General features: G+C 38.0%; 103 protein-coding genes, 1 other RNA gene and 9 pseudogenes (1 of these 113 running past the window's edge). 39 read left to right on the top strand and 74 right to left on the bottom strand.

The window, feature by feature from the left end; genetic code table 11:
- Positions 1-290: 290 nt before the first annotated feature.
- Entirely contained in the window at positions 291-1310 is a 1020-nt protein-coding gene (locus A3835_07840) for a 3,4-dihydroxy-2-butanone-4-phosphate synthase (protein ID ORI07455.1), read from the top strand.
- Between the two features lie 37 nt (positions 1311-1347).
- Here the strand turns inward: A3835_07840 and A3835_07835 are convergent, their stop codons facing one another.
- Entirely contained in the window at positions 1348-2157 is an 810-nt protein-coding gene (locus tag A3835_07835) for a 3-methyl-2-oxobutanoate hydroxymethyltransferase (protein ORI07454.1), read from the bottom strand.
- 85 nt (positions 2158-2242) lie between these two features.
- On the opposite strand from A3835_07835, the gene A3835_07830 reads away from it, so the two are divergent.
- The 3 genes from A3835_07830 to A3835_07820 all read left to right on the top strand — a co-directional run bounded on the left by A3835_07830 (position 2243) and on the right by A3835_07820 (position 4466).
- Complete coding sequence (locus tag A3835_07830; protein ORI07453.1) at positions 2243-2647, top strand: histidine phosphotransferase; 405 nt, start codon at positions 2243-2245, stop codon at positions 2645-2647.
- A 26-nt stretch (positions 2648-2673) separates the two neighbouring features.
- Positions 2674-3032, top strand: a transfer-messenger RNA (tmRNA) gene (gene ssrA, locus A3835_07825).
- Between the two features lie 234 nt (positions 3033-3266).
- Positions 3267-4466, top strand: a complete 1200-nt coding sequence (locus tag A3835_07820; protein ORI07452.1) for an integrase — start codon at positions 3267-3269, stop codon at positions 4464-4466.
- A 181-nt stretch (positions 4467-4647) separates the two neighbouring features.
- Here A3835_07820 and A3835_07815 read toward each other — a convergent pair whose 3' ends face one another.
- From A3835_07815 to A3835_07795, 5 genes are all read right to left on the bottom strand, one after another.
- Positions 4648-5820 carry a hypothetical protein gene (locus A3835_07815; GenBank protein ID ORI07451.1) on the bottom strand — a complete coding sequence of 391 codons (1173 nt, stop codon included), beginning with the start codon at positions 5818-5820 and terminating at the stop codon, positions 4648-4650.
- Positions 5821-5920: 100 nt separating this feature from the next.
- Positions 5921-6559, bottom strand: a complete 639-nt coding sequence (locus A3835_07810; GenBank protein ID ORI07450.1) for a hypothetical protein — start codon at positions 6557-6559, stop codon at positions 5921-5923.
- Positions 6560-6564: 5 nt separating this feature from the next.
- Complete coding sequence (locus A3835_07805) at positions 6565-6894, bottom strand: hypothetical protein (GenBank protein ORI07449.1); 330 nt, start codon at positions 6892-6894, stop codon at positions 6565-6567.
- Entirely contained in the window at positions 6891-7268 is a 378-nt protein-coding gene (locus A3835_07800; GenBank protein ID ORI07448.1) for a hypothetical protein, read from the bottom strand. Before A3835_07800 ends, A3835_07805 begins: the two co-directional genes overlap by 4 nt.
- Before the next feature lie 2 nt (positions 7269-7270).
- Positions 7271-7657: a hypothetical protein gene (locus tag A3835_07795; protein ID ORI07447.1), complete on the bottom strand. Its 387-nt coding sequence runs from the start codon at positions 7655-7657 to the stop codon at positions 7271-7273.
- Between the two features lie 131 nt (positions 7658-7788).
- Between A3835_07795 and A3835_07790 the strand changes: the two genes are divergently transcribed.
- The 14 genes from A3835_07790 to A3835_07725 all read left to right on the top strand — a co-directional run bounded on the left by A3835_07790 (position 7789) and on the right by A3835_07725 (position 17315).
- Entirely contained in the window at positions 7789-8049 is a 261-nt protein-coding gene (locus A3835_07790) for a hypothetical protein (GenBank protein ORI07446.1), read from the top strand.
- A 110-nt stretch (positions 8050-8159) separates the two neighbouring features.
- Positions 8160-8552 carry a hypothetical protein gene (locus A3835_07785; GenBank protein ID ORI07445.1) on the top strand — a complete coding sequence of 131 codons (393 nt, stop codon included), beginning with the start codon at positions 8160-8162 and terminating at the stop codon, positions 8550-8552.
- On the top strand, positions 8545-8991 hold the full coding sequence (locus A3835_07780; protein ORI07444.1) for a hypothetical protein: 447 nt from the start codon (positions 8545-8547) through the stop codon (positions 8989-8991). The genes A3835_07785 and A3835_07780 overlap by 8 nt, the downstream gene beginning before the upstream one ends.
- 38 nt (positions 8992-9029) lie before the next feature.
- On the top strand, positions 9030-9686 hold the full coding sequence (locus A3835_07775; GenBank protein ORI07443.1) for a hypothetical protein: 657 nt from the start codon (positions 9030-9032) through the stop codon (positions 9684-9686).
- A gap of 8 nt (positions 9687-9694) precedes the next feature.
- Entirely contained in the window at positions 9695-12328 is a 2634-nt protein-coding gene (locus A3835_07770; protein ID ORI07442.1) for a hypothetical protein, read from the top strand.
- A gap of 5 nt (positions 12329-12333) precedes the next feature.
- A complete protein-coding gene (locus A3835_07765; protein ID ORI07441.1) occupies positions 12334-12609 on the top strand; it encodes a hypothetical protein in 276 nt (91 codons plus the stop codon).
- Entirely contained in the window at positions 12599-12814 is a 216-nt protein-coding gene (locus tag A3835_07760; GenBank protein ORI07440.1) for a hypothetical protein, read from the top strand. Before A3835_07765 ends, A3835_07760 begins: the two co-directional genes overlap by 11 nt.
- A gap of 238 nt (positions 12815-13052) precedes the next feature.
- Positions 13053-13634, top strand: coding sequence for a hypothetical protein (locus tag A3835_07755; protein ID ORI07439.1), 582 nt, complete (start codon positions 13053-13055; stop codon positions 13632-13634).
- Positions 13635-13708: 74 nt separating this feature from the next.
- Positions 13709-14158 carry a hypothetical protein gene (locus A3835_07750; GenBank protein ID ORI07438.1) on the top strand — a complete coding sequence of 150 codons (450 nt, stop codon included), beginning with the start codon at positions 13709-13711 and terminating at the stop codon, positions 14156-14158.
- A gap of 9 nt (positions 14159-14167) precedes the next feature.
- On the top strand, positions 14168-14536 hold the full coding sequence (locus A3835_07745; GenBank protein ID ORI07437.1) for a hypothetical protein: 369 nt from the start codon (positions 14168-14170) through the stop codon (positions 14534-14536).
- 8 nt (positions 14537-14544) lie between these two features.
- Positions 14545-14994: a hypothetical protein gene (locus tag A3835_07740; GenBank protein ORI07436.1), complete on the top strand. Its 450-nt coding sequence runs from the start codon at positions 14545-14547 to the stop codon at positions 14992-14994.
- 12 nt (positions 14995-15006) lie between these two features.
- Positions 15007-15210 (top strand): hypothetical protein, encoded by a 204-nt coding sequence (locus A3835_07735; protein ID ORI07435.1) that lies wholly within the window; start codon positions 15007-15009, stop codon positions 15208-15210.
- Between the two features lie 1195 nt (positions 15211-16405).
- Entirely contained in the window at positions 16406-16708 is a 303-nt protein-coding gene (locus A3835_07730) for a hypothetical protein (protein ORI07434.1), read from the top strand.
- A gap of 73 nt (positions 16709-16781) precedes the next feature.
- A complete protein-coding gene (locus A3835_07725; protein ID ORI07433.1) occupies positions 16782-17315 on the top strand; it encodes an ATPase in 534 nt (177 codons plus the stop codon).
- A gap of 73 nt (positions 17316-17388) precedes the next feature.
- On the opposite strand, the gene A3835_07720 is transcribed toward A3835_07725, so the two are convergent.
- From A3835_07720 to A3835_07525, 40 genes and pseudogenes are all read right to left on the bottom strand, one after another.
- Complete coding sequence (locus A3835_07720) at positions 17389-19674, bottom strand: hypothetical protein (protein ID ORI07432.1); 2286 nt, start codon at positions 19672-19674, stop codon at positions 17389-17391.
- The gene (locus A3835_07715) at positions 19674-21629 is read right to left on the bottom strand and encodes a hypothetical protein (GenBank protein ID ORI07431.1); all 1956 of its coding nucleotides are present in this window, start codon (positions 21627-21629) and stop codon (positions 19674-19676) included. The genes A3835_07720 and A3835_07715 overlap by 1 nt, the downstream gene beginning before the upstream one ends.
- Positions 21630-21802: 173 nt before the next feature.
- Positions 21803-22066: pseudogene (locus A3835_07710) on the bottom strand (hypothetical protein).
- Positions 22067-24853: 2787 nt separating this feature from the next.
- Positions 24854-25639: a hypothetical protein gene (locus A3835_07705; protein ORI07430.1), complete on the bottom strand. Its 786-nt coding sequence runs from the start codon at positions 25637-25639 to the stop codon at positions 24854-24856.
- Positions 25626-25925, bottom strand: a complete 300-nt coding sequence (locus A3835_07700; GenBank protein ORI07429.1) for a hypothetical protein — start codon at positions 25923-25925, stop codon at positions 25626-25628. The genes A3835_07705 and A3835_07700 overlap by 14 nt, the downstream gene beginning before the upstream one ends.
- Before the next feature lie 63 nt (positions 25926-25988).
- The gene (locus tag A3835_07695) at positions 25989-27227 is read right to left on the bottom strand and encodes a hypothetical protein (GenBank protein ID ORI07428.1); all 1239 of its coding nucleotides are present in this window, start codon (positions 27225-27227) and stop codon (positions 25989-25991) included.
- A 39-nt stretch (positions 27228-27266) separates the two neighbouring features.
- Positions 27267-27869, bottom strand: coding sequence for a hypothetical protein (locus A3835_07690; GenBank protein ID ORI07427.1), 603 nt, complete (start codon positions 27867-27869; stop codon positions 27267-27269).
- Positions 27866-28114, bottom strand: a complete 249-nt coding sequence (locus A3835_07685; protein ID ORI07426.1) for a hypothetical protein — start codon at positions 28112-28114, stop codon at positions 27866-27868. Before A3835_07685 ends, A3835_07690 begins: the two co-directional genes overlap by 4 nt.
- On the bottom strand, positions 28111-28665 hold the full coding sequence (locus tag A3835_07680; GenBank protein ID ORI07425.1) for a peptidoglycan domain protein: 555 nt from the start codon (positions 28663-28665) through the stop codon (positions 28111-28113). Before A3835_07680 ends, A3835_07685 begins: the two co-directional genes overlap by 4 nt.
- A 26-nt stretch (positions 28666-28691) precedes the next feature.
- Positions 28692-28877 carry a hypothetical protein gene (locus A3835_07675; protein ID ORI07424.1) on the bottom strand — a complete coding sequence of 62 codons (186 nt, stop codon included), beginning with the start codon at positions 28875-28877 and terminating at the stop codon, positions 28692-28694.
- Entirely contained in the window at positions 28867-29196 is a 330-nt protein-coding gene (locus A3835_07670; GenBank protein ORI07423.1) for a hypothetical protein, read from the bottom strand. Before A3835_07670 ends, A3835_07675 begins: the two co-directional genes overlap by 11 nt.
- Positions 29197-29198: 2 nt before the next feature.
- Positions 29199-29423, bottom strand: coding sequence for a hypothetical protein (locus A3835_07665; protein ORI07422.1), 225 nt, complete (start codon positions 29421-29423; stop codon positions 29199-29201).
- 52 nt (positions 29424-29475) lie between these two features.
- Positions 29476-29703 (bottom strand): annotated as a pseudogene (locus tag A3835_07660) (hypothetical protein).
- Entirely contained in the window at positions 29687-30064 is a 378-nt protein-coding gene (locus A3835_07655; protein ORI07421.1) for a hypothetical protein, read from the bottom strand. The pseudogene A3835_07660 and the gene A3835_07655 overlap by 17 nt, the downstream one beginning before the upstream one ends.
- Positions 30061-30549 carry a hypothetical protein gene (locus A3835_07650; protein ID ORI07420.1) on the bottom strand — a complete coding sequence of 163 codons (489 nt, stop codon included), beginning with the start codon at positions 30547-30549 and terminating at the stop codon, positions 30061-30063. The genes A3835_07655 and A3835_07650 overlap by 4 nt, the downstream gene beginning before the upstream one ends.
- A gap of 89 nt (positions 30550-30638) precedes the next feature.
- Positions 30639-31238 carry a hypothetical protein gene (locus A3835_07645; protein ID ORI07419.1) on the bottom strand — a complete coding sequence of 200 codons (600 nt, stop codon included), beginning with the start codon at positions 31236-31238 and terminating at the stop codon, positions 30639-30641.
- Positions 31239-31346: 108 nt separating this feature from the next.
- On the bottom strand, positions 31347-31790 hold the full coding sequence (locus tag A3835_07640; GenBank protein ID ORI07418.1) for a hypothetical protein: 444 nt from the start codon (positions 31788-31790) through the stop codon (positions 31347-31349).
- A gap of 9 nt (positions 31791-31799) precedes the next feature.
- Complete coding sequence (locus tag A3835_07635; GenBank protein ID ORI07417.1) at positions 31800-32867, bottom strand: hypothetical protein; 1068 nt, start codon at positions 32865-32867, stop codon at positions 31800-31802.
- 4 nt (positions 32868-32871) lie between these two features.
- Positions 32872-33555: a hypothetical protein gene (locus A3835_07630; GenBank protein ID ORI07416.1), complete on the bottom strand. Its 684-nt coding sequence runs from the start codon at positions 33553-33555 to the stop codon at positions 32872-32874.
- Between the two features lie 3 nt (positions 33556-33558).
- Positions 33559-34482: a hypothetical protein gene (locus A3835_07625; GenBank protein ORI07415.1), complete on the bottom strand. Its 924-nt coding sequence runs from the start codon at positions 34480-34482 to the stop codon at positions 33559-33561.
- A 12-nt stretch (positions 34483-34494) separates the two neighbouring features.
- Positions 34495-35007: a hypothetical protein gene (locus A3835_07620; GenBank protein ID ORI07414.1), complete on the bottom strand. Its 513-nt coding sequence runs from the start codon at positions 35005-35007 to the stop codon at positions 34495-34497.
- Positions 35007-35546: a hypothetical protein gene (locus tag A3835_07615; GenBank protein ID ORI07413.1), complete on the bottom strand. Its 540-nt coding sequence runs from the start codon at positions 35544-35546 to the stop codon at positions 35007-35009. The genes A3835_07620 and A3835_07615 overlap by 1 nt, the downstream gene beginning before the upstream one ends.
- 76 nt (positions 35547-35622) lie before the next feature.
- Positions 35623-37284 (bottom strand): hypothetical protein, encoded by a 1662-nt coding sequence (locus tag A3835_07610; GenBank protein ID ORI07412.1) that lies wholly within the window; start codon positions 37282-37284, stop codon positions 35623-35625.
- Positions 37285-37451: 167 nt separating this feature from the next.
- Positions 37452-39011, bottom strand: coding sequence for a hypothetical protein (locus A3835_07605; GenBank protein ORI07411.1), 1560 nt, complete (start codon positions 39009-39011; stop codon positions 37452-37454).
- 215 nt (positions 39012-39226) lie between these two features.
- Positions 39227-40113 (bottom strand): annotated as a pseudogene (locus tag A3835_07600) (chemotaxis protein).
- A complete protein-coding gene (locus tag A3835_07595) occupies positions 40106-40477 on the bottom strand; it encodes a histidine triad (HIT) protein (GenBank protein ID ORI07410.1) in 372 nt (123 codons plus the stop codon). The pseudogene A3835_07600 and the gene A3835_07595 overlap by 8 nt, the downstream one beginning before the upstream one ends.
- A 14-nt stretch (positions 40478-40491) precedes the next feature.
- On the bottom strand, positions 40492-41532 hold the full coding sequence (locus A3835_07590; GenBank protein ORI07409.1) for an AI-2E family transporter: 1041 nt from the start codon (positions 41530-41532) through the stop codon (positions 40492-40494).
- Positions 41533-41748: 216 nt separating this feature from the next.
- Positions 41749-42828, bottom strand: coding sequence for a cytochrome C (locus A3835_07585; protein ORI07408.1), 1080 nt, complete (start codon positions 42826-42828; stop codon positions 41749-41751).
- A 23-nt stretch (positions 42829-42851) separates the two neighbouring features.
- A complete protein-coding gene (locus A3835_07580; GenBank protein ID ORI07407.1) occupies positions 42852-43862 on the bottom strand; it encodes a Holliday junction DNA helicase RuvB in 1011 nt (336 codons plus the stop codon).
- Between the two features lie 49 nt (positions 43863-43911).
- On the bottom strand, positions 43912-45018 hold the full coding sequence (locus A3835_07575; GenBank protein ID ORI07406.1) for a two-component sensor histidine kinase: 1107 nt from the start codon (positions 45016-45018) through the stop codon (positions 43912-43914).
- Positions 45002-45670 (bottom strand): two-component system response regulator, encoded by a 669-nt coding sequence (locus A3835_07570; GenBank protein ID ORI07405.1) that lies wholly within the window; start codon positions 45668-45670, stop codon positions 45002-45004. Before A3835_07570 ends, A3835_07575 begins: the two co-directional genes overlap by 17 nt.
- 90 nt (positions 45671-45760) lie before the next feature.
- Positions 45761-46696, bottom strand: a complete 936-nt coding sequence (locus A3835_07565) for a polysulfide reductase (protein ORI07404.1) — start codon at positions 46694-46696, stop codon at positions 45761-45763.
- The gene (locus tag A3835_07560) at positions 46689-47252 is read right to left on the bottom strand and encodes a polysulfide reductase chain B (GenBank protein ORI07403.1); all 564 of its coding nucleotides are present in this window, start codon (positions 47250-47252) and stop codon (positions 46689-46691) included. Before A3835_07560 ends, A3835_07565 begins: the two co-directional genes overlap by 8 nt.
- A gap of 9 nt (positions 47253-47261) precedes the next feature.
- A pseudogene (locus tag A3835_07555) lies at positions 47262-49535 on the bottom strand (thiosulfate reductase).
- Between the two features lie 294 nt (positions 49536-49829).
- Positions 49830-51317: a C4-dicarboxylate ABC transporter gene (locus A3835_07550; protein ID ORI07402.1), complete on the bottom strand. Its 1488-nt coding sequence runs from the start codon at positions 51315-51317 to the stop codon at positions 49830-49832.
- Between the two features lie 91 nt (positions 51318-51408).
- On the bottom strand, positions 51409-52809 hold the full coding sequence (locus tag A3835_07545) for an aspartate ammonia-lyase (protein ORI07401.1): 1401 nt from the start codon (positions 52807-52809) through the stop codon (positions 51409-51411).
- A 660-nt stretch (positions 52810-53469) separates the two neighbouring features.
- A complete protein-coding gene (locus A3835_07540) occupies positions 53470-55059 on the bottom strand; it encodes an ABC transporter ATP-binding protein (protein ID ORI07400.1) in 1590 nt (529 codons plus the stop codon).
- A 62-nt stretch (positions 55060-55121) separates the two neighbouring features.
- Positions 55122-55667 (bottom strand): NADH:ubiquinone oxidoreductase, Na, encoded by a 546-nt coding sequence (locus A3835_07535; GenBank protein ORI07399.1) that lies wholly within the window; start codon positions 55665-55667, stop codon positions 55122-55124.
- Between the two features lie 3 nt (positions 55668-55670).
- Positions 55671-56891, bottom strand: a complete 1221-nt coding sequence (locus A3835_07530) for a glucose-6-phosphate isomerase (protein ID ORI07398.1) — start codon at positions 56889-56891, stop codon at positions 55671-55673.
- Positions 56888-57709: a UTP--glucose-1-phosphate uridylyltransferase gene (locus A3835_07525; GenBank protein ORI07397.1), complete on the bottom strand. Its 822-nt coding sequence runs from the start codon at positions 57707-57709 to the stop codon at positions 56888-56890. The genes A3835_07530 and A3835_07525 overlap by 4 nt, the downstream gene beginning before the upstream one ends.
- A 126-nt stretch (positions 57710-57835) precedes the next feature.
- Between A3835_07525 and A3835_07520 the strand changes: the two genes are divergently transcribed.
- The 13 genes and pseudogenes from A3835_07520 (at position 57836) to A3835_07460 (ending at position 73731) form a co-directional block, all read left to right on the top strand.
- Positions 57836-58477, top strand: coding sequence for a phosphoenolpyruvate carboxykinase (locus tag A3835_07520; protein ORI07396.1), 642 nt, complete (start codon positions 57836-57838; stop codon positions 58475-58477).
- Positions 58478-58517: 40 nt separating this feature from the next.
- On the top strand, positions 58518-59333 hold the full coding sequence (locus A3835_07515; protein ID ORI07395.1) for a prolipoprotein diacylglyceryl transferase: 816 nt from the start codon (positions 58518-58520) through the stop codon (positions 59331-59333).
- 119 nt (positions 59334-59452) lie between these two features.
- On the top strand, positions 59453-60151 hold the full coding sequence (locus tag A3835_07510) for a fumarate reductase (GenBank protein ORI07394.1): 699 nt from the start codon (positions 59453-59455) through the stop codon (positions 60149-60151).
- Positions 60152-60165: 14 nt separating this feature from the next.
- Positions 60166-62183: pseudogene (locus tag A3835_07505) on the top strand (fumarate reductase).
- A complete protein-coding gene (frdB, locus tag A3835_07500) occupies positions 62176-62895 on the top strand; it encodes a fumarate reductase (protein ID ORI07393.1) in 720 nt (239 codons plus the stop codon). The pseudogene A3835_07505 and the gene frdB overlap by 8 nt, the downstream one beginning before the upstream one ends.
- A gap of 355 nt (positions 62896-63250) precedes the next feature.
- Positions 63251-64150 (top strand): restriction endonuclease, encoded by a 900-nt coding sequence (locus A3835_07495; GenBank protein ID ORI07392.1) that lies wholly within the window; start codon positions 63251-63253, stop codon positions 64148-64150.
- A gap of 232 nt (positions 64151-64382) precedes the next feature.
- A complete protein-coding gene (locus A3835_07490; protein ORI07391.1) occupies positions 64383-65114 on the top strand; it encodes a phosphatidate cytidylyltransferase in 732 nt (243 codons plus the stop codon).
- Positions 65108-66205 carry a 1-deoxy-D-xylulose-5-phosphate reductoisomerase gene (locus A3835_07485; protein ID ORI07473.1) on the top strand — a complete coding sequence of 366 codons (1098 nt, stop codon included), beginning with the start codon at positions 65108-65110 and terminating at the stop codon, positions 66203-66205. Before A3835_07490 ends, A3835_07485 begins: the two co-directional genes overlap by 7 nt.
- A complete protein-coding gene (locus A3835_07480; protein ID ORI07390.1) occupies positions 66192-67427 on the top strand; it encodes a uracil permease in 1236 nt (411 codons plus the stop codon). The genes A3835_07485 and A3835_07480 overlap by 14 nt, the downstream gene beginning before the upstream one ends.
- Positions 67427-68718 (top strand): annotated as a pseudogene (locus A3835_07475) (deacylase). Before A3835_07480 ends, A3835_07475 begins: the two are co-directional and overlap by 1 nt.
- Positions 68715-69722 (top strand): tRNA N6-adenosine(37)-threonylcarbamoyltransferase complex transferase subunit TsaD, encoded by a 1008-nt coding sequence (locus tag A3835_07470; GenBank protein ID ORI07389.1) that lies wholly within the window; start codon positions 68715-68717, stop codon positions 69720-69722. The pseudogene A3835_07475 and the gene A3835_07470 overlap by 4 nt, the downstream one beginning before the upstream one ends.
- A 96-nt stretch (positions 69723-69818) precedes the next feature.
- On the top strand, positions 69819-71906 hold the full coding sequence (locus tag A3835_07465; protein ID ORI07388.1) for a dynamin: 2088 nt from the start codon (positions 69819-69821) through the stop codon (positions 71904-71906).
- Entirely contained in the window at positions 71899-73731 is a 1833-nt protein-coding gene (locus A3835_07460) for an ATP-binding protein (GenBank protein ID ORI07387.1), read from the top strand. Before A3835_07465 ends, A3835_07460 begins: the two co-directional genes overlap by 8 nt.
- Positions 73732-73780: 49 nt before the next feature.
- Here the strand turns inward: A3835_07460 and A3835_07455 are convergent, their stop codons facing one another.
- Positions 73781-76234: a trimethylamine-N-oxide reductase gene (locus A3835_07455; GenBank protein ID ORI07386.1), complete on the bottom strand. Its 2454-nt coding sequence runs from the start codon at positions 76232-76234 to the stop codon at positions 73781-73783.
- Between the two features lie 161 nt (positions 76235-76395).
- Between A3835_07455 and A3835_07450 the strand changes: the two genes are divergently transcribed.
- Genes A3835_07450 through A3835_07440 form a run of 3 tightly spaced genes read left to right on the top strand, consistent with a single transcriptional unit; the run spans position 76396 to position 77882 of the window.
- Complete coding sequence (locus A3835_07450; protein ORI07472.1) at positions 76396-76689, top strand: antibiotic biosynthesis monooxygenase; 294 nt, start codon at positions 76396-76398, stop codon at positions 76687-76689.
- Positions 76690-76721: 32 nt separating this feature from the next.
- The gene (locus tag A3835_07445; GenBank protein ID ORI07385.1) at positions 76722-76943 is read left to right on the top strand and encodes a nicotinate phosphoribosyltransferase; all 222 of its coding nucleotides are present in this window, start codon (positions 76722-76724) and stop codon (positions 76941-76943) included.
- Positions 76944-76994: 51 nt separating this feature from the next.
- Positions 76995-77882, top strand: a complete 888-nt coding sequence (locus tag A3835_07440; GenBank protein ORI07384.1) for a hypothetical protein — start codon at positions 76995-76997, stop codon at positions 77880-77882.
- A gap of 298 nt (positions 77883-78180) precedes the next feature.
- Here A3835_07440 and A3835_07435 read toward each other — a convergent pair whose 3' ends face one another.
- The 7 genes from A3835_07435 to A3835_07405 form a co-directional block, all read right to left on the bottom strand.
- Complete coding sequence (locus A3835_07435) at positions 78181-80919, bottom strand: peptidase M16 (protein ID ORI07383.1); 2739 nt, start codon at positions 80917-80919, stop codon at positions 78181-78183.
- Positions 80920-80994: 75 nt separating this feature from the next.
- Positions 80995-81711 carry an ABC transporter substrate-binding protein gene (locus A3835_07430; protein ORI07382.1) on the bottom strand — a complete coding sequence of 239 codons (717 nt, stop codon included), beginning with the start codon at positions 81709-81711 and terminating at the stop codon, positions 80995-80997.
- 194 nt (positions 81712-81905) lie between these two features.
- Entirely contained in the window at positions 81906-83858 is a 1953-nt protein-coding gene (locus A3835_07425; protein ID ORI07381.1) for a DNA polymerase III, read from the bottom strand.
- A 73-nt stretch (positions 83859-83931) separates the two neighbouring features.
- Positions 83932-84111, bottom strand: a complete 180-nt coding sequence (locus tag A3835_07420) for a hypothetical protein (protein ORI07380.1) — start codon at positions 84109-84111, stop codon at positions 83932-83934.
- A 128-nt stretch (positions 84112-84239) separates the two neighbouring features.
- Positions 84240-85013: an ABC transporter substrate-binding protein gene (locus A3835_07415; protein ORI07379.1), complete on the bottom strand. Its 774-nt coding sequence runs from the start codon at positions 85011-85013 to the stop codon at positions 84240-84242.
- A gap of 11 nt (positions 85014-85024) precedes the next feature.
- Positions 85025-85753 carry a peptide ABC transporter ATP-binding protein gene (locus A3835_07410; GenBank protein ORI07378.1) on the bottom strand — a complete coding sequence of 243 codons (729 nt, stop codon included), beginning with the start codon at positions 85751-85753 and terminating at the stop codon, positions 85025-85027.
- The gene (locus tag A3835_07405; protein ID ORI07377.1) at positions 85746-86456 is read right to left on the bottom strand and encodes an amino acid ABC transporter permease; all 711 of its coding nucleotides are present in this window, start codon (positions 86454-86456) and stop codon (positions 85746-85748) included. Before A3835_07405 ends, A3835_07410 begins: the two co-directional genes overlap by 8 nt.
- A gap of 150 nt (positions 86457-86606) precedes the next feature.
- Between A3835_07405 and A3835_07400 the strand changes: the two genes are divergently transcribed.
- Complete coding sequence (locus A3835_07400) at positions 86607-88094, top strand: sodium:proline symporter (protein ORI07376.1); 1488 nt, start codon at positions 86607-86609, stop codon at positions 88092-88094.
- A gap of 58 nt (positions 88095-88152) precedes the next feature.
- Here the strand turns inward: A3835_07400 and A3835_07395 are convergent, their stop codons facing one another.
- The 14 genes and pseudogenes from A3835_07395 to A3835_07330 all read right to left on the bottom strand — a co-directional run bounded on the left by A3835_07395 (position 88153) and on the right by A3835_07330 (position 102937).
- Positions 88153-90021, bottom strand: a complete 1869-nt coding sequence (locus A3835_07395) for a bifunctional tRNA (5-methylaminomethyl-2-thiouridylate)-methyltransferase MnmD/FAD-dependent cmnm(5)s(2)U34 oxidoreductase MnmC (protein ID ORI07375.1) — start codon at positions 90019-90021, stop codon at positions 88153-88155.
- Positions 90018-91466 (bottom strand): N-acetylmuramoyl-L-alanine amidase, encoded by a 1449-nt coding sequence (locus A3835_07390; protein ORI07374.1) that lies wholly within the window; start codon positions 91464-91466, stop codon positions 90018-90020. The genes A3835_07395 and A3835_07390 overlap by 4 nt, the downstream gene beginning before the upstream one ends.
- Complete coding sequence (locus A3835_07385) at positions 91463-92554, bottom strand: 2-nitropropane dioxygenase (protein ID ORI07373.1); 1092 nt, start codon at positions 92552-92554, stop codon at positions 91463-91465. Before A3835_07385 ends, A3835_07390 begins: the two co-directional genes overlap by 4 nt.
- A pseudogene (locus A3835_07380) lies at positions 92555-93759 on the bottom strand (tyrosine--tRNA ligase).
- Positions 93760-93769: 10 nt separating this feature from the next.
- Positions 93770-95959, bottom strand: a complete 2190-nt coding sequence (locus A3835_07375) for a bifunctional (p)ppGpp synthase/hydrolase (GenBank protein ID ORI07372.1) — start codon at positions 95957-95959, stop codon at positions 93770-93772.
- Complete coding sequence (locus tag A3835_07370; GenBank protein ORI07371.1) at positions 95946-96161, bottom strand: DNA-directed RNA polymerase subunit omega; 216 nt, start codon at positions 96159-96161, stop codon at positions 95946-95948. The genes A3835_07375 and A3835_07370 overlap by 14 nt, the downstream gene beginning before the upstream one ends.
- An 18-nt stretch (positions 96162-96179) precedes the next feature.
- Positions 96180-96895, bottom strand: a pseudogene (locus A3835_07365) (UMP kinase).
- A gap of 73 nt (positions 96896-96968) precedes the next feature.
- Positions 96969-98186 carry a peptidase M23 gene (locus tag A3835_07360; protein ORI07370.1) on the bottom strand — a complete coding sequence of 406 codons (1218 nt, stop codon included), beginning with the start codon at positions 98184-98186 and terminating at the stop codon, positions 96969-96971.
- Complete coding sequence (locus A3835_07355; protein ORI07369.1) at positions 98183-98998, bottom strand: cell division protein FtsX; 816 nt, start codon at positions 98996-98998, stop codon at positions 98183-98185. The genes A3835_07360 and A3835_07355 overlap by 4 nt, the downstream gene beginning before the upstream one ends.
- Complete coding sequence (locus A3835_07350; GenBank protein ORI07368.1) at positions 98985-99656, bottom strand: ABC transporter ATP-binding protein; 672 nt, start codon at positions 99654-99656, stop codon at positions 98985-98987. Before A3835_07350 ends, A3835_07355 begins: the two co-directional genes overlap by 14 nt.
- Positions 99640-100827, bottom strand: coding sequence for a tRNA (guanine(46)-N(7))-methyltransferase (locus tag A3835_07345; GenBank protein ORI07367.1), 1188 nt, complete (start codon positions 100825-100827; stop codon positions 99640-99642). Before A3835_07345 ends, A3835_07350 begins: the two co-directional genes overlap by 17 nt.
- Positions 100827-101240 carry a hypothetical protein gene (locus A3835_07340; GenBank protein ID ORI07471.1) on the bottom strand — a complete coding sequence of 138 codons (414 nt, stop codon included), beginning with the start codon at positions 101238-101240 and terminating at the stop codon, positions 100827-100829. The genes A3835_07345 and A3835_07340 overlap by 1 nt, the downstream gene beginning before the upstream one ends.
- Before the next feature lie 118 nt (positions 101241-101358).
- Positions 101359-101904: a diaminopimelate decarboxylase gene (locus A3835_07335; GenBank protein ORI07470.1), complete on the bottom strand. Its 546-nt coding sequence runs from the start codon at positions 101902-101904 to the stop codon at positions 101359-101361.
- Between the two features lie 61 nt (positions 101905-101965).
- A complete protein-coding gene (locus tag A3835_07330; protein ORI07366.1) occupies positions 101966-102937 on the bottom strand; it encodes a pseudouridine synthase in 972 nt (323 codons plus the stop codon).
- 52 nt (positions 102938-102989) lie between these two features.
- On the opposite strand from A3835_07330, the gene A3835_07325 reads away from it, so the two are divergent.
- Complete coding sequence (locus A3835_07325) at positions 102990-104096, top strand: rod shape-determining protein RodA (protein ID ORI07365.1); 1107 nt, start codon at positions 102990-102992, stop codon at positions 104094-104096.
- Positions 104097-104133: 37 nt separating this feature from the next.
- Here the strand turns inward: A3835_07325 and A3835_07320 are convergent, their stop codons facing one another.
- From A3835_07320 to A3835_07305, 4 genes are all read right to left on the bottom strand, one after another.
- Complete coding sequence (locus A3835_07320; GenBank protein ID ORI07364.1) at positions 104134-105411, bottom strand: aminotransferase; 1278 nt, start codon at positions 105409-105411, stop codon at positions 104134-104136.
- Positions 105412-105480: 69 nt separating this feature from the next.
- Positions 105481-106086: a thiamine phosphate synthase gene (locus A3835_07315; GenBank protein ORI07363.1), complete on the bottom strand. Its 606-nt coding sequence runs from the start codon at positions 106084-106086 to the stop codon at positions 105481-105483.
- Positions 106079-106825 (bottom strand): hydroxymethylpyrimidine/phosphomethylpyrimidine kinase, encoded by a 747-nt coding sequence (locus A3835_07310; protein ORI07362.1) that lies wholly within the window; start codon positions 106823-106825, stop codon positions 106079-106081. The genes A3835_07315 and A3835_07310 overlap by 8 nt, the downstream gene beginning before the upstream one ends.
- Complete coding sequence (locus A3835_07305; protein ID ORI07361.1) at positions 106822-108153, bottom strand: aminotransferase; 1332 nt, start codon at positions 108151-108153, stop codon at positions 106822-106824. Before A3835_07305 ends, A3835_07310 begins: the two co-directional genes overlap by 4 nt.
- A gap of 110 nt (positions 108154-108263) precedes the next feature.
- Between A3835_07305 and A3835_07300 the strand changes: the two genes are divergently transcribed.
- The 3 genes from A3835_07300 to A3835_07290 are packed head-to-tail and all read left to right on the top strand — an operon-like array spanning position 108264 to position 110745.
- Entirely contained in the window at positions 108264-109100 is an 837-nt protein-coding gene (locus A3835_07300) for an ATPase (GenBank protein ID ORI07360.1), read from the top strand.
- On the top strand, positions 109097-110080 hold the full coding sequence (locus A3835_07295; protein ORI07359.1) for a two-component sensor histidine kinase: 984 nt from the start codon (positions 109097-109099) through the stop codon (positions 110078-110080). Before A3835_07300 ends, A3835_07295 begins: the two co-directional genes overlap by 4 nt.
- A 2-nt stretch (positions 110081-110082) precedes the next feature.
- On the top strand, positions 110083-110745 hold the full coding sequence (locus tag A3835_07290) for a hypothetical protein (protein ORI07358.1): 663 nt from the start codon (positions 110083-110085) through the stop codon (positions 110743-110745).
- Here A3835_07290 and A3835_07285 read toward each other — a convergent pair.
- Both A3835_07285 and A3835_07280 read right to left on the bottom strand, forming a co-directional pair.
- Positions 110742-111416 (bottom strand): phenylalanyl-tRNA synthetase subunit alpha, encoded by a 675-nt coding sequence (locus A3835_07285; GenBank protein ID ORI07357.1) that lies wholly within the window; start codon positions 111414-111416, stop codon positions 110742-110744. The two genes, A3835_07290 and A3835_07285, sit on opposite strands and share 4 nt — an antisense overlap.
- A gap of 13 nt (positions 111417-111429) precedes the next feature.
- Positions 111430-114911 (bottom strand): annotated as a pseudogene (locus A3835_07280) (DNA polymerase III subunit alpha) (it continues 135 nt past the right edge of the window).

The following is a 114911-nucleotide window of genomic DNA, read 5'->3' as shown; positions in this document are numbered from 1 at the left end:
GTTCGAGCCCCGTCCGCTGCGCCATCTTTTATTCTTTAACTTCCATTTTTCCCAGTTATTGTCATTCTTAAAAATAGTGCATTTTATTAAAAATTTATGTTTTAAAATTTTACATATAAAATAAATTGAAAAATAAAATCTAATTTATCGCTACTAAATCGCATATATTTAAAAATAAATCTTTTACTAAAATTTCTAAATAATTGATACAAGACAAATCAAAATTAATATTTTTATCTCTAAGTTATCAAAAAATCAATATAATCGTAAAAATTTAATAAGGGAAATTTATGGCATTTGAAAATGTATTAAAAGCGATCGAAGATATAAAAAATGGCAAAATGGTAATTATGGTCGATGATGAGGACCGTGAGAATGAAGGAGACTTGGTCTTTTCGGCGACAAGCAGCGATATGCAAAAGGTAAATTTTGCAATCACTCATGCAAAAGGCGTGCTTTGCCTTGCGATGGATGAAGCAAACGCAAAAAGACTTGATTTGCCACTAATGGTTTCTAAAAATACATCTAGTCACGAAACCGCATTTACTGTCACGATTGATGCAAAGGAAGCAACGACAGGCGTAAGTGCTTATGAGCGTGATATGACGATTAGACTTGCTGCTAATACTGATTCAGTGCCTGAAAATTTTGTAAGGCCTGGGCATATATTTCCGCTTATTGCAAAAAAAGGCGGCGTACTCGTTCGAACAGGTCACACTGAAGGATCAGTTGATCTTTGCAAACTTGCTGGCGTTAGTCCAATGGCAGCGATTTGCGAGATTGTAAAAGAAGATGGCACAATGGCAAGACGTGATTATCTGGAGGAATTCTGTAAAAAATTTAACCTAAATATGATAAGCGTTTCTGAATTAGTAGAATACAGACTTAGCCACGAAAGCCTAATAGAAGTTTCGCCCACAAAGAGTGTAAAAATCTGTGGTTTTGAAGCAAAAAGATATGACATAAAAGATCACGAAAATAAAAATCACGCTGCCTATATTTTCGGAGAGATAAAAGCGCAAACTAATGTAAAATTTCAAAAAATAAGTAAAGATCATGAGCTTTTAAGCGGAGATAAATTTGATAATTTATTAAAGTCGTTGGATTTTTTAAGTAAAAATGGTGGAGTGTTACTATTTTTAGACAGTAATAAAAGCGATGCAAGCTCACAAAAAGATTATGGCATTGGGGCACAAATTTTAAAGTATTTTGGTATAAGCGAGATTGAGCTTTTAAGCTCAAATAAAAATAAAGAATTTGTAAGCCTTGCAGGCTTTGGTCTTGATATAGAGGGCTATAAAGAAATTTAATTTTGCCATGTTCTATTTAATGCGGATATTAATCGTCCTAATAGCAAAATTCTTCACTTGGAAAAATTTTGCTCTTTACATCATTTGCGTAGGATTGCACACTCTTTCTTACAATATCCGCTCCATCAAGATAGCGTTTTACAAATTTTGGTTTAAAGTCTTCGAAAAACCCAAGCATGTCAGACCATACAAGCACCTGTCCATCGACGTTTACTCCAGATCCGATACCAATAACTGGTACATGAACTTGCTTTGTTATCTCACTGGCCACGCCACTCATCGTGCCCTCAAGTAAGATACCAAATGCTCCAGCTTGCTCAAACGCCAAAGCCTCTTCAATTAGTTTTTTTGCCTCGATCTCGCTTCTGCCTTTTATCTTATAGCCACCTTCAAATTTATAAAACTGAGGCTTTAAGCCAATGTGAGCCATAACGTTTATGCCCTCTTCACAAAGGCGCTTCACTAAATTTACTTGGTGCATGCCAACTTCGAGCTTTACCGCATCGGCATTTGTTTGTTTGAAAAATTTCATCGCATTTTTTATAGCTTGCTTTTCATTTGTGTAGCTGCCAAATGGCATATCAGCCATGATAAAAGTATTTTTAGCTCCATTACAAACGGCCTTTGTATGATAAAGCATGGTATTCATGTCCGCACTTATCGTGTTTTCTTGCATATTAAAACTCATATTTAAGCTATCACCAACCAAAATAATATCAGCATAATCATCAAAAAGCTTGGCAAATAACGCATCATAGGCTGTTATCATTACAATAGGCTCAATGCCTTTTTTATTTTTTATATCATTTATGCTTAGTTTTTTCTTCTGAGTTTTTTCATTTTTCATTGCAAGCTCCAAGGATTTTAGCTAAAAGGCTAACAATTTTATCAAATTTTTGCTACAATTACGCCAATTTCTTAAGGACATAAAAATGGGTATATTAAAAAGGCTTGAAATAGATTACTCTTATGACATAGTTGAAGAATTTTTATCTCACTATGCTTTAATGTGCGATTTACTTGAGCCTTTGATAATAAATTTAGGAAGAGCTGATAAATATAAAGACAGCATCTTAGAGCTTACTAGGATTTTTCATAATATTAAATCAGCAGCAGGATTTATGCATCTTGATCCGATATTAAAGCTTACAACTTTAGCTGAAGAGATAACTCAAGAGGCAAGAAGTCTAAAAGGGCCAGCAAATGATAAATTTATAGATTGGTTGCTACTTATTAGCGATCAGTTTAATAAATATAAAGATGACGTCGAGAACGATTTTGAATATTTTAGTGTTCTTGAACCAAAAATCATTGATGTGCCTGCAAAACTTAACTAAATAATTCACTAACCATTTTATTTTTTGGGAGCGACTTGGCTTCGACAGGAGCAGAGTGTGTACGGTGGCACGTCGCTTTGAGCAAAGCGTAAAAAGCTCAAATTAAATTTAAACGCAAACAACGTTAATTTCGCTCCTGCTTACGCTAAAGCTGCGTAAGTTCAGTTGAGCCTTGCTTAGTCTAATTCTAGCTAGGACAAAAGCAAGTAATTTAGCTAGAGTAGGCTCGTAATATGACTGAGTGCGAGCTGAAATTTTGGTCTTAGTCTAAATTTTGGTTTTGGAAAGTGAGCCTTTTTAGATGAAATTTTCACTTTTGCTAAGCGTGTAGAGGCTGTATGTATTTTGTTTTTGGACAGGGGTTCGATCCCCCTCGCTTCCACCATTTTATATTTTTTAATCCCTTTCAATCTTTTTAAAAACCTTTCCCAAAGCGCGACAAAAACGACTTTTATTATATCTTATTATTTTAAATTGTTTTCAATATTTTTAAGCCCTTTTAATTGCCTTTAAGGACTTTTTACGGATAATTTAAAGGATAAAATATTGTCCGCCAAAAAATGTCCGTAAAAAATCGTTGCTTGATTTTTAGGGGCTTGCGGGCACCAAAAGGACAAAAATGCCAAAAATTAACCCTCCTTTGACGGACACAGCCATAAGGGCTTTAAAACCCAAAGATAAGGTTTATAAAAAATCTGACGGACAAAATTTATTTATTTTCATCGAGCCAGGCGGTCGTAAATTTTTTGCACTTGAATATAAAAGTCCTCTTACATTAAAAACACGCCGAATGGCCCTGGGTAATTATCCTGATCTTAGCCTCTCAGCCGCCAGAGAAAAACGCAGGGAGCTGGCCGCTCAAATATTAGACGGTATTGATCCGCTAATAAGTAAAAAGAGTAGCAAAACAACACTAAACGATATCGCTACAAAATGGCTAGATATAAAATCCGAAAACATAACTCCAAACTACTTAAAAAAACAAAATTTGATTTTTAACAAGCACGTTGCACCTTATTTAGGCGATCGACCATTGGACAATATAAAAGCAGTAGAAATAATAGATGTATTAAAGACCATAGAAAAAGCTGGGAATTTAGAAACCATCAAGCGTGTATTTATCTTGCTAAATCAAATTTTTAGATACGCTGTCACCTATGAGATAGTTGCTCACAACGTCGTGGCCGATATAAATTTCAAATACGCCTTTAAAATCGCAAAGCCTAAAAATTTCCCTACTATCACAGATGAAAATGAGATACGTACGCTACTTGTGTCAGTAGACGGATATAATGGTGACATAAAAACAAAAGTTGCACTAAAGCTTGCGATCTACACCGCTATGCGTCCATTTAATGTTAGGGCTGCCCAGTGGGATGAGTTTGATCTGTCCACAAAAATTTGGACGATTAAAGCAGATAAAATGAAAATGAAAGAGGCTTTTAGACTACCGCTAGCTGATCAAGTCGTAAATTTATTAAAAGACTATGCAAAAATTTGTAGAAATACCGAAGGGTATCTTTTTCCCAGCACACTATCCAAAAGCCGCCCAATGAGTGAAAATACATTAAATACAGCACTAAGACGCATGGGATATAGCAAAGACGAGATCGTTTCTCATGGCTTTCGTGCGATGTTTTCAACTATGGCCAACGAAAAAAGAAATGAACATGGTTGTCATGCTGACATCATCGAACGATGCCTTGCACACAAGGACAAGGATAAAGTAAGAGAAGCTTACAATAGAGCTCAAAATTTAGCAGATATGAAGATGTTAATGCAATGGTGGGCGGATTATTTGGATGTGTTGGTAAAATAACGTATAAAATATTGTGTATTATTTTGCATAGAGTGTAAATTTAAAAAACTTTTTTTATAAACCTTGTGATTTTCAAGATCGCTAAAGCTTTTTTGATCAAATCTAAATCGTTATTCATCTAAACTCTCCGCTTTTTACGGATAGTTTAGATTATGAGTTTCCTAAAAAATGTATAAAGTTATTATTTTTTTGCGATATTTAGAGAATTACCTATTTTGTCATAAAGTTTCCTCAGACTTTCAGATGGAAGTAAATCTATAATTTTTTCTAAAAATGTTAAACTTGGAATTTGCCCGCTAGAATTTATTCTATCACTGGGATTAACACCGATAGCATCAGTAGCTATTTCTAAAAGCTTATCTCTCAATTCTATATTTCCAGATTCCAATATAAGACGCTCAAAGCCAATATAAGATGACGCTAAGGCTTCTTTGTGCCTATATTCATCGGCTGTTTTCTTGTACTCAGAAATCTGTTGTGTTGAGTAATAAATAAAAAATCCACTAAATACCCACAATGGTAAACTTTTAAAAAAATCAACAAAACCAAAAGTGTTTAAATATATAGCTAAAATAAAATAAAACAAGAAAGCAACAGCAAATGTTACTATAGCCCAATTAAAAATACGATTCCACTTTTCTACTTTCTTTTCCGTTATTCTTCTTTGTCTCATATATGCCCTAGCTAACCCAGCGGAAGTTGCGCCAGGAAGCAATGAATTTATCTTATTCTTTAAATTTTTAAAGTCATTTTCCCCCTGTTCAATCATATTATTTACATATTCTTTTTTTTCATCCAAAAAGTCTACCCATGACTTTTTATTGTTTTTTGGATCATTATCATCCGTAATCCCATTAAATACCTCGTCATAAAAATCTTTTAGCTCATTTATTTTATCTTCCGATTCTTCTATTTCGCTACAAGCAGACTCGAGTTTAGAAACAATACCTTGTGTCTGGTTGCCTTCGCTGTCTTTTTGTCCATAAAAATTTATATATGTTTTTCTTATTTTTACAGCATCATTATTGGCTTGCCTTAAATTATTTAAAATACTACTCGAGTCTTTTAGTGCTATGCTCCTATCGTCTATATCGTAAATTTCGCTATAAGCATTATTTATTTTTTCTTGGGAGTCTTTTACGTCATCCAAAATTTCGTCTATTTCTTCTTTTTTTGTAGCAAAATCACCATAGTTAGTATAAAAATTCTCAATATTAGAGACTGCTGTAGCAAAAGAGTTGTTTTCTATCATATCCAATAATCCAGACAGTGCGGATATTTTTGTTTCATCTTTAAAAACAGAAATAAGTCTTTTTTGAATAACATCTATATTAGATTGTTTTTCATTGCCCATATCCTCTCCTTTTTATATGTTTGTAATTCGCCATAATTTATTTCTATTCTCTAAACTTGCTTGCCTAGTTCCAATATATATTCTAATTAAAATTTGAAATTTATATTTTTTCATTTTTTGTAAAATCATCAGGAATTTTATTTTGAATGCCGCTTTCTATTATATTCCCAATATCTACTAAAGTATTGATTTCTGCATTAAGAACACGAGAGTTATCTATTGCAACATCATTTTCATTGTCAATAGATATAGTTTTTGCATTTATGTTATTTGTAATTTTATGTTGCATCCATTGTTCTTTAGTAAGATTTATCAATTTTTGCAATGATAGAAAAACTATAGAGGTAAAATTTATTGATATAAAACCTACTGTAAAATTCATCAAAAACTCATAAAAAGATTCTTTCCCGTCGCCACCAATAGCTAGTATAATAGATAAAATGATAGTTATGCAGCTACTTCGTATTAAGTCACGAGGTCTATAGTCTATATATGCTGCAAATAAATAAAATAAATAATATCCCACATAATACTCATATTCTTTGCCAAAAATAATACGGCAAAGAATGGCTTCAATTAGCAAATAAAGTATAATATAGGATATGGCGGATAATATTGTTTTTATTGTCTCTCTTGGTTTATAACCAATAAAAATTAAAACTAGATATATTAAAATAAATAGCAACACAGAAAAAGCAAGTAAAATAAAACCGAAATTTTGTAAAACCACTTCTTTCATTATCTCTATCTCTTGTAATTATTCTGCGTATTATCGTTGCCGATTTGATTATTTCCACCATTGATTATAATAGTGTGTCTTTTATTATTATAAAATTTAAGTGGCTTATCCTTTTTTAATCGACGCCTTCTTTTGTTCATATAAAATGAAAACAAAGAAATTGTTATCATAAAAAGCATCATAAATCCGGCTAATCTATAATACAAGATTTGCGGATCTGGATAATACAATATATACATGATAAATTTTTCTATGCCACTAAAAATAAAAGCGAGACAATAACTTACAAAGCCACCTATCGCATCAAAAAATGCCTTTAAAAATTCATCTATCACGCTTTATTTCCATTATTATGTTGAGTATTTCCGTCGCCTATTTGATTGTTTCCACCGTGGATTTGTATGTTATATATTTTTGTATCGCCTCTCTTTTTTCTTCCAACTTCTTGAGAAAATTTTACCCATAGCCATACAGGATCATCTTTATCTTTAAAAACAAAATCAGCATCTAAAATTTTATGATATTCTATATCCAAAAATTCTAGAAATTCTTGAGCAGCCAACATTTTGTCATCTCCATACCCTGCGTTACTCTTAGCATCTTCTCTAAAAAGCATCAGCTCCTTTACCTCAAAGACACTTATTTCATTTTCGTTATCATTTACACTAAGACCGATATTTTTAGTCCAGTATTTATCCTGCTCAAGCATTTTTACTCTCCTTTAGTAAATTTCTCTTTTTCTTCCTCTAGACGCTCGATAAATTTTTTAAGCATTGCATTGCTGCCGTATTCATCAAAGAGCTTTACAAACTCGCTCCATATCTCGCCTCTATCCTTTTCATTTGAACCATTGTTTTGTGTATTTAAATTGCCGATTTGATTGTTGCCACCTGATATATTTATTCCACTCTCTAGATATTCGGGCGTTACATTTAGCTTTGCGGCAATTTCCAAAAATCTTCCTTTTGGAATTTTGTCCCTATCTTTCCAAGTCGTAATAGTATTGTATGGAATTTCTAAAATTTCACACATCTGCTTATCTGTTTTTACTCCGAGCACAGCGCGCATTCTCGCCAAAATAGCTTCTAAATTTTCCATATTTATACTCCTTTTAGAAATTTTTGAGTAATATGCTATTGACTTTTATTTCAATTGAGTATATAATTAACTCAAATATTTAACCAAAGCGTTAAAATGTATTTACATTATAGCGTAAAAAGGGATTTTCGATGGATAAAAAGCAGCACCAAACGCTTGATATTGTAGCCATTACGCAGCGTATAGATGCGGCTAGAAGACTGCTTGACTACGGCAAAAATGACTTTGCCAAACAAGTGCTTAACGTCACTAGAGTCGCTTACTGGAATGTCATAAAAGAGAACAGACCGCCACTATCATGGATCATCCTACTTGCTGACAAGTATGACTTTTCGATCCAGTGGCTATTTTTTGGCGAAGGCGAAATTTTTACCAAAAAGGATAGATCATGACTGAGCAATTTGCCTTAAGCGTTATTGCAGTAGTTGTTTGTGCTTTTGTCGGAGGTGCCATGTTAACGCTTGGCATGTTGGCTTTGTTTTTTAAAAAAAGGAGCTAGCTTATGACAACGATGAGGGAGTATATACGCGTAGATCACGCTAGCATACTTGAAACGTGCAAGAAAAATTTACAAAATTTAAGCTATCTTGACCGCAAGCATGACAGGCATGATCGTTTTAAGATATATGAGCACGCCCTTTTCGTTAAGCAAAACTACCTCTGTCCACATTTTGATGAAGTGGCAGATATGTATTATAAAGCACTTGAATGTGCATCAAGTGAAAGCGAGATCGCAGACTACGTTTCAAAGCATACTGGTAAAAACAAAGCTGCAATTTATTTTTATTTTAGACGTTTTCGTTTTAAAAACCCTGATTTTGCACATGAAGTCGTAGAAATTTTAAAGAAATTTATAAAAGAAAATAGTCTCTTTTCGGATGTGCATAATGCATAAAATATCACTTGCTACTCTTTTTTCAGGCATCGGCGCGCCCGAGTTTGCAGCTCGCGAAGTATTCGGCGAGGCTAAAACGATACTTGCCTGCGAGATAAACAAATTCGCTCGTCAAAGCTATCTAGCCAATCACGAAGCCCCGCTAGCTTTTTATGAGGATGTTTGCGATCTTGACGCCAAAGCTTACGCCGGGCAAATAGATATTTTGATCGGCGGTAGCCCTTGCCAAGACTTCTCAATCGCAGGGCATCGCGCGGGCGAGGACGGCGAGAGAGGCAATCTGATATGGCAATTTTACCGCGTCGTTAGCGAGGCTTGCCCTAGCGTATTCATCTATGAAAACGTCAAAGGCTTTTTGTCTATCAACGGCGGCAAAAGCTATCAAAGATTTATGGACACCTTGCGAGGCTGGGTTATCACTGCCACGCCGAAGTTTTAAACACAAAAGACTACGGCATCCCGCAAAATAGAGAGCGATTGTATATCGTGGGGTTTTTGAACGTAGACGAATATCACGCCTTTTTTAACGCACCAAAGCAGGCACTAGAGCTAAATTTGGGCGATATGCTAGATTGCGAAGTAGATGAAAAATACTTTTTGGGCGATAAGATGATCGCATGCCTTAAGAAAAAAGAAAACAACTTTCAGGGCAGCTTTGCCCCAATGTCTTTAAGCGATGTAGGGAATTGCATAATGACTACCGCAGGAAGTCGTCGCACGGATAACTTCATAAAAGTAGTTGGCAAGCTCGACATAAAAGGCAACGACATACTAAAACGAGTTTATGATGTCGACGGGGTAGCTCCTACTATATATACGGCACAAGGTGGCAATCAAGAGCCGAAAATTTTACAACGCGCACGAGGCTTTAATAAGGGTGGCGAGTTTGCAGTTTGCCCTACGATAAGCTCTAGCAGCTTTGAGCAAAACAATCTGCTAAAAAGCGCGCGCATACGCAAGCTAACCCCTAGAGAGTGTCTACGTTTGCAAGGATTTCCTGAGAGCTTCAAAATCGTAGTGAGCGATACGCAAACCTACAAGCAAGCAGGAAATGCGATGAGTGTCAACATTATAAAGATGATATTTAAGCAAATTCAAAAAGCTAGCATCAAACAATTTAAACTGGCTAGATAGGCAAAGTGATGAGTGATAACATTTTTCAAACTATAAAACAAACAATATCTAAGCACGATTTTAAAGATTTTGTGCAAAGTGTTTATGGCATAGAGTTTAAAAGCGGAAATGCTTTTTGTCCGTTTCATGATCATGGTCATAATACACCTAGTCTTGGCATCAATTCTGATTCTAATGGTGCATTTTTCAAATGCTTTGCGTGCAATGCCAGTGGGGACATAACAAAATTTGTTGAGCTTAAAGAGCATATCTCTCCACTTCAAGCTGCTAAAAAAGTTTGCGATCATTTTGGTATACCAAATACGATCAATGCAAAAGAGATGAGCGAGGAAGAGAAAAAGGCCTATGAAGAACATCAAGCACTGATAAAAGCTGAAAACGAAGCACGCATAAAAAAAGAAGCTGAGCAAAGAGCAAAAAAAGAAGTCGCACTTAAAGCTCGTTTGGCCAAGATAGCTCCGCAACTTGTGGAAAATAAGCTTAAAAATTACGATCTTATCAAAGATCAAATTTCAGCACTATTCCCAATACAAATCAATAACTTTGATTCATATAGCCGCGAACTTATCGGTTATAGCTTCGAGCATAAAAGCCTAGCGATCATCATAAGAGACGCTAACGGCGCACCTATAAATATCAAATATAGAGAGAAATTTGCCTATGACACACATAAGGGCGAGCTAACAAGCGAGAGAATGCCTGGAAAGTGGATAGGAGAAAGTGGTGCACACGCTAGTCCTTTCCCTCTAAATTTTTACAATGATTATAAAGGTAGTAGTGTAGTCATTTGTGAAGGCGAGAAAGACGCATTAAATTTGATATGTTTTAATGTTTGTGCCTTGACGCTTGGTGGCGTAACTGCTAGCTGGGAAGAATACAAAGAACTTCTAAGAGACAAGCATGTATTTATCTGGTTTGATCATGATGAAGCCGGATATGAAAATGCAATAAAGAAATTTTACGAGATCAAAGATGTAGCTAGAAGCGTACGAATAGTGCTATTTTATATGATCGGCAAAAACTTTTCAAAAGGCTATGATATTAGCGATTATCTCTATGATCACGCCTTTAAATTTCAAAATGCTAGCCCACTTGAAGTAGTAGCTTTTAGCTGCTTTGAACCAACAAACGTCGTTATTGACGAGATTTGCGAATACTTCCCAAATCTTTCGGCAAAGCTAGATAAATTTAAACAAAACCTGCCTATAAAAGAATTTCGCCAAATCAAGGCCGAGATACTGGCAAGAGATGAAGAAGGTAATTTTATAAATATCTTTCCAGTAAAAGGCGAACTTGACGATAAGTATGTCGATGAAGTGCTAAATTATGCAAAAGAGCTAGAAAGAAAAATGGGCGAGAGATATGAGGAATTTAAGAAAGCTTATATCCAAAGTTTCCTTTTAACCGAACAAGAGGAGCAAAATTTCGAACGTTTTTCAAAAGCTTTTAGCGATGCTTTCCGCATAAATAAAACCATGCGTACAAACTATCATCAAACGCATATTACAGATATGGTATCAAGTCTAAATCAGACTTTTTTAAAACTAGGCTACCGCCTGGGTGAGTATAAAAAGAATTTGCACGTTTGGGCAAGTAATCATTTCATGCAGATAGATACAAATGCATTGGCCAAATTTATTCACTCTCATTGGATGGCTGCTGCATATGTGGACAAGAAAAAACAAAGCCGCGAAAACGTCAATAAGATAGTCGAGGATCTAACCAGCTTATCATTAGATCTAGACGAGATAAAATCTCACGAATCTCGCCGTGTCATAAATTTATTAAATGGTACGATTTTTATTAGTAAAAATGGCATTATTACATTTAAGAAAAAGCACGACTATAAAGATGCTGCTACAAATATTTTAAAATTTAACTACGATCCTTCGGCCAAGTGTCCAAAGTGGAACAAATTCTTACGCGATATTATGAGTGATGAAGACGACATAAAAACACTTATGGAGTTTATTGGCTATTGCTTTATTCCTAGCCATGAGTTTGAAAGCTTTTTGTTTTTATACGGTAAAAGTGGCGCAAACGGCAAGAGCGTTATATTAGACACCATCAGAAACTTTTTTGGCGAAGACAACGTCTCATCACTTCAGCTTCAACAATTTGAAGGGCATCAGCTTTGCGCACTTACAAACAAGCTCTTAAACATTGGTTCTGAGATCGACAAAAACGGCACCGACAAAGGGCAACTAGCCAATCTAAAAGCTATCGTCAGCACAAAAGATGCGATAACTATAAACCCAAAAAACGAAGAGCCCTACTCTCTGCTTCCAAATGAGAAGCCAAAGCTAGCATTTGCTGGCAATGAAAAGCCAAAAAGTGGCATAGATAATGGCGTTTTTAGACGAATGTTGCTTATTGTGTTTGATAAAGAAGTAAAAGATAATCAGAAAATAAGAGGCCTTAGTGATCGCTTTAATGATGAGCTAGGAGGTATATTTAATCTAGCTCTTGAAGGACTAAAACGCCTTATTGTTCAGAATAAATTTACTCGCTCTAAACGCATGCAAACTGAGCTTGAAGAGTATAAAGATAGCGTAAATCCGCTTCGTACCTTTGTTAAAGATGCGATTATTGCAGATGCCGACTATTTTGTGCCGTCAGTGCACTTTATAAGGTTTATCTAGCATACATGAACGACAAAGGCGGTAAGCCTATCGCACAAAAGAACTTTGTTCAAGCCCTACGTGATGAACTAACCCTTGCTGGTATAAGCTGCTCTTATGGCCAAAAACGTATATCAGCAAACTATATTGGAGTAGGCGATAGACCAAGGTGTTTCTTTGGTTTTAAGGTAAGCAGCGACAATCTCGACTTTGATAGTGTAAGGATAGAAAACGGTGGCGAACTTATCATAAACCAGATAAACCACTATCAAGCCAATGGAGCAAAAGCCGATGAAAACTAATCTTTTCTTGTGGCTCACGATGATTTTAACTAAAAATATCTACAAAGCGTCCTATTTTAGGGCGTTTGATAGATGTTTTACATCTGGGTGGCTCGCTTCTGGCTCACGATTTTTATTTTTCTTGAGCCAGCAAAAAGCCGTTTTTATGGGGCTTGGCGTGCTGTTGGCTCACAATCTCGCCATTTTTGCCCCTATATTGGTTTGAAATTATTTTTTTATTTTTAAAAATTTTTTTCATAGCTATATATATAAAAAATGATGAGCCAAAGAGAAATCTTAAGCTATTAAATACCGATAAAATCGTATTTAACTGTTGGCTCAAGAAGTTTAAACTTATGAGCCAAAGAAATTATAAAATTACGTATTTTAGGGGTTTGGGGTGGCTCACTATTTTTTAGTGATTATGAGCCACATGAGCCAAGCGAGCCAAAAAAGGAAAATAGATGAAGCAGATGAACGAAACGCAGCAAAAGGCTTTTGAGATATATCTCGAAAGTGCGACGTTTGAGAGCGATTATAAGCCTATTAGCGAGGAGCAGCTAGCTTCAAAGCTTGAAGCTCTAGGGCTAAAAGGATCAAGCAGCTCAATAAATCGCTGGAAAAAGGATTTTAACTGGATACAAGCCCTACAAAACAAAGTAACTCTAGCCATGAGCGAGGATAAGCAAACTAGAAATTTGCTTCAAAGATCAAGCTTGGAAACTGTAGTTAAAAACACCAAGGTTGATATCGAGCGAAACAATGTTTTGCTAGCTGCTAGCTATGAGATCATGGAGGGTGAGGCAAAACGTATCGTAGCTAGACAAAGAGAAACTGGTGCAGTTAGCGCAGAGGACTTTGAGAGAGCAAAATTTATCTCTACGCTATCGGCTGGCAGAAGTGACAAGATGCTAGACCGTCTAGCTATCATGCCGCCAGAGGCCGTATCAGCTCAGCAAATTTTATCTCGTTTAAATGGAATTAAGGTTGAGTTCGAGGATGATGTCATTGACGCAGAGGTGCAAGATGAAAAAGCTAGCTCTTAGACTTATACTAGCTTTTATCTTGGTTTTTGTTTTAGCAGTATTTCAAAATTTAGCAAATTTATAAAGGAAAAAAGATGAATGTAGGATATTTTAAACGCAAGAGCTATAAAAATGCTGATGGCGTAGATATCGGATATATTGGCGGGGTTATAGTAATCCCATTTTTAAGACCCATAGAGGTTGTGATGCTAAACACGAGTACTGAAAATCAAGACTTTTTAGGCTTTCACCTTGCGCTTCAAAAGACCAAAGGCTATGAAGGTGGCAGACAGATAATAGGCGCACTATGGAATAGGCAGAGCAAAGATGGTACAAAAAGCTATTTAAGCGGTTTCATAGAAACACCGGCAGTGCCAGGCTATAAAGTATATATAGCTCTTTTTAACGCTGGCGAGAATGCTAAAGATGGTGTGCTATATGATGTCGTTTGGAACGCACCTAGACGCAGCGTGCAACAATATATACCGCTTAGCGAAGAAACAAACACCGGTTTTTGTGCAGATGATCAAGAGATACCATTTTAAGGAAACAATATGGAAATAATTAAAATTTACGTTTGTAGTCCTTACTCGGTATTTGGGGACGATAAGAAAAAGGCAAGAGAGGTGGCAATCAAGGCACTAGCAGAAGCCAACGAGTATTTTAACGGCGATGAGCGATATGAATTATTTAGTCCAGTGCTAAACAACTCAGCCTATAGAAATTTAAGCTATAACGAAGTCATGAAAATTTGCCTAAAACAGCTTGATAGTTGTGGAGCGATATTTGTGCCTAGTGAAAAAACTTGTGATCCAGACATCATTCAAAGCTCAAAAGGCATTTTGATGGAGATGAATCACGCTTTGCTAAACGGCTATAGGGTTTTCGACCCGGGCGCGCTGTTTGGGGCGATCGAGATATAGGATAATAAATGACTACAAACGAGTTAAAAGACGCAGCCATCTTTGTGATGGCTTACTCATTTTTAAAGATGGACAGCTCAGAAGATCTTGGGCTTTTCATCAATAAAAAGGCGAGCAAATTTATAACAGATTTGCTCGATGTAATGACGCCCATTGTTAAGCATTATTATGAATTTCAAAAACGCATAGACCTGCAAATAGCAGCACTCGATAACAAGGCTAGGGTTTGCAAAAATGATTTTAGCACGACAGCACCGCAACTTGCTTGTGATTTGCTCTATCTAAAATTTGCACCAAACAACCGTAAAGGGCAGAGACTAGCACCCATCCTAGCAGAATTTTACGCTTGCAATAAAGATAAGATAGCGTATATTCTAAATAAAAGTTACGACACAAAATACAGCAAGGAAGCCGAGGACAGCCAAAACCTAGCGTATTTTTACATTGAAAATATTTAAAAAGGATAAAAAATGACACCACTTTTACCTATAACAGATCCTATCACAACTAAACAAGCTTGCGAGCTTTTAAAGTGCAATGCCGTAACCTTGTGGCGCTACGTCAGAGATGGTAAATTTAGAAAATACGCAGTTACTCGTAAGAATGTACTTTATTCTACAAGTGAGATCATGGCTTTTCTTGAGGCGTCAGCAGTCTCATCACCTAGGGTTTAAAGGACTTTGGCTAAAATAATAAGAAAAGGACAAGCATGAATGCGATTTTAACCATAGGTGCAGTTACTATAGTTTGTGATGATAGCCTATGATTATGCTAAAAAGTCCAAGACCCAAGGCTAGCTATCCAAATACTCTTTTGCTAGCGGTTGCGCAGGGTACAAGCCTATAATCCAAATAAAACATCATAAAACTAAGCGGCGAACTCGCCGCACCCTATAAATTTTATCAAAAATATCTTTTTTTGATGCTACTAAAACGCCTACAAGAGCGTTTAGTTACGATCGCTAAAAATTTAGCGCAACCGCCTTACTCGCAAGCTCCAACGCTAGCGCGGCAAAGCGGCTGGCTTACCAAAGAAATTTTTACTTATTTTTTTATAAGCAGATTAGATTAAAGTGCGTTTTTGGATATTGTCGCCATTTTAACCGCTCACAATATGAAAAAAGTTTGAAAATTTTAAAATTTTTAGTGTGGCTGTAGTATTGTATGGCGCAGGCCAAGTGGGTTCATAGCCCCCCTATCAAAGATTTTATGACCAGCTTTGATCTAGTAAGCAGCTCACACACAAAACCAACCAATGCACACACGCCAGCCAAGCCAACATAGCTAGCACGCCACACAAAGACCACTAGGCACATTAATTGTCTCGTAATTTTTCGTAATGTCCTAACCACAAGCGAAAAACAATCCACAAATTCCCACACATTTCGTCCAAAGCTCACATGCCCAAGCATTCCGCATCATCACGCTATCAAACCATACAACCGGAACTGTAAAAGAAATTTTGACAGTTGAGTTTTTGCTCGCTCACGCTATAAAATCGCACTACAAATAACCACAAAGCTTAAAAAATACAACTAATCTATCTTTCAAAAAGCTACTCTAACCTTAAACAAAATCGCCATTTTTTATTAAAAATTAGCCAAATTTGCTCGCTCTAACCTTAAAGCACTTTTCTTTACTACACGTAAAAGCCGTATTTTAGGCACTCTTTTATTTTTAGTATTGAAAAGTATAATTTTCATGAATAAATTTTCATACCATTTTTTGACCATTTTTGCCAAACTAACCTTAAGCCGTTTTTGTCAAAAAAAATAAAAAAATAGACAACGGCCAGCGTGCAAATTTTATTTTTTTACTCAGTAAATATCCGGCCAAAATAGACGCCATACATCAAAAACAGCGGCGGCTTGTGCACCAAAAAACTGCAAAACAAGCCAAATCCACGCCAACCACACATCAAAAAACCACAAAGCAGGTCAAATCCACACCAAAAACCACCAAATATGCAAAAATGGGCTGGGATTACTCTCAAAAACTCACACACTCACCCCACCCCGACAAGCCATCTCATTACTTGCTTTGGACGTTATTGGTGTTCGAACTTACGCCACCGCTCCTAAGTGAAAAACCGGCCCCGCACCGCCACTTGCTTGCAATCACCACTATGATAATCTTTGCCAACATCCTGGTAATTGAGACAGACAAACCTTAGCCTAAACACAGGTCGAATCAGTTTGAATAAAAAATTGATAAAATTGCAGAATAATAAAAGACAAAGGTTAAACATGCAGTCCAAAGAGCTTAATGAGCTTTTTTCAGAAGATAGACTAAAAGCATACACTAGTGATGATGAGCATAGAGCAAATCTACTGCTTATTGGCCAGCTAGCACCAAAACTTGGCATCATCGAAATCATTACTAGAAATAAAACAGCACAAATTTTAGGAAACATGGATAGCGTTTTCATATCACGCCAAACATTTGGTTATTGGTGTAGAGTGATAGACCAAAACAAAATACACAACGATCTACTCGATCTACGTGGATTAAATTTATCAAAATACTCTAAATTTAATCGACAAAGCAAAAGCACTATGCTAAATTATAAAAAAGTAAAGATATGTTATTCGCTACTTCTGACCATTAGGAATAGGGCTTTACATTGGGAAAATCTATATAAGCTAAATACCGATGGCACACCGCGTATATCGACCAACTTAGATGGCATAGTAGTAGGTATAGACCCTGAAAATTTAAAGCTTTTTATAGATGATATTTTATGCTGTTTTAATGAAGATTTAAAGGGATATCTTGAGTGAGGGCTTTAAAGCGCCCCCGGTGAATTGTAGGTTAATTATAACCGAAATCTTATTAAAAGTAAAGGAGCACCCTTTAATCTGGAAATTTGATTTTAGAAATTCCAAAAGCTCCTCCGCCCTGTTTGCTTTGTTTTAGTAGCTCGATGTTCAGCTTCACACCATCAGCACTTGCAGCCTCTTTTATACGCTTAAATTTAGCCTCCGCCCTCGCCTTAGCCTCGCGCAGTTCCGCTACGCTTAGTTTTGCGATCTTTTCGTTATGAACTTTGGCTTTTTCTACCTTTTCGGTGTCTTTAGAGTTGGGCACTCTAATTGGCACGAACTGCTCGTACTCCTTGAGAGCCTTTTTTAGCTCCTTGCCGTACTCTTTTTCTTTATTAAACCTTCTTACACCAACGCCCCTTGCCATTATCCCACCAAACCCTAGCTCATCTTTGTTATAGTCTTTTGGTGCGATATCTGCTCCAGTGATATTGGCTACCCCCTGCGCTCCTAGCTGCTGTCCATAGCGGCCAAGAGGAGAGATTGGCGGGAAGTAGCTTTTTGTTAGCTCTAGCAACCTTTTTGTCATCTTTACAGCATTAGGATCATCATCACTTTCTATCTTATAGCCTAGCGTACTTTTACCACTTGCTATATTTATAGCTCCTCCAACAAAGCCTCCATTAAACTCTAGTTTGTCAAATCCATCAAATCTAAAGCCAGGCACCAAACGCCCAGAGTTAAAATACCAGTTTGTATTACCAACTCTCATCCAGCTTTTTACACCTACCAAGTTTGGCAACACGCCACTTTCGGCCCACTCCGGCTTTGCTAGGTTATCTCGCTCATTATCAGCACCCAGCCATGCACTGCCACCACCATAAGCCAGCACGGCTTGCATCATCAAAAATCTATCCGGACGCTTTAATGCAGCCTTTACCACCATCGGAGTTGATTTTACAGCATAGTGTAAAAATGGCTGAACCCCCGTTTTATCAAGCATTTTTAGAGTGCCATTGAAGTGAGTAGAATAATCAACATATGAATACTGCGCATCTTTCATCGCAGCCTTTAGCTCATCTGCACTAAATTTGCTAAAGTCATTTACGTTAAAGCCTCTATCTTTGGCGATCATCTCAAGATTTTTCTTAAACCTAGCTATTTTAAATACCTTATCCTCCATCGAGTATAGATATCTAGCTTTCTCGCCACTCCAGCTACCCTCGGCCATATACGCTTCTTTTAACGCCTTGGTTAAGATATTGCCTTTTGATTCGCTTTGCAAAGGCTTTACCAGACCTTCGAGATCGTTTAGATGACTATCAAGCCCTAGCGAGTTAGCGAGATTCTCCCACTTTTTAAACTGTTTATCCCTTCTCATCCATGCGGCCGTAGTTTTAATTGCTTCATTAAAATCTCCATGCAAAAACGCCAGCGCCATATTCGAGCCAAAGTTGTAAAGATGTGTAAAAGGATTTTTTACCGTTACGTTTACCTTGATATGGTCGATTAGTTTAAAGTATGAGCCGTTAAATTTCGCCATCTCTCGACCTAACATTTCAGCCTCTGCTAGAGCATTGGCGACATCTTCTGGAACATATTTGCCAGCTAGCGCTCCATACTTCTTTATACCTCCGCCTGCACTTTCATCGCTCATCTTTACCCATTTTAGCCCATCAACACCTTCAGGCGGCGCGTCTTTAGCAAATTTATCTGCAAAAAGCTTTAACGTCTGAGCCTTAAGGAGCTGCTTTTTTTGCTCTAAAATAGTGTTTGTGACAGCAAAGGCTGCATCGTCCTCTATCTCGCGCAGTTGCTTTTGCTCCCAGCTCATCTGTTTTCTAGCAAAAAATTTGCTTTGCCTTAGCGCCTTTGCGATACGGCTATTTTCCTTTGCTTCATCCATGTGCTTTTTATAGTAGTGTTTTACGTAGTCTTTGATGACGTTTTTTGACTCTAGTGCTCCAGCATCCACTAGAGCCTGCGCGCCGTCATCGATAGTCTTACGCACCTTTTCATACAGTGGCCTTACATATTCCGGCAGCTCTCCTGGATCCATCTCGCCATCAAGTGCCTTAAACATCGCCTTTCTATTGCCAAAACTTAGTTTGCCAAGATACTCTTTAAACTGGCCAGCTTGTGTATATATGGCAGCTGTTGTTCTATGATATTCTCCTAGCAGATCGTCTATATCTTTAGCATGCTCTCTAATATCCAATAACTTGCCAGCAAATGGTATGTTTTCATCAGTCCACTTTGCAGCCTTATCAAGCCCAAGGCTTGCCTTATCAAAGACATCATCAACCTTTAGCGCCCAACGGTCTAGCAGCTTACTTGATCTTTCTTGGATCTCTTTTAATGGACATTTTTCACTCATTAGCACAACCTCAATCCGTCTTTTATATTTCCATCTTTGTCTAGGTTTTTAGCTTTAAACTCTTCAAATTTAGCTACAGCCACCTTGTCTCCACTCTGAGCTGCTTTTTTTAGCTTGTTTAGCTCGGCAGTCTTTAGTATCGCCTCTTTTTTGATAGGATCTAGCTCGTTAAAGTATGCTGCCTTTACTTCAAAGCTCATATTTTTTAGCCTTACTCTATCTCCTACGCCAGCTAACTCCTGAAGTGCATTCTCTTTTATAGGTATACTATCTATTTGAGACTTTGCGTATGCATCTATTCTTATCTTTCCATCTTCTGCTATATCTATAAAAAATCTCTTTTTATCTCCATCTTTACCTATCTTGTCAAAGTAAATTTTACTATCGCTAATTACTTTAAAGTCTGCGTTTTTTATATCATTTCTTAGGATGGTTAGCTGTTTATTGTTTAAATTTACGCTTTTACCAAGCTCTCTAGTAGCTATCTCTTTTTTATCAAATTTACTTATCAGATCATCTTTAAAATTTGAGTCGTTAAAGCTCTCTTTTTTCATCGCCACTATACTCTCGTCTAGCTCTTTTTCAACGTTTGGATGCTCTCGCTTTATCTCTTCTATCTTACGGCTGTAATAGACTTTTTCCTCGTTTTGCTGTATAATGTCCTTACCGTCTGAAGAGTGTTCTAAGGATTTTATATCACCAGAGCTTCGGACGTTATTGTCCAAGGAGTGTTCTATTGGGCTTTTAGCCGCAGAGCCTTGGACATATCTTATTTTACCCTCTCTTGTTATTAGCTCAAATTTTCTATTCGCCATAGGATAATTAGAAGTTACGTCTAGCCCGCCGTCTCTTTCTTTGATAACCGAAGCGAATTTAACGACGCCGTCTTTATCCCTAAAAGGTTTAAAGAAAAACGTAGTATCTTCAAAGTCCACTACAAATGCGGGTCTTTCAAGAGTTGGTTTTATTAGCCCCAGGTATTTTTCACGACCTTTTAATTCAAGTTTTTTAAGCTGAAAAGAACTTATATTAACTTCCCCTATCGGCGTATCTACCTTGCCATTTGGAAACTCAGCTTTGAAATTTTCTAGGCTGTACTCTTTTTCTATAAATGGCTCTGCCTCTTTTCTTACGGCAGCTTCATTGATACTTCCGTCCTTTAAAATATACTTTTTCTCAAGCTCTTTGCTTAAATTTATCATGCCCTCTTTGCTTACGATCGTCTCATTTGGATTTACGTCAAAGGTTTCGTGCGGGTGCGCCTTACCGTCTAAATTTAACCTATTTTGCACGTTTCTAGCTTCTGCTTCTCCGTGGCTTAGACGGTAGCTCTCGTTTTTTGCGCTAGACCCCCTAGCAAAATCCTCTACCTCCTGGATAGCATGCTGCACTTCGTGCATGAGCGTCGATTTGTCGCCGAGATCGCTTAGCCCTATTTCGTTACGCGCCGGATCATAATATCCTTCCGCTCCCGATTTGTAAATATTCGGGCTATCGCTAAAGTTTCCGTCGTTTTTTACGTGCTTGATTTGATTACTATGAAAAACTATAACGTGCGGATACTTAGCCGCTCCATCCAAATCGTCCATTACTATCCCGTCATATCCTTTTTGCTCTAAAAACTTTTTAAAAGCTCTGCTTTGACTTTCGGGATAAAGTTCGGTATCTATCCCGAGCTTCTCGGCTTCGTCTAGCAAATTTTTAGCTTTTCGGCTATATGGGAAAGATAGATCGATAGGGTTTTTGACGTTGAGATAAACTTGATAAATTTTACCGTCTTGTTTAAATTCGACCGCCGCGCTTTTGCTTTGATTGAACCAAAACCCGTAGCCGCTTTTATCAAACTCGTCTTTAAACTCCGTTATATCTTTAGCTTTGCTTCCGTGATAAAACGTCTTCGGACTTCCGTCAGCGTTTTTGGTAATCGGCGCGCTATCCTTGTGCCACTGCCTCAAATTTACGTCATATTTAACCTCTGGATTGCGAAACTCCATAGGTTTTTTAAGATTTCTATTAGAGTAGAAGGATATAATCGTCTCTGGATGGGATGCGGAGATCCCATCTGTTTTTCATATACCACAACTCTAAATTTCACACCTCCTTTATTAGCCCATTCATAGATTCTACCGCCATGTTCGTCTATAAAAGGCTCCTTATATTTTTGCAGATACTCTCTTATATTTTTACCGATATTTAAAAGCTCACTTTGTGTTATTGCACCTTGTGCCTCTGGTTCTAAATGTTTTTTTATATGTATCGCTCCGCCTTTTTTGCTAGAACCCTTTTCAAACATCAAAGCATCATCTATCTTTTCTAGATCACGCCTTACCAAAGTAGCACTCTTATCATTATAAGCTACATTATATATCCCCCGCTTCTCTCTTTGTGCCACGTCTTTTGTGCTTAAAGAAGCCTCTTTTGGTATATCATTGCTTATCTTTTTAACGCTAATATCCTCTAGCTCCGGATATGCTTTAAATAGCTCTTCATGCTCTAGTAGCTCACCTAGCTTTCCGCCACTTTTAAAATTTGGATTTAGCCTTGCCTTGCTGTCTCCTATCTCAAATTTCCAAGCACCGTCTTTATCCTTAAACCACCCCGTCTTTTGCCAAGTTTCTACCTCGTCCGCGCCCTTTTCTAGCATTGCTTTAGCTTGATCTAGTTTGCCGACGTTTGCCGTGATCGCCTTTTCTCCAGCAAAAGAATTTAAGCTTACGTCCTTGCCGTTTGCATAAAGCTTGCCTAGAAGTTTAGGATTACCTTTTGCCATTTGTGGCATCTTTTTAGCTACGCCTAATATCTTATTATAAAGCTGTGGTGTCATTTTTCTTGTAGTTATTGCAACTGCTTTACTACTGGCTAACCCTGCTAAAAATCCAGCTGCAAATCTATTTGGATTAAAATTTCCATCTTCATCGATAGAATTTAGCGTGCCGGCAACCAAACCACTTGCTATATGAGAGTTAGCATTGATATTTTTGCCACCTTTTGGATTATATAAGCTTCCAAATTCTCGCTCAAAGTCTTCCATATCAGCATATTCACTCCTTTTTTTATACTCATAGCCTAGTGCATCACTGCTTTCAAGATCAGATTTTAGTTTATTAAAAGTAGCCTCATCCATCTTGCCAGCTCTTATCTTTGCGACGTCAGCTTTTGTAGTTAAAAAATCAGCCTTATAATTTTTTTCATAACCTGCTGGAGTTAGCTTATACTCCCAGCCGCCAACTCCGTCGTTGCTTTCAATGGTTCTGTCAGTTATCCTGCTTTTTCCATGCCTTGCATCTTTAGATAATACATTTTCTCTGTCGCTTAAGAATTTATCAATATCATATTCATTTGCAAGCTTTTTATACTCTTCTTGCGTTTGCCCTACATACCCTCTTATCTCATTATCGCCGCTTCCTTGTTCTTCCACCATTTGCTTGCTTGCAGCTGTGGCATCAGTATCGCCATCTGTTTTAAAGGCTGGTCGCTGCTCCATTTGCTCATCGCTCTGGGCTGTCCGCTTTGTCTGGCTAGCGCTTGAAGTATTGCGTCCGCCTTGGCGTAGTATTTGCTCATCGCTTGCTTGTCGTTCTCCTGTTCGGCTTGCATTATCGCCGATATCAGAAACGCTATCTGATAATCCGTTATTTTTTGCTTCTTCATTGACAAAACCGCCCCCTACTTCATCTCTATCTCTGATCTCGTTAGCTACTTCTCTTTGAATTTTATTCTCATACGCATCAGCTACTTTTGAATTTGCATAGTCTTTAGCGATATTTATATCCTTGCTTACGTATGCCTGCGTAAAAGCCTGCACACTCTCATCACTAAATCCTCTTTGTTTTAATCTTACAGCGTAAATTTCCGGAGTATAGGTCTGTGTTGCAATATCTTTTTCAAGTGCATAAAATATCCCCTGTCCTGCAAGTCTAGCATCAACATCAACTCCGTCATTATATGCCCTAGTGTAGTTTATTTCATCTGCACTTGGCTTAAATTTAGCATTGATTAGCTCTCGTGCAGCACTTGGTGACATACCTTGTTTTTGATATTCATTAATAGCTTTTTGCGTATCTGCATATCTTATGGCCGATTGCTCCCTGGCGTTGTTTATACTAGCTTGTGCGGTTTGTATCCTTTCACTATAAGCTTTAGCATAGTCTCTTTGGATCTCAAAGTTTTTAAATTTAGCTATATCTGCATAAGTGTCTGCGTCCGTCCAATCGCTTTTTTCTTTGCCTTGCATAGCTTCTTTTACTACTTTTTTAGCTGTAACTTCATCAAGCCCAGCCTCTTTTGTGGCAAAATCCCTAGCAGTCATTGTCTGAGCCTCTTTTAACTCAGCGCCCACACTATCTCCACTGGCACTATTTACGCCATCTAAAAACTCGCTATTTTGAGCATTGTCTATTGCATCAGCTTCATTTGCCGCCCTACTTGCTTGACGCTTTGTTATGAGCTTACTTATACCTTGGATGCCTTGATCTATCGCGTGTCCTAAAACAAAACCACCGGCTACACCGTAGCCTATATTTTTCAATGTCTCTTCATCGTTTTTACCTTCACCAAGAGCCATTACACCACCGCTTGCTGCACCAGTACCTGCGAAAAATAAGGTCTTTTTGCCAAACTGAGCTAGCTTGCTGCCTTTGCTAAGTAGTCCAGCTCCACCTATAAAATTTACAGGATCGCCAACCATCTCCGTGCCTATTTCGGCTAAACGGCTACCCCATGACGTCTCGCCAGTTGCCTTTTCATAATCATCTCGCAACTTTTGGGCATTTTGTATCTTAGGGCGCAGAGCTTGTTCTATGCTATTTTGATAGGTATAATTTCCATTTTCGTCATGTTTACCTTCATAAAATGGATTTACAAAATCACCTACACGCTCAACAGTATTGGCAATACCTGTGAGTGTCTTAGCAGCACCTAGACCCCAGCCATGTCTTTTTGAGCCAAAATCTTCAAATTTTTGTGCATTTCTAGCCTCTTCCTCATTGATATCTCCACGCATTACACTTTGAACTAGTTTTCCATCCAAGCCAACATCTGAAAGTTCCTTTCTTTTGGCTTGCTTATCAGCAGCATACTGACGTTTAGCCATATCTGTGATCAAGCTTGGCAAAAAGCCCATGCTTTCTAATTGTGCTATCTTTTCATCGCCCAAATATTCACGTATGGCAATAGCCATTTACATCTCTCCATCATCACCAAAAATAAATGGCTTTTTCTTTGATAAGTCTTTTTGTCTATCTTTATATTCGGCTTGGTTGCCTTTTGCCTCACTTCTAGCAGACGATTCTCTTGTTAGTTCATCTACAAAATTTTTATTAAGATAATATCCATCTTTAGTATTTCTTGCCACGCCAAGGTGCGCATATTCGTTATATGTAGCCGCGTTTACTTTCACCCAGTCATCATCGCTTGTGGCGGTCTTATTTTTACTAAAACGCTGCATTATATTTCCTATGGCCAAAACCTCTGCATCGCTCTTACCCTTTGTCTCATTTGGGAAAAATTGTCTAAAAGCCGCTACATTAGCAGCATCTTCTTGTTTTTGCTGTTCTATTCTATCGGCACGCTCCATAGCAAGCGTATTGTAATAGTTAGCTTGAGTATTAGCCCTAGCCCAGTCTACAGCCCTATCTCTATTTGCTCTTAGCTCATCTATACTTAGCTTTTTCTCATTAAAGATACGGTCTTTTTCGTCTTTGTCTTTTTGATACGCTAGCTCATCACCTCTAGCTTTCATTGTATCCGCATGTGAGTTTTTTCTAAAATTTAGCTCATCGTTTCTAAAGAGCTTTTCCTCTTGATATCTCTTATTTTCATCATCTATCTTTTGGCGATTTAGCCCTATATCTCCCACATCTTTTATACCATTTGCAACAGCACCAAGAGCTGCAGCATACCCAGCCTTAGGACTTAGCGGACTTAATTCTGGACGTCTTAAAAACTCTATATTAAAGTAGCCCATTCTTCTTTTTCTCCTCTTCTTCCTTATCACTCATGCTAGCTGCTGATCTAGCCCAACCTTGCTCTAAATTTTGCTGCATCTGCTTTTGGCGTGCTTTCTCATCTTTTAAAATTTGCAAATTTAGATTGTAGTTTTTCATAGCTAGATCATTTTGCTTTTTAGCCTGCCTGCCTTGCTCTACTGCACTCCATATCCCAGCACCAGCACCAAGAAGCGATCCAAAGGCCTTTAACCCATCAGCATTTTCGCTAGCCTTAGATCCTAAATTTTTTAAAAAATCCCACATTTCTTAGCTCCTTTTTTTAATGATATTATTACTAGGACATTTCCTAAAAAACATATATTTTTACTATGCCATAGCTCCACCACTAGCACTATTTCTACCAGCGCCGTTTCTATCATGCGAGCTATTTCTACCAGCATTGCCATGTTTTTCTGCCTGTCTTTGTCTACTTTTTTCACTACGACTCATACCTGAAGAGCTACCACTAGAACTACCATGTTTCTCAGCTTGCCTTTGTCTACTCTTGTCGCTACGACTCATCTTTGAAGCTTTATCAAGATCCCTGGCCATACTCCTAGCCATACCCAAAGCACTATCTCTTTCTTTCTTGTTTAGTCCCTTTTCTTTACCGCTTACTAGATTGTCGCCAACCTGACCTATATACATTCCAAATTTAGTTTTTATGCCAGCTATCTGCCCAGTTCTTTGATAGCTCTCTTTATCATATGCCAAATCTTTTGTTGGTACACCACCAAACATAGATTTTACTCCATCCAAAAAAGATAAAGGTGCTTCATATATCCCATGACCTATCTCATTAAATCCTGCTATATCACCACCAAAACCATAGCTTATATCAAGTCCACTAGCTACTTCAAAGGCTTCATTTAAAATAGACCCCAACACCATGCTAAGCCCTAGCGTAGCAAATCCGGCTTGCAGTCCTAGAGCTTTACCTAAAAGTCCTGCAGCTACATCTGCAATTTTTGCAGTTGAGACTTGGCTTACGACATCTGCTACAACAGCACCACTTACTTTGCCATCATAAGCCCATCCGGCAACTATCGCACCAACAACTCCAAATTTAGCATATGCTATGTTTTGCAAAGTCTGTTTAAAAAAGCCCTTTTGCCTTTGTTCTACCAACCCTCTAAGGAAATTTCCATCAGTGGTAGTTCTTTGACTAATAGATCCACCATCCATAGAAAAACCCATCTTACCACCGCTTTTTTCGTGTAGCCTATTGGCCAGCTTTATTATCTTTTCAGTATCTTCGCTTATCTCATCATATATCTCTTTCTCTCGCCTCTTTTCATCGGCTGTTTTATAAAAGATTATTTGCATAGGCATCAGAGCAAACTCAACAAAATCCTCATTAAGCTCCATCATAGACGAGATCTTATCTACAAAAAAAGGTAAAAAGATAGAAGTGTAATTTATATTAGAAGTCCTGCCGATTGCATAAGCAGCACCGGCAGCAAAGGTATTAGCATAAAGTTCTCCGCCAGCTAGATAGCTAAAGAGATCATCTGGCTCTTTGTTTGTTATGTTTAGTTCGTCATCAAAGGCTATAAACTGGCTCATTTTACTCGCTCAGAAATGCCCCCTTTGGGGCCATTTTGCTCATTTTATTTTAGGTAAATTAAAATTTTTTACCTTTTTAATATTTATACCAGCTCTTTTGATAATCTCATCGATTATATTAAAGAGATATTCAAACATATCCGAAGGCACACTAAGATTTCCATTAGAAACATTTTGCATAAAATCGCCAGTCATCATGCCAGCTTTTATTATTCTATTGTCATTTATCTGCTCTTTTATGGCTACTTGTTGCTCCTCGGCCAGTTTAGTTTCAGCCTTTGTCTTTTCGGTTTGAGCCTTTGTAAGCTCTATTTGCATCTGTAAATTTTGTTTATCAAGCTCTAGTCTATCTCTAAGTCCTTGGTTTTTGAGCTCCAAAGCTTCAAGCTCTTTTTCTAACGTTAAAGCCTTGGTTGCAACATCACCGGCTGCATCCATTGCTTTTGTTGTAAAGGCGATCGTCATCTCAGCCATAAGCGAGGTTATAAATTTAGCCCTAGCATCATCTGTTATCTGAAAGTTATCAAACTCGCTTTTTATATGAGCTAAAGCCTTTTGATATATCGAGCGCTCGCCAGTACTACTTGCCAAAATTGCTTCAAAATTTTCTACAAAATTATCTTTATAATTGATCGCGCTCATGCTAATCCCTTTCTTATTCTGTCTAATTTGTTTATTTTTAACTTCTGTACATTAACCTCTTCTTGTAAACCACCAACAGCCGTCTTAATACCGTTATTTTCTATATCACTTATCCTGCCAGATAGCGCATTTATGGCATTATTTATATCACCAAATGAGCTCTCGTAAGATAAAACCTTACTTTTTAGATCATCTATTTGTGTCTGTTGTTTTTTTATTTTTTCATCTAATTCTTCAATAGTCATACTGCCTCCGCCCTTCTTCTCCAGCCATTGGCATAGACTCTTAAATTTGGATTTTGTTTAATTAGCATGTTATAGTGTTCAAGCTCCGCTCTATCAAACTCTTTGTCAAATTTCTCTTCATCTACTTTATTTATAGCAGCCAAGCTTATCTCACCCATTATGCCATCATCTACTACACCAGCTATTCGTTGTGCAGCTCTTATGGCAGGTTTTGTGTCGGCATTTACGCCAAATATAAACATTTCATTGGCCTTTAACTGACTATTAATTTCACCTAGTCTCATCCTATCCCAATACATTTGCTTGTAAAATTTCCAAACTTCATCACGAAGATCCTTGTTATCAAACAGTACCCTTGATATTTTTTCGATATCACCACCATAAGCTAACGCAGCAAGTATCTCATTCCAACCTTTCCAGGCTGAATGATACTTTTGATATATCCCCATAAATGTCCACTCACGCTCGGTAGGATTTTTGTGTAAAGCTTTTTCGGGGCGACTAAACTCTAAACTCATTAAAATTTGAAAAGCGTTGTTAAAATCTGCCATATTCACTCCTTGTATTAATCTTTTTTTTAAGATTTTTTAACACATTGCTTTGACGTGTTAAAATTTTCATCAAAAAATACTCGCTCTTTATGCTCGCCTTTTTTACTGATATTAAAGCCCTCTACTGGACGGTGATAACCCATAACTCTACTCCATACGGTGCATCTGGTACGCTGTGCTTGTATGCCTTGCAATATCTCACTACTTATCATCGCCAAACTCCTCGTGTTTAAAATTTCCGCCGTAGTCGTCATAGCCATCGTATCTCCTTCCAGCCTTACTTGATACAAAGTCTCTAACAAAGATCAGCGCCTCACTTCCCATCCAAGCACCCACACCACAAATTGCAAAACTCACGTGTTCATCCTTGGCAAAAAAGTAAGCTATCTCATAAACTACATATGCACTAAAACAGCCATCCCACGTTCGTTTGAGTAAAATTTTTATGCCTCCACCACCATTTTTTATAAAAGCGGTGATAGAGCCTGCGCAACCTATGATTAATACATAAAACAAATAGTGTAATTCCACGGCTATGCTCTAAAGATACTAATTATCTTTGCCGGGCTCAATAGAACATTTACTACACCCTGAGTGATGGCCAAAGCTGTGAGCTTCATCTCTTTATTGTAAAAAATATTGCTATAAAGGCGGTACAGGGCGACACTAAACACAACCATAAATAAACCACCAAGTAACAGCACCAAACAGCGCCTAATTTTGCTTTTTGCTTTTGGTAGTAGCTTAATCTCGCTCATTTTTTTCTCCCCATTTTGCTACCGATGCACTAGATTGCGGTACATTTGCATGCACACATTGCTTTAGAAGATCTTCGCAGGCTTTAAAATACTCTGCTATCTTTTTTTGATTATCTGGATCGTTTCTGTCTCGCTCTGGTTTTTGTGGCATTTTATCGATGCAAGATACTGTGATATATACATCTTGATATTCTGTTTGCTTAATGATTTGTGGCTCTTTACTTGCACAGCCTGAAAATATAGCGACAAGAAAAAGCGTGATCTTAACGTGCCAGCTCATCAAAAATCCTTTCGCAACGCTCCAGCTTCTCTTCGCAGCTTTGCGTAACCAGTGGCTTGATACCATCAAATTTGCTCCTAGCTTTTTCTTGTGCCTTTTTTACATCAGGTTTTTTTATTTCAAGCTCTTTAAATTTAGCGTTCTGCAACTCGATTTTTGCGCTACACGCCTCGAGATTTGCTTTAACAACTGCACTAATTGCCTCTTTTATCGCCAGTTCGTTTTGTGCTTCCTTTAGTTCAGTCTTAGCGTCTTTAATACCATTTTTTAGACTGTAAATTTCAGCTCCAAGTCCTAGCATTACACCCATTAACCCACCAATTACGATCAACCAAAGCTTATTTGCAATTAAGAAATTCATTCTACTAGCACCCAGTCAGTAGTAAGAACGTCTGTTTGGCTAGCAAGCCACGGCACAACCTTATCGTCAGCCGTCTTCATATCGATGTGAGAACAATAATCAATCTCCTCCCCCTCACCAAAGATAGATAAAAGTGGTTCGCGATTTGCGATAAATTTAGATCCTTTGACTAAAAATAAAAACATCCCTTTGCCATTCCAGCCTTTGCGAGCTACCTTTTTACCTTGTTTTAAAAAACGTATTGCAGAGCCAAAATCAAAACCTTCGGAGATGTTTTGATAAGTGGCTTCAAATACATTTTTAGGCGACCACGAGATGTATCCGTCAAAATTTGGATGATTTTTCTTGCCATCAGCATACTCTATGAGATAGCCATCATCATTTGGATTTTCATCCGTAGGTACTTCCCAGCCACGTAGTTTGTTGTATTCTCCACGGCTCATTGGCATCGATTTGATCTCTTTCATTCCTATGTACTTTTGCATTGTGTCTCCTTTGTTTGATAAAATTTATAAAAAATACAGTCGTCAATAGACGGTAACTATGGCCACCAAATTCTTTATGGATGGCTTCGCTATTTAACCATTTTAAACGGATTTACACACCAAACACTTTTAAGCACCTTCTTATCATCTGCTTCAAGATATGTGTTTTTGTTCTCTTCATTCATCCCACATATATCTTGAAGCTTCCACCCGAGATATATCCTGCAATAAAACTTAGATTTGCCATATCTTATTTCTTTGTAATAACCAAATCGCTCACGTCCATCTTTAAGCCTGCAAGTCACTAGGCACTGAGTGCTTTTTGCTCCTTTGTTTTCTGTAGCTAGAGTATCACCTACGCTTTTAACACTGCTTGCATCTATATCTTCAACCTTTACGCCTAGATACTTCGCGCTAAAGTTTCCTATCCTATTACGATATAACCAACAAAGCCTAGCCCAATAAGTTTTATTTTTGCCGTTTGAGAAATGCTCGTTTTTCCAGCCGTCGTCTCCGTTTATACCGTAGTCGTTCTCATCGAACCACGCTGCCCATTTAGGTAAATTCTCGCTTTTTTCGTCGCAGACTAGCAGAGCGATAGGCACTACGATAAAATGCAGTATTTCGATAGGTAACTCAATAGCTACATTTTTAAGAATTTGTAGTTTTTGCTTTTGGTTTAGCTTCATCTTTTACCTTTGCTTTATAGTTAGGGTATTTAGGGCACTCGCTCCAAGTGCAAGCACCGTCTTTATCCAGCTTTGATGCGCAAATTTCGCACCTTTTTATTCTTACTCTCATTTTAATTCCTCTCTTTGAGCGATTAGCTCTTTATATTCAGCCCTTAGATTTTCAAGTACGGCGCTATTTCCAATAATCAAAGCGTGCTTAATATGATTCTCGCACTCACTTATATCAGCTTCAATTTCTGCTAGCTGTTTGGCTTTTTCATCTATCTTTGGCTCTTTACTTAGCCCCTTTTCTTGTCCTAATTCGGTTATTGTTAGGGCATTGTTGTCATTGTCATAGTAGGTTTCGCCTCGCTCGTCTTTGATTTGCTCCCACTTTCCATTAATAAAAACATTTGCGTAACCAGCTTTTGGCTCAGTTGGTGCGATCTGTGTTGCGTTTGGAGGCATTAGATAGATTGTTTCGCCCTTGCTACTTGCTAGTGGGTCGATTTGAGCTTCTGACTTGTATAAAAACTCACCATTTTTTGTGTCAAAAATATAAATTTTCATAAGTTGCTCCTAGTATTTTATTAACACGACTACCGCCGTGTTATATGGGCGGTTTTCGTTAGCTGTTGGCACTATTCGGCTAGCATCAAAGTTAATATTAGTTCCTGAGCCTCCTACCATTTGTGACCTCCAATTACCATTGATTTCACCCCCAAAAGCCCCTTGAGCTTGTATGACACCATCGGTATTAATTCTAGTGATTATGCTACCAGTGATATTTCTTATTGCATCCCCTTGAGCTATACCCAGAGTGGCTGCATTGCCACCAGTGCCACGCATGAATTTTCCGTCCGCGAAGTTTGGCAATAAGAATTTATCGCCACTTTTACCATACGTATAGCCAATCTCCGCGAAAAGCGCGGAGTATGTATTTTTATCAAGCGCTGATCCGTCACAACGGAGAAAGCCCTCTGGTGTATTTGAGTTTGAGCTATATAAAAGATAGGCACCAGTTGGTAAGCCATCCTTTAATTCTAATTTTTTTACAAATTTTTCATCACTTTCGGTCTTAGAATAGCTATCTACTTTTTCATTTTTATTTAAAAAAGTCTGCTCGCACCACTCTTCGCTAGCTATAACATGCCATATTTCTTTATTTTCACTAGGTTTCTTATTTGTATTTTGTGTTTTTGCCTGATAGAGCTTACCATTTAAAACACTAATGGCACCAGCAGGATACTCTAATGTAGAGATCCAAGGAGTTATGCCATTTTTATGTATAGTGCTAAATTTTTCATCTACTACTCTTTTTGCTTCATTTAAAAGATCCATAATTTTTTTTGATGAGAATGTAGAAATTAAGGCCTCTGCACTATCGTTTATTGTTCCGCTTTTTAGAACCTCTTCTATTTGGGCTTTTAAAGTATCGAATGTTTTTATTATCTCGGCGATTTTATTATACTTACCATCAAAATCTTTTTTATTTGTATCAAATATTGCTTTATCTGTAGCTATCGCCTCGTTTATTTTTTCTATATCCGATTTTATTTTTCTAAGCTCCGCAGGCTCGATTCCCTCTAATCTTTTGCTTAACCCTAAAATTTCCTTACAAATTTGCGTAAATTCTTTATCCACCATTTTTTCACTCCCCTAAAATTTTCTTGCTCATTAGCCTATCAAGCGCTCTTAAATCCTCTCTACCGGCATGCTCACCATTTTGATAAGCAATAAATTGATATATAAAATTTCTATATCCAAGCTCATTGCTATTTAAAAATTTTTCTGGATGCTCGTAGTTATCGATTTGGCCATAAACGATATTGGCCATGTAGTAATCAAGTCTTTTTATGAAATTTTCATCCCATGAATAGTAAGGATCTAAAGCATAATCTATTTTATAAGGCTTTAGCCAGCCCTTTATTCTAAGTGCTTCTGTTAAGTTATATGAATTTTCATCAAAATTATTTAGCTCATATTCACATAAATTTTGTAGATAAAATTTATGATATTTTGCATAAAACTCAGCATGTGCTCTTTTTTTGGCCACTCCATAAATAAGTGCTTTTAAAAGCGATTCGTCAAGAAAATCAACCCTATCATTTTCATTTTTTGGTGTGTTAAATTTCCTCACAAAACGTCTTTTGTCTATATGGTATTCGATACCAAAATTTCTATGATCTATCTCGATCATTTCAAGAGGCGTTACCGCACGCGATATATCTGCTGCCGTCTCTTCCACTAATGATTTTAATTCTTCAAAATCAGGGAGCTTTATATCTCCCCTAACAGATACCTTTAAACGTTGCAAAAACGCCTCATAGTTCATTTTTCACACCTTTAACTTTTTAAGCCATCCAAATGCTACAGGAGTACATACACGAAGTGTAAATTCGCTAACAATCTCTTTTTCTACAGCATCGTTGCTAGTCGGAAGCTCTCTAGTCATCATTGGACGCCAGTTTACTTTAAAGATGTCATCAGCTCTAAAGGCAATGATCTCATTTTGATCTAAGAATGGGTTCAACATAACCTTTACATCGCCATAGCTTGTTCTAATGGCAAGCAGATCCTCTTCAAGGTATTTTTGTGTGATATTGGCTTGCTTTATCTTGTCGAGAATATCTAGCAGCCTATCATTCTGCTTATCATTTACCATTAAGAATTGATAAGGTCTACCTTTGCTCCAGCCGATTTTTAGCAGATCCCGAATCATCTGCATAGTTAAGTCAGTATTATTTGCATCAATCGTATTGTTTGCAGTAGAAAAGCTCTTTAAACCACCACATTTTCCGACTACTGGAGAACCGCCGCTATTTACTCTTTGTACAGCTGCTTGACTTGATAGTAAAATTTTCTCTATAGATTTTTTGTGCTCTACAGAAGCCATCTCGCCTTGATTTGCAAGTATTCCCCTACCAGCTACATCTTTGGCCGGCTCTTGTGATCCGGAAACGCCATAAGTATTTTTCACTATTTGAAAATGATTGCTTAGCGCACTACCAACAAAATACTTGGCTGTTGCTTTAGCTCCACCTTCTGCGTGTGCATTAGCCGCGTCACCATCAGGCAACTCATCATAAAACCATTTATGTCCTACCGCCACGCTCGTACTTCTATCTGCGGGTGCTGCTGTGCTTATTGCACTATAAAAAGGCGTAGATTGCCACCCTATTTGCTTTATAGTGTTTTCAAGCACTACACCCTTACTGCCAAAAGCCTCTTCGGCAGTTACTAATCCAGTTTTTATAGCCATTTTCCTTACTCCTTAAAATAATCTTGCATATAAGGCCTGCTTCTCGCTATCGTTTGCCTCACCTTTGTTGATCTTACCGATGAGCTCTTTTACGCTCACACCACCACCAGTCCCTCTTGCTATGTCAAATTCATCATCAACTTGTGTTTGTGCCTTGCCATGAAAAAATTTTAGATAGACATTCTCAATCCCTACTGGAGTCAGCAGTGCATCGCCAGTACCAGGGTTTTTCTCATCCATCTCTAAAATTTTGTCCGTGATTTTTTGCATATCAAAATCCGGATAACTCTTCCTAAAGTCCGTCTCCATCTGCGAAAGTTGCGCGGCTTGACGCATTCTTTGAAAATCCGCATACTCTTCTTTGTTGAGTTTTACTGAGTCATCAGGCTGCGGAACAGCTGGTGCTTTAGTTTCTGCCTGCACCTGTGGTTTATCTGCGTTTTTTAAAGCAATTTGGGCTTCTTGCGTCTGTGTTTCCTCTGCAGCCGCTAGTCCCTCCAAATCCTGGTCATAGATATCTGGCATTATTCATTACCTCCTAAATTTAAACCTTTCTGCGACTCATTTGTCTTAGGAGCGCTATCGGCCTTATTTTTGTCCTCCTTTTTGGTCGCTTCTTTTAGCTTTTTATTCTCAGCTTCAAGTTTTTGAATTTTTTGTGATAAAGCTAGATTTTCGCCAGCTGAAGCACTTACATGATCTTGTAAGTTTGTACACTCTTCTTTAAAACGCTCTGCCTCACCTTTTGCCTCTAAAATTTCAGCCTTCAAGCGTTCAATTTCGTTTTTAGCCTTAGCTAGCTCTGGTGCGAGATCTTTTGCGCTAGATGCGATCTCTTTCAGCTCGATCTCGGCCGCCTCGTTTTGTGGCATCTCTTCCCACTCTTGCTCACCTATAATGCTCACGGCGGCAAAGCCATCCTCGCCCTTAGCCCTAACCACAAAATCGCCGATGTTTCCGCCGCTAATCTGCCCCTCTTCTTCGCCTTTTTTATAGACACTAAGTCCGTTTGTAGCCAAAGCGACGATAACACCAAGAACCTCGTATTTGTCCTTATATGCCATTTCTTCTCCTTTAAAATTTTTATTATTTTATTTGTCTGCATCCTAAAAAACGTAAAAATTTTTAAGTCATATCCTTTCAAATTCCGCCGTTTACTAAAGCTGTCATCTCCATATCTTCTTCACTAGGTTCATTTTTTATTTGTGCTTCTTCATCTTGAGTCACAGCCTCTGCTTGTGCCGCCATCATCTGTGCCATAGCCTGATCAACTTGTTCTATTGGCGCATTTTCACCAAGAATTAAAGTTAGTACTTCTTTTACGATTTCGCCCGTTATTTGCGGTGAGCTTATTTGATTTTGGGCTAGCACGCCCAGTAGCCCGTTTAGTTGATTGATTTTTACTTCATTTGCTATTGTCGTGCCGAAATTTACGGAGATGTCAAAGTCCAAGCGGTTCGCCTTTCTTTGCGCAAGCGTACCGATCGCGTCTATCACGCTCTCGTCTTCGGTGATTTTTACGAATTCATCGTCGCTTACGAAGCGATAAAGCAGCTCTACGAAGTGCTGCGCATAGCTTGAAAGCATAGTTTCTAGCAGAGTCTGCATCATGCTCTCTATTCTCATCGAGCTTGCGGCGTTCACCGTTTGTAGCGCGCCCATAGCGCGGCGATCGCTCGGGCTGGTTTGACCGGTCATTACGCTATTTACGCCCGTAGCTATCTCGTACTCTTTGCCGAGCATATTTATCTCTTCGCTTAGCTGATACGTAGGCGGCACGGGAAACGGCATTATCACGTCGCTCACTCTAGCGCCCATGTCCGTTTCCACCCTGATGACCTTTTTCCTCGCCATCACGTCGCTTACCGCCACCGCACCCCTGGTTTTATCCACTACGAACGATGGATCTATTTGGTTTTCGGTGATGTCGATTTTTTGATTGCGCTTGATGTTGTATTCTTCTTGGATTTCTTTGACGATTTCCGGCACGCACGAGCCGTATACGGCGTTTTCCTTTTCGCGCATGCTCTCCTCGACGCTAGGCATCGAGTCTATACAGTAGCCGAAGTGAAACGGCAGAGTCGAAAATTTGGTTTCTCTTACCAAAAAATCATTAGCGAAGCTCTTTAGCTCCCACATCTGGCGGCCGTTTACATAGACCTTTTTGTAGATATCTTTCATCTGCACCCTCTGGCTCCACTCTACCTTTGAGCCCAAAATGAGATCTTTGTCTTTACCTTTGTAAAATTTCGTTTTGATTTTTTCTTCGACCTGGCGCACGGATTGACGCCATTTGTAGCAGACGTATTCTATGTCGTTGATATCACTTGCATGCTTGTCGAACGCTAGATCAGTAATTGATATAAAACGTGTAGCGATATCGCCTTGCTCTTTGTCATAAAATAAATTTACTATGCCAAGAGGTAGATATAGTGCGCTCATGACAGCTTTGCTTAGGCCAACACGATGCTCTTTTTTCTTCCATCTGTTTTTCAATACAGCAGTAAGTGCATTTTGTAAGATTAGATCATTATCGCTTCTACGCCCAATACGTGTGATCTCTATTGGACAACGATCGCTCATGAAGCTTGTTTTAAAAATCGCATGAATGATAAAGATGGTAGTTTTTATTAGGGGAATGTATAGTTTTGAGCGGCTTCTCTCAGAGTTTTTGCGTTTTGTAGTACGGTTATCTTCGCCCTCATACTCGGCACGAAATGCTCGCTCACATTCTAGGAATCTTTTTTTATGTTGCTCAAGATCACGAAATGCTCGCTCGATTAAATTTAAATCCTCATTCATAGACTACTCCGTTTTTTTACGTGTAGTCTAATTTATGAGTTTCCTAAAAAACGTATAAAACTATTTAAGGATTAGTTTATCTGCGTTATGACTAGCTCGCCATATATTTAGCATCAATAACATACGACAATCTACTATCTTTTGTTTTAAAAATATATTTGATAATTTCACACCCAGCTCTCTTCCTCTGCATATTCATCATAAATTTCATCATAACTCTCATCAAAAAATCGCCCTGCAATGTACTGTAAAATATAAGCTTCTGCATCCATGATATCATCACTCTTGCTTTCCGTCTCAGGATCAAACCCTAGCAGCTGTGCCTCAAGCTCATCTGTAGCGTTTAAACTTGCATTATGATAAATTTGTCTAGTGCGATAGTAGGGCTCTAAATTTGAGATACGTTTGTTCTTAGAGTTGCCACCATGGCTAAGCGGATCTATTGGTAAATTTACACCAGTTAGCTTTTGAATAGTGTCGATCGTGTAGAAAAAGTCATTTTGCATACCGGCCTTTTCTATGCCGATACGCATTGGGTAAAATGTGAGATAAATTTCGATTACTCGCAAGCTTCGCTCAAACGGAGTAAAATATCCGCTCGTGATGTCGATTATAAAAAGTCTATTTTGCCTGTCAATTGCAAAGGTGACATAGGCGGTCTGATCTCTGCCTTTTCCACTTGATATATCGGACACGGTATAAATTTGGCACTCTTTTAGCCAAATTTTTTCACAATTTTCTAGCTCTATTTTATTTGCTCGTCTGATTTTTAACTCTTGCTTGTTTACTCCATCAGTTACCGTTATCGTCGTAAATGGTTCATCCGTCCTATACTCAACACCCTTAAAATATCTAAAATACTCACGCTTAAAGATAGCCTTTTGCGGATCTATCGCGGCGCACATATACTCTTGATAAAATTCATTTGCCAGCCCTTTTGATACTAGGGTGCTTTGTATTTTTTTGATTTTATCCATTGGGAAGCGAGACGGCCATGAACTTGTACCATTTTTGATGATTGGAATTTTTATGTATATCCACTCTTGTTTGGCATCCATCTCTTCCGTACTATTTACGATATTGTTTAGGATACTATCTTCGTGTAGTATAGTACCCAATATCACAGCCTTACCACGTGTAGGGTGCAAAGTAGGTAATAAATCGGCATAAAACCAGCTACGAAGCTTTTGGCGGTTGGCGTTTGAGTCGATAGGGTATCTGCCGACTTTACTCTCCAGATCATCGATGATTAGCAACGTTGGGCGCATGTTGTCGATATTCATACCACGAGGATCTTGCCCTGCCGAGAGAGATACTACGTAGCATTTTTTCTCTATACTTTTGCCATCTTCATCTTTCATGCCTTGATTTATAATAACCTCAATAAATCCTTTATTCCAAGCCTTACCACGAGCTATGGCATAACCTTTAGCCGATGCCTTATCGATACTCCCTTTGATGGCTTCCAAAAATGCTGTCGCTTTATCCTCGTTGGCCGAGACTATCATAATAAAAGGTTCAGCAGCAAAATAAAGGCGACTTAAGACATAAATTTTATTTAGCAGGGTGGTCTTACCGGCGCCGCGAAATACTGCTATAGCTTTATACTGACCTTCACCGTCAATAAAACGGATTATTTCTAAATGAAATTTAGGTGTCTTGTTTTCAAAAATTTCAGGCTCTACATCTTTGGCAAATTTTAGATATAGTTCAGGAGATAGGTTCATTTATTATCCTTTTTTAATTAAAAAGGGTAGATAATATTTTCCTAAATTTTATAAATTTATATGATAAAAAATAAACGGATATTTTTACGGATATTAAAAAATAAATAAACTTGTTATCATCCTATATTATAGGTATATCTATTTTAAATATGGTAGCCCTCGCTTCCACCATTTTTATCTAAAATACAAATAAAAATTTTATTAAATAGCTTAAATTAAAAAAGCTCTTCTGACTCGAAATAATTTTGTGAAATATTTCGCTCTTTTTCATTGGTATTTACATGAAGCACATAATAGCCTATTTGTGTGTTGCTAGCGTCTATTAGTGGCACCACGCAAAAGTAGTGTGTTTTATAAATGTAAAATTCATATTCTTTAAAATTAATATCACGCAAAAAACCTACTATGTTTAAATTTGCACTGCTTAAATTTTCGATGTAATAATCATTTAAAATTTGATCACTTGGAATGCTTTTACGAGATGGCATCTTGTCTTTTGCCAAAAGAACAAATAGATCAATTCCTTGCTTTTTAAAATAATTTCCAAGTGAGTCAAAATTTAATAAAACCTCAATGTTGCCAATAATTTTACCATCACGTACTACGTTTGAGACAGCCTTATATGCGTTCCAGCATACCACGCCTCGATGCCAACCATGGGCTTGTTTTGATGCCTTGACTCTTGCACTAAAAACCTACTACTAGCGATCATATCGCCATATCTGTTTAGATCCCAACTCCTTACATAGCTTTTTAGATCTTTATCATAAATGTGAAGCTTAATGTTATTATACATCGATGCTGCGCCAAGGGTTTTGGTTAAATTTTCGATATTTTTTATGCATTCATCGCGGCTTTGCCCTAGCAAGCACATCTGTATAGACTCATTTTGAGCAAGCAAGATAGAGATCGCCATTGATGAAAATTTCTCATCATCTATACTTTTATTAAGCTGTTTTACCTGGTAATCAAAAAAGACTCGCATATTATTTTGCATCTTTTCAGCCATATAAGAGCTGTAAAGAAAATAAAAAAGGCTACCAAGCACCGCAAAAACGACTAAAACGATGTAAATATTAAAATATTTTTTGTATTTACTCAAAACTAGCCCTTAACTTTTCTTCTAAAAATTTTGCAAATTTATCAAATTCTGGCAACGCAAGCTCGCTTTTTCTTTTTGGATTAGCCCAAACGCTATCTGGGAAAAATGCGTCATTACTAAATCTAGCAATAACATGAATATGCACATGTGGCACGTAGTTACCAAAACTAGCGATATTTATCTTGGTTGGTTTATAAAACTCAAGCATCGCCTTTTCACTTATAAGCATCGCTTCAAATAGTCTTGCCCTACTCGCTTCATCACAATCGCTTAGCTCACGAAATGGCTTAATGGTAAAAATTTTTATCCAAGGAAGTTCATTGTCTTCACGCTCGATTTTTATAAATTTATCTTCATAGATCATATTTGTTCCTATTTTTATACAAAATTTCTCTCTCTTAAAAGCGTATAAAGTTTGATAGTCGAGATAAAAAATGTCACGATCGCTGGTCCAAGGATCACACCCCAAAACCCAAATGTCGTGATGCCGGCGAGCATCGCAAAGAATATAAGAAGTTCATTTATTTTTGTTGGTATTTTAACCAGCTTTGAGTTTATAAATTTAATAACAAGTGGTTTTAAAAGCGTATCAGCTGCAAATGAGATCACTACGATCGTATAAATTGCGATAGTTATCGCTGCTGCTATGTTGGCATTTGCAAATTCATAGATACTAATAGGCCCCCATGCCAAAATGCCGCCAACAACTGGAATAAGCGAAGCAAAGCTAAAAAAGATGCCAGTTAGCACACCGTCATAGCCGTAAAAACTTGTTATTATGGCAAACAAAAAGCCTTGGATTATCATATTTGCAATGGTTGAATAAAAGACCACGCTCATAACGTTACCAACTTCGCTTAAAATAGACTCTGTGTCATCTTGCTTTAGCGGAAGTGCATATTTTAGATAGCTTATTAGTTCATTGCCATAAAGATTACAAAAGAAGAAAAAGACCAAAATAATGATCATATCAACGCCAAATTTAAGACTTAACTTACCTAGACTTGCAAGATTTGTCGCAAGTTGAGAAAAAAGCATTTTAATATCAAGTCCGCCGATAAATTCTTTTATCTTTGGCTCTAAAAAATTTATCGACTCAGGCATCCTAAAATCATAATTTTTGATAAATTCGATAGTCTTTGTGACATTGTTTATATCAAAGCCAGCTGCGTATTTTGCGATCTCAACTACCGCATAAAGAAGTGGGGCGATAAATAAGCAAAGAAGCACAGACGTGGTAAGAGCCGATGAAAGCGTCTTGCGGTTTTTAGTGAGCGATAAAAATGCGATTTGGACATTTGAAACCGCGACAGCAAGCAGTGCAGCGATAAAAATATCAAGTAGATATGGTTTAAAAAGATAGACCACCAAAGCCAAAGCACAAAATACAAAAATTCCAAAAAATAGTCTATTGTTCATCTCGCTCCCTTAAAATGGGGTAATTATAGCAAATTTATCAGAGCTGCTCATTTGCTTCCCAAATTTGCTCAAGCTCTTTACCATCAAGCTTGCAAAGCTAGCAAGTGTGGCTAGGCTTTTGACATTTTTAGCATGCTACTGGCGCTTAGTAAATTTAGATAAATTTATAGTTTTACGTAAAATTTCTAGCTCAAAAGCTCATATAAATTTAGCCTTTTACGTGCACTGAAAATTTGCCCCGATAATCTCACACTCATCACAGATTTGAACATATATAGTTCCCTCGCCATCTACTAGACTTCCAAGAGGAATTTGTGCTAGATATTTCATGCTTTTGCTACATTTTGGACATTTTAAATACTCAGCATCTTGCTCCCACTGCGGATATCCACCAAGCAAAATTTCGCTATCTATCATATACGAGTAGTGAGCGCAAACCTCGCTAGCTAGCTCAAATTTTTGCCCATCAAGCGTTGCCACAGCGTCTCTTAAATAGTCATCACTCTCGCCCTCGCCCACTACCTCTGTTTGCACGCTATTGCCGTCATTTTGGCAAAAATACTGCACAAGGCCAACACATGTTGGGCAAAATTTGAGCACAGCATCGTTTTTAAGCTCTAAGCCAAGTCGTTTTAGACTCTCTTTTTTGATGATAAATTCCAGCATCTCGCCGCTACAAAATTTACATTTTTCATCACTCAGTGCTTTAAATTTAATGCTTGCATCTACGTTTTGGCTTGGCCCACATGTAAAACACCTATCAAAAACTAGGTTTCTTCTCTTACCACTCTCGTCAAAGCTCCAGCCAGCAACCTGAGCGTATGCGTCAGTATCGACGTAAAGCTTTGCTTTCCAAGGCTTTGGCGCATTATAGAGCTTAAAAAATAGCTCCCTCACCACCTCATCGCCCTGCCATGCAAGTGCGCAAAGGATGTGATTTATTTTTACGATATTTTCAGCGCCATTTAGACTATTTATGAGCTCGTCTCTCACGTCGCTTGGAGCGTTTTTGTAAATTTCAAATGGGTAGTATTCACACTCTTTGGTCACTTCTCTTATTATCTGCTCGTCGCAAATGCCGTGCAGGTAGAAAATATAGACAAGATCGCTATAAATTTCATCATATTTGCCTATCTCGTCTGTGTGAGCTAGGACATTTTTTAACTTTTGCTTAATCTCAGCCTCGCTTAAACCTTGATAAAACTCCAGCTTCTCTTTTTGCCTGCAATCATAGCAGATCCCATCAAAGTAAATCGTCCTTTGCTTGCACCTAGGACAAAGATGTGGCTCGCCCATTTTTGCTCCAAATTTAAATTTTGCTACTCAAAAAGCCCTTTTTCGATGTCAATCTTGACATTAAAGGTCTCAAAGCACTTCGCACTCGCGATCCTACCCTTTGCAGTGCGCTCGATAAAGCCATTTGCAAGCAGATATGGCTCGATGACATCCTCAACCGTGCCCTCGTCCTCACTAAGTGCCGCAGCGATCGTGCTCAGCCCCATAGGACGGCGCCTTGCTTGCATCAAAATTTCTAAATACCTAATATCCATCTCATCAAATCCAAGCGAATTTACACCAAGTGCGTTAAGTCCCTCTTTTGCGCGCTCGTGGCTGATGATTTGCTCGTCATTTACCTCGGCAAAGTCGCGAATTCGCTTTAATAATCTAAGAGCGATCCTAGGCGTGGCACGTGAGCGTTTGGCGATCTCAAGCGAGGCGTTTTTGTCGCACTCTTTGCCAAGCTTGGCTGAGGCGATCTGTACGATACGGCTTAGCTCGCTGCTTGTGTAAAACTGCAGTCTAAAATCCATCCCAAAGCGATCTCTAAGTGGCGCTGAGATCATGCCAGCACGCGTCGTTGCGCCAATAAGCGTAAATTTTGGCAGATCTATCTTGATAGTCTGAGCAGCTGGTCCTGAGCCAATTATAATATCAAGTCTAAAGTCCTCCATCGCAGGGTAAAGCACCTCCTCGATAGCTGGGCTTAGGCGGTGGATCTCATCGATAAAAAGCACGTCGCCCTCTTGTAAATTTGTAAGGATCGCCGCTAGATCACCACTCTTTTCTATCATCGGCGCTGCGGTCATTTTGATACTTACGCCCATTTCGTTTGCGATGATGTGAGCGAGGGTCGTCTTACCAAGTCCTGGAGGGCCGTAAAATAGCACGTGATCTAGGCACTCATTTCGCTTTTTGGCTGCTTTTATAAAGACGTCTAAATTTTGTTTTATCTTTTCTTGTCCGATGTAGTCTTCAAATTTGGTCGGTCTAAGCGAGACTTCAAAGTCATTTTCAAAGCTTACTTTTTCGATTTCAACGATTCTATCCAAAGTTTTTCCTTCTAAATTTAAGGCTTCATTTTACGCTTTTATGCTTAATTTAAGCTCGTTTAAATTTATAATAAAAGGTGCTGCCCTCGCCGTAGACGCTATCAACGCCGTATAAAATGTCATGTTTTTGGCAAATTTCGCTGACGATATTTAGCCCTAAGCCAAAGCCGCCTTGGATTTCATCCTCTCTAACGTAGCGCTTCCAGACCTTTTTGACGTCCTTTATCCCCTTGCCAAAGTCTTGCACACTAAGCTTTATGCGCTCATCCTCAAAGCTTAAATTTATTAGTATCTCGCTCTCCTTTTGGCTGTATTTTATGGCGTTTGTGATGGTGTTATCGATGATGCGCTGAGCTTCGACCTTGCTTAGCATAGTAAATGCATCGCTTGCTAAATTTGTCTTTACAACGATGTGCTTAACTTCAGCCACACTTGAGAGAAATTTCACTCGCTCTATTATGTATTCGCCTAAATTTAGCCGCTCAAGTGGAAATTTTATGTAGCCACGCTTTATAAAATACTCGACATCTTCGTAGGTTATTTGCATCTGTTTTAAGGCGTTTTTGATGCGAGTTATATACTTGTTTTCAAGCCCAAGCATCTCAAGGTTCATGCCAGCTACGCCAAGTGGGGTCTTTAGCTCGTGCATGGCGTCATTAAAGAAGTTGTTCATATACTTTTGAAACTCTTTATAAGGCTTAACGCTGCTTAGATATAAAAAATAGACGATAAAAAGCACAGCCACAAGGATGACAAGGAGCATAAGTGCCGCTAGAAATATGCTTTTTTCATTATCAAGCTCTTTTTCAACGACAATGTAATAAGGCGTTTTATCCTTTATAAAAAAACTTTTATAAAACAAGCAGCCATTTTCTTCAAGTGTTACAAATTTAAAGTTACTTGGCTGCTTGGAGAGATTTGAAATAATTGGATTAAAATTTACATCATAGATCGCAAATTTATACTTTAAAGAAGGAGTTATATTTTCATTTTTTAAAAACGAATTTTTGATAATAGTTTCATGCTTCATCGCACCAAAAAGAGCTTTTGAAGTGCTATTTTTTTGACTTAAATTTAAGATCACAAAGCTTTGAAAACAAAAAAGCGACATTATGACAAATGTCGCTATGATCTGGATCTTAAAGCTCTTGTGCATCTATCTTGTAGCCTATACGCCTCTTTGAAGTGATAAAGTCACTAGTTGTTTTGTTTCTTATCTTTAAAACATGCATTCTGATATCAGCGCCTTCTATATCTTTGTCATTCCAGACAAGATCTCTTAGCTCTTCCATGCTGACGTAAGAATTTAGATGCGAAACTAGACACTCAACAAGTGCAACTTCTTTTGCGCTAAGATCGACCATTTTGCCGTTTTTAAATAGCGCACGCTTGTTTAGATTAAAGCTAAACTCGTCATTGATCTTTACTATGTTTTTATCGTCAGTTCCATAGTATTTTCTCATAAGCTCAGCTACTCTAAATTTAAGTTCAGCAAGCTCAAATGGCTTTTTTAGGTATTCGTTACAGCCAAGCTCATAGCCAATCGCCATATCACCTATATCAACCAAAGATGTTGTTATCATGATAGGAGCGTTTGGATTTAGACTTCTTATGTACTTGATAACCTCATGTCCATTTACGCCAGGTACTTTTATATCAAGTATAAAAAGATGATAGAAATTTTTCTCTATCAGATCACACGCTTCTTGACCATCGCTCACCGCTGTAACTTCATAACCAAGCGTCTGTAAAAACTCACAGACGCTCTCTTGAAACCCTAAATCATCTTCTAAAAGCAAAATTTTCAAATCTCTCTCCTAAAAAACAAACTTTAATAAGATTTTTATCTATTGTAATACTTAATAGGTAAATTCAAAATTAAAATTATTTTTTAAGTATTAAATAAAAATTTGCCCCGCATAGACAATGTAACACCTTAGCAAAAAGACGCCACATATTACGAATAATGCGTTGATCACGGCAAATTCGCGTTTAAAATCATACACCTTTAAAACGCTTAAGTCTAAAATGATAGGCAAAGCCATACCAAAACCAATGACGCCAATATAAAACATTAGCCCAAGAGAATTTACGCTAAGTGCGTTTGCTACGCTCTCCGCACCACTTGTGCTTGCACCTTTTACAACCATAAATAGAGCGACTATGAGCAAAAACTCGGCAATAATCGCAAAAAAATCAAATTTTAATAAATAGTGTGCAATATCGTTTTGCCTTTTTGCCTTATCTTTTAGCACGCCAACAAGTAACGTAAATGCACCAGCACAGCTCAAGCCTGATACTAAAAATAATACTGGCAAGACTGATGTATTCCAAAGTGCGATCTTATGAGCTGCGCTTAGCAAAAAGCCTGTATATGCACCAACGCCAATGCCTAGGATAAAAAGCAAAATTTCAAGTAGGCTTGAAAGCTTGCTAGCAAAATTTGCAACCACGTCAAAAAGAGAAATTTTAAGCATTGCGATCTCGTTTTTAAATGCGCCAACTGCGTATATAACGCTAAGAGGCGTATAAACTAGAAGTAGCGCAACGCCTATTGACATGACTGAGTCAAAGTTGTAAAGCAGAAGTATCCAGTAAAAGCTAAGCGGCTTGCCAAGATCAAGCACCAAAAGAGCAAGTCCAAGAACGATCGCTAATGGAGCGATAAGAGCGGCTGCTTTAAAGTAATAATTCTCTTTTCCATATTTTTTTGAAATGAGCACAGCAACGATGCTAGCACCCGCACTAAGTCCTGCTAAAAATAGATAAACGGCTATCGGCCAGCCCCAATAAATTTCAGAGTATTGAGCTAGGCTTCCTGACATGTTATTCATGGTGTGCTCCTTTTGTATTTGCGATCATCGCAAGTGAAGGTTTTGTATTTAGCTCCGCTTTTGGCAAGTAGTATTTGCTCTCTTTTAATTTCTTTGAAATTTTAGAGTTTTCATCATTTACATCGCCAAAAGTTAGGGCATTTGTAGGGCAGACGCTAACGCAAGCTGGCTCTTTGCCCTCTTCTAGCCTACTCTCATAGCAAAATGTGCATTTGCCTATCTCACCATTTGGCAAGACGTAACGAGCGTCGTATGGACAGGCTAGGATGCAGTATTTGCAACTAACACAAATTCTATGATCAAGTAGCGTAACGCCATCAGCTGTTTTAAAGCTAGCACCAGTTGGGCAAACCTCAACACAAGGTGCATCTTCGCACATAACACAGCTTTGACGTAAAAAGTCGGTCTTTAAATTTGGAAATGTCCCACTCATCTTCGCATGCACCTGCAAGCGGTAAAGCCCCCTCGGCACGTTGTTTGCACTTCTGCAAGCTACCGAGCAGCCTTGACAGCCGATGCATAAATTTTCATCATGTATCATCATATATTTTTTCATTTTCTATCCTTACGCTTTACTTATGCTAACGCCAACATTTGTAACCATAGTCGCGGCCACTGGCCCTTCGGCTGGATTAAGAAGCACGCTTGTATTTAGCCCCACGTGATCTATACTCTTAAGAGCTGGAGTGATGTGTCCAAAGCCGTGATAGATAAAGAGTGTATCTTCTCTAATGCCCTCAGTCACCATAAGCTTGCCCTTTTGCTCGCCAAATTTATTTTTCACCACGACCATATCGCCATCTCGTAAATTTTTACGTTTAGCTGTTTTTGGATTTATCCAGATAGGGCTATCACTCATAAGATCATGAAGCGACGGCACCGCCTGAGTATGTCCATTGGTATGAATAGGCGTTTTGCCACAAGTTAAGCAAAGATCATGTCCGTCAAATGTGTCCATATCTTTGTCATTTAGCGCGCCATATCCTGCAAACTGTGCCTCGACATCAGGCAAAAATAGCTCTATCTTGCCGCTTTTTGTTTTAAGCTTAGCCATATCGTCCATTAGACCATTTTCGCCTACAAATTTAGATGCGACTGGATATTTAGCGACAAATTTATCGATCATGCCTTTTTCTCTAAACAAAATTCCCGGCTCATCCCACGTGATAAAGCCATCTTTTTCCAGCGCAGCAAGTAAATTTACATCTCCACCAGCTTGCTGCATCCTAAACTCACGTATGTCGTTCCAAGTGTAAAGCTCATCTATCTTCATGCGGCGTGCTAGCTCTCTAAAGATAAATGCCCCGTCCTTAGTGTCGCCAACTGGATCAATAACTTTATTTCTTATCATATAAGCTGGCTTTAGACCTGACTTATCCTCTATGCCCTCGTCGCGCTCAAGGTAGCTACTCTCAGGCAAGATAACATCAGCAAATGTCGCCATATCGTTTAGATAAACATCACTTACCACGATAAAATCAAGCTTCTTCATCGCCTCTATACTCTTCATCGTCTCAGCAACGTTTATTAGGTGATTAAAGCGGATGTTAAACCAGCCTTTTATGGCGTATGGTTTCTCGCTTAAGATAGCGTCATTTATATCCATCAAAACGCCATGTTTTCTACTTATAAATTTATGCCTACCAGTCTCGCCAGCAAAGTCTAGTCTAGTGACTTTTGGCACTTTAAATTTCTCATCTGGATTTTTAAGAACTGGGAATTTATCCTCGCCGACTAGCTTGTTAAAGGTTTTTGCGTTTTTGCCACCAAAAAGACCGCCTTTAACCTCCCAGTTACCCATCATCGCATTTGCCACCATGATGGCTTTTGTCCTCATATATTCAGCTTTTGTGGTGGTTGTCTTATGACCAAAATCAAAAATAACTCTTGGGGCAGCTTTATAAATTTCATCAGCGATGCGTCTAACATCACTTGCTTTTATGCCAGTGATCGCCTCTTGCCATTCAGGCGTTTTGCCCTCTACGCTTTTAACGATCTCATCAAAGCCGATTGTAAATTTTTCTATAAATTCTTTATCGTAAGTGCCATTTTGTATCCATGTATTTATGATAGCTAGCACAAAAGCTAGATCAGTGCCAGGTCTAACTGGCAGCCACTCATCAGCCTTTGAAGCCACCACGCTAAATCTTGGCTCAAGCACAAGTAGCTTTGTATCTTTTTTGGCTGCAAATTTAGCAAGCTTTTTTGCATCGGCTATAACTATGCCTTCAAAGAGATTGTGGCCAAAATTTACAACGTATTTTGCATTTGCAAAGTCTCTTTTTAGCTTAGCTATGCCATACATCTGTTCACAGACCATTTGATAGGTGATCGGACAGCACGAAAAGTGTGAAAAGCAGTTTGGCGAGCCGTAAGCTGAGGCAAAATTTACCATTAGCTTATGCGTTTGCGAGCTTTTACAGGTAAAAACAAAGCTTTCAGGGCCATACTTTTGCTTGATCTCAAGCATTTTTGAAGCAACTAAATCAAGTGCCTCGTCCCAGCTGGCCTCGCGCCACTTATTTTCGCCTCTCTCACCAACCCTGATCAAAGGCTTTTTGACTCTATTTTCGTCATAAAGCTGACTAAAACCAGAGCCACCTCTTGCACAAAGCGAAGTTGCCGTACCGCCAGCTTTTGGATTGCCGCTTAAAAAGCAAATTTTATTATCAACGACCTTTGCTTCGATAGGTCATCTTGAAGAGCACATCTCGCAAAAGCTACGGACGTACTTCTCATCTTGCTTTGCAGCATTTTCTAAAGCACCACCCGGTAAGGACGATGCAACCATACTAACTCCAGCACCGAATTTTAAAAATTCTCGTCTATTTAAGCTCATCTTTCTCCCTTTAAAAGATATTTGCCTTTAGTTATTCTAGTATTTAAAGTTGAAAATAAAATTAAATTTTACTTAATATTTATATTTAGATTTTTAGTTTTAAAAAATGAATATTCTAATATCAAAATAAGTAAAATTCTAAAAATGATAAATTTAATTAATATAATTTTTAGCGCAATCTTATAAAAATTTTGGATATAAAATTTTGATTAAGGATTTTGAATAGAAATTAAAAATTTTAAAGGGATTTAAAAAAGCCGAGAGAGATCTCGGCTTAAGTCTGATTTAAAATACTTATAAAAGTATCGGAGCTACTAAAAATCCAAGTGCGACAGAAAAAGCAATAGCTAAAACGCCTGGAATAAAGAATGAGTGGTTGAATATATATTTACCTATCCTAGTTGTTCCAGTATCATCCATTTGAACGGCTCCAAGAAGTGTCGGATATGTTGGCAATACAAACAATGCTGAAACTGCAGCAAATGATGCAACTAAAATATATGCGTCACCGTTATTTGCAGCAGTTAAACCAAGTGCGGTTATAACAGTAGGAATAAGTGCCTTTGCGGTAGCGGCTTGAGAGTAAAGAAGCATACTGGCAAAAAATAGCGCAACAGCTAGCATAAACGGATAGTCTTTAACAAAATCGCCGGCAAAATTTTTGATCGCATCGGTGTGATTTACCACGAAAGTATCTCCAAGCCACGCTACACCTAGCACGCAGACGCACGCGGTCATACCGCTTTTAAATGTAGCTGTATTAAATAGCTTATCGACTTTAACGCCACAAGTTAGTGTGATTAAAGTAGCGATAACTAGCATAAAGCTCATAATAGCGTTATCTCTAGTTAATACCAACACCTTTGTAGGTTTATCTGGATCTTCTACATATTTTACATTAGTAGTTGAGTCAGTTTTGACTTTTATATCTTTTGCGACAAGTTCATTAAATTTATCTGGACTTTTGGTCTCATAAATTTTTTCATAGCCTGTTACATAGCTTGGTTTTATCCAGCCTACGTTTTTACTAATAGCAGTAGCATATAAAACGACAGAGATAACGCCAACTAAGAATATTAAAACAGAAAGTTTAGCTCCTTTTGGAAGCTCTTTTTTCTCTTCGATTTTAACATCTTTGATTAGCCCTTCTTTAAGTCTTCTTTGATACTCTTTGTCACTACTTAGATCAAGATTATAAAATATATTTATAACAAGAGCCGTTAGCATACAACCAATAAAAGTGGTAGGTATCCAGATAGCTAATAGTAATGGATAGCTGATGCCAAGTCCACCCAAAGCATGTTCACCAGCCATAAATACAACCGCTGCTGAAACTGGGCTTGCAGTAATAGCTATCTGACTAGCAACAACAGCTATACTAAGAGGCGCGCTAGGCTTAATGTTTTGTGTCTTTGCAACTTCAGTAATAACTGGAATCATAGAAAATGCTGTGTGTCCAGTACCAGCAAATACAGTTAGCAAGTAAGTGACAACTGGAGCTAAGAAATTTATGTATTTTGGATGTTTTCTTAGTATCCCTTCGGCTATTTGCACCAAATAATCAAGGCCACCAGCTACTTGCATCGCTGTAATAGCAGCTATAACGGACATAATGATTAAAATAACATCCCAAGGTATACTACCTGCTTTTAATCCAAGTCCTAAAGTTAAAACTACGACGCCAATGCCACCAGCATAACCAATAGCCATACCGCCTAGTCTAACACCCAAGAATATCGCACCAAAAAGCACGATCAACTGTAATATCAATGAAATATCCATTGAAAACTCCTCTATTAAATTTTATAACTAAAATTTTTACTTAAGCGTGTCAGAATTTTGACACGCTTTTAATAATACTTTGCTTAAATTTCTACCTAACCATGCTTGGATTTAGCATATTTTTTGGCTCTAAAATTTTGTCGATCTCTTCTTTGCTTAGATAGCCTCTCTCTAGGCAGATATCGCCAACTGCTTTACCAGTTTGCAAAGCCTCTTTAGCGATACTTGCAGATTTTTCGTAACCGATGTATGGGTTAAACGCAGTTACGATACCAACTGAGCCTAGAACTGATTTTAAGCAAGCTTCAGGATTTGCTGTTAGTTTTCTTACAGCTTTTTCAGCTAGTGTTTTCATCGCGTTTTCAAGGATAAATATAGAGTTAAATAGCGCATAAGCGATGCCTGGCTCAAATGCATTTAGCTCAAATTCGCCTCTTTCTGAGCAAAGCATGATAGTTACGTCGTTACCGATCACTTCATAGCACGCTTCGCCTACAACCTCAGCGATAACTGGGTTTACTTTGCCTGGCATGATTGAGCTGCCTGGTTGCATTTGTGGTAAATTTATCTCGCCAAGGCCGCATCTTGGACCTGAATTCATCAAACGAAGGTCATTTGCGATTTTTGAAAGTCTAACAGCTGCAGTTTTTAACGCACCACTTACGTGAACGAAGTCTGCTGTATCTTGTGTAGCTGCGATGAAATCATCAGCTTTTTTGAAATCAACACCAGTGATATCTTTTAACTTTTTAACAACTACATTTTTATAATCAGGGTGGCAGTTAATACCTGTACCAATCGCAGTTGCACCCATATTTAGATATGTCATTGACTCGCGTGCAGCTGTGATCTTTTCGATATCGCTTTTAATGTAGCTTGCAAATGCATTAAATGTATTTCCAAGTGTTGTAGGAACTGCGTCCTCAAGCTCAGTTCTGCCCATTTTAATGATATCTTTAAAATCTTTTGCTTTTTTATCAAGTTCATCTTTTAGTAGATTCATCGCAGCAAGCAAATCAGTAAGTTTTGCGTAAGTTGCTACTTTTATTGAGCTTGGATAAGTGTCATTTGTGCTTTGTCCAAGGTTTGTATGATCGTTTGGATGGATGTATTGATACTCACCTTTTTTATGACCCATGCTCTCAAGCGCGATATTTGTAATAACCTCATTTGCATTCATGTTTGTACTTGTTCCAGCACCGCCTTGAACCATATCAACCACAAATTGATCTAAAAACTCACCTGCTATTACTCTATCAGCGGCTTTTGCTAGCGTATCAGCGATCTTGGGATCTAAAACGCCAACCTCTTTATTTGCAAGTGCAGCTGCTTTTTTGATTTGTGCAAATGCTTTTACAAAGTATGGATACTCTTTTAGTGTTCTACCGCTCATGTGAAAATTTTCGGTAGCTCTAAATGTTTGGATACCATAATAAAAATCGTCAGAGATTTCCAACTCACCTATAAAATCGTGTTCTTTTCTGGTTGCCATAACCATTCTCCTTATAAAAAATGTATTAATGAAATTATATAGATATTTAATATTTTAAATATTAATTACTACTTATTTTTTTTAAGTTTTTACTTTTTAGCTTGATAAAACGACTTTTGAAGAAAAATTTATAGTAGCTTTTAAGCTATATTTAATAATATAGCTTAGATAAATTGTTATTTAAATAATAATATCACTTTTTTATTATATAAAAAGCTCGTAATTAGCTCAAATTTATTTAAATTTTTAAGCTTAAAAGGTAAATATATAGAAAAATAACATAAAATAAATATTAAATCACACTTTTTATATCCAAAAATATAAAAAATAAAGTTAAATTTTATTTCTAATATTACTTTAGAAAGTAAAAACTAAGTAAATATCACCATATTGCAAAGTAAATTTATTAAATTTTTAAATAGAGTCCTTAAGCTAAGCATCATAAAAATATTATTTAATAAATTTTATTTTACAAATCTTACTAATACTTTAGAAAATTCTTATTAATTTTCTTTCTTATTTATAAAGTCTTTTTATTGGATTTTGATAATTTTTATAAGCTATTTTTAATTTATATAATTAGATTAATACTTGCAAGAATTTGTAGTAAATATAAATTTTAATCTTGCCCCTACAATCAGGAGCAAGAAATAACAAATTTTAGCTCTCAAGCCCTAAATTTGCTCTATACTCTTCGTATGTGCCTTTAAAATCAACCACTTCGCCATTGCCTTTTAGGTGTAAAATTCTATTTGCAAAGGCGTCTATAAGCTCCCTGTCGTGGCTCACGCAGATGACTGAGCCGTTAAAGTTATAAAACGCTTCGCCAAGCGCGATGATAGCTTCAAGATCGAGGTGGTTGTTTGGCTCGTCCATGACAAGTAAATTTGGTCTATGAAGCATGAGCTGAGCTAGTCTCACGCGGTGTTTTTCGCCACCGCTTAGCGCGCCCACTGCCTTTTCTTGCTCGGCACCACTAAAGAGCATCCTGCCGAGGCACTTTCTGATCTCGTCTATGTCCTTGTTTTTAGCATCTTGCAAGTACTCATAAAGCTTTAGCTCGCCATCTATCTTATTTACCGTATCTTGCGCAAAATATCCTAGCTCGATGGTTGCGCCTATATGTACCTCGCCCGCATCAGGCTTTAGCTCGCCCATTATGATCTTGCAAAGCGTACTTTTACCAACACCGTTATGGCCGATGATGGCTAGCTTGTCGCCCTTTTCAAGCTTAAAGTTAAAATTTTCAAATATCACCTTATCATCAAATTTCTTACTTACATTTTTAAGCTCTATTAGCTCGTTTCCTATCTCACGGTTTGCACGAAATAATATGCTAGGATCGCGCCTACTTGATACAGCAATCTCGGCAATATCAAGCTTTTCAAGCTGTTTTGCACGAGAGGTCGCCTGCTTTGCCTTACTCGCATTTGCTGAAAATCTCGCGATAAATTTCTCCAGCTCCTCTTTCTCTTTTAGTTTCTTATCGCGTTCCATCTCATGCTGCTTTGCGATCAAATTTGCAGCCATATACCAGTCGTCGTAGTTGCCTGAAAACTCGCGAATTTTCTTAAAATCCACATCCAAAATGTTTGTGCAAACTCTATTTAAAAAGTGTCTGTCGTGGCTGATAACCACAAGCGTGCCCTCGTGGCGGTTTAGCTCGTTTTCTAGCCATGCGATCGAGTCTATATCAAGGTTGTTTGTTGGCTCGTCTAAGAACAAGATGTCTGGCTTTGGAAATAGTACTTGAGCTAGCAAAACTTTAACTTTATCTGAGTTTTCGACCTCGCTCATTAGCTTATCAAATTCATTTAACCCAAGCGAGCTTAAAATTTTTTCTATCCTAGTCTCGTACTCGTAGCTTGGATCCTCCTCGGCGCTTATCATCTCAAGCTCGCTTAAGCGCTCATTTATCTCATCTGTAAATTCCTCGCTCATATAGAGCTTTTCTTTCTCTTTTACAGCGTCATATAGGCGTTTGTTGCCATAAAGTACTGCGTCTTTTAGAGTGAAATTTTCAAACGCAAACTGATCTTGTCCAAGCACGCCAACCTTTAGTCCATTTTCTATGATGATCTCGCCGCTAGTTGGCTCGATGGCTCCGCTTAAAATTTTTAAAAATGTCGATTTGCCAGCGCCATTTGCACCGATTAGTCCGTATCTGTTGTGGCGATTTAGCTTTAAATTTACATCCTCAAATAGCAAACTGCTTGCAAATCTTTGAGTAAGTCCCCTAACTTCTAACATTATTTTTCCTTGAATTTATTTTTTTGCGATTTTGCCTAAAATTTGATTAAAAAGCCATTTTGCTACTTTAGTCTAAAATGCCCCGTGATCTTGTAGTTATAAAGTATATTTTCTTCTTGCACGCCAGAGCCGATATTGTGGATGACAAGCGGTATTTGGCCTTCAAATTTATCTGAGATCACACCGATGTGAGGTAAATTTCCTGGTAGCGTCCAAGTGACGATATCGCCCGGCAAAAATTTATCATCACTCACCTCAAAACCTTTTCTTTTTAGATAGGTAGCGATGTTTAAAACACGCCTGTGATCGATGTTTTTATCAGCCTTTTTAAGCCCCCATTTTTTAGGATAGCTTGAAAAATTTTTACTCATATCCTCAAAGATAAGCCTTTGCAGATCGATATCTTGATGCCTCAAAGCCCTTACCACCACATCCGTGCAAACGCCCTTTTTGATATCCACGTCACCCATTGGGTAGGCGAGCCTTTCGTAGCTTGGATCGTAACTTAGCGTCACGCCGATCTGCGACCTAGCGTCATTTACAAATTTGCTCGCCGAAAAGGCAAAAATTTGTGTGGCAAAAAGAGCCAAAAGCAGAAATTTCTTCATTTCTTACTTTAAAAGCATGGTTTTTAGGATACGTTTTCCTATCTCAACGCCTGGCTGATCATAGGTGTTGATGCCTAGCATGATGCCAGTTGCCGAGGTTAGCAGCTCATAGTAAAAAATGAGCCAGCCAGCGTGAAACTCATCAAGCCTCTCAAGTGTGATCGTATCGACACTTATGCCCTCTTGCACCAGCGCCATAGCAGTCGCGTCGCACTGCAAATTTATAAGCTCATTTAGGCTTAGTCCTGCTACAAAATCGCACTCCTCAAGCCCTTTTAGGCTTAAATTTGGGATAGTCTTGTCGCTCGAGTGATCTTTTATCTTTATAAACGTCACACTCTTATCTTTTACGCCATCCATGATAAGCTGCAAAAAGCTGTGCTGATCGCGGCTACCAACAAGTCCAACTGGCGTAAGACCAACTCTTTTGTAGCCTCTTTTTTTGCCAAGACTCTCCGCCCAAAGCTGCACGTACCAGTCGTTAAATTCAAAAAATCTATCGCAATAGCTAAAAATGACATTTATGCTGGCATTTCTGCTAGTAGCGTAGTGGTAGGCTTTTGCGACTATGGAGCTATCTTTTTGCTCGATGTATTGCTTCTTGCAAGCAAGCGCGCCCTCCAGTAGTGCCTTTATATCATATCCACAGATACCAAGAGGCACAAGGCCTATCGCACTTAGCACGCTAAATCTCCCGCCAACGTTTTTTGGGATATTGAAAAATTTAATGCCATTTTCTTTGGCGAAATTTTCTAAATTTGTGCCAGGATCTGTGATGATGAGGAAATTTTTGCCTAAATTTTGAGGTTTAAAGTCATCAAGCAAGCACTTAAAAATAGTGATCGTCTCGATCGTATTGCCTGATTTTGAGCTTATTATAAAAAGTGTCTCGTCAAATTTCACCCCATCAAGAGTGCTTTTGTAGCTGCAAGGATCGACATTGTCTAAAAATAATAGCTCTCTTTTTATCCCCTTTGTGCCATCAAGCATCGATTTTAACGCCTTTACGCCAAGACTACTGCCGCCGATGCCAACTAGCACGACATTTTTGATATGAGCTAGCCCCTTTTCATACTCCTCGATCTCGCCAAGTAAATTTTGCCCAAGAGCTGGCAGGTGATAGTAGCCTATCTCACCGCTTTCGTACTCGTCGTTTATGCGTTTAGCATAGGAGTCGATGACTTCGCTGCTTGCAAAGTTAAATTTAAATGAAGTCTCTATCATTTACTGCGCTCGTAAAAGAAATTTGTAGCCTCGACAAAGCCATCGATGCTGCCGCAATCAAATCTCTTGCCTTTAAATTTATAAGCTAGCACCATGCCATCTTTTGCCTGCGTTTTTAGAGCGTCTGTGATCTGGATTTCGCCGTTTTTACCTGGCTTTGTTCGCTCTAAGATATTAAAAATATCTGGCGTTAGGATGTAGCGCCCGATTATCGCTAAATTTGTCGGAGCCTCGGCAGGATCAGGCTTTTCAACCATATCATCGACCATTATGAGATCATCTTCTATAAACCTACCGCTTACGACGCCGTAAGACTTGGTCTGCTCTTTTGGCACCTCCATCACTGCAACTACGCTGCAGCGATACTTTTCATAAATTTTAACCATCTGTGAAAGCACACCCTCGCCATTTTCATTTATGCATAGATCATCTGCCAAAATGACCCCAAATGCTTCATCTCGAACTAGCGTTTTGCCCGTATAAATGGCATGTCCAAGGCCTTTCATAGCATTTTGCCTAGTAAATGAAAATGTGCATGAGCTCATTAAATTTCTAACTTCGCTTAGCAGCGACTCTTTTGAGCTACCTGCGATCTCTTTTTCTAGCTCGTAGCTGATGTCAAAATAGTCCTCAAGCGCCCTTTTCCCGCGTCCTGTGACAAAGGCCATATTATCCATGCCAGCCTCAAGTGCCTCATCAACGCCGTAGTGAATGAGCGGTTTTGTAAGTATTGGCAACATCTCTTTTGGGAGCGATTTTGTAGCTGGCAAAAACCTCGTTCCATATCCAGCCGCTGGAAATAGGCAAGTTTGTATCATTTTAGTCCTTCATGAAAAATTGCAAAATTCTACTATCTTTTCCTTAATAATATAAATTTGTCTGAATTTACAAGGCTTTAATCAGCAAATTGATAAGATTTTTAAATTTTTTAAAAAAGAGCAAATTTGCAGACGATTGATAGGATTTTTAAAGCCCAGCTTGATATAAAAAAGTCAAATTTTTTAGCATTTTTATGCCCGATAAGTGAGTTTAAGAGATTGCATGAGAGCCTAAAAGAAGAGCATTTTAAGGCTGTTCACGTAGTTTGGGCGACAAGAGAGTTAAACAAATACGGCCAAATCGTTGAAAATCAAAGCGACGATGGTGAGCCAAAGGGCACTAGCGGACAGCCAAGCCTAAACGCGCTAAGAGGGGCGGAGCTTATAAACGTTGGCGTCTTGATAGTCAGGTATTTTGGCGGGATAAAGCTTGGCACTGGAGGGCTTGTAAGAGCCTACTCTGGGGCTGTGAATGAGGTGATAAATGAAGCGATAAAAGATGGTGGCGTGATGAAATTTGAGATAAAAGATGAGATCAAATTTTTTACGCCATTTTCATTAATGAGCCGCTTTGAGCACTATTTTGCCACTAAAAATTTAAGCGAGTTTGAAAAAGAATTTAATGACCTTGGAGCGATCTGGAGCGTAAATTTAAATGAGGCAGAATTTGCCGAGCTATTTAAATTTTGCAAAGAATTTGAAGCAAGCGAGTTTAAATTTTTAGCCCTTGCCCTTAGTGGCAAGAGTTTATTCGCTCATCAAAGCTAAATCATTGTAAAATCGCAAAAATTTTAAAAAGAAAGTAAAAATGGAAATTTGGAACGACATTTATAACCACTTTGACCCGGTAGCATTTAGCATCTTTGACTTTAGCGTGCACTGGTATGGGCTTATGTATATTTTAGCCCTTGTTTTGGCGCTTGCCATGGCAAAATATCTCGTTAAAAAAGATAAAATCCCAATCTCAAATCAGCTCTTGGATAATTACTTTTTCTGGGTTGAAATAGGCGTTATTTTAGGCGCTAGGCTTGGCTGGGTTTTAGTCTATTCTGGTGAAGCTAGCTACTATCTAACGCAGCCTTGGCAAATTTTCAACCCTTTTCACAACGGCGAATTTATAGGAATTCGCGGCATGAGCTATCACGGCGCTGTAGTTGGCTTTTTGCTAGCGACAATTTTATTTTGCAAAAGATATAAGCAAAATGCTTGGCAGCTACTTGATCTTTGCGCCATCTGCATACCTTTTGGCTACACCTTTGGCAGGATAGGAAATTTCTTAAATCAAGAGCTTTTTGGCAGGGTCACAGATGTGCCTTGGGCGATAAATGTCTTTGGTCAGCCAAGACATCCAAGCCAGCTTTACGAGGCATTCTTAGAAGGTTTAGTTATTTTTTCCATTTTATTTTTATATAGAAAATATAATAAATTTAATGGCGAACTCATAGCACTTTACGCCATTTTATACACATTTGCAAGATTTGTTTGCGAGTTTTACAGAGAGCCTGATTCTGGACTTGGATTTATTATTTTTGGTCTATCAATGGGGCAAATTTTATCACTTATTATGTGTGGTTTTGGAATTTTTATTTATGCCATGCTTTATAAAAAATTTTCAAAGCTCTAATATAAGTGTTTAAAAAATATTAAAGTAAAAATCTGCTAGCATTAGCTTTATCAATTAATACTAATATTTAAATTAGTATTAAGAAATGATAATTTATTTCAAATTTCTTAGGAGGGCTCATGACCGGGCTTATAGAAGGTTTTTTGGGAAAACGGTCGGATGACAAAAAAAGTCGCACTCCAGCCGCTTGGGATAGATGGCAAAGCATTACAGGGTTTATTTTGGCCTGTTTTATATTGTGCCATATGGTTTTTACTTCTACTATACTACTTGGCAAAGACGCATTTAATGCTGTCGTAGGGTTTGCGGAGGCTAAATTTTTATTCGGCGAGGCTACATGGTGGATCACTAACGTTATTGCCGCGGTAATATTCGCCATTTTTATCGCTCATGCATTTTTAGCTATGAGAAAATTTCCAGCAAACTACAGACAATATCTAATGTTTAGAGGCCACAAAGACCGTATGAAGCACCTTGATACTACGCTTTGGTGGTTTCAGTTTTTAACCGGTTTTGCTCTATTTTTCGCAGCCAGTGCGCACTTAGTGGATATAGTCTTTGGCGGACATATTACTGCCGACAAATCAGCGGCTGCATTTCATCAACTAGAAATTTTCTACTTCGCACTACTTGTTTTTATGGTCGTTCACGCTAGTATCGGTATGTACCGCTTGTATGTCAAATGGATAAGCATTGATGGTGCAAATAAGCACGAAATGTTTGCCAAAAGAAATAAGGCAAAAACAATTGTATTTGCCGTTTATGGCATACTTGCTATAATTGCGCTAATCGCCGATTTTGTGTGGATCAGCCATTAAAAAGGAGCTAGAAGATGAATGTAAAATATTATGATGCATTGGTAATTGGTGGTGGTCTAGCTGGTCTTAGAGCTGCTGTGGCTGCTGGAGAAAAGGGCTTAAGCACCATCGTTTTAAGCCTAATACCTGTAAAACGCTCGCACTCTGCGGCTGCGCAAGGCGGCATGCAAGCCTCTTTGGGAAATTCAAAAATGAGCGAAGGCGACAACGAGGACGTACACTTTGCCGACACGGTAAAAGGTAGCGACTGGGGCTGCGATCAGCAAGTTGCACGTATGTTTTGTCAAACCGCGCCTAAGGCGATCCGCGAACTAGCGGCTTGGGGCGTGCCTTGGACTCGTATAACAAAAGGCGAGAGAAGCGCTATCATCAACGCTCAAAAAACGACTATCGTAGAAAAAGAAGAAGTCCACGGACTCATCCACTCTCGCGACTTTGGCGGAACTAAAAAATGGAGAACATGCTTTACGGCCGACGCTACCGGACACACTATGCTTTTTGCCGTAGCAAACGAGGCTCTAAAACATAACGTAGAAATTCACGATAGAAAAGAAGCTATCGCGCTCATTCATGCAAACAACCGCTGTTATGGCGCGATCGTTCGCGATCTAGTTAACGGCGAGATCACGGCATACGTCGCAAAAGGCACACTAATCGCAACCGGTGGCTATGGTAGGGTTTATAAACACACTACAAACGCCGTAGTTTGCGAGGGTATCGGCGCGGCCATCGCACTTGAGACTGGCGTAGCTCAGCTTGGCAACATGGAAGCTGTTCAGTTTCACCCAACTCCGATCGTTCCATCAGGCATTCTTTTAACAGAAGGTTGCCGCGGCGACGGTGGAATTTTACGCGACGTGGACGGATATCGCTTTATGCCCGACTACGAGCCTGAGAAAAAAGAACTAGCTAGCCGCGACGTCGTAAGTCGCCGAATCATGGAGCATATCCGCGCAGGCAAGGGCGTACCTAGCCATATGGATATCACGTTTGGCTAGATATCTCTATCCTGGGACGCGAGCATATCGAGAAAAACTTACGCGACGTTCAAGAAATTTGCGAAATCTTTAACGGCATCGATCCTGCCGACACCGAAGTATATACCGACGAAAACGGTCGCCAACGCGGTAAAGGCTGGGCGCCGATCCTACCTATGCAGCACTACTCCATGGGCGGCATAAAAACTAAGCCTACAGGCGAGAGCCCGACGTTAGCAGGTCTATTTAGCGCCGGCGAGGCTGCTTGCTGGGATATGCACGGATTTAACCGTCTGGGAGGCAACTCCGTTTCAGAAACGGTCGTAGCTGGTATGATCGTGGGAGATTATTTTGCCGATTACTGCGGTAAACACGAGATCGAGATAAATACTAACGATATCGAAAAATTCGTTAAAAAAGAGGAAGACTATCTAAAGAGCCTTGTCGAAAAAGAGGGCAAATTTAACGTATTTGAGATCAAAAACAAGATGAAAGATATCATGTGGGAGCACGTGGCGATCTTTAGAACCGGCGAAGGTCTAGCCGTAGCGGTAAAAGAGCTAGAAGAGCTTTATAAGCAATCTTTGGACGTTAAAGTCACAAATAAGGCGCTATTTGGCAACCCTGAGCTTGAGGAGGCTTACCGCGTACCAAAGATGCTAAAACTAGCCCTTTGTATCGCAAAAGGCGCGCTTGATCGCACCGAGAGCCGCGGAGCGCACTGCCGCGAAGACTATCCGAAACGCGACGACCTAAACTGGCTAAACAGAACTCTAACTAGCTGGAAAGAGGGCGATACGCTACCGACTATCGTGTATGAGCCGCTTGATATTATGAAAATGGAGATGCCACCAGCATTTAGAGGCTATGGTGCGAAAGGTAATATTATTGAGCATCCAGATAGTGCCATCCGCCAAAAAGAGGTTGATGAAATTCGTGAGAAAATGCAAGCTGAAGGTAAGAGCAGACAAGAAATTCAAGAGGCTTTAATGCACTATGATCTTCAACCAAAATATAAAGCACCAAACGAAAGAGCAGGAATAGGATATGAGTAGAAAAATAACCATAAAAGCATTTAAATATAATCCGTTAAGCAAAATTTCAAAGCCACATTTCGCGACCTACGAGTTGGAAGAGACTGATGGTATGACATTATTTATCGCGTTAAATATGATTCGCGAGAAATTTGACCCAGATCTTAGCTTTGACTTTGTTTGTCGTGCTGGAATTTGTGGAAGTTGTGGCATGCTTGTAAATGGTAAGCCAAGATTAGCTTGTAGAACTCTTACTAAGGATTTTGAAAGCGGAGTAATCGATCTTATGCCTTTGCCAGTATTTAAGTTACTAAAAGACTTAAGCGTAGACACCGGCAACTGGATGAATGCGATGAGTAGGCGTGTGGAGAGCTGGATACATACAGACCACGAGACAGATATCTCTAAACTTGAGGAAAAGGTTGAGCCTGAAGTGGCTCAAGAGGTATTTGAGCTTGATCGCTGCATCGAGTGCGGTATCTGCGTGGCTGCATGCGGTACGGCTATCATGAGGCCTGATTTCATCGGTGCGGTTGGACTTAACCGCGTAGCTAGATTTAAAATCGATGCGCTCGATAAACGAACCGACGAGGACTTTTACGAGCTTATCGGCGACGATGACGGCGTATTTGGCTGTATGACTTTGCTAGGCTGTGAAGACAACTGCCCTAAACACCTACCACTTCAAAGCCGCATAGCTTATATGCGTAGAAAAATGGCTGCTATAAAGTAGAAAAGGGGCTGTAAAAGCCCCAAATTTACTTCTAAATTTATTAAAAAGACTGCAAATAGATGCCAAAAGGCATAAAAAGATATCAATAGATACAAATAAGAAAAATAAAAATATCAAAAATGGGATTGATAAGAGTGCGCCCATTATATAACCAAGTGGAAATGCGATAAATATAAATACGATTCCGACACCAGAAACAAAAAATTAGCGCAAATATCGTAGCAAAGGTGTTTACAAATAAGCTAATATTTTTTAAAAGAAAATTTGTTAGGCCAAGGCTTCTCATGTTTTGATTATAGCTTTTAAGCCAAAAAATTTATATAATTTCAAAATTTGCTTCATTTAAGGATATAAAATGTTACCAAGCTATAAAGATATGATGCTACCTATTTTAGAATTTGTCGCACAAAAGAAAGAGGCAAATAGAGCTGAAATTTCTAAATTTATAATTGAGCATTTTAAGCTAAAAGACGAAGATCTTTTGCAAAAAATAAAAAGAGGAACTCCAACTTATATAAATCGTACCGACTGGGCTTTATCCTATCTGGCTACAACAGCTCAAGTAAAATCAAGGCCAGAAAAAGTGCTGCTTCAAAAAGTTGGTAGAAGCCTATTTGCCATAACAAATTTTGGCAAAGAGTTAGTAAGTAGTAAGGATAAAAAGAGCAAATTTCTCACTTGGTACGATGAAATTTACAAACAAGAGATAAGGCAAGAGAAAAAAGAAGCCACGGAAAACACCCCAGATGATAATATAGATGAAGCGCTTTGCAAGATAAAAGAAGAGCTAAAAAGTGAAATTTTATCTAGCATTTTAGAAAAAGAGCCGAGATTTTTTGAATACCTTGTAACAAAGCTACTTGAAAAGATGAATTATGGAGCTGGAAATCTCACAAACAAAGGCCCAGACGGCGGGATAGATGGCATCATAGACGAAGATGAACTTGGGCTTTCTAAAATTTACATCCAAGCAAAAAGATACAAAGACGGCAGTAATATCCGTAGGCCAGAGATTCAGCAGTTTATCGGCGCCATCTCAAATAAAAATACCAAAAAAGGCGTCTTTATCACTACGGCAAAATTTACTAAAGAAGCTGAAAATTTCGCCAAAGATAATCAAAATTTTAGTGTGGTTTTGATAGATGGCGACAAGCTTGCAGAACTAATGATAAAATACAAAGTCGGAGTTCAAATAAGCCAAATATATGAAATTTGCAAAATCGACACCGACTTTTTTGAGGAAAATAATTTTTAAAATTTTAAGCCATAAAGCACTACTGCGTATATTTATTGCAAGTTGCTACTTGGGATCATTTCGGTCTTGCTTTATTTGTGAGTTTAAAAGACAAATTTAAATCTTTACTAACGCCAAAATAGTCTAAATTTACCAGCTTAAAATGCTTTTTAAACCAAATTTTACTCTTATAAACGCCGTCTAAATTTTAAGTGTTATAATTACAGCGAAATAACGATTTTAAGGAGAGGATATGCAATCTCGCATAATCACTGGCATTTTGATGTTTGTTGCTATTTTGGTAGTTTTTTTTATTGATAATTATATTTTAAATTTTATCTTGCTTGGCGCTGTGCTTTATTTTGCTTTTAATGAGTCGCTCAAGCTTTATAATATCGATCACAAACAGCTAGTTTTTGCTGCACTTGCTTTTTACGTGCTTACATATTTTACAAATCCAATATTCATAGCGATCCTTGCTATCATGCTAGTTGCTTCGATCCTAGCTCACATAAAAAGTGAAAATTTAAAGCTAGTCGCACCTTTTGTATATCCGACCACGCCGATCTTTATGATGTGGATGCTTTACTCAGAGTATGGCGTAGGCTATCTTGTATGGCTTATTTTAAGCGTAGTTGCAAGCGATAGCGGTGCATTTTTTGTTGGTAAAATGTTTGGCAAACATCCATTTAGCCCAAGCTCACCAAACAAAACAATCGAAGGTGCAGCAGGCGGTGTGGCGATAGGCACTGTGATTGGCTGCATTGTTGGAAATTTTGTAACTGAAGGATTTTTTCAAATTTTATTCTCAAGCTTTTTAGTCTGCGTCTTTGCAGTTTGGGGAGATTTGTTTGAAAGTTACCTAAAAAGACTTTGCGGCGTCAAAGATAGTGGTTCGCTCTTCCCAGGACACGGCGGCATGCTTGATAGGATAGATGGTTATTTATTTGGCGTAGTCGCCCTACTTTGGTCGCTCTCGTGGTAATACTTGGCTCAACTGGTTCAATCGGCAAAAACGCCCTTAATCTTTGCGAAAAATTTGGCGTAGAGGTTGAGGCGTTAAGCTGCGCTAAAAATGTAGATTTACTAAATGAGCAAATCTTAAAATTTAAGCCAAAATTTGTCTGCGTAGGCGATGAAAAGCTAGCTAAAAATGTAAAAAACATAGAAGCTAAAAATATCTTTTTTGGTGAGACTGGACTGCTACAAATACTAGAAATTTCAAGCTCAAAAAAGGTAATAAACGCCCTTGTTGGCTTTGCTGGCCTTGCTCCTAGTCTAAAGACACAAGCTCTTGGCAAAAGGCTTGCGCTTGCAAACAAAGAGAGCCTTGTTGTTGGCGGCAAATTTCTAAAAACTAGAGAAATTTTACCAATAGACAGCGAGCACTTTGGGCTTAAATTTCTACTTGAAAATAAAACTGCACCAAAAAGACTCATCATCACAGCAAGTGGCGGCGCATTTTATAAAAAACCGATCAAATTTCTAAAAGACGCCACGCCAAGTGACGCACTAAAACACCCAAACTGGGACATGGGCGCAAAGATCACTATTGATAGTGCGACGATGGCAAATAAGCTTTTTGAAGTAATGGAGGCTTATTGGCTTTATGGCGTAAAGGAGATCGAGGCTGTGATAGAACCAACTTCTGCGATACACGCCGTAGTTGAATTTATAGACGGCTCAAGCACGATGCACCTCTCGCGACCTGATATGAAGCTAGCTATCGCTCATGCTATGTTTGAAAATATCAATGAAAATATCGTTTCACACGCAAATTTACTTGATCTAAAAAATATAAAATTTCATAAAATCAGCCTTAAAAAATACCCCATTTTTTCGCTAAAAGATGAAGCACTAGCAAACCCTGATCTAGGTGTAGTGATAAATGCTGCAAATGAGGTTGGAGTATTTAGCTTTTTAGAGAAAAAATGCTCATTTTTGGATATCTCAAGGCTCGTTTTAAGCTCTGTTAAAAATTTTAGAGATATTAAAATTTCAAATATTGATGAAATTTTTGAAGCTGATAAAGAAGTTAGAAATTACGCAAAAAGGATGTTAAATGCAAAGGTATGAGGGTTATAAATTTGATCCCAAACAAAGCTTAATCGGTGTTCAATTTTTATTTGTCGCCTTTGGTGCACTGGTATTAGTGCCGATACTTACGGGACTAGATGCAAATGTAGCTCTCTTTACAGCCGGTCTTGGCACGCTACTTTTTCAGCTAATCACTAGAAAAAATGTTCCGCCTATTTTTTTAGCAAGCTCCTTTGCTTTTATCGCGCCACTTCAGTACGGTATCGAAAAATGGGGCATAGCCGTGACGATGGGGGGCGTTATATTTGCTGGATTTTTCTACGTTGTTTTAAGCCTCGTGGTCCGCTTTGGCGGAGAGAAAATTTTGCATAAAATTTTGCCTCCAGTTGTCGTTGGACCTGTCATCATGACAATAGGCCTTATCCTTGCTCCAAATGCCGTCAAAATGGCAACATCAGCTACTGAAATTTATACACAAAATGAGGCGATGATCGTCGCTGGCATTTCGCTAGTGGCTACTATTTTGGTAATGATGCTTGGACGCGGCATGTTTAGGCTTATACCTATTTTGCTTGGCATTATCGTCGGAAACATCGTAGCTTACTGCTTTGGCATGGTTGATTTTACACCTATCTTTAATGCACCTTGGTTTAGAATGCCAAATTTCACTACACCAAAATTTGAGTTTGAAGCGATCATTTATATGATACCTATCGCCATCGCTCCAGCGATCGAGCACATAGGCGATATGCTTGCTATATCAAATGTTACAAAAGAGGATTTTCTAAAAAATCCAGGCCTTAAAAATACGCTCCTTGGAGATGGTCTTGCCACTTCGCTTGCTGCTTTTTTTGGTGGTCCGCCAAACACCACCTACTCAGAGGTCACAGGCGCAGTTAGCCTTACAAAAGCTTATAATCCAGCGATCATGACCTTTGCAGCGATCACTGCCATCGTACTAGCCTTCGTTGGTAAGCTAGGAGCGGTGCTTTCAACTATCCCAGCCCCAGTCATCGGCGGTATCATGCTGCTACTTTTTGGCATCATCGCAAGCGTTGGCATGGAGACACTTATAAAAAACAAAGTCGATCTTGCAGATCCTAGAAATATGATAATCGTAGCCCTCATCTTTATCTTTGCTATCGGCGGCATGGTACTTGATCTTGGAGCGGTTAAATTTTCAGGTATCGGACTTGGCGCGGTTACTGGCATAGTTTTAAATTTGCTTTTACCAAAGACAAAGCATTACGAAGGATATTAATGCGTAAATTTTTACTTTTTTTACTAACCTTTACCACTGCTAGTTTAGCTAATACTTTAGACTATGCGCTCATCAAAAAAGGTGAACCAAGCGAAAACACGATGTTGTTAATCGGTGGCATTCAAGGCGATGAGCCAGGTGGCTTTTTGGCAGCCTCTATCGTGGCAACTGACTATAACATCACAAAAGGTTCGCTTTGGGTTGTGCCAAATTTAAATTTCCCAAGCATAATCGAGCGAAGTCGTGGCACAAAAGGCGATATGAATAGAAAATTTGCCCATGTAGATAAAAACGATCCTGATTACAACTCAGTGATGAAGATAAAAGACGTCATAACCGACAAAAACGTTACGCTCATCTTAAATTTGCACGATGGAAGTGGCTATTACAGAGATAAATTTATAAACAAAGACGAAAATCCAGATAAATGGGGCAATACTTGCATCATAGATCAAAGTACGCTTCCTGGCTCAAAATACCCAGAGCTTGAAAGCATCGCCTCTAGCGTAAAAGATGTGCTAAACAAGCATCTAATAGATCAAAAACACCAGTATCACATCAAAAATACGCACACCGCAATGGGTGACAAAGAGATGCTAAAAGCCTAACTTACTATGCTATCACGCAAAACAAATCAGCCTTTGCAAACGAAGCTAGTAAAAATTTAAACGCCGAGCAAAGGACTTATTATCATCTAATCGCCATTGAAGAATATATGAAAAAGGCTGGTATCAGCTTTACTAGGCCGTTTAATCTTGATGTTAAAAGCGTAAAAAAGGCGATCGAAAAAGAGATCAGACTCGAGCTTGAAAATTCATACGCGATAAGCCTTAAAAATCTAAAGCCTTTAATAAATTTTGTCCCGCTTAAAAAAGGCGAGTTAAATTACAACTCACCAAATCCACTAATAGCCGTCATAAAAGAAAATGGTAGCTTCAAAGTGCAGTACGGCAACCGCTTTGTTACTAGGCTAAAGCCACAATATTTTGAGTTTGCAAAACCACTTGATGAAATTTCACTAATAAGTGACGGTAGCGAGCTTACATTAAAAAGTGGCGATAAATTTAGCGTGAAAAAGAGCTTTAAAATAAAATCACTCAAAAACGTGCGCGTAAATGTCATAGGATATGGCACAAAAAGTATAGATGAGAGCGAGCAAGAAGTGACTAAAAATAGCCTAAATAAAAGCTACAGCATCGATAAAGACAGCAAAATTTACCGAGTCGAGTTTTATAAAAACGAAGATGGCAAAGAGAAATTTGCTGGCATGATCTTAGCGGAGTTTAAATGATACTTGGCATCGAAAGTAGCTGCGATGATAGCTCGGTCGCGCTCATAGATGAACGCACTTTAGAGAAGATTTATTATCAAAAAATTTCTCAAGAAGAGGAGCACGCTATCTTTGGTGGCGTGGTTCCTGAGCTTGCAGCTAGGCTTCATACAAAGGCGCTGCCAGCACTCTTAGAGGATATCTTGCCAAATTTTAAAGAAATAAAAGCGATCGCTGTAACAAATGAGCCGGGTCTTAGTGTGAGCCTAATAGGTGGCGTCAGCATGGCAAAAGCATTAAGCGTTGCTCTTAATATCCCGCTAATTGCCGTAAATCATTTAGTTGGTCACATCTACTCACTATTTTTAGATTGCGAAGCCACCTTTCCACTTGGCGTCCTGCTAGTAAGTGGTGGGCATACGATGATCCTAGAGATTGACGAAAATGGTGAAATCACTGAGCTAGCAAGCACTAGCGATGATAGCTTTGGTGAGAGCTTTGACAAGGTTGCTAAAATGCTTGATCTTGGTTATCCAGGCGGTGCCGTAGTTCAGCAAAATGCCCTACTTTGCAAAGACAAAGAGAGGTTTCATTTTACCATTCCACTTCTTCACGATAAACGTCTTGAGTATAGTTTTTCAGGGCTTAAAAACCAAGTCAGAGTTGAAATTTCTAAGTTAGAAAGTATCACTCAAAAAGATATTGCTGACATCTGCTACGCATTTGAAAATACTGCCTGTGAGCACATTTTAAACAAGCTTGAAAAGGTCTTTTGTTTAAGAAATTTTAAGCGTTTTGGCGTAGTTGGCGGCGCAAGTGCAAATCTAAATTTACGAAAAAGACTTGAAACGCTTTGCCAAAAAAATGAGTGCGAGCTTTTGCTAGCTCCACTTGAGTTTTGCTCTGATAACGCCTTGATGATAGCAAGAGTGGGGCGTGAGAAGTACCTAAAAGGCGAGTTTGTAAGCCATAGCGAGCTAAATATAAATCCAAGAGTTAGCTTTAAAAAGCTTGAGTTAAATTAAACTTTTTAAAAAACATAAAATTTTGCGCCTAAATCTTGATAGCTTCGTAAGTAAAAACGTAATAAAATCTAAAAAATTTCAAAAAAAGAATCTTTAATGGACGAGTTTTTAAATCACGCTTGGCATTTAAATAAAATTTACGCTAATACCGATGCGAGCGTGCCTTTTTACCCAGATCTACTGGCACTTCTTTTATCTTGTGATGAGAAAAATTTAGATGAGTTTATGGCTCTTGCCGAGTTTAGAAATATCTTAAAAAAGCTAGGCGTTGGACTTGATATCTTTAGCATACAAAGTGCCCAGCTAGCCACGCTAAAAGCGTTAAATGAGGCAAAAATTTCAAGTGATGAACTTGTAACCTACTTACAAAAGCTACGTGATGAAAAGATAATTAGCCATGAAAAATTTGATTTTTTAATAAAATTTATAAGCAAAAACTCAAATCAAAATAAAGCAGAAATTTCTAATACAAAACCAAAAGATCACTTTCACAAGAGCCTAGATTTTCTAAATGAGATAAATGAAAAAGCAAGCATGCTTGATGAAGATAAAGAATTTTTACTAGCTTTAAAAAACGCCAAAAAAAGATCAAACGAAACGCTTTTTAACATCGCAGTAAGTGGCGTCATAAACTCTGGCAAATCAACCCTTTTAAATGCGCTTTTAAACAAATCCGTCCTAGGCACTTCAAATGTGCCTGAAACCATAAATTTAACCATCTTAAAGCACGCATCAAATAGCCATGCAAAGGTAAATTTTTATAGCCCAGACGAGCTAGAAAAGCTTGGACTCACAAGCGAAAATTTACCAGCTAGTAGCGTAGAGATCAGCCTAGATGAGATCAAAAACTATACATCTTCAAGCTCAAAAACAGCAAATCTCGTAAAAAGCGTTGAGCTTTATGATGACTTGGAGCTTTTAAGAGATAATGTCTGCATTATAGACACTCCGGGCATAGATGATGCGATCGTTTTAAGAGAGCAAATAACTACAAATTTTATGAAAGAGTGCGACCTTTTAGCCCACCTCATGAACGCCTCACAAAGCGCTACGCAAAAGGACGCACTGTTTTTGAAAAAATGCCTTGAAAACTCACACATCGTAAGAGTTGCTATCGTGCTAACTCATGCTGACGAGTTAGACGCAAAGGGTATTAATGAAACGCTTAACTACGTAAAAAAGGCGATCGGTGAACAGATAAATGATATTAAGATAGATTATTTTGCCCTTAGTGCAAAGGCTTATCTTGATGGTGCTTTAAATAGTGGCGTGCCGGAGTTTAAAGAGTATCTTTACGATGTGCTTTTTGGTAAAGACTCTAAAAAATCAGCTCTCATTTTAAGCTCATATCAAAAAGAATTGCAAAATATTTTAAAAACAAAACTCGAAGCCACAAAGGCTAAAATTTTAGAGCTTAAAGCATTTGGTTTAGAGCTAGAAGCTTTGCAAAACGAGCAAGCAAATATCAAAAATTCTCTTAATGAAAATTTCACAAAACTTGAAAGGCTTTTAGAAAGCGAGCTAAAAAAACTCGATGATAAAAATGCAAAAGATATCTATAAAATGGGGCTTGAAGCACTACTACAAAATCTAAATGAAAAGCTTAAGAGCGAGATCACTTACTGCAAAAATAAAAGAGAAAATTTAAATCTAAAACGTCTTACACAAATAGCAAAAACTACACTTTGTGACGGAGTTGCGGCACTCATGAGAGAGGCCAGAAATGAAACTTTAGTGCAGACAAAGTCATGCGAGCAAAATATCGCTTTAAGTTTTGATGGCTTTAGTGTGAGTGAAAATAAAATTTTTAGTATAAATGACTTTTTAAAGCAAATGGGCGTAGAGCTTGATTTTAGAGAGCTTTTAGATGAGCTTGAAGCTAAAATTTTAAGCAAAAATGAGCCAGATGAGGCACTTTCAAGTTTAAGACAAAATTTACTTAACAATAAAAGCATATCGCAGTTTTGTGAGACGCTAGCAGAACATGAAAAAAAGCTACTAAAAGAGCGAGTAAAGGCTTATGAGATGAGCCAAAAAGAGGCTTTAAATAAAAGGCTTTTAGTTCTCAATAAAAAACTTAATGAGCTAAATTTACAAAATCAAAGCTCAATTTCAAAGCTTAAACAAAAGACCTCCTTACAAGATGAAATTTACTCACTTTTAGAGGATATTAAAAATGTTTAATGAATTTATAAATGCCTACAAAGCGAGATATTTTAAGGTCTTTACAAATGATTTTAAGGGCGAGCTAGCTAGACTCGTAAATGATCTAAACGATCCTAGTTTGCATATAAGCGAGCAGATAAAAGAGAGTTTAAATTTACTAATAGATACTTTAAATGAGCCACCACTAATAGCTGTTATCGGTCAGTTTTCAAGTGGAAAATCAACGTTTTTAAACGCACTTCTTAGCCAAGATATCTTGCCATCAGGACTAACTCCGGTCACCGCAAAGGCTGTGAGGCTAAAATTTGCAAAGATGCCACTTCTAAGCGTGAAATTTATAAATGGTAGCGAAAGCCTACTAGCAAGTAGCGATCTAGCCGAGCTAAATAAGTTAGGCGAGCAAGTTTCTAGTATGACGCTTTATGCGCCAAGTGAGATTTTAAAAGAGATAAATTTCATCGACACTCCTGGTCTAAACTCGCTAAGAGATGCTGACACAAAAGAGACAAAAAATACACTAAAAAAGGTTAGTGGCACGATATGGCTAAGCCTTGCAAATAACGCCGCAAAGGCAAGCGAGCTTGAAAGTATCAAAGAAATTTTAAAAGCAAATGATCTAAAAGCGATCTGCCTAATCAACCAAAAAGACAAGCTAAGCGAGGAGGAGCTTGAAAGTTTGCTAAAGCACGCTAGGCAAACTTATGGCGAGCTTTTTGAGGATATCATCGCTATCTCATCAAAGCAAGCACTCCTTGGCATCACAAATAATGACAAAAGCCTACTTGAAGCTTCAAATTTTAACGAAGCTCTAAAGGCTATTAAAGAGTGCTTTTTGGACAAGAGCTTTAAAGAAAATTTCATAAAAGTAAGGGCAAAAAAGATCGTAAAACTCCTAACCAACGAGCAAGAAAAACATCTAGAAATTTATGACAATGCACAGTTGATTTTAGATGAATTTAGTGGCTCATTGGATGAGAGGCTAGAGGCGATAAAAGAGGAGTTTAAACCAAAGATCGCTTTAAGATATAGTCAAATGAGTGAAGTTATAAAACTTGCCGCCGATGAGGTATTTAAGCTACTTAAACCATTTTCAAAAACAAAATTTAACGCTTCAAAGACGCTTTTAAACAAAGAAATTTATAAGCGTGAAAATTTTGAGGTAATAAGCCTTGATAGCGACGAAGTCTTTTCAAAACTTATCTACGAAGATGTGGTTTTTAATAAATTTTTTAAACGCTACAAAAAAGATGTAAAAGAGCTAGAAAATGCAATAACCTCAGCATTTAATGAGCTTTATAAAAATTTAGAGGATAAATTTTTAATATATAAATCTCGCTATGAAAATTACGCTAGCTTTGATGATCAAGCCTTGGCTTACGAAACAAAATCCATAAATACCTATGCCGGACGGACATATGAAAATTTTTTAAGAGAGTATGAAACGGCTAAATTTAAGGCCACACAAAAGGTCTCTTTGTTTTTTGAAAAGCTTGATATAAAGCTAGCCTCAAACTATGAAAACGCGCTCAAACTCGCGGTTTATTTTATAAAACAAAAGATAGAAAAGACGCTAGAATCGCATCTGCAGATGAATACGCCACTTTATATTCCAAGCGCAAAAGACGTCTATGAGCGTATGCTTGATGCGTTTAGTCTTTATGAGTTTGAAGCTTTAATGTGCTCAAATAGCTCGTTTTTAAATAAAATTTTGCTTGATATAAAGAGCGATTTTAATGAAATTTATACTTTAAAAATAGCAATGCTTGATGGCTTAAAAGCAAGAGTTAAAGAGCAAATTTCAAAGATCGAAGAGCTTTGTGAAAATTCATTGCTATTAAGATAAATAAATTTTTTAAAGCTTAGAAGCTATCCATTTAAGGATAGCTTCTATTTTATGCGTGCATTACACCGATCTTTGGTGCGTCAAATGCCCTGACACGCTTTGGCACGCCTTTAAATTTCTCGACATCCACAAGGCTTGTGTGAGCGGTGTTGCTCTGGCTCATCTTGCTTGATGGCACATCTTTTGTGAGCACATTTAAATTTCCGTGCAAGCAAAGGCTCTTTTCACCCGGTTTTTCAGGGTCATACCACGCACCTTCGCTTACTATTACGACATTTTGTGGCACGTCCTCGGTGACAAAGGCACCGCACAAAATTTCGCCTCTATCATTAAACACACGCACCACGTCGCCCATTTTTATCCCTCTAGCCTCGGCTGTTTTTGGATTTATAAGCACTGGCTCGCGCTCTGCGATCTCGTTAAAGTTGCGAAGCACGGAGTTATTTAGCTGTGAGTGAAGCCTAAATTTAGAGTGTGCACCACTAATTGCGATAGGGTATTTTTTATTTTTTGCGCCAAGCCACTCAAATGGCTCAAGCCAAGTTGCATGCGGTGGGCAGTCATCATAGCCAAAGCCAGCAACCGTCTCAGAGTAAATTTCTATCTTGCCAGATGGCGTTTTTAGCGGATTTGCCACTGGGTCGTCGCGGAATTTCTTATAGTTTGTAAAGTAGCGTTTTTTCTCATCGATCTTGTCAAATCTAAAATATCCCTTCTCCCAAAATTCCTCAAAGCTAGGCATGCTCTCATACCCAAGCTCGACAGCCTTTTTAACGGCATCTTCATATATTGTCTTGACCCACTCTAGCTCGCTTTTACCCTCGTTAAATGCCTCTTCCCTGCCCCACTCTTTGGCGATCAGTCTTGCGATCTCGAAGTCACTTTTACTCTCGCCAAATGGCTTAACAAGTGGCTTCATCGCAAATAGATACTCACTTGTAGAGTTTGCCATTTCGATGTCTGTTCGCTCGTACTCAAGCGCAGCTGGCAAGACGATGTCGCTAAATTTAGCTGTACTTGTCCAAAACGGCTCGCAAGTGATGATAGCATTAACGTTTCGCATAGCTTTTATCGCTCTATTTGCGTCAGGATGCCTTGTGAAAGTCGAGCCATTGGCGTTAAACATCGCTCTGATCTTTGGCAGTTTATAGCTCTTGCCATTTCTTGTTATCTCTTTGCCTGGCTTAAGAAGTGCATCTATTAGCCTTGAGTTTGGCATTTCGTAGCCCTTTGTCTTTGGCACCAGCCCGCTATCAATAAATTTTTGAGGTACCTTCGTCTCAAACGCCGCTAGTTTAGGCGCTATGAAGCTTTCATCAGCATTTTTGTGCATGCCGTCATTTGTGACAAAGCCACAACCCTCTTTGCCGATGTGTCCAAGCATCGCATTTAGCGTCACAAGCGCCCAGTATGCCATCTCACCGTGATCTTGCCTTTGTATGGCATAGCCACTAACTATGACTGAGTCGTTTTTAGCTAGATCTTCGCTAAATTTCGCAAGATCTTGCTCGCTAACGCCACAAATTTTACTTGCCCAAGCTAGGTTTTTATTGACCCCATCTTTTGTGCCAAGCATATACTCTTTAAATTTATCAAAGCCAACCGTGTATTTTTCTATAAATTCTTTATTGTAAAGCCCTTTTTCATAAAGGTAGTTACACATACCTATCATCATTGCCGTATCGGTGCAAGGCACGACTTCAAGGTATTTTGAGTCAAAGTATTTTGCGCTATCGTTGTGATAAACGTCAACGCTATAAATTTTCATCTCGCCGCTTTCGCCTTTTTTTCTGATCTCATCGTAGTATTTATATGAGTTGTGAAGCGGCACGCCAATGGCGATTTTATTTGAAACGACTGGGTTTGTACCCCAAAATACGATCGTTTTGGCGTTTTTTAAGATAGCCTCCCACTTTGTTGGCGCTAGCGCAGGATCGACGAAGCCAGTGACGTGAGGCATGATGACAGTCGCTGCACCGTATGAGTAGCCACCAAGCTCATTTACGTAGCCACCAAGCACGTTAAGTAGCCTCTTTGCGGTCTTTTGGCTATGTCCTACTTTGCCAAGGCTACCCCACTGATAAACCTGTCCGTAGATCGCTTCAGCGCCGTATTTATCGAAATTTTCTTTTAAAATTTTTGCACTTAGCTTTATCGCTTCGTCCCAGCTCACGCGCACAAACTCCTCTTTGCCACGAAGCTCTGGCTTTGGGTTGTTTGGATTGGCTAAAAAGCTCTTTCTAACAAATGGATATTTTACCCTGCTCTCATTTTGGATGTAGTCAATGACTGCGTTATTTAGCTCGTTTGGATAAGCATCGCCCTCAAATGGCACGGTCTCAACAACGCGACCTGCGATCGTTTTTACATAAAATGCACCAAATTTATTTGCGCTTAGTCCGCTTTGTTTGTCAAATAACGCTTGCTCTGCGCTTCCAAGCTCTTTTGCTTGAAGGCTAGCCGCGCCTAATGCGCTCAATCTTAAAAAGTCTCGTCTTTTCATTCTTTCTCCGATTTTTGTTAAATTTATTGTTTTTGGTTGGTTTTAGAAATTATAAATTTAGGGTTTTGTATCATTTCATCGTTTAAAGGCCTTGTAATGTAATGCGCAAACTTGCGTCTAAATTGCGTTATTTTAGCCAAAAATTTTTAAAGGATGGGCAGATGATTGGATTTTATGTAAATGTAAAATTAAAAGCTGGGTGTGAGGCGAAATTTGAAGAAATTTTAAAAGAGATCGTGCCGGCTTCAAGAAAAGATAAAGGCTGCATAAGCTACGAGTGCGGCATGGTTGTGGGCGGTAAAAACAAATACTGCTTTATGGAGATTTGGGAAGATCTTGCAAGCCAAAAAGAGCATATGAAAAGCGCTCATATGGTGAAAAACGCAGCCGCACTGGAGGCTTGCAAAGAGAGCCAAGAGGTAAAAATAGTAAATTTTGTGAGCGTAAAGGAATAATATTTGCTTTAAAAAGGGCAAAATCCACAAAAATGAGCGAAGAAAAAATGCTTGAGATGATAAATGCGACTGCTGATATTATATTTATGGCCGTACTTAGGGGACGAGTGAGCTTTGAGGCTTGCAAAAAAGATAGGGAATTTATCGACTCTTTAAGAGAAGAGCTACTTGGCAAAAATCCAAATAAATTTAAAATCGCACAAAACTCATACCAAATGATCGCCATTTTTGAAAAATACCGCAATAAAAAATAATTCCACTTAAAATTTAAATCCATTTGCCGATATAGTGTTAAAGGATTTGACATGATAAACGCACTAAATGGATTTAACCAAAGCTTTAGCTATCAAGACGCTTTTAGTAAGCGTCAAGCCACAAGCACAAATTTAAATAAAGTAGAAATTCCCACCAAAACTGCGGACATCAAGCATCTACCGCTCTCTGGTTACTCATCAAATGACAAAATTTCTATCTGGGGCAAGATAAATGGCCTTGATAGCGGAGCGAGCAAAGATGAAATCTCTAGCCTTAAAAATTTCGTTGATAGCACGAAGCTTTGGCGAGCAAGCTACATTCTAACTAGCGAGAAAAACGGCTTTAGCGTAGATGAGTTCATCAAAAATCACAAAATGAGCATAAACAATAAAATAATCAATAATGCTTTTGGTGCTCTTTATCTAAGCCGTGAGGCTACAAATTTACTAGACTCTGATCTAAGTATCGATGAGTTTAAAGATAAATGGCTGGAATTTACCGCCGAAAGGATACTTGGCGAGCACGCAAATGTGAAAATTTCTTTTAAAGACGGGGCTTTACATTACGAACAAAGCTCGGATAAAAAACGTATAGAATTCTTAGGTCAGCCTATGTTACACCGTGTAAGCTACGCTGATAAAAACAGCAAAGATGAGTTTTTGAAATTTCTAAAAACAAGCTATGAAAAGGGCGAGAGCATCGCTGATGTGCTTCAAAATATCGCTCTTACGCCAGTTAGAGAAAATGGCGATGAAGAGATGGAAGAAGAGAAATTTAAGCCTATACAAGTTACCAAAAAGAGCGTGACATATACGGATAAAGATATAAAACGTGAGTTTTTTGAGGAATTTATCAGGCGCGAGGTCGAAAATGGAGCGAGCTTTGATGATCTAGTGCAAAAGCTAAACAAGCTAAAGCCAAAGGACATCCTCGCATAGCTTTAGGTTTAAATTTTGGGGCTGGCTTGGCTCCAAAATTTCTAATTAGGCTTAATTAAAGAGCTAGCTTGACTTCTCAAATTTCTGTCTAGACTTAAATTTCTGGAGACTTGTTTAGCCTTTTAAATTTCTATTTACATTTAAATTTAAAGAGCCAATTTAGCCAACTAATTTAAAAAGATAGCTTATCTTAATAAATTTTTACTCGCGTTTAAATTTTAAGAGTCAGCCAGCTTGGCTCGCCAAATTTCTACTCAGGTTAAATTTAAAAAGCTAGCCAGCTTTGCCCCTTAATTTTCTACTTTGGATTATTTATACTTATCACCATATTTTTCTCATCAAGATATAGCTTTGCAGCCTCTTTGATGTCCTCATTTGTGATGGCTTTTACCGCACTTATGTACTCATCAGCCGTATAAAGTGGTGTGTTAAAAATTTTATTTGAGATGATGAGCTTTCGCCAAAACTCAGGCTTTTCGTAATCTTTTTTTATAGAAATTTCACTCTGTGCCTTAAAATCCTCCAAATGCTTTGGCAAGATCACGCCACTACTCTTGATGCTAGCTATTATCTGCTTTATCTCAGCGATAATCTTGTCCGTGTTTGCGGGATCACAAGTAAAACTAATTAGCATATCTGAATGCTCAAAAGGATAGCGTGCGAGCTTGGCATTTAGGCTAAAGCCATATGTTTGGCCCTTATCTTCTCTGATCTTTTCTCGAAGCGCCGTTTTTAAAATTTCACTTAATGCCCTTAGTTCAATCGCTCCTTCAAAGCTATATTTTGCATCAGAATTTATGATATTTATACCAACATCGCTTCTTCTTGTGCTTTGATGCTCCCTTTTAAAGGTGTGCTGACCCTTGATGCTTCGCACGCCATCGTCTTTAAACTCTTCAGCCTCGCCAAGCTTTGGCAAGGTGGCGATATACTTTTTAACAAGTGACAAAAGCCTCTCTTCGTCGGTGTCGCCGATGATTACAAAAGTATATGAGGCTGCATTTGTAAATTTATCTTTGATGATCTCTTTTAGCTCATTTAGTTTTAGCGCATCGATATCAGCTATCTCAAGCGGCGTGACACGTTTATTGTTTTCGTAAAAAAACTTGCTAAATTCGGTACTAAATTTATATTCAGGCAAATTTTGCTCTTTACTTAGCTCATCCTTTGCTCTTTGCTTTATCCTCTCAAGCACGTTTGCATCGGCTCTTGGAGCGTTAAATTCTAAATTTATAACAGCTAGCAGCGAGCTAAGATCGCTGGTGCTTGATGAGCCATAAATGCCTTGAGTGAGTACTTCTATACCCTTTTCGTAGCTTACGATCTTTCCATTTAGTGCCTTTGAGAGCTCGTAGTTATTAAATTTACCAACACCGCTTTCATTTGTGAGCGCAACGGCAAAGCTACCAAGCTTTGGATCAGTCAAATTTGATGTGCCTCCTTTGCTGACGGCTGCAAACAAAATACTATCTTTTTTAGTAGCTAGTGGCTTAAAGATAACTTGCGAGCCATTTTGCATTTTGTAGGTATAAATTCCATTTTTTTCATCAAAGCTTCTTGAGCTTATCTCTTTTGGCTCTAAATTTTCATTGCCTAGGCTCTTATCGTTGTTGCTAGCAGATAGGTTTGTGTTATAAGCAGGCGCTTTGGCAAAAAGCTTTAAAAACTCATCTTTGCTAAGTTTAAAGCCATCTTTGCTAAAAATTCTTACACGCTCATCAGAAATGGCTAAAATTTGTCTAAATCTAGCATTAACGTCAGCTAACGTAATCTCATTTAATAGCTTTAAACTAAGCTCTTTTTCATCTTCATCGCTTAACACAAAGCCACCGTTTTCTATCATATTTAAAATTTGCCCTGCGTAAGCGCTTGATTTTTTAGTCTTTGAGCGTTTAAATTTTGCATCAACATTTGCCACAAACGCCTTTTTCACATCTTCAAAATCATCTTTATTAAAGCCAAACTCTTTAATGCCTTTTATAACGCCAAGCATATCTTTAAGGCTTGCGTTAAAATCGCCTCCGAGTACATTTGTTTCAAAACTATAAATTTTCTGCTTTGCTTGAAGTGTTTGAGCTATAAAATCAGTGCTTAAATTTGATGAATTATTTGCATTTTTTTGCTCATAAAGCATATTTATCAGGCTTGCGATAAGTGCATCTTCTAGATTCCTCTTTGCATCAGCTTCATTTAAAACTGGACTAAATTTATCAAAATAGCTAAGTCTAACTAACTCCATTCCAGTCTCATTTGAGTCGTAGTTAAAAATATTTAAACCACTTTTAAAACTGATATTTTTTTCTGGATGAATGTAAGAATTTGTATTTTTTGCTTGGTTGAAGTTTTTTTCGATTAAGCTTTTTATCTCATTTTTATCAAAGTCGCCAACAGCAACAAAGCTCATAAATCTTGGCTGATAAAGCCTCTCGTAAAATTCTTGCATGTGCTTAGCATCTACGCTTTTGATGACGTTCATGTCGCCTATTGGCACTCTTTTTAGATAGATGCTGCCCTCAAAAATATCCTTTGTTTGAGCCAAATAAAGCCTATATCCTGGCGTATTTCTCTGACGCTCTTCTTCCATTATGACGCCACGCTCTTTATCAAGCTCCTTAGGATCGATTTTAACGCCATCTATCCAATTCGAAAAGACTTTAAATGTATCTTGTAAATTTTTCTCATTTACATTAATCGTTAAGACATAGCTCGTCTGATCGTAGCTCGTCTGCGCGTTTAGATCAGCTCCAAATTTTACACCAAGACTCTCAAGCTGCTTAATGAGCTCATTTTTGCTAAAATCACGGCTGCCATTAAATGCCATGTGCTCCAAAAAGTGAGCAAGACCTTGCTCGCCATCTTTTTCATCAGTTGAACCAGAATTTATAACAAGATAAAAAATAGCTGTTTTTTGTGGAAATTTATTCTCTTTGATATAGTATTTTAGCCCATTTTTTAGCTCTCCATTTAACATATCTTTATCGTTTTGAAGCGCAAAAAGACCCATTACTAGGCAAAAAAGCAACAAAATTTTTCTCATTATTTTCCTTTTTAAATTTGAATCGATAGACAAAGCAGAATTTAGCATAAGCCTGCAAATTTGCAGGCTAGAAGATTATTTTAGATCGTATTTTTTAAGTAAAGCTTCGTAGCTTCCGTCTTTTTTCATATCATCTAAAATTTGATTTATTTTCTCTATTAACGCGCTCTCTTTTCCTTTGTCAAATGCTATTGAAAAGCCCTCGCTACCATCAACTTCTTTGAAAAATGCTTCAAGTTCTGGATTTTTCTTGATAAAGCCATATCCAATAGAGCTATCAAGGATGACTGCGTCAAATTTACCAACTTTTAATCCCATGATGAGTGGCACAGTATCTTCTGAAGGCACTACTTTTACGCCATTTATAGCATTTGCTGCTAGCTCTTGGACGGTGCCTTGTTGCACGCCAACTCTTTTGCCAGCTAGCTCTTCTTTAGCTTTTAATGCGTCATTGCCTTTTTTCTTTAGATAGAGGTTTTCAGTTAAATAGTATGGCTTTGTAAAGTCAATCGATTTTAATCTATCTGAAGTCGCACTCATCGCACTTATAATGCCATTTATTTTGCCAGCTTTAAGTGCTGGGATAAGGCCATCAAAACTCATATTTATGATCTTATATGAAAAGCCTGCACGCTTTGAAATTTCATCAATTAGCTCGATATCAAAGCCTGTTATTTTGTTATTTTCATCGATATATTCAAATGGCGGATAGTTCGCCGCTGTGCCAAATTTTAGCTCGTTTGCACAAAGAGCAACAAAAGCTGTGAGTAAAAGAGCAAAGATCTTTTTCATAATAGTATCCTTTAAGGTGATTTAGTGGCTTAATTATCAGTATTTCTCTATTAAAAATTGTTTAAATTTGTAATAAAAGAAAAATGCTATAAATAATCGTATAGCAAAGTAGCATATAAATTTTTATAGATAAGTTCTATCCCTTAATTATTTTAAGGGATAGAATAGTAGGAGCTCTAAGAGTAAGTCAAAGATTAAAATTTACTTTTTCTAACTTCGTTTACTATCGCCTTAGCCATGTCGTCAACATCAGATGTTACTTCATTTGCTTTATTGACAATTACTACATTTTCTTTTGTAAGTGTGTCTATTTGAGCAACTGATTGGTTTATCATATTGATTCCCTCACTTTGCTCTTTTATAGATTCACTCATTTCATTGATTGATTGAGCTAGTACATTTGTATTTGCTTCGATCTCTGTTAGAGATTTTTGAGTTCTCTCTGCTAGTTTTCTAACCTCATCTGCAACGACCGCAAAGCCTCTGCCGTGCTCTCCTGCACGTGCCGCCTCGATCGCGGCATTAAGAGCTAGTAAATTTGTTTGATCAGCTATATCTCTAATAATAGTTATGATGTTTTTAATCTCATCACTTTGTCTAATGACATCTGATGTCTTTTGAGATATTGCATTCATTGAGCTTGACATTTGCTCTACTGCGGCAGCAGACTCTTGAAGTGAGCTTGCTTGTACATTTGCGCCTTGAGTTAGTTCTTTCATTGACTGACTTAAAGCCTCAGCCTTTTCTTCTAGCACATGAGCTTGATCTAAATTTGCCCTTAACATCTTGGCTATCTCTTCACCAAGAGCATTTATACCAACCGCCATTTTGCCATCATCTTCAAGCCTTTTAGTAAAGTCTTGTTTTTTAAAGCTTTCTAATAGATTTAACACGTCATCGCCATTTTCCGCAATAGCATGCTTAAGTGCGATTTGTAAGTCTTTGAAAGTTTGTTTTAGCTGGCTAAGTGCAGGATTTGAAGTATCTGCGTTAAGCTGAGCTACGTAGTTACCTTTGCCAATTTGATTTACAAAAGTATTTGCCTCTTTAATGAAGTTATTTTGTTCAGATAAATTTGCCTCGATTTGTTTGATATTCTCATTTATCAGTGCACTCATCTGTCCGATCTCGTCGCTACCGCTACGATCTAAAAATTCAGCCTTATTAGATTTATAATTTAAGAAGTCAAAAAATCTAACTAATCCATTTTTAGTCTGATCTATGCCAGAGATCAGATTTTTACCTATTAATGTAGATACTAGCAACATAAGTAAAATACAAATCGCAATCACAATAGAACTTATAATAAGTTCGGTATTTGCATCACCCTTAATACGTCTTGCATCTTTTTGCATATTATCAAGTAGTTTAAGCTCAAGCTCTCTCATCGCATCTATCGTAACACTTATCTTTGAAAACCAGCTTGATGCATCATAAGATGCATCTTCTGTTGCAACTACATTTTTAATAATATTTATAGCATCTATAAAATCAGCCTTTTTTCTAGCGATAGCATCAAATTCGTCACTAAATTCTTTTGGGTTGTAATCGTCAAAATCCTGCATAAATTTATTTATAACGCTATTTAGTGCAACTACTTTATTGTAGTCCTCTTTGCTTATGCTCTTTTTAGTAAAAACCCCATTTAAAGTAGCACGCAAAATACCAAAAGACTCTTTTATCTCACCAACAATAATGATACGCTTTAGATCATCTACCAAGCTAGGTTCGAGCTTATCGCTATATCCATTTATAGCAATAACCTCTTTTCTTAAAATTTTTGTTATACGGCTAATTAGATCATTTCCACTTTTTTGATCTACATTTGAGCGGATACTATTTATCTCTGAAGCTATTTCATTTTTCTCTTCAAGCTTATCAAGCATAGCGTCTACTTTTTTACGCTGTTCTAATAAATTTTTATTATCCCCTCCTGCTAGCACACCTGAGCTAAATCCGCGTTCTTTTTGCATCTCATGGATAAAATTATTTTGATTTATGATTGTATCCACGATTTTCTCACTAAACTCTGCTTTTGAGCGAGTCTTTAAGATACCATTTAGCATGTATGCACTCATGATACCAAGGCCAATAAGACTGACGATAACTATCGCCATAATCTTAGATTTAATACCTAGATTATTCATTTTCTCTCCTTTTAGTTTTTCTTAATATCTGCTTCAAAAAATAAAGCCATACGACTTTAATACTTAAAATTTATCAACCAAAAAATACTTTTGGTTGTTTTTTATAAAAAATATTGATTAACGCATTTATGTAAAATTTTAATTTATATTTAGCTTTATTAAATAGTAGGAATTTTTTAACAAAATTGTGATACATACAAATAGAAAATAGCACATTTAAAATAAATGCCGTTCTCATCCTGAGAAGCTTCATTTTTTCTCCTTGAAAATAATTAAGTCATTTTATTAATTTTACTTTTAAAAGATGTTAAATTTTAAAAATTAGAAAAAAGTGAGTTTTTGCAGAGAATTCCTGCTTCTCTGCAAATTTTGTATTTAAATTTATTTCTTTAATCCATATTTATCTAGCATTTTGTCAAATTCACCAGACTTTTGTAGCTCATCGATCGCTGCATCTATCTTCTTGATAAGCTCAGTATGTTTGCCTTTATCAAATGCCATCGCAAATCCTTCCGTGCCATCAGGAACTCTTAAAAATTCTTCTAAATCTGGATTTTGTTTTAAATATTCAACTCCTATAGGACTATCAGTTAGTACAACGTCGATTTTGCCAGCGTTTAGTGACATGATAGCAGCTGCTACATTTTCAGCAGGTATCGACTTAGTAGTTATGCTTTTGGCTGCTTCTTCTTGAAGTGTGCCAACTTGAGCTGAAATTTTCTTATTCTTAAGGTTGTCTTTATTTACATCTGAGCCTTTTTTGCGGATAAATAAATTTTCTGAAAAATAATATGGCTTAGTGAAATCAACCGATTTTCTTCTCTCATCAGTTGCACTCATTCCGCTTATGGCAATATCAATTTTACCGGTTTTTAATGCTGATATCAGTCCATCAAAGCTCATATTTGCAACATCAAATTTTATTCCAGTTTTTTTGGTGATCTCATTTAATAAATCTATCTCAAAGCCAACAATTTTATTGTTTTCATCAAGATATTCAAAAGGTGGATAATCAGCACTCGAGCCAACTTTATAAACTACATTTTTACTAGCTTCTTCGGCATTATTTACTGCATTTTTTTTGTTAGTATCATCGCCACAACCTAGTAAAAATAAAACCAAGCTTGCCATCAAAAATTTTAAAATTTTACTCATTTTCTACTCCTTTAATGATTTAAAATTTTGCCTAAAAACTCTTTTAAACGCTCATGTTGCGGATTTGTAAAGACATTTTTTGGTGTGTCATCAACTGCTATCTTGCCTTTGTCCATAAAGAAAATTCTATTTGCCACATTTCTTGCAAAGCCCATCTCGTGAGTCACAACAAGCATCGTTATACCCCTTGCAGCAACATCTTTCATGATATCAAGCACCTCTCCGATCATCTCAGGATCAAGCGCACTTGTCGGCTCATCAAAAAGTATCACTTCTGGCTCCATTGCTAGGCTTCTAGCGATCGCGATACGTTGCTTCTGTCCGCCTGATAGTTTGTGCGGATAGGCAAATTTCTTATCACTTAGCCCAACACTTTTTAGCAACTCATCGGCTCTTTTTTCTGCACTTGCTTTATCTAAAATTCCCGCTTTTATCGGGGCTAGAGTTAAATTTTGCAAGACGTTTTTATTTGCAAAAAGATTAAAGTGCTGAAAAACCATGCTCACTTTTTGGCGAATTTTATTTATGTCTGATTTTTTATCTAAAATATCTTCGCCATTTATCTTTATGTGTCCACTATCTGGCTCCTCAAGGCGGTTTATGCAGCGTAAAAATGTGCTTTTTCCACCACCACTTGGACCAATTATCGCTATAACTTCACCCTTTTTTATATCTACGCTAATATCATTTAAAACACACAAATCGCCATAACTTTTGTTTAAATTTTTAATCTCAATCATGGCGGTTTAATCTCCTCTCGAGTAGTTTTGCTAAAAGTGTAAAAAATTTAACACTCACATAATAGACAATACCTGTAAAAATGACTGGCTCTGGACTATAAAAGACCGCTTGCAAGCTCTTACTTTGCATCGTGATATCAACGACGCTTATATAGCCCACGACCGATGTCTCTTTAAATAGCGATATAAACTCATTCGCAAGAGCTGGCAAGATATTTTTTGTAGCTTGTGGGAAAACTATCTCGCGCATCGAAACATAGTAGTTTAGGCCCATCGCACGAGCCGCTTCCATTTGTCCTTTATCCACGCTATTTATGCCACTTCGCACGATCTCGGCCACATAAGCAGAGCTATTTAGCCCAAGCGCGATGAGAGCTACATAAAAATTATCACTCCATGTTGCAAAAATGACAACTGAAAATATTAAAAGTTGAAGTATTACAGGCGTTCCACGTAAGATATCGATATATTCATCAATTATAAAATTTAAGACTTTAATGTTTAAAAATTTAATAAACGCCAAGGTAAATCCAAGCGTTATGCCTATGGCAATACCGCCTATCGTTAGTCCTAAAGTCACTCCATAACTTTTGATATAAGCGATCTCTTGAGCCTCACTAAGATCTCTTGGATAGAAAAAATATGCTCCAAGTGAGACGATTATTATAAAAAATAGAAATTTAGCTAAATTTTGAGCCTTCAACTTTGTCCTTCTCTTTAAAATATGGCTTTAAATAATACGAAAAAATTTATATCATTTTGCTTAAAAGCGTTTAAGGATCGGCGCTGAATGTTGTAATTTAAAAAAATTTATATTAACATAAGCCATTTATCTTAATTTGAAAGGAAATTTATGAGCTTTGGGTCTTATTTAGCCATCGCCATCTATTTTGGCTTTTTGCTCTTTATCGGACGATATTTCTACGATAAAAATGCAAGTATGAACGAGTATCTGCTAGATAACCGTCGAATGGGTCCAGTAGTTACTGCACTTAGTGCTGGTGCTTCTGATATGAGTGGTTGGATGTTACTTGGCGTGCCCGGAGCCTTATACGCAACTGGTATAGCAAATGTGTGGATGATAATCGGTCTTATCATTGGAGCTTATTGCAACTATCTATTTTTAGCAAAGAGGCTTAGAATTTATACTGAGGTTGCGAGTGATAGCATCACGATACCAGACTTTTTAGAAAATCGCTTTAAAGATAGGACTAAAATTTTAAGAATCATCTCTGGTCTTATCATTTTGATCTTTTTCACACTTTATGTAAGTAGTGGCATTATCGCTGGTGGAAAGACATTTGAGAGCTTTTTTGGTTTAAAATTTGCCTACGGAGCGGTCTTTACACTTGTCATTGTGGTCTTTTACACATTTTTTGGTGGGTTTAAAGCAGTTAGTATAACTGACGCATTTCAGGGGCTTTTGATGTTTTGTGTCCTAGTCTCGATCCCAGTCGTGGCATATCTAAATTTAGACTTGCCAAGCGATACAAATTTACTAAAAGAGATAAGCAAGCTTGATGCAAATCACCTAAATCCATTTAGAGATCAAACTTTTTGGGGAATTTTAGGACTTATGGCTTGGGGATTTGGCTATTTTGGCCAGCCACATATCATTGTTAGATTTATGGCGATACGCGATTCAAAAGAGCTTGCTAAAGCAAGAAGGATCGGCATTGGCTGGATGAGCATTGGGTTGCTTGGTGCGATTATGAGCGGACTTATTGGCTTTGTCTACTTTAGTCAAAGAGGCGGTCTTAGTGATCCTGAGACGGTGTTTTTAAAGCTTGGTGAGCTACTTTTCCCACCATTTTTTATAGGCATTATCATCTCAGCTGTGCTTTCAGCGATCATGAGTACTATCTCAAGTCAGCTTTTAGTTACGTCTAGCTCGGTAACAAAGGACTTTATCTTTGCATTCTATAAAAAAGAGATTAGTCAAAATACACAAACAGCGATCAGTCGCTATGCTGTCGTAGTAGTAGCCATAGTTGCTACCATACTTGCTTTTATCTCGACAGATAATGTTCTAAATGTCGTTGGAAACGCTTGGGCTGGATTTGGTGCGAGCTTTGGACCAGTGCTACTTTTTAGCCTTTACTGGAAGCGCATGAGTGCACTTGGAGCACTTGCTGGCATGATAGCTGGAGGTGTGACCGTAATATTTTGGATCACTTCGGGGCTAAACGCTTATGTTTATGAAATTTTACCTGGCATCATAGCTTCTTGCATAGCGATCATTAGCGTAAGTATTTGGGGAGATGCGATAAATAAAATGACGAGCGAACCTCACGAGCAAGTCATAAAAGATGAATTTGAAAAGATGAAAACAAGGCTTTAAGCCTTATCTTATAAGAAATTCCTAGTATCTTGTGCTAGGAATTTCTGCTAATTCCTTCTTAAAATTTTAATCCCTTTTTTAGTTTTCTTATCAAAAATCTAGCTGGATGAAGCTCGTGAAATAGCGATCTTTCTATGCAAAGTGGGCGATCAAGCACAAGATCAACTATCAAATTTGCTCCAAGTATCGCTGTGCCAAGACCTCGTGAGCCATGAGCAAAATTTACAAAGACATTTCTTTCGTAGCTTGCTTTTGGATTGTTATCTTTATTTTTGCTCCAAAATAGCCCTTTGTAGTTTTGTTTATAAAATTCCTCATCATGTAAAGCGCCAATTATCGGAAACCTATCTCCGCTATAGCTTCTATAGCCTACACGTGAGCCGATAATATTCACTTTTTTGATATCAAAAAACTCACTTACATCGCTTAAATTTTTAGTATTATCCTCAACTTTAGGCGTATCGCAAATTTCATTTCTGGCATAAGTTGCGCCGATAACTTGTACGCCTTTGATGGCTGGGCAGATGTAGCCTTTTGCGCTTAGTGGCATGGCATTTTTTAGCACTGGTTTTAGGTGAGTTACTTGGCCTCGGACACTGCTTATTTGCATATCGTAGTCCTTAAAAATTTCACTGCTCTTACTGCCAGTGCAAAAGACCAAAATATCAGTCTCTAAATTTTTACCGTTTTTAAATTTAACGCTGATCTTGCCATTTTGCAGATGCGCTCTACTCTCATACTCGTGATTAAATAAAATTTCAAAATTTTTTGATAAAAATTTACAAATTTCTCTTGGTCTAGTGTATGCGCCATCTTTTATAAAAATGCCAGGATACGGCTTTAGGCTACTGTCAAATTTAAAAATTTCCTCCGCACCTTGATCCTGCCACGAGCCATATCTCTTAACTAACTCATCATCAAATGCGTAATCGATGCAGCCATTAAATTTGATAAGACTTTTTGGCAAAGTTGCCTTATAAAATCTCACTGCTTGCAAAAATGCGTTTAAGTGCATGTGGCCTAAATTTACACCAGGCTTGGTAACTAGCGGCATCAAAGCACCACAGTGATTACCAGAGCCATTTGTAGCCACTTCACCATTTGCCTCAGCGATCACCACTTTAAAGCCATTTTTGGCTAGTTCGCCAGCTGTTGCAAGTCCAGCCACACCAGCTCCTATGATAAGCGCTGTTTTGCCTTTTGGCTTAGCCAGTGGTTCACATCTCGTAAACCAAGCATCCTTTAAATTTTCATCCTTTTTCTCTAGCACGGCGCTACTCATCTGGCGTTTTCTAGCGTATCCCTCTTTTAGGCTTAGCAAAAAGCCAGCGCTCTTTAGCCCGTCTTTTACTATTTTTGCACACGAGTAGGTTCTAGCAGTAGTTCCAACCCTGCTTAGTCTTGCGATCTGTCTAAAAATTTCTTCGCTCCAGATCGAGCCATTTTTACTTGGAGCAAAGCCATCTAGAAACCAGATGTCGGCAATAAAATCAAGCTCAGATAAAATTTCTTTAGCCTCGCCGTAACAAAGATCAAGGGTGATATTTGGAGCAAAATTTATACGGTGTATGCCCTCAATAAGCGGTGGGTAGAGCGAAACCAGCTTTTTGGAATAAGCTTTAAAAATACCTAAATTTTCATAAATTTCTAAAAGATCATCTTTTTTAATAGGGTTTTTTTCGATACTAACAAAGTGAAGTTTTTTAGAGCTATTTTTAAATTTCTTACAAAGTGTAAAGAAATTTAGTCCAGCACCGAAGCCAGTCTCAGCGACGATGAAGCTATCTTTACTCTGCCAAATTTCATCAAGTGCGCTTGCAAAGACAAATTCGCTCTCAAGCCAGGGTTTATCAGTATTAAAGTAGATGTCACCAAACTCCTCGTTAAATGGAATTTGTCCCTTGAAGCTTAAATTTGCATTTTTCATCTATTTTTTGCAAAATATCCATCTATACCGTTTGCTATACCGTTTGCAAGGGCGTTTTGATAGGCATCATTAAAGAGCTTTTCGCCCTCAACTGGATGCGTGATATAGCCGATCTCAACAAGAACTGCTGGCATAAGAGCACCAACAAGTACCCAAAACGGCGCCTCTCTCACACTGCCGTCACTTGCAGCATAGACCTTTCTAGCACTTGCTAAAATTTCTTTTTGGATATCGATGCCAAGCTTATTTGACGCGATAATCTTCTCGCGATTTAGTACATTTAAAAATGTCTGCTGTGAAAAGTAATTCATCTCTTCAATATCTGATTTGTTTTCAAGTGCGGCTGCGTTTTTGCTACGTTCGCTTCTTGCAGGCGACAAGAAAAATGTCTCAATGCCATGCATGGTCTTTGCTTTTTCTGCGTTTGGAGCGGCATTTGCATGGATAGAAACAAAAAGGTCAGCCATCTTATCATTTGCAAATTTTGTTCTTGTTCTTAAATTTATAAAGACATCGGTTGACCTGGTAAAAAAGACCTTGTAACCACGTGCTTTTAATATGTCGCCAAGTTTTTTGGCTACACCTAGAACTGCGGTTTTTTCCTGAAGCTTGCCATTCACTGCACCTGGATCAGTGCCACCATGACCTGGATCGATGACGATCGTTTTGTTACGTGAAAATTTACTAGCCGCAACTGGTGGCAAAGGTGCTGCCACTGGCTCACTTTGTGCAGGCTGTGGCTTTAAATTTGGCCCTGGTTCTTTTGGCTGAATCTCTTCGTTTTTATTTTTAGTTTTATGAAGTGGTGTTTTTACATTTTCGTTTGAGATAAAATTTTGTGTACTTATTATGAGTAGATCACCTGTTGCATTTGCTTTTATAGTCTTTTGGATCTTATCAGAAAAAATAACTCTAACGGTATTTTTATCATACTGCGAGATGTGAATATAATCAGATATAAAATTTTTATAAGTTAGCGGATTGCCATTTAACCTACCATCAATGTCCATAATGTTTTTATATGTATTTTGCTGCTTTAAAAAGGATGTTTTTAATTTTGCAGTATCAATTTTTGTATTAAACTTAAGCACCAAAGTGTCATTTACCTTGGTTGCACTAAGCAGCGTCAAAGTAGTAGCACTAGCACTAGACGTACTAGTGCTCTTTATGCCATTTAGTGCATTTAGATCTTTTATATATCCACTTGAATCAAAACCAAGCGATTTTGAGCTGGTTATAAGCCTTGTGAGTGCTTGTTTTTTTATATTTTTGTCATTTTTTATGATCGCGTCGACATAGATGTCTTTTATATCGTTGTGAAATTTGATCTTTGCACTTCTGCTTGAGCTGGCAAAATTTTTATCAAATTTTGCAAATATCTCCGAATTTATCGCAGCAAAAAGAAAATTACAAACAATAAAAAAGAGGATTATCGCTCGTTTCATTCACCATGTACCAGCTTATGCATTAGCTCTTTTACGCTTATTAGCTCTTTTAGTTTATATCCGTTTGCTCCTGTGAAAAATAACCCGGTCTCTTTTTTGCCACTAAATGAGTCAAACAGCCTATCAGCGATGCAATATCCAACCTCTTTAGCTCCTTTGCCCCTTTGACAAGGGCTCACGCAGTTGCTTATACACTGGATCTTTGGTCCCATCCTTTTTTCTACCAAATTTATCAAATTTGTTCTAATCCCACGAGCCGGATAGCCAACTGGACTTTTTATAAGCTCTATGTCCTTTTCCTCGGCTGCTAGTATCACTTCTTTAAAACCAATATCTGCGTCACACTCATGAGTACCGATAAAGCGTGTGCCCATTTGAACGCCATCTGCGCCTAGTGATATTGCCTTTTCTATGTCGTTTTTATCCCAAATTCCACCGGCTGCGATGAGCGGAAAGTCGCCCCACTCTTTTATCTCGGCCTTTACTTGTGGGATTAGATTAAATAGCGAAAACTCAGGATCAAGGCACTGCTCGTAAGTAAAGCCCTGGTGTCCGCCGCTTAGTGGCCCTTCAAGTACGACAGCATCTGGTAAACGGTCATATCTTTGTAACCAGCGTTTGCAGATGATCTTTAGTGCTTTTGCGCTTGAGATAATAGGAACTAGCGCGACTTCTTTAAAATTTTGTGTAAATTCTGGCAAATTAGTAGGTAGCCCAGCACCTGACACGATGATATTTATACCGGCTTCACAAGCGTCTTTTACTACTCTTGCGTAGTCATTTGCAGCGTACATTATATTTACGCCAAGCGGCAAATCTCCACAAATTTTTCGGGCATTCTCAATAATTGCTCTAAGACCTCTTGTTGAGTAGAAATTTTCACTTCCCAATGGCTTTGCATTTAGCTCTTTGTTTATAAATTTACGATTTTCATAATATCCTGTGCCAACTGAGCTGATTATTCCAAGACCGCCTTCAAGGCTGACGCTGCCAGCTAGTTTGTCCCAGCTGATACCAAGTCCCATACCGCCTTGAAATATCGGATACTTTATCTCATATTTTCCTATTTTTAATGGCTTTAACTCCATCTATTCAACCTTTACTTTTGCAAATTTACGCTTTCCGACTTGCAAGATATATTCACCTGCCTCTAATTTTAACTGCTCATCACTAATCTTTTCTTGATTAATGCTAACCGCATTTGCCTTTATGTCGCGTCTTGCTTGAGAATTTGACTCACTTAGCTCACACTGCGATAGAGCTTCTACGATCCACACCGGTGCTTTTAAGCTAAATTCTTTGATATCAGTTGGGAGCTGATTTTGAGAGTGTACGCTATTAAACTCAGCCATCGCAGCTTTTGCAGCCTCCTCGCCGTGATACCTTGCTGTTATCTCGTACGCAAGGTCCTCTTTTGCTTTTTTTGGATGATACTTGTCGTTTTTTACATCGTTCATTAAATTTTCTATCTCGCCAAGCTTTTTGTGCTTAAAAGCTCGTACCAGCGCCACATTAGCTCATCGCTTATACTAAGCGTTTTTGCAAACATATCATTTGCATTTTCGGTTACACCGATATAGTTTCCAAGGCTTTTGCTCATCTTATTTACGCCATCAAGTCCCTCAAGAAGTGGCATCATGATGACAGCTTGCTCTTTGCCAACATTATATGTTCTCTGCAAAGTTCTACCCATTAGAAGGTTGAATTTCTGATCCGTACCGCCCATCTCGATGTCACACTTCATCGCAACGCTATCATAACCTTGAAGAAGTGGATACATAAATTCACAAATTGAAATTGGACTACCAGATTTTATCCTTTTTTCAAAATCGTCACGCTCTAGCATTCTAGCGACTGAAAATGTGCTAGTTAGCTCTATCATTCCAGCAGCTCCAAGCTCATTTGACCATTTTGAGTTAAACATTATCACGGTCTTTTTTGGATCTAAAATTTTAAAAACTTGCTCTTCGTAGGTTTTAGCGTTTTTTAAAACCGTCTCTTGATCTAGCTTCTTTCTGGTGGCTGATTTGCCAGTTGGATCGCCTATTTGAGCGGTAAAATCGCCTATCAAAAACTGCACGATCGCGCCATGTTTTTGAAGTAGTGCCATCTTGCTTAAAACGACTGTGTGACCTAAGTGAAGGTCTGGAGCAGTTGGATCAAAGCCAGCCTTTACATAGAAATTTTCACCTTTTTCATAATAGTTTTTTATTAAATTCTCAACTCTTTCAAAGTCAATAATCTCGGCAACACCGCGTTTTATCTCTTGTAAAATTTCAGCTATATCTTGCATTATCTTTCTCCTAGTTATGGTATGGATCGCTTTGCGAAACAAAATCTATAATCTTATATCTATCTTTGATCTTCTCTCTTAGCTCGTTTGCATCGATGTTTTCGGCTATCTCAACACTTATCTCAAATGTGTCACCGCTAAGGTCATTTGCTTCGTTTAGCGAGATTGTAGCCAAATTTACATCTAGTCTAGCAAGATATGTTAAAAATTCAGCCAACGCACCTTTTCGGTTCTCAAGATTTAATAAAATTTTATATCTATGTGGGGCATTTCTAGTCCATTTGACAAAGATGATCTCATTGCCCTTATCCATAAGCTTTCCAGCACGCTCACAAAGTTTGTGGTGCACTGTCACATTGTGCCCATTTTTAAAGCCAACTATACTATCGCCTCTTTTTGGGTTACAACAATAGTCAAACTCGACATTTGAAATTTTGTGATTTGAATAGATTACGATATTTTCAAATTTTTGCTTTTTAACCTGATATTTGTCTCCCAAAGAGATCATAAAAGGACGCTCTTTTTTTATATACTTTTTAAGCATATTTACGACCTCTTGCAAAAAATCGCTTTCAGTTGCAGCACGAAAAACTTTTTTGCCTAAATTTTCATACTCTATCCAGTCTAAAATTCTATCTTTTGAAACGCCAAAAACCGACTTTAAAATATCAACTGCAATTTTATAATTTATATCTTTTATCTTTTGCTTGCAGTATGTTCTTATAGTAGCCCTTGCTTTACCAGTTCGAACGCTATTTATCCACGAACAGCGAAATTTTGCCTCCTCGCCAGTTACGATCCTTACAATATCGCCGTTTTTTAGCTCTGTTAAAAGTGGCATTCTGACGCGATTTATATAAGCTTCTTTTGCGTAAAGTCCGATTTCCGTGTGAATCTCATAAGCATAATCAAGTGCAGTAGCCCCGCGTGGAAGCGTAAAAACCTCACCTTTTGGCGAATAGACCGCAATATCTTCTATATAAAGACTATCTTTTGCATATTCATAAAGCTCTTCGACGTTACTTTCAGCTTCATTGTTTTGCATACCAATGTCGTTTAGCCAGTCAAGTTTTGGATTTAGTAAACTGCCCTCGCCATTTTTGTATTTCCAGTGAGCTGCGACACCGTATTCAGCGGTTTTGTGCATATCGTAAGTACGAACTTGTGCCTCAAAAATACTCTTATTATCAAAAATAGTTGTATGTATCGTTTGATAGCCATTTTGCTTTGGAAGCGCAATATAATCCTTAAATCTCGAAATAAGAGGATTAAAATTTATATGCAAATTTCCAAGCGCAAGATAGCAATCAAGCGGCTTTTGCACAAGAATTCTAATGGCGAGCAAATCAAGCACCTCTTCAATCGAAATCCCTTTTCTTTGCATTTTTAAATAAATCGAATAGTAATGCTTTATACGTTTTTGTATCTCAAAAGTGCCCTCAATAAAGCCATTTTCAAGCAAAATTTGATTTACTTTCTCGTAAAAAGCATTTAGCTTAAGGCTAAGCTGCTGCTTATTTTTATTTAAAAAACTATCAATCTTGGCGTATTCTTCTGGCATCGCATATTTAAAACTTAGATCCTCAAGTATATTTTTAATCGATGAAATTCCAAGCCTATGAGCAATCGGAGCATAGACCATAAGCGTCTCTTCAGCAATTCGTTTTTGTTTTTCTACTTTTAATGCATCAAGGGTTAGCATATTATGAAGCCTGTCACAAAGCTTAACCACAAGAACTCTAACATCCTCAATGGAGATTAAAAGCATTTTTCTAAAAGTTAGCGCCGAGCTTGCTAGTTTTTCGTTACTACTTGAGCTTGCAAGCTTGTTTTCTCTTATAGCAACTATCTTTGTAAGCCCCTCAACCAGTTTTGCCACTTCATCACCAAATTCAGCCTGGACTTCACTAAGCGTAACTTCAGTATCTTCAACTACATCGTGAAGTAGTGCAGTTATGACCATACTCTCATCTCCACCCATATTTGCTACTATTGATGCTACTAAGATAGGATGGATTGCGTATGGCTCGCCACTTTTGCGATATTGACCGGCATGAGATGTGACACAGCTATCTATAGCTTTGTCTAATTTCTCACTTCGTTCGCAAAGAGAAAAGAGCAGCGTTATAGCTTCTGACACATTTTTACAAGGTAAAATTTGTTCTATTAGCTGCTCTAAAAAAAGACTATTTTCCTTCAACTATTGCCTCTAAGCCTATTTTGCCCTCAGCTACTTCAAGTAGCGCAATGTCAGCAAATTTCATCTTTGAAGTATCAGCATTAACAAAAGTTTGAGCTCCATTTGCCAGTGCTTCTGCACGCTTTGCAACTATAAGTGAAAGCTTATATCTATCATCACCAACTTGCTTTAACGCTCTTGCTGTTATTTGTTCTGTTCTCATATTTATCCTTTTTAAAATTTATTTTACTACTGAATATAGGGCTGCTTCTTCTTCATTTATTATTTTTAATAAATTTCCAGCCTTAAACATATTACAAACCAAAATCGGCAGTGAGTTATCTTTTGCTAAAGCTATGGCAGTATCGTCCATAACCTTGATATCATCGCTCATTGCCTTTTCGTAGTTTAGTGATTTTAAAAGTTTTGCATCTTTAAATTTTTTAGGGTCTTTATCATAAACGCCATCAACCTTTGTAGCTTTTATGATCATATCTGAGCCAATTTCAATAGCTCTTAAAGTTGCTGCTGTATCAGTTGTAAAGAAAGGATTGCCGGTACCTGCAGCAAAGATGACAACTCTGCCTTTTTCCAAATGGCGCTGCGCACGTCCAACGATGAAAGTCTCACAGATCGCTTCCATTTTGATTGCACTTTGCACTCTTACCTCTAGCCCACTTCGTTCTAAAGCTTCACGCATTGCGATCGAATTTATAACAGTTGCTAGCATGCCCATGTGATCGCCACTTGTTCGCTTGATGATACCATCTTTTGCAGCGCTCACACCGCGCACTATGTTGCCACCACCTATCACGATGCCAACTTCGATCTCATTGTCGATGAGTTCTTTTATCTCGCTTGCTATAAATTTAAGCACAGCTGTGTCTATGCCAAAACCATTTTCTCCAGCCAAGCTTCGCCTGAAAATTTGACCAATACGCGTTTTCTCTTACTCATTGTCATGCTCCTTGAAATTCACGCATTTTAGCCAAAAAGGCTTTAAATTTAGCTAATAACGCTTACAAAGTGACTATTTTGAGATCATTTCAAGCGGGTCGATATGGTAGTTTCTTTGCGTTACTTCAAAGGTGAGATCGTTTCTAACTCGGCCTATGACGTAGCCTTTTTGCACGAGCGAGCCGACCTTTGCAGTTGGCGCGATCTGGCTTAGGTGGGCGTAGATCGTGTGTATGCCGTTTTCATTTTCTATAATGACGACATTTTCAAGCATAGGGGTCGCTTTAGCAAAGACCACCTTGCCATTTAGCACGCTTTTTACCTTCGCATCTGGGGTGCTTGAGCGAAGCACGACTGACTCGTTAAAAATTTTGATGTTATATATCGGATCTACGTAATTGCCAAATTTTTGCTTTACAGAGTAGCTATCAAGTGGAGCGATCGTCCTTGCGCCCGAGTATCTCTTAACTGAGCTTGTTTGATAGCCCCCACCCATTGGCTGGCTCTTTGACCCTTTTTTGTCACCTTTGCTAGCCGCTCTTTCTTGCTTTTCTCTGGCTGCACGTGCGGCTTCATCCTCTTGCTTTTGCATGATAGCAAGCTGTTCTAGTGTCTTTCTTAGCTCATCTTGTTGGGCTTGAAGCTTGGCTAACTTTTTGCTGTAAATTTCTTTATCACGCTTTAGTCCGCTTATTGTATTTTTCTGCGTGCTCTCTAGACTTTGTAGATCATTTTGCTTGCGTCTATAGTTTTTTATGCTTGAGTTTATCTCATTTATTTTGCTTGATTTGTTTTTTATCTTTTCTATCGTATCTTCGTAGTTCTGGCTAAGCCTTTTAAAGTCCTCTTTTGCTATGGCGTTTAGTTTGGTTAAAATTTGCGATGAGATGATGCTCTCTTCGCTTTGTTTGCCATCGCTTGCTGACATCATAAGATCAAATGAGAGATCTTCTGCGATGATCCTTATCATATTTTGCTCTAGCTCTTTTTGGGTGCGCTCTAGCTCTTTGTTTTGTTTTGTTAGGTCATCAAGCTCAAGAAGTGCTTTTGAGGCATTTGTCTCAAGTACAGAAATTTGACCTTTTAAATTTGTGATATCGCCACTTATACCGCGAAGTTTTTTCTCGCCATTTACAATATCACCAGCCAAATCATCTAGCTTTTTACTAAGCTGCTCACTCATCGCTTGACTTGATCTTAGCGAGTTTTTGGAGTCTTTGATCTTCTCTTTGGTATTTGACGCAAAAGCTAGACTAAAAGCTAGCAAAAATGTAAAAATTCCTTTTCTCATATCGCGCTTTTTCTAGCCTTACTCATCACTAAACTAACAGCAAAAATGCTTAAAACCACAGCCACGCCAAAAAGGATAAATATATCTCTTGAAGGATCAAGACTAGGCAATACCACATCAATGCTTGCGGCATTTTCTCTAAAAATTTCAATACCAGGCAAGAAAAAGAAAAATGCACCGACTGCAACGGTAGCAACTAGGCTATCAACTATGGCTGATTTGTAAAGCATGGCTGATTTTAGCCAAAAAGGTGCTCCAAAAAGCGTCATGATCTCTATGCGCTCCCTGTGCTCAAATAACCAAATTTTAGCCTGCTTTAGCATAAGCATAAGCCCTATTACGCAAAGTATCGCCATAAAAGCATACGATATACTTTTGGCTAAATTTAGTATTTTAAAGACCTTATCGTGAGTCTTTGAAAATGTCTCAACCTTTGTGATGCCATCAAATTTTAAAAGTTTTTGCTTTAGCTCATCCATGTACTGCGGTGTCGGAAATTCGCTAAGTTTTAGTGAGTAAAATTTAGGTAGTGCATTTTGCAGTATGGACAAATTTTTAGCAGAGATGTCATTTGAGAGGCGGTCGATGATTTTTTGCGGACTCAGCGGTTCAATGCTAGCCAAGTTGCTAACAACTGGCTTTAGCATAGCATCACTTAGCTCTTTACTTGAAACTATGACGATGTTGTAGTCGTTTCCCATGAGTCTTTCATAATCTCTTACAACCTTATCAGCAGTTAGGCTAAACTGCACGGAAAACAAAAGCGCGATCAGCGGCAAGATGAATCCAAGATGATTTTTAAGCGATCTCATGCACGCCTCCATTTTCTATGACGAAGTGGCGGTATGGGATGCGAAGCGTCGATGGGATGTGATGCGTCACCACGACGACGCTTGTGCCTAGAAATTCTCTGGCTGATTTTAGAAGCGACCAGATTACGTCGCTTGAGTATTCGTCTAAATTTCCCGTTGGCTCGTCGCATAAGAGCAAATTTGGATTGTGAGCCAAAGCCCTTGCCATCGCTACTCTTTGCTGCTCACCACCGCTTAGCTCCATTGGATATTTATCAGCTTTATGAAGCATATTTACATGTTTTAAAAGCTTCGCTACTTGCTTTTTACTCACATTTTGATTGATGCCTTTGATGATGAGTGGCAACATGACGTTTCTTTCGACATTCCATTCATTTATCAAACGATAATTTTGAAATATAATGCCAACTCGCTGCCTAAGCTCACAAAGTCTTTTATCGTCGATGTCATCCATTTGTGTCATGCAGACATTTAGCTCTCCAGCAAGGGGTGAAATTTCTCCATAAAATGATTTTAAAAGCGTGCTTTTTCCACTTCCACTCTTGCCTGTGATAAAGACAAAATCATTTGCATAAATATCTAAATTTACGCTATTAATTACGATTTCATCGCGTTCATAAGCTAGGCTCAAATTTCTTGCACTAATTATCTCTTGCATCAGCCAAATACTCCTTTAAAAGCTCGTGTGCTGCTAAATTTTCACGTATTAAGATCGGTTTTTTTATAAAATATTCGCTTTTCTCATCGCTTATTTTGATAAAACACTGCTCTGGTTTGTTAAACGCTCCAAAGGCGACTTTTAGCAAAATTTCAACCCCACTTATGGTGTAAATTTCCTCAAAATGTAAAAAATGATCCTCTTTTTTGATGATGAAATTTTTAAAATTTTTAATGATATTTTTTACGTTTGTCTTTTCTTTAAAGCTAAAATCCCCAGCCAAAACGCTCTCACTACTTTCAACCTCACAAGTATAAATGACATCGTAAATGTCCTTATCTTGGCGTCTCCAGCGATCTTCATACTTGCTTGTTACTTCTAAATTTCTATTTTTAAAAGCCTCTATCTTTGAGTTTGTGGGCTCTAAAAATTTACTCAAACTAAAGTCGCAATACTCCTTGCTATCACTCCTTAGCTCAAATTTACCACCAACTTTTAGTATCCTCTCGCACTCAAGCGCAAACGCCGACGAAACCACACGTCTATGCTCAGCCTTATCCCAAGGCACTGGAAAATGCAAAAAGACTCTATCAACTAAATTTGAGCCAACGAGAGAGAGTAAAAGTCTGGCGTCAGTGTTTATTAGACGCACGTTTTCTAGGTCATTTGCCTTGGCTAACTTTGCTACTTGCTCGATACTTGGTTTATAGACTTCAATGCCTATAACCAAAGCATTTGGATTGTTTTTAGCTTGATAAAGCAAGTGTCTACCAGAACCAAAGCCGATCTCGATGAAAATCTCTTTAAATTTATCTTTTAGCTCGCAAAATGCTGGCACAAATTCTTCAAGGCTTAAAATTTCACTCACTTTTTTAGTCAAATTTGTCTTTTTTACGGCAAATGCTTGACTGATTACATTATTGCAATTTTGCTCTTTAAAAAGCTCAAGTGCCTCTTGCAAAAGACCAACTTTAGCTGGCTTTGTAAGCTTTTCACCTTTTACGACGATGCCATTTTTACCGGGTTTTACGACTAGAAAAAAACTCTCTTCTTCATTTTTTGTGTAGATAAGCCTCTCGTTTCGCCCATTTGCCTGCCAAAGAAATTTGACTTTGTCATTACCAAATGGAAATGAGAGCTCTTTTAAAGACGAAGCTATGAAATTTGGCATTATTTTATGCTAACTTCCGCTTTTGATGACTTATCAGAGGCGATGCCGTACTCATCGATAGCTACGACGCTGTAAGAATAGCTAGCTCCTTTTTGCACGCTATCATCTCTAAGTCCAGTACCATCTATGCCACTAAAAATTTTCTCACTTGCGCCACTTCTATAAACAGTGTACGAACTAGCTCTATCAACTGCACTCCAATTTACATTTACTCCGCTACCATCGTAGCTAGCGCTAATATTTGGAGTCTTTGGCGCACCAAGTGTTATCCCCACGATTGGCTCTTCTTGTTTTAAGCTCTCAAGGCCGTCTTTATCGACTGCTGTGACTCTGTAATACCTTGTTGCCGCATTTGTGTTTATGAGATCTTCATAGGTGTTGCTAGTCGTTTTTGCCAGATATGTGTAAGGCAAAATTTTACTCACTGTCCTATAAACCTTAAAATAAGCAAAATCCTCAGCTGGCACGTAATCCCAAGTTAAAATTATCTTTTTTGGTGCATTTTTTGTTGCCTTAAGGTTTGTTACTGATTTAGGGTAACTCCTTTGTCGTTGCACTTATGTTTTGACTTGGTTTTGAAACAACGCCTGAAGAAGTTTTAACTAAAATTCTATACTCATAAGACTTACCAGGTTTTACCTCAGTATCGATATACTCGGCGTTTAGTCTGCCATTTACCTCTGCGATTTGGCTAAATTTATTAGCTTCTGCATCACTTCTTTGAATGATATAGCTTGCCACGGTGCTATCAGGATGTGGTCTCCAAATCACTTTCACGCGTCCTGGAAGCCCTGTAATAGCTTGCGAAAACGGTACTGAGTCAAGCAGTGGCTTTGTGGTTGCTGTTGCGATCGTGCCTGGTTGAGAGATGGCATTACTTGAGTAGGTTCTCATTTGGTATGAGTAAGTTGTCTCTGGAGCTAGATCACGATCCACATAGTGCGTTGCAAAGCGGTCTTTTATGTTTGCAACTAGTTGCATTTTTGAGTTTGCATCATTTGGATTTGAGCGGTAAAGATAGTAGCCAACGACGCTCTCATCGGTCACTGGATTCCACTCGAAGCCAACTTCTGTCATATCTGAAATAGTTTTTAAACTTGTAATCGTAGGCAGTGACACACTTTGCTGAGTCGGTACGCTAGAGCCGCATCCCGCCAAGAAAGCTGCTAAAAATGGTGTCAATATGCGTAGGGCAAATTTTTTCATCAAAAATCTCCTTAGGAATTTTTTTGTAAATTATTTGGTTAAAGTCATCATACGTTTTTGCGATAAATTCCACCCTTTTGCCAGTTCGTGGATGGATAAAATAAAGCATATAAGCGTGAAGCATAACTCTGCTTATTTTATCGCCTTGGCTCTTAAATCCGTATAAATCATCGCCTAAAATATGGCGGTTTATGCTAGATAGGTGCACTCTTATCTGATGAGTCCTACCTGTAAAAAGTTTTGCTGCTATTAAATTTATGCCATTTTCACTTAGCAAATTTACAAAGGCACTTTTTGCAAATTTAGCGTCCGCAACGATCGCTTTTTTTAGGCGGTTGTTTGGGTTTCTGCCGATTGGCTTTTCGATGATGACATCCTCTTTTAACGGCAGATCGGTGAGAGCTAGATAAATTCGCCCCATACTCTTATCGCTTAGCTGCTCGCTTAGTTTTGCGTGGGTGAAGTTATTTTTAGCAATGACGATAGCGCCACTTGTACCCTTATCTAGGCGGTGGACGATGCCAGCTCTTACGTCGCCATTTAAATTTGAGAGCATAAATCCCTTTTTATTTAGCCACTCAACAAGTGTCGCCTCTTTTACACTTGGAGCTTGATGAACGACGATTTGAGGTGGCTTGTTTAGCACTATTAGATCATCGTCTTCGTAGATAATTGGGATATCAAAATTTACTTCATACTCGTTTTGCACCTCTTTTTTTGGGGCGAAATTTACGCAAATTTCATCGTTTTCACTTAACAAAAAGCTTGGTTTTGAAACTGGTTTTAAATTTACGTTTATAAGAGAACCTTTTATCAAATTTAAAGCTTGATTACGTGAAATTTGAAGCTCTTGTGCCACTGCAACATCGAGTCTTGAGCTGTTTAAAACATTAAATTTAACCAAAATCAAAGCCTTGTTTGTGATATAATCTAGCCCAAAAATTAAGGTTTGCTTCTTGATAAAACTAGATCGGCGTATTTTAACACATTTTGATTTTATTCAGCCGTTTTTAATCATCCCAATCATAGCCATCTCATACATCCTAGTTTCCGAAGCAAACGACATTTTGGCAAACAAACAGCTTGTATATTTTGGCATAGGATTTGTCTCATTTTTCATAGCATTTTTGCTGCCTATTAGGCGCATAGACTGGATCATTCCGATGTTTTACTGGATCTGCATCGTGCTGCTTTTAAGCGTTGATATCTTTGGCGTTAGCAAGCTTGGAGCTAGGCGTTGGCTGGAAATTCCCTTCGTTCACTTCACGCTTCAGCCCTCAGAGCTCATGAAGCCAGCCTTTTTGCTGATGCTAGCCTATCTCGTCAAGCAGCGCCCGCCAGAGGCCGATGGATACGGGCTAAAAGACTTTTTAAGGCTTAGTTTTTACATCCTTTTGCCTTTTGCGCTCATCATGAAAGAGCCAGATCTTGGCACCGCGCTCATACTTTTGATAGTTGGCTACACCATCCTTTTTGTAATCGGCGTAAATAAGAAAATTTGGATATGTATCATCCTTGCCATAGGCTTTTTGGCGCCGGTTTTGTATGAAAATTTGCATGATTATCAAAAAAAGAGGATCCACGACTTCATCGCCGAAGAGCCAAGCTATCACGTAAAGCAAAGTATCATTGCCATAGGTAGCGGCGGGCTAAAAGGCAAGCCAAAGGACGAGGCAACGCAGACGCACTTTAAATTTTTGCCAATCGCCACAAGTGACTTCATCTTTGCTTATAATATCGAGCGTTTTGGCTTTTATGGGGCGCTGCTTTTGCTGGGGCTTTATGGAGCGCTTATAACACATCTTTTAAGTTTAAATTACGGCCTAAAAAACGACTATTTTACACAAGTTACCACCACGGGGATTGCTGCACTTATTTTCGTTTATGTGGGTGTAAATGTCTCAATGACGATCGGTTTTGCACCAGTTGTAGGTGTGCCGCTACCATTTTTTAGCTATGGCGGAAGCAGCTTTGTTACATTTATGGTGCTTTTTGGAATTTTGCAAAATTTGCTAACTTTTAGATTTGATAGAACTTATAGCTTTATAAAAATTCACTTCTAAAATTTTCTCCACAAATATCAAGCATATAGTTTTTGCTCTATCCTTCTTTGTGCTTTTTGATGCAAGATTTTATGGTATTTATAAGATATTTTATATCCTCTTTTGTATGTGTGTAGTGAATGCTAACACGTACCCAGCCAGGTTTTTCGTCAAAAATGGTATTATCTTTTAAATTAAGCAAATCATGTCCATACGGCCCAGCACAATCACAGCCCGCACGCGTTTGTATACCAAAATCACTACTTAAACTAGTAGCAAAATCATAAGGTGAAATGCCTTTTACATTAAATGCAAAAATGGGCAATCTGTCTAAATTTTCAGGGCAATAATTTATCACCTCATCTATTTTTTCTAGCTCTTTGCAAAACATCTCGCCTAGCTCACATTCAGCTACTTTTATATTATTAAGTCCGATCTCATTTCTTAGCTTGTAGGCTAAATTTGCACGCATTAGCTGCATTATCGGTGGCGTGCCGCCCTCTTCTAAATTTTCAACTTCATTAGTAAAAATATGCGATGTCCTGCTTACGTACTTGACTGTGCCTCCTGCTGCAAATGTAGGCAAATTTTTACAAAGCTCTTTTTTGATAGCCAAAAGCCCACAACTCCCAACTCCTCCAAGTAGTTTGTGAGGCGAGAGAAACAGTGCGTCAAAATATCTGCAATCAACATTTTCATAAGCACTAAGAGTGGCCACATCAAGAGCCAAAATACCATTATATTTTTTAATCAGCGAGTAAATTTTTTTATAATCAGTTTTAACGCCAGTGACGTTTGAGGCAGCACTAAAGCTAGCTATTATCTTTCTTTTTGCATTTTGCTTTAATGTATTCTCAAGCATCGCATAATCTATCTCATTATTTTCATCAAGCTCTATACGTTTTATATCACAAAGCCCTTCTCTTAGGCTAACTTCAACAGAGTGATGCTCATAAGGGCCAATGATCGCTAATGGCAAGTTTAAATTTCTTAAATTTGCTTCGCCGATCAAAGCTCTTGTGGCTGGTGAGATATAAATTCCCATTATCTCCTGAAATTTCTTTATCGCAGCCGTTGCTCCTTGACCAGTCGCGATAAGATAAAAACTATCGTCAAGGCCTAATAAGCTTTTTAATTCAGCCCTTGCATTTTCATAGTATTTTTGCGTTAGCAACGCGCTTGAACTACTATCTGAGTGAGTGTTTGCGTAGGTTTTTAAAAATTTTAAAATTTCATCTTCGATGGGTTTATAAGCAAGACCTGAAGCTGTGTAGTCAAAATAGTAAAGACCCTCTTTTAAAATGATATTTTTTCTTACTTCATCGATATTTAGCAATGTTTTCCTTTTTTTAAAGCAGGGATTATAATTAAATTTTAATAAAAAATCTTGCAAAACGAGTGTCTTTTACAGCAATAAATTTCTTTGTAAATTTTCTATATTTTTCTTTATCGTGCCATCTTTATAGATAGCAGATATTAAGGCGACCATGTCTGGCTTTACTTTAGCGACACTTGCAATGTTGCTAAAGTTTATGCCTCCTATGACACACACATTCATTCCCATTTCTTTTGCTTGTGATATGGTTTGGGCCTTGCAAAGCGGCGCATTTGGCTTTGTAGAGCTTTTAAACATCGCTCCAAAAGCTACATAGCTAGCACCATTTTGTTTTGCCTTAATAGCAAGCTCCAAGCTATCATAGCAGCTAACGCCAACATACGCATCATCCCCTAAAATTTCAAACGCCTCTTTTATGCTTGCATCATCTTTTCCTAAGTGCACAGACTTTGCCCCTATACGAGATGCAAATAAAATATCATCATTTACGATAAATCTGGCTCCAAATTTTTCGCATAAGTTGAAAATTTCACTAGCTAGCCTCTCATCTTTGGGTATTTTTTTAGAGCGAAATTGAAAAAATTTCACCCCACACTCTAAAATTTCTTTAGTGTATTGCAAGGCTAAATTTTCAGGCATCAACACATCGTCGCTAATCGCATAAATTTCAATCACTTATGCCAACTTTATGATTTAGTAGACGTTTGCCAAATTTTGTCGTAATTGCATTTTTAATAGCATTTAAAATGTATCTTTTGGCTACTTTTATAGCCTCTTCTTTTGTGTGTCCATTTGCTAGCAAGCAGGCCAGCGCACTCGCAAAGCTACATCCAGCCCCGTGAATGATCTCTGGTTTTATTAGTGGCTCTTTAAATTTAAGCACGTCACCATTTTTTTTAAAAAGAGTATCTTCACAAATTTCTGCAACCGTGCTTCGCTTTAAGATCATATCGCAAGGTAAATTTTTACTATCAAGCTCCAAAACTTTGGCTTCATCGATATTTGGCGTGATAATGTCTGCAAATTTAAAAAGCTCTTTTAAGCTTGCTATCGCGTCATCTTCAAGAAGCTTTGAGCCTGATTTTGCTACGCAAACTGGGTCTATTACTATTTTAATGCCTTGCTTATGAAATTTTTCAAGCCAAGAACCAACGCAAGATATAAGCTCTTTATTAAAAAGCATACCAACCTTTATGGCATCTATGTTTAGCTCTTCGTCTACCATTTTGATCTGCTCATTTAGATTTGTAATATTTGTAGCAAAGATATTGCTAACACCATTTGTATTTTGTGCTGTAAGAGCTGTAATGGCTGTCGCTGCATAGCAAGAAAATGCCTCGCATGTCTTAATATCAGCCTGCACGCCAGCGCCACCAATACTATCACTTCCTGCAATGATTAGTATATTTTTCATCTATCTCCTTTGCAACCTGAAATTTTATCAACACTAAAAGGATCATCAACTTTCCAACTACTTGAATACTTTTTAATGCTACTTTTTAATGCATCTACTAAATAATCCACGTCCTTTAGCGTATGCGTATAGTGGAGTCCAGCCCTTACCCAGCCTGGCTTATGAGTAAAAAGTGCATCTTCTTTTAAATGAAGCAGATCATGTCCATATGGCCCAGCGCAAGAACATCCTGCACGCGTTTGAATGCCATATTCTTTGCTTAAAACTTTGGCTAATTCATAAGGCGAAACACCAGTTACGTTAAAAGAAAATATCGGCAAACGCTTTATGTTATTTGGATGATAGCACGTAAGCTCAGGAATTTCTGCTAGTCTTTTTTCCAAATACTCTCCAAGCTCGCTTTCGTTTTCATATATTGTCCCAAATCCTATCTCATTTCTTAGCCTATAAGCCAAATTTGCCCTTATAAGTCCTAAAATAGGCGGAGTGCCAGCCTCTTCTAGCTGCTCACTATCTTTTACAAAAATAGCGTAGTTTTTGCTAACATAACTTACCGTTCCACCACCAGCAAATGTCGGCTCATCTGAGTTTGCAAATATCTTTTTTATAGCAAGAAGCCCACAACTTCCAACTCCACCAAGTAATTTATGAGGAGATAAAAAAAGAGCATCGAAATAGTCACAATCAATATTTCCATAAGCACTAAAGCTTGCAGCATCAAATGCCACAATGCCACCATAAGATTTTATAAGAGTGTAAATTTTGCGGTAGTCGCTCAAAACCCCCGTCACATTTGAAGCCACACTAAAAGTTGCGATGATCTCACGACCGACATTTATCCTTAAAATTTGCTCCAAATGATTAAAGTCGATCCCTCCATTTTTATCAAGCCTGATACGCTCAACCTCACAAAGTGCTTGCCTAAAGCTTATCTCATTTGAATGATGCTCATAAGGGCCAAGCACCACAAGTGGAGAATTTTCATCTGGCTTTAGGGCATATCTTTTTTTTAATGCTGGCGGTGCATAAATTCCTAAAATTTCTTGAAATTTCTTTATCGCGCCGGTAGCTCCATTGCCACAAGCAAAAAGATAAAAACTATCATCAAGTCCTAGTAAGCTTTTTAATTCACGTCTTGAATCTTCATAAGTTTGAGCGGTTTTATAGGCGTTTGATGAGCTGATAGAGTGCGTATTTGCGTATGTTTGGAGTATTTTTGCCATCTCATCTTCGATAGGTTTATAAGCTAGTCCTGAAGCTGTAAAGTCAAAATAATAAATGCCATTTTTTAAAATTATATTTTCTCTAATATGCTCTAAATTTACCAAATCACAACCCTTGTTTTTTGCTTAGCATTATAGATTACTTTAGCTAAAATATACTACAATGCACAAATAAAGGAGCCGATATAAAAGCTTTAAAATCGACATTTGAGCGAATGAAACACCTTGATATAAATGAACTTATTAAATTTCATCTCGTCTTTGATGAGTTTGATTTAAAGCACTCATATTATGATGTTTTTGAAGCAATCGAGGCTGAAATTTTAAATAACTTCTTAGCCTTGATGCCAAAATTTTACTTCGAATCCGATACAAACGATGCTATAAAATCTGCCCTCATAAAACTCGCACGAAGCGATAGAAAAAAATTTAATGTAAATAAAATTTTACCTCAAAGCCTAGCTAGCAAAGTCTATGCAAAGCTTTTTGAAAAGAATTTTTTACTGCTAGAAAAAAGTAGAGAAGTTTTACCAAAAAGATCAAAAAACCAAATGCTAAAAAAAGAAGAAAGAGGCTATAAAATTGAGGATAAAATACATTTTAATAGCCATTTTTCAAGGTTTTGGTTTAGATTTATAGAGCCAAATTTAAGCTTGCTAAAAGCTGGTAAAAATGATGAAATTTTAGCCATTATAAAAAATGAATTTGACGAATATGCAAGCCTTGGATTTGAAATTTTATGCGGTGAACTCATGGCAAAAAAATTTCTGATTAATGGCATATTTTTAAGTAGCTTTTGGAGCAGGAATATAGAGCTTGATATGCTATTAAATATAGGCGGCAAGATCATAGTCGGCGAGGCAAAGTACAAAGAGAGAAAGGTTTGTAAAAACGTGCTAAATTTACTATTAAAAAAATGCGAAAAACTAAATATCAAGCCAGATATTATTGCTCTTTTTTCAAAGAGTGGATTTAGTAGCGAGCTAAGAAATCTAAAGGATGAAAGGCTAAGGCTTTATGAAATTAGCGATTTTGAGGAACTTTTAAAATGAACGAACACGATATCCAAGCTGGCTTAAAAAGCCTGATAGAGCAGACTTATCTGATAGAAAACGAATATAAAAATTTAACATCATCTTATGCAAACTTGCAAAATTTCATTAAAGATATTGTGGAAATTCTGCCAAATGCTATCTGGGTGTTAGATGAAAATGATGAGATTTTTTTACAAAACTCAGAGGCAGTAAGACTTGGTAAAATTTTTAAAGAGATACCAAAAAAAGAGGGCGAGATAAATGTAGATGGGCAAATTTATCTTTTTAAAACAAGCTCTAAAGACAATAAACTAATAATCTCTGCAACAAACATAACAGTAGAAAAACGCACCGAGCGTCTTGCCTCCATGGGCCAAGTAGCAGCTCACCTAGCCCACGAGATCAGAAATCCAGTAGGCTCTATCTCGCTTTTAGCATCAACACTACTTAAAAGAGCCGATGAGCGCATACAGCCTATCGTAAATCAAATACAAAAAGCTACATGGCGAGTCGAACGTATAATCAAAGCCACACTACTTTTTACAAAAGGTCTTAATATAAATACGCAAATTTTTGACTTTTCGCAGCTTAAAAAAGAGTGCGAAGAGGCTATAAATTTTTACGACTATTCAAAGGATATTAAATTTAGCCTAGAATTTCCAGATGGCAAATATATGGGCGACCTTGATCTACTAACCATCGTCTTTCAAAATATTTTATTTAACGCCATTGATGCCATCGAAGAGAGCGATGATGATGGGGGAGAGATCATTTTAAGCTATGAAAAAACACCACAAGAACATAAATTTATTGTCTATGATAGTGGTGAGCCCATCAAAGATCAGGCTATAGTTTTTGAGCCATTTAAAAGTAGCAAGCTAAAAGGCAATGGCCTTGGTTTGCACCTTTGTTTACAGATAGTGCAGGCTCACAAAGGTAGCATCGAGATCACGCTAAATCCAAAAACATTTTGCATAAATTTACCAATAAAGGAGTAAGAATGAACATACAAAACGAACTTGAGACATTTAAAAAATCTCTTCAAACGCTTGACTTGAGAGAAATTTCAAATGATGGAGCAAAAAACGTTGCATTTATCTGTATCGATATGATAGAGGCTTTTGCTGGAAGTGGTGCGCTCGCTAGTCAAAGAGTAGCCGCCTTATCAAAAGGGATCGCGACACTTTTTGATAGAGCGTGGAGAGATTTTGGCTTTAGAAATTTTATTCTTATAGAAGATAGGCACACCAGTGATTCAAAAGAATTTGAGACCTTTTTACCTCACGCAGTGCTTGATACAAATGAGATAAAAACTGTAAAAGAGATAGAAAATCTAAGCTTTTTTAAAGAGATCAAAGCATTTTATAAAAACTCTTTAAGCATTGCGTTTAATAAAGAATTTGAGAAATTTTTAGAAGAGCATCCGGAGCTAGACACCTTTATAGTCACTGGGGATTGCACTGATATGTGCGTTTATCAGTGCGTTAGTTATCTTAAGCTACGAGCCAATGAATACAATAAAAAATCAAGAGTTATCGTACCGTTTGATCTTACGCAAACATATGACATACCAGGACACAATGGCGACTTTTACCACGAGATGTTTTCTCTTCATATGAAGCTAGCACTTGGTGCTGATGTGGTAAAGAGTATTAAATTTTAAAGCTTGCTTGAAATATTTATGAGCCTATTTAGCTCGTCAAATTTAAAGCTAAGCTCGTTTTTATTCGCTACGATCTCATTAGGACTTTCGCTAAATTTCATATCACAGCTTAGCAAAAGTCCTTTGACAAGGATTTTGTGATCTAGATCGTAAGTGCTTAAACACTCATTTACTACGCTCAAAAGCTCATTTGCTAGCACTGGCTCTTCAAAGACAGCATCTGATCTAAACGCTACGTATGCCGCACCACCATCGTACTCTATCCTATAATAATTTTGCTCATCAAAAGCGGTGCAAAGGATCATACTAATCGTGTGACCATTTAAATTTTCATCTAGCTCAAATTGTGGCCTGCTAAATGCACTAAGTCCAAATTTTTCGCCAAACTCACGTGCTTTATTTGCAAGCCCGAGCAACCGCTCATCAAAGCCATTTATATTTTCATAACCCCAAAGCCACGTATTTGACGAGAAGCTTTCAGAGCCGATAAACTGCATGTCAAACTCACGCCCATCAAAGTAAATTTTACCACTATCAAAATCAACCTGCCAATTGCTACCTTCAACAAGTAGTTTAAATGCACGTTTTTGAAGTAATGTCGCTTTGCCAACACATGCGCTAAAAAGCTCGCTCCAGTTACTTTTATCTACACCAAGCTTATCTAAAAACATCGCTTTCCAGGCCTTAGCAAGCTATTGCTTGAAGTGCTTTTTCTTTAAAGCTGTCATTTACAACAAATTTTGTCTTATAGACAAAAATTTGAGCCGTATTTTCATTTTTTATCTTAATAACAAGACGCTTATCATTGTTTGTGCCACTTTTTATATGTTCGTTATAGCCAAGATTATAAAGGTTAGTGATCTTATCTTTGCTAAGCTCACTAAGGCTTAAAAGCACCTCTAGCTCGGCATATTCTCTTACTTTTTGAGGGGCGCTCGCCTCTTCATTTTTATAAAATTTAGAATTTTGTTTTAGCTTTCTTGTTTTAAAGTCTAAATTTTGCGCATCTTCTAGGCTATAAACCTCGTTTAAATTTGTCCTTACAAATTGATCATCTTTTGTGATATTTATCCTAAAAGCATAAGGTAGGTCGCGTTTTGCTTCATCTTTTACTATATCTTCGATATTGCCAAGCTCTCTTTCAAAGACTGCGATCTCGATATTTCCGTGAAAATCAAGGACGTTTATAGTGCCCATTTTCTTGCCACTTTTGGTTATCCTTGTGCTAAAGTCTTCGATCTTGCCAACGACTAAAATTTCAGCGCTTTGCGGCAAGCTCTCAAATTCTGAACTTAGAGTGTATTTTATCTTGTTGATCTCGTCTTTATAATCATCAAGCGGGTGGCCTGAGAGGTAGATACCAACGCTCTCTTGCTCAAATTTTAAAATTTGTTTGATGTCAAATTCATCATTTATCGTGACAAAATTTATCCTCACATCATTCATGCTCTCATCTTCGCCAAACAAGCTCTCAACTGCATTTTTACGGATCTGAGCTGCACTTTTGCAAGCTTCTATGATATTTTCTACATTTTGCATAAGCATCTTGCGACTAAAGCCAAACTCATCAAAGCAGCCAGCTTTTATGAGGCTTTCAAAGACTTTTTTATTTACTTTAAATGGATCGATCCTTGAGACAAAGTCGTCCATACTCTTAAACTCGCCATTTGCTTCACGCTCAGTGATAATGTTTTCAATAGCCGCTCCGCCAACGCCTTTAATCGCACCAAGCCCAAAGATAATGCCGTCATGATCGCCATTTTTAACGACGCTAAATTCTTTAGTTGATTTATTTATAGATGGCGGCAAAGTATCTATATTTATGCGTTTTATCTCATCAATATAGCGAACGATCTTATCGACGTTGCTCTCTTCACTTGTAAGAAGTGCGGCCATAAATTCAGCTGGGTAATAAGCCTTAAGATAAGCCGTTTGAAATGTGACGTAGGCGTAGGCGGCGGAGTGAGATTTATTAAAGCCATATCCTGCAAATTTTACAATTAGCTCGAAAAGATCGTCTGCTTTTTGTCCATTTAGCCCTTTTGCCTCAGCACCTTTTACAAACTCGCCCTTTAGCCTGTCCATCTCTTCTTTGATCTTTTTACCCATCGCACGGCGCACAAGATCCGCTCCACCAAGGCTAAAGCCACCTATGGCTTGAACGATTTGCATAACTTGTTCTTGATAGACGATTACGCCATATGTTGGCGCAAGGATTGGCTCAAGCTCTTTAAATGAGTAGGTTATCTCGGCCTCGCCATGTTTTCTTTTGACAAAGTCATCAAGCATGCCACTCTCCATAGGTCCTGGGCGGTAGAGCGCTAGCATCGCGACGATATCCTCGAAGCAGTCTGGACGCAAACTAGTTCCTAGCTTTCTCATGCCCTCGCCCTCGATTTGGAAAATTCCTATCGCTTGGCCGCTTTGTATCATTTTATAAACATTAGAATCGTTTTTATCGATCTGCTCCCAAATAATATCCTTGCCAGTTCGTTGTTTTACCAGCTTTATGGCATTATCGATAACCGTTAGTGTTTTTAGTCCAAGAAAGTCGAATTTAATTAAATCCACATCCTCAAGATACTTAAGGCTATACTGTGTAACATAACGATCTTCTGGGCTGTTTGGCTGACGAAATAGCGGAGTTTTGTTCCACAGCTCCTCATTTGAGATAACGACACCTGCTGCGTGCTGGCCGGCATTTCTGTTTAGCCCCTCAAGATCAAGTGCAAATTTCCAAATTTTAGCTGCCTTTGGATTTTGACTTATTAGCTCAGCTATCTTTGGCTCTTTTTCATAAGCATCTTTTAGCGTAATACCAAGTTCATCAGGTATTAACTTTGCCATCGCATCAGCTTCGGCGTAAGGCATATCACAAACCCTAGCAACATCTCTAATGACACCTTTTGCAAGCAATTTACCAAATGTAATAACGCCAGCAACGTTAAATTTTCCATATTTTTGCGTAACATAGTCAATTATCTCGCCACGCCTACTTTGACAAAAGTCCACGTCGATATCTGGCATACTAACACGCTCTGGGTTTAGAAATCTCTCAAAAAGTAGGTTGTATGGGATCGGATCAAGGTCAGTGATCTTTAGCGAGTAAGCGACCAAGCTACCAGCCGCAGAACCACGTCCTGGACCAACTGGTACACCTCTACTTTTGGCCTCATTTATGAAGTCCCAAACGATCATCATATAGCCTGGGAAATTCATTTTATTAATTATACCAATCTCTATCTCAAGGCGCTTTTTGTATTCATCATGTAAATTTTCAGGGACAAATTTTAGCCTCTCTTCAAGACCTTTTCTACATTCATACTCAAAAAAAACAGCATCATTTTTAAAACTATATCTATTTTCAGGCTCTGGAAGTGTTAAATTTCTCTCTTTAGCATATTCAAGAGTAAATTTAAAATTTGGAGGAGTTGGGTTGCCAAGCTTGATCTCAAGATTGCACTTATTCACGATCTCTTGGGTGTTTTCTATCACTTCAGGGATATCTAAAAATAGCTCACTCATCTGCTCTTTGCTTTTTACAAAAAACTCATGAACGCTGTGGCGAAGTCGGTTTGGATCATCTAAAGTTTTGTTCATCGCGATACACATAAAAACCTCATGCGCGTCGGCTCGCTCTTTAAAAGTGTAGTGAGTATCGTTTGTGGCGATGACCTTTATGCCAGTCTCTTTGGCGATGCGTAAAATATCATCATCAATACGTTTTTGATCGCCGATGCCGTGACGCATGATCTCAAGATAAAAGTCATCTCCAAAAATTTCTTTATACTCAAGTGCGACCTCTTTTGCTCTCTCGTAGCCTTTAGCGCCAAATTTCACGTTACGGTCACTTAAATTTAGATGCCAACTCACCTCGCCCTGCAAGCAAGCAGAGCTACAAACCAAGCCCTCGCTGTGCTCTTTTAAAATTTTTTTATTGATACGAGGATAGTAGTAAAAGCCCTCGATGTAACTCATAGAGCTAAGATACATTAAATTTTTATAGCCAGTCTCGTTTTTGGCGATTAGTATAAGGTGAAAGCGCTGTTTAGTACTCTTGTCATCAAGCTGCTCGCCATTATGCACGTAGCTTCGATGCCAATTAGCGGTTTTATCCCCTCTTTTTTCATCGCCTTGTAAAAATCTATCGCTCCAAACATATTGCC

The organism is Campylobacter concisus, assembly GCA_002092835.1.
Taxonomy (GTDB): Bacteria; Campylobacterota; Campylobacteria; order Campylobacterales; family Campylobacteraceae; genus Campylobacter_A; species Campylobacter_A concisus_K.
The sequence above is the reverse complement of the archived record's forward strand: the minus strand, read 5'-3'. Positions and strand labels throughout refer to the sequence as shown.

What these genes read in the sequence shown, in the direction of transcription:
- A3835_07840 (ORI07455.1), top strand. Translation starts at nt 291, where the DNA reads ATGGCATTTGAAAATGTATTAAAAGCGATCGAAGATATAAAAAATGGC.
- A3835_07835 (ORI07454.1), bottom strand. Translation starts at nt 2,157, where the DNA reads ATGAAAAATGAAAAAACTCAGAAGAAAAAACTAAGCATAAATGATATA.
- A3835_07830 (ORI07453.1), top strand. Translation starts at nt 2,243, where the DNA reads ATGGGTATATTAAAAAGGCTTGAAATAGATTACTCTTATGACATAGTT.
- A3835_07820 (ORI07452.1), top strand. Translation starts at nt 3,267, where the DNA reads ATGCCAAAAATTAACCCTCCTTTGACGGACACAGCCATAAGGGCTTTA.
- A3835_07815 (ORI07451.1), bottom strand. Translation starts at nt 5,820, where the DNA reads ATGGGCAATGAAAAACAATCTAATATAGATGTTATTCAAAAAAGACTT.
- A3835_07810 (ORI07450.1), bottom strand. Translation starts at nt 6,559, where the DNA reads ATGAAAGAAGTGGTTTTACAAAATTTCGGTTTTATTTTACTTGCTTTT.
- A3835_07800 (ORI07448.1), bottom strand. Translation starts at nt 7,268, where the DNA reads ATGCTTGAGCAGGATAAATACTGGACTAAAAATATCGGTCTTAGTGTA.
- A3835_07795 (ORI07447.1), bottom strand. Translation starts at nt 7,657, where the DNA reads ATGGAAAATTTAGAAGCTATTTTGGCGAGAATGCGCGCTGTGCTCGGA.
- A3835_07790 (ORI07446.1), top strand. Translation starts at nt 7,789, where the DNA reads ATGGATAAAAAGCAGCACCAAACGCTTGATATTGTAGCCATTACGCAG.
- A3835_07785 (ORI07445.1), top strand. Translation starts at nt 8,160, where the DNA reads ATGACAACGATGAGGGAGTATATACGCGTAGATCACGCTAGCATACTT.
- A3835_07780 (ORI07444.1), top strand. Translation starts at nt 8,545, where the DNA reads ATGCATAAAATATCACTTGCTACTCTTTTTTCAGGCATCGGCGCGCCC.
- A3835_07770 (ORI07442.1), top strand. Translation starts at nt 9,695, where the DNA reads ATGAGTGATAACATTTTTCAAACTATAAAACAAACAATATCTAAGCAC.
- A3835_07765 (ORI07441.1), top strand. Translation starts at nt 12,334, where the DNA reads ATGAACGACAAAGGCGGTAAGCCTATCGCACAAAAGAACTTTGTTCAA.
- A3835_07760 (ORI07440.1), top strand. Translation starts at nt 12,599, where the DNA reads ATGAAAACTAATCTTTTCTTGTGGCTCACGATGATTTTAACTAAAAAT.
- A3835_07755 (ORI07439.1), top strand. Translation starts at nt 13,053, where the DNA reads ATGAAGCAGATGAACGAAACGCAGCAAAAGGCTTTTGAGATATATCTC.
- A3835_07750 (ORI07438.1), top strand. Translation starts at nt 13,709, where the DNA reads ATGAATGTAGGATATTTTAAACGCAAGAGCTATAAAAATGCTGATGGC.
- A3835_07745 (ORI07437.1), top strand. Translation starts at nt 14,168, where the DNA reads ATGGAAATAATTAAAATTTACGTTTGTAGTCCTTACTCGGTATTTGGG.
- A3835_07740 (ORI07436.1), top strand. Translation starts at nt 14,545, where the DNA reads ATGACTACAAACGAGTTAAAAGACGCAGCCATCTTTGTGATGGCTTAC.
- A3835_07735 (ORI07435.1), top strand. Translation starts at nt 15,007, where the DNA reads ATGACACCACTTTTACCTATAACAGATCCTATCACAACTAAACAAGCT.
- A3835_07725 (ORI07433.1), top strand. Translation starts at nt 16,782, where the DNA reads ATGCAGTCCAAAGAGCTTAATGAGCTTTTTTCAGAAGATAGACTAAAA.
- A3835_07720 (ORI07432.1), bottom strand. Translation starts at nt 19,674, where the DNA reads ATGAGTGAAAAATGTCCATTAAAAGAGATCCAAGAAAGATCAAGTAAG.
- A3835_07705 (ORI07430.1), bottom strand. Translation starts at nt 25,639, where the DNA reads ATGGGCTACTTTAATATAGAGTTTTTAAGACGTCCAGAATTAAGTCCG.
- A3835_07700 (ORI07429.1), bottom strand. Translation starts at nt 25,925, where the DNA reads ATGTGGGATTTTTTAAAAAATTTAGGATCTAAGGCTAGCGAAAATGCT.
- A3835_07695 (ORI07428.1), bottom strand. Translation starts at nt 27,227, where the DNA reads ATGAGCCAGTTTATAGCCTTTGATGACGAACTAAACATAACAAACAAA.
- A3835_07690 (ORI07427.1), bottom strand. Translation starts at nt 27,869, where the DNA reads ATGAGCGCGATCAATTATAAAGATAATTTTGTAGAAAATTTTGAAGCA.
- A3835_07685 (ORI07426.1), bottom strand. Translation starts at nt 28,114, where the DNA reads ATGACTATTGAAGAATTAGATGAAAAAATAAAAAAACAACAGACACAA.
- A3835_07680 (ORI07425.1), bottom strand. Translation starts at nt 28,665, where the DNA reads ATGGCAGATTTTAACAACGCTTTTCAAATTTTAATGAGTTTAGAGTTT.
- A3835_07675 (ORI07424.1), bottom strand. Translation starts at nt 28,877, where the DNA reads ATGATAAGTAGTGAGATATTGCAAGGCATACAAGCACAGCGTACCAGA.
- A3835_07665 (ORI07422.1), bottom strand. Translation starts at nt 29,423, where the DNA reads ATGAGCGAGATTAAGCTACTACCAAAAGCAAAAAGCAAAATTAGGCGC.
- A3835_07655 (ORI07421.1), bottom strand. Translation starts at nt 30,064, where the DNA reads ATGAATTTCTTAATTGCAAATAAGCTTTGGTTGATCGTAATTGGTGGG.
- A3835_07650 (ORI07420.1), bottom strand. Translation starts at nt 30,549, where the DNA reads ATGCAAAAGTACATAGGAATGAAAGAGATCAAATCGATGCCAATGAGC.
- A3835_07645 (ORI07419.1), bottom strand. Translation starts at nt 31,238, where the DNA reads ATGAAGCTAAACCAAAAGCAAAAACTACAAATTCTTAAAAATGTAGCT.
- A3835_07640 (ORI07418.1), bottom strand. Translation starts at nt 31,790, where the DNA reads ATGAAAATTTATATTTTTGACACAAAAAATGGTGAGTTTTTATACAAG.
- A3835_07635 (ORI07417.1), bottom strand. Translation starts at nt 32,867, where the DNA reads ATGGTGGATAAAGAATTTACGCAAATTTGTAAGGAAATTTTAGGGTTA.
- A3835_07630 (ORI07416.1), bottom strand. Translation starts at nt 33,555, where the DNA reads ATGAACTATGAGGCGTTTTTGCAACGTTTAAAGGTATCTGTTAGGGGA.
- A3835_07625 (ORI07415.1), bottom strand. Translation starts at nt 34,482, where the DNA reads ATGGCTATAAAAACTGGATTAGTAACTGCCGAAGAGGCTTTTGGCAGT.
- A3835_07620 (ORI07414.1), bottom strand. Translation starts at nt 35,007, where the DNA reads ATGCCAGATATCTATGACCAGGATTTGGAGGGACTAGCGGCTGCAGAG.
- A3835_07615 (ORI07413.1), bottom strand. Translation starts at nt 35,546, where the DNA reads ATGGCATATAAGGACAAATACGAGGTTCTTGGTGTTATCGTCGCTTTG.
- A3835_07610 (ORI07412.1), bottom strand. Translation starts at nt 37,284, where the DNA reads ATGAATGAGGATTTAAATTTAATCGAGCGAGCATTTCGTGATCTTGAG.
- A3835_07605 (ORI07411.1), bottom strand. Translation starts at nt 39,011, where the DNA reads ATGAACCTATCTCCTGAACTATATCTAAAATTTGCCAAAGATGTAGAG.
- A3835_07595 (ORI07410.1), bottom strand. Translation starts at nt 40,477, where the DNA reads ATGATCTATGAAGATAAATTTATAAAAATCGAGCGTGAAGACAATGAA.
- A3835_07590 (ORI07409.1), bottom strand. Translation starts at nt 41,532, where the DNA reads ATGAACAATAGACTATTTTTTGGAATTTTTGTATTTTGTGCTTTGGCT.
- A3835_07585 (ORI07408.1), bottom strand. Translation starts at nt 42,828, where the DNA reads ATGGGCGAGCCACATCTTTGTCCTAGGTGCAAGCAAAGGACGATTTAC.
- A3835_07575 (ORI07406.1), bottom strand. Translation starts at nt 45,018, where the DNA reads ATGCACAAGAGCTTTAAGATCCAGATCATAGCGACATTTGTCATAATG.
- A3835_07565 (ORI07404.1), bottom strand. Translation starts at nt 46,696, where the DNA reads ATGAATAACATGTCAGGAAGCCTAGCTCAATACTCTGAAATTTATTGG.
- A3835_07560 (ORI07403.1), bottom strand. Translation starts at nt 47,252, where the DNA reads ATGAAAAAATATATGATGATACATGATGAAAATTTATGCATCGGCTGT.
- A3835_07550 (ORI07402.1), bottom strand. Translation starts at nt 51,317, where the DNA reads ATGGATATTTCATTGATATTACAGTTGATCGTGCTTTTTGGTGCGATA.
- A3835_07545 (ORI07401.1), bottom strand. Translation starts at nt 52,809, where the DNA reads ATGGCAACCAGAAAAGAACACGATTTTATAGGTGAGTTGGAAATCTCT.
- A3835_07540 (ORI07400.1), bottom strand. Translation starts at nt 55,059, where the DNA reads ATGTTAGAAGTTAGGGGACTTACTCAAAGATTTGCAAGCAGTTTGCTA.
- A3835_07535 (ORI07399.1), bottom strand. Translation starts at nt 55,667, where the DNA reads ATGAAGAAATTTCTGCTTTTGGCTCTTTTTGCCACACAAATTTTTGCC.
- A3835_07530 (ORI07398.1), bottom strand. Translation starts at nt 56,891, where the DNA reads ATGATAGAGACTTCATTTAAATTTAACTTTGCAAGCAGCGAAGTCATC.
- A3835_07525 (ORI07397.1), bottom strand. Translation starts at nt 57,709, where the DNA reads ATGATACAAACTTGCCTATTTCCAGCGGCTGGATATGGAACGAGGTTT.
- A3835_07515 (ORI07395.1), top strand. Translation starts at nt 58,518, where the DNA reads ATGGAAATTTGGAACGACATTTATAACCACTTTGACCCGGTAGCATTT.
- A3835_07510 (ORI07394.1), top strand. Translation starts at nt 59,453, where the DNA reads ATGACCGGGCTTATAGAAGGTTTTTTGGGAAAACGGTCGGATGACAAA.
- frdB (ORI07393.1), top strand. Translation starts at nt 62,176, where the DNA reads ATGAGTAGAAAAATAACCATAAAAGCATTTAAATATAATCCGTTAAGC.
- A3835_07495 (ORI07392.1), top strand. Translation starts at nt 63,251, where the DNA reads ATGTTACCAAGCTATAAAGATATGATGCTACCTATTTTAGAATTTGTC.
- A3835_07490 (ORI07391.1), top strand. Translation starts at nt 64,383, where the DNA reads ATGCAATCTCGCATAATCACTGGCATTTTGATGTTTGTTGCTATTTTG.
- A3835_07480 (ORI07390.1), top strand. Translation starts at nt 66,192, where the DNA reads ATGCAAAGGTATGAGGGTTATAAATTTGATCCCAAACAAAGCTTAATC.
- A3835_07470 (ORI07389.1), top strand. Translation starts at nt 68,715, where the DNA reads ATGATACTTGGCATCGAAAGTAGCTGCGATGATAGCTCGGTCGCGCTC.
- A3835_07465 (ORI07388.1), top strand. Translation starts at nt 69,819, where the DNA reads ATGGACGAGTTTTTAAATCACGCTTGGCATTTAAATAAAATTTACGCT.
- A3835_07460 (ORI07387.1), top strand. Translation starts at nt 71,899, where the DNA reads ATGTTTAATGAATTTATAAATGCCTACAAAGCGAGATATTTTAAGGTC.
- A3835_07455 (ORI07386.1), bottom strand. Translation starts at nt 76,234, where the DNA reads ATGAAAAGACGAGACTTTTTAAGATTGAGCGCATTAGGCGCGGCTAGC.
- A3835_07450 (ORI07472.1), top strand. Translation starts at nt 76,396, where the DNA reads ATGATTGGATTTTATGTAAATGTAAAATTAAAAGCTGGGTGTGAGGCG.
- A3835_07445 (ORI07385.1), top strand. Translation starts at nt 76,722, where the DNA reads ATGAGCGAAGAAAAAATGCTTGAGATGATAAATGCGACTGCTGATATT.
- A3835_07440 (ORI07384.1), top strand. Translation starts at nt 76,995, where the DNA reads ATGATAAACGCACTAAATGGATTTAACCAAAGCTTTAGCTATCAAGAC.
- A3835_07435 (ORI07383.1), bottom strand. Translation starts at nt 80,919, where the DNA reads ATGAGAAAAATTTTGTTGCTTTTTTGCCTAGTAATGGGTCTTTTTGCG.
- A3835_07430 (ORI07382.1), bottom strand. Translation starts at nt 81,711, where the DNA reads ATGAAAAAGATCTTTGCTCTTTTACTCACAGCTTTTGTTGCTCTTTGT.
- A3835_07425 (ORI07381.1), bottom strand. Translation starts at nt 83,858, where the DNA reads ATGAATAATCTAGGTATTAAATCTAAGATTATGGCGATAGTTATCGTC.
- A3835_07420 (ORI07380.1), bottom strand. Translation starts at nt 84,111, where the DNA reads ATGAAGCTTCTCAGGATGAGAACGGCATTTATTTTAAATGTGCTATTT.
- A3835_07415 (ORI07379.1), bottom strand. Translation starts at nt 85,013, where the DNA reads ATGAGTAAAATTTTAAAATTTTTGATGGCAAGCTTGGTTTTATTTTTA.
- A3835_07410 (ORI07378.1), bottom strand. Translation starts at nt 85,753, where the DNA reads ATGATTGAGATTAAAAATTTAAACAAAAGTTATGGCGATTTGTGTGTT.
- A3835_07400 (ORI07376.1), top strand. Translation starts at nt 86,607, where the DNA reads ATGAGCTTTGGGTCTTATTTAGCCATCGCCATCTATTTTGGCTTTTTG.
- A3835_07395 (ORI07375.1), bottom strand. Translation starts at nt 90,021, where the DNA reads ATGAAAAATGCAAATTTAAGCTTCAAGGGACAAATTCCATTTAACGAG.
- A3835_07390 (ORI07374.1), bottom strand. Translation starts at nt 91,466, where the DNA reads ATGAAACGAGCGATAATCCTCTTTTTTATTGTTTGTAATTTTCTTTTT.
- A3835_07385 (ORI07373.1), bottom strand. Translation starts at nt 92,554, where the DNA reads ATGGAGTTAAAGCCATTAAAAATAGGAAAATATGAGATAAAGTATCCG.
- A3835_07370 (ORI07371.1), bottom strand. Translation starts at nt 96,161, where the DNA reads ATGAGAACAGAACAAATAACAGCAAGAGCGTTAAAGCAAGTTGGTGAT.
- A3835_07360 (ORI07370.1), bottom strand. Translation starts at nt 98,186, where the DNA reads ATGAGAAAAGGAATTTTTACATTTTTGCTAGCTTTTAGTCTAGCTTTT.
- A3835_07355 (ORI07369.1), bottom strand. Translation starts at nt 98,998, where the DNA reads ATGAGATCGCTTAAAAATCATCTTGGATTCATCTTGCCGCTGATCGCG.
- A3835_07350 (ORI07368.1), bottom strand. Translation starts at nt 99,656, where the DNA reads ATGCAAGAGATAATTAGTGCAAGAAATTTGAGCCTAGCTTATGAACGC.
- A3835_07345 (ORI07367.1), bottom strand. Translation starts at nt 100,827, where the DNA reads ATGCCAAATTTCATAGCTTCGTCTTTAAAAGAGCTCTCATTTCCATTT.
- A3835_07335 (ORI07470.1), bottom strand. Translation starts at nt 101,904, where the DNA reads ATGACAGAAGTTGGCTTCGAGTGGAATCCAGTGACCGATGAGAGCGTC.
- A3835_07310 (ORI07362.1), bottom strand. Translation starts at nt 106,825, where the DNA reads ATGAAAAATATACTAATCATTGCAGGAAGTGATAGTATTGGTGGCGCT.
- A3835_07300 (ORI07360.1), top strand. Translation starts at nt 108,264, where the DNA reads ATGAAACACCTTGATATAAATGAACTTATTAAATTTCATCTCGTCTTT.
- A3835_07295 (ORI07359.1), top strand. Translation starts at nt 109,097, where the DNA reads ATGAACGAACACGATATCCAAGCTGGCTTAAAAAGCCTGATAGAGCAG.
- A3835_07290 (ORI07358.1), top strand. Translation starts at nt 110,083, where the DNA reads ATGAACATACAAAACGAACTTGAGACATTTAAAAAATCTCTTCAAACG.
- A3835_07285 (ORI07357.1), bottom strand. Translation starts at nt 111,416, where the DNA reads ATGTTTTTAGATAAGCTTGGTGTAGATAAAAGTAACTGGAGCGAGCTT.